Source organism: Ruminococcus flavefaciens (assembly GCF_900108555.1).
Taxonomy (GTDB): domain Bacteria; phylum Bacillota; class Clostridia; order Oscillospirales; family Ruminococcaceae; genus Ruminococcus; species Ruminococcus flavefaciens_P.
In genome coordinates this window covers 235,347-343,213 of sequence record NZ_FNWV01000003.1, presented here as the reverse complement: position 1 = coordinate 343,213, position 107,867 = coordinate 235,347, and the positions used below count along the sequence as shown (strand labels likewise).

The 107,867-nt window shown below is 41.5% G+C and carries 86 protein-coding genes and 1 tRNA gene (1 of these 87 only partly in view); 46 read left to right on the top strand and 41 right to left on the bottom strand.

Annotated elements, in window-relative coordinates:
* Positions 1–150: 150 nt before the first annotated feature.
* The 3 genes from BLW60_RS06640 to BLW60_RS06630 all read right to left on the bottom strand — a co-directional run bounded on the left by BLW60_RS06640 (position 151) and on the right by BLW60_RS06630 (position 3,696).
* Positions 151–1,398, bottom strand: coding sequence for an IS4 family transposase (locus tag BLW60_RS06640; protein WP_074715664.1), 1,248 nt, complete (start codon positions 1,396–1,398; stop codon positions 151–153).
* Positions 1,399–1,651: 253 nt separating this feature from the next.
* A complete protein-coding gene (gene mscL / locus BLW60_RS06635; RefSeq protein ID WP_074715640.1) occupies positions 1,652–2,074 on the bottom strand; it encodes a large conductance mechanosensitive channel protein MscL in 423 nt (140 codons plus the stop codon).
* A gap of 41 nt (positions 2,075–2,115) precedes the next feature.
* The gene (locus BLW60_RS06630) at positions 2,116–3,696 is read right to left on the bottom strand and encodes a DUF7577 domain-containing protein (RefSeq protein WP_074715638.1); all 1,581 of its coding nucleotides are present in this window, start codon (positions 3,694–3,696) and stop codon (positions 2,116–2,118) included.
* A gap of 500 nt (positions 3,697–4,196) precedes the next feature.
* Between BLW60_RS06630 and BLW60_RS06625 the strand changes: the two genes are divergently transcribed.
* Positions 4,197–5,327 carry a M15 family metallopeptidase gene (locus BLW60_RS06625; protein WP_074715636.1) on the top strand — a complete coding sequence of 377 codons (1,131 nt, stop codon included), beginning with the start codon at positions 4,197–4,199 and terminating at the stop codon, positions 5,325–5,327.
* 355 nt (positions 5,328–5,682) lie between these two features.
* Here the strand turns inward: BLW60_RS06625 and carB are convergent, their stop codons facing one another.
* From carB to BLW60_RS06605, 4 genes are all read right to left on the bottom strand, one after another.
* Positions 5,683–8,904 (bottom strand): carbamoyl-phosphate synthase large subunit, encoded by a 3,222-nt coding sequence (gene carB, locus BLW60_RS06620; protein ID WP_074715634.1) that lies wholly within the window; start codon positions 8,902–8,904, stop codon positions 5,683–5,685.
* Positions 8,905–9,361: 457 nt separating this feature from the next.
* Entirely contained in the window at positions 9,362–11,005 is a 1,644-nt protein-coding gene (locus BLW60_RS06615) for a MutS-related protein (protein ID WP_074715632.1), read from the bottom strand.
* A 27-nt stretch (positions 11,006–11,032) separates the two neighbouring features.
* Positions 11,033–11,428 (bottom strand): DUF3795 domain-containing protein, encoded by a 396-nt coding sequence (locus tag BLW60_RS06610; RefSeq protein ID WP_074715630.1) that lies wholly within the window; start codon positions 11,426–11,428, stop codon positions 11,033–11,035.
* 21 nt (positions 11,429–11,449) lie between these two features.
* Positions 11,450–11,833 (bottom strand): VOC family protein, encoded by a 384-nt coding sequence (locus BLW60_RS06605; protein WP_074715628.1) that lies wholly within the window; start codon positions 11,831–11,833, stop codon positions 11,450–11,452.
* Positions 11,834–12,173: 340 nt separating this feature from the next.
* Here BLW60_RS06605 and BLW60_RS16780 point away from each other — a divergent pair, with 340 nt between their 5' ends.
* The gene (locus BLW60_RS16780; RefSeq protein WP_074715625.1) at positions 12,174–13,931 is read left to right on the top strand and encodes an McrB family protein; all 1,758 of its coding nucleotides are present in this window, start codon (positions 12,174–12,176) and stop codon (positions 13,929–13,931) included.
* A gap of 15 nt (positions 13,932–13,946) precedes the next feature.
* A complete protein-coding gene (locus BLW60_RS06595; RefSeq protein WP_074715623.1) occupies positions 13,947–14,780 on the top strand; it encodes a 5-methylcytosine restriction system specificity protein McrC in 834 nt (277 codons plus the stop codon).
* Positions 14,781–14,878: 98 nt separating this feature from the next.
* On the opposite strand, the gene BLW60_RS06590 is transcribed toward BLW60_RS06595, so the two are convergent.
* Together BLW60_RS06590 and BLW60_RS06585 are read right to left on the bottom strand one after the other, a co-directional pair.
* Positions 14,879–15,481: a hypothetical protein gene (locus BLW60_RS06590; protein ID WP_074715621.1), complete on the bottom strand. Its 603-nt coding sequence runs from the start codon at positions 15,479–15,481 to the stop codon at positions 14,879–14,881.
* A 14-nt stretch (positions 15,482–15,495) separates the two neighbouring features.
* Positions 15,496–22,356 (bottom strand): zincin-like metallopeptidase toxin domain-containing protein, encoded by a 6,861-nt coding sequence (locus BLW60_RS06585; RefSeq protein ID WP_074715619.1) that lies wholly within the window; start codon positions 22,354–22,356, stop codon positions 15,496–15,498.
* Positions 22,357–22,864: 508 nt separating this feature from the next.
* Between BLW60_RS06585 and BLW60_RS06580 the strand changes: the two genes are divergently transcribed.
* Positions 22,865–24,697, top strand: a complete 1,833-nt coding sequence (locus tag BLW60_RS06580) for a leucine-rich repeat protein (RefSeq protein WP_074715616.1) — start codon at positions 22,865–22,867, stop codon at positions 24,695–24,697.
* 56 nt (positions 24,698–24,753) lie between these two features.
* Here the strand turns inward: BLW60_RS06580 and BLW60_RS06575 are convergent, their stop codons facing one another.
* The 3 genes from BLW60_RS06575 to BLW60_RS06565 form a co-directional block, all read right to left on the bottom strand.
* Positions 24,754–24,936, bottom strand: a complete 183-nt coding sequence (locus BLW60_RS06575) for a hypothetical protein (protein WP_074715613.1) — start codon at positions 24,934–24,936, stop codon at positions 24,754–24,756.
* A gap of 218 nt (positions 24,937–25,154) precedes the next feature.
* On the bottom strand, positions 25,155–25,799 hold the full coding sequence (locus tag BLW60_RS06570; protein ID WP_074715610.1) for a vWA domain-containing protein: 645 nt from the start codon (positions 25,797–25,799) through the stop codon (positions 25,155–25,157).
* Between the two features lie 110 nt (positions 25,800–25,909).
* Positions 25,910–26,971 carry an O-acetyl-ADP-ribose deacetylase gene (locus BLW60_RS06565; protein ID WP_074715607.1) on the bottom strand — a complete coding sequence of 354 codons (1,062 nt, stop codon included), beginning with the start codon at positions 26,969–26,971 and terminating at the stop codon, positions 25,910–25,912.
* A gap of 529 nt (positions 26,972–27,500) precedes the next feature.
* Here BLW60_RS06565 and BLW60_RS06560 point away from each other — a divergent pair.
* The 14 genes from BLW60_RS06560 to cysK all read left to right on the top strand — a co-directional run bounded on the left by BLW60_RS06560 (position 27,501) and on the right by cysK (position 39,682).
* Positions 27,501–27,905, top strand: a complete 405-nt coding sequence (locus tag BLW60_RS06560; RefSeq protein ID WP_074715604.1) for a sporulation initiation factor Spo0A C-terminal domain-containing protein — start codon at positions 27,501–27,503, stop codon at positions 27,903–27,905.
* A gap of 222 nt (positions 27,906–28,127) precedes the next feature.
* The gene (locus tag BLW60_RS06555) at positions 28,128–28,607 is read left to right on the top strand and encodes a hypothetical protein (protein WP_074715602.1); all 480 of its coding nucleotides are present in this window, start codon (positions 28,128–28,130) and stop codon (positions 28,605–28,607) included.
* Between the two features lie 361 nt (positions 28,608–28,968).
* A complete protein-coding gene (epsC, locus tag BLW60_RS06550) occupies positions 28,969–29,913 on the top strand; it encodes a serine O-acetyltransferase EpsC (protein WP_074715599.1) in 945 nt (314 codons plus the stop codon).
* Between the two features lie 198 nt (positions 29,914–30,111).
* Positions 30,112–31,569, top strand: a complete 1,458-nt coding sequence (gene moeB, locus BLW60_RS06545) for a molybdopterin-synthase adenylyltransferase MoeB (RefSeq protein WP_074715596.1) — start codon at positions 30,112–30,114, stop codon at positions 31,567–31,569.
* Positions 31,570–31,684: 115 nt separating this feature from the next.
* Positions 31,685–32,638, top strand: coding sequence for a family 2A encapsulin nanocompartment shell protein (locus tag BLW60_RS06540; RefSeq protein WP_175460901.1), 954 nt, complete (start codon positions 31,685–31,687; stop codon positions 32,636–32,638).
* A complete protein-coding gene (locus BLW60_RS06535; RefSeq protein WP_074715593.1) occupies positions 32,625–34,343 on the top strand; it encodes a cysteine desulfurase in 1,719 nt (572 codons plus the stop codon). The genes BLW60_RS06540 and BLW60_RS06535 overlap by 14 nt, the downstream gene beginning before the upstream one ends.
* Before the next feature lie 74 nt (positions 34,344–34,417).
* Complete coding sequence (locus BLW60_RS06530) at positions 34,418–35,644, top strand: O-acetylhomoserine aminocarboxypropyltransferase/cysteine synthase family protein (protein WP_074715591.1); 1,227 nt, start codon at positions 34,418–34,420, stop codon at positions 35,642–35,644.
* A gap of 12 nt (positions 35,645–35,656) precedes the next feature.
* A complete protein-coding gene (locus tag BLW60_RS06525; protein WP_074715588.1) occupies positions 35,657–35,902 on the top strand; it encodes a sulfurtransferase TusA family protein in 246 nt (81 codons plus the stop codon).
* On the top strand, positions 35,871–36,221 hold the full coding sequence (locus BLW60_RS16775; protein WP_242872840.1) for a thioredoxin family protein: 351 nt from the start codon (positions 35,871–35,873) through the stop codon (positions 36,219–36,221). Before BLW60_RS06525 ends, BLW60_RS16775 begins: the two co-directional genes overlap by 32 nt.
* A complete protein-coding gene (gene thiS / locus BLW60_RS16770) occupies positions 36,222–36,428 on the top strand; it encodes a sulfur carrier protein ThiS (RefSeq protein WP_175460900.1) in 207 nt (68 codons plus the stop codon).
* Positions 36,428–37,240 (top strand): HesA/MoeB/ThiF family protein, encoded by an 813-nt coding sequence (locus BLW60_RS06515; protein WP_074715584.1) that lies wholly within the window; start codon positions 36,428–36,430, stop codon positions 37,238–37,240. Before thiS ends, BLW60_RS06515 begins: the two co-directional genes overlap by 1 nt.
* On the top strand, positions 37,237–37,650 hold the full coding sequence (locus tag BLW60_RS06510; RefSeq protein ID WP_074715580.1) for a M67 family metallopeptidase: 414 nt from the start codon (positions 37,237–37,239) through the stop codon (positions 37,648–37,650). The genes BLW60_RS06515 and BLW60_RS06510 overlap by 4 nt, the downstream gene beginning before the upstream one ends.
* Positions 37,651–37,654: 4 nt before the next feature.
* Positions 37,655–38,566: a thioredoxin-disulfide reductase gene (gene trxB, locus BLW60_RS06505; protein WP_074715577.1), complete on the top strand. Its 912-nt coding sequence runs from the start codon at positions 37,655–37,657 to the stop codon at positions 38,564–38,566.
* Between the two features lie 183 nt (positions 38,567–38,749).
* On the top strand, positions 38,750–39,682 hold the full coding sequence (gene cysK, locus BLW60_RS06500; RefSeq protein ID WP_074715574.1) for a cysteine synthase A: 933 nt from the start codon (positions 38,750–38,752) through the stop codon (positions 39,680–39,682).
* A gap of 105 nt (positions 39,683–39,787) precedes the next feature.
* On the opposite strand, the gene BLW60_RS06495 is transcribed toward cysK, so the two are convergent.
* The 14 genes from BLW60_RS06495 to BLW60_RS06435 form a co-directional block, all read right to left on the bottom strand.
* Positions 39,788–40,234, bottom strand: a complete 447-nt coding sequence (locus tag BLW60_RS06495; RefSeq protein WP_074715571.1) for an RrF2 family transcriptional regulator — start codon at positions 40,232–40,234, stop codon at positions 39,788–39,790.
* 500 nt (positions 40,235–40,734) lie between these two features.
* A complete protein-coding gene (locus BLW60_RS06490) occupies positions 40,735–42,822 on the bottom strand; it encodes a glutamine synthetase III family protein (RefSeq protein WP_074715568.1) in 2,088 nt (695 codons plus the stop codon).
* A gap of 74 nt (positions 42,823–42,896) precedes the next feature.
* On the bottom strand, positions 42,897–44,705 hold the full coding sequence (locus tag BLW60_RS06485) for an ammonium transporter (protein ID WP_074715565.1): 1,809 nt from the start codon (positions 44,703–44,705) through the stop codon (positions 42,897–42,899).
* A gap of 266 nt (positions 44,706–44,971) precedes the next feature.
* Positions 44,972–45,472 (bottom strand): alpha-amylase family glycosyl hydrolase, encoded by a 501-nt coding sequence (locus BLW60_RS06480; protein ID WP_081348145.1) that lies wholly within the window; start codon positions 45,470–45,472, stop codon positions 44,972–44,974.
* A gap of 238 nt (positions 45,473–45,710) precedes the next feature.
* The gene (locus tag BLW60_RS06475) at positions 45,711–47,201 is read right to left on the bottom strand and encodes a nucleotide sugar dehydrogenase (RefSeq protein WP_074715562.1); all 1,491 of its coding nucleotides are present in this window, start codon (positions 47,199–47,201) and stop codon (positions 45,711–45,713) included.
* Between the two features lie 244 nt (positions 47,202–47,445).
* Positions 47,446–47,595, bottom strand: a complete 150-nt coding sequence (locus BLW60_RS16765) for a hypothetical protein (RefSeq protein ID WP_175460899.1) — start codon at positions 47,593–47,595, stop codon at positions 47,446–47,448.
* 89 nt (positions 47,596–47,684) lie between these two features.
* Positions 47,685–48,209 (bottom strand): PglD-related sugar-binding protein, encoded by a 525-nt coding sequence (locus BLW60_RS06470; RefSeq protein WP_074715559.1) that lies wholly within the window; start codon positions 48,207–48,209, stop codon positions 47,685–47,687.
* A gap of 99 nt (positions 48,210–48,308) precedes the next feature.
* Entirely contained in the window at positions 48,309–48,983 is a 675-nt protein-coding gene (locus tag BLW60_RS06465; RefSeq protein ID WP_242872839.1) for a CpsB/CapC family capsule biosynthesis tyrosine phosphatase, read from the bottom strand.
* Positions 48,983–50,590: a tyrosine-protein kinase domain-containing protein gene (locus BLW60_RS06460; RefSeq protein WP_074715553.1), complete on the bottom strand. Its 1,608-nt coding sequence runs from the start codon at positions 50,588–50,590 to the stop codon at positions 48,983–48,985. Before BLW60_RS06460 ends, BLW60_RS06465 begins: the two co-directional genes overlap by 1 nt.
* 618 nt (positions 50,591–51,208) lie before the next feature.
* On the bottom strand, positions 51,209–52,054 hold the full coding sequence (locus BLW60_RS06455) for a class C sortase (RefSeq protein WP_074715550.1): 846 nt from the start codon (positions 52,052–52,054) through the stop codon (positions 51,209–51,211).
* Between the two features lie 94 nt (positions 52,055–52,148).
* Complete coding sequence (locus BLW60_RS06450) at positions 52,149–53,834, bottom strand: isopeptide-forming domain-containing fimbrial protein (protein ID WP_074715547.1); 1,686 nt, start codon at positions 53,832–53,834, stop codon at positions 52,149–52,151.
* A gap of 70 nt (positions 53,835–53,904) precedes the next feature.
* Positions 53,905–58,275 carry a carbohydrate binding domain-containing protein gene (locus tag BLW60_RS06445; protein WP_074715544.1) on the bottom strand — a complete coding sequence of 1,457 codons (4,371 nt, stop codon included), beginning with the start codon at positions 58,273–58,275 and terminating at the stop codon, positions 53,905–53,907.
* A gap of 88 nt (positions 58,276–58,363) precedes the next feature.
* A complete protein-coding gene (gene lepB, locus BLW60_RS06440) occupies positions 58,364–58,936 on the bottom strand; it encodes a signal peptidase I (protein WP_081348150.1) in 573 nt (190 codons plus the stop codon).
* Between the two features lie 5 nt (positions 58,937–58,941).
* Positions 58,942–59,298 carry an MreC domain-containing protein gene (locus BLW60_RS06435; RefSeq protein ID WP_074715538.1) on the bottom strand — a complete coding sequence of 119 codons (357 nt, stop codon included), beginning with the start codon at positions 59,296–59,298 and terminating at the stop codon, positions 58,942–58,944.
* Between the two features lie 530 nt (positions 59,299–59,828).
* Between BLW60_RS06435 and lepB (BLW60_RS06430) the strand changes: the two genes are divergently transcribed.
* From lepB (BLW60_RS06430) to BLW60_RS06420, 3 genes are read left to right on the top strand one after another with little or no spacing between them, the layout of a single operon-like run.
* Entirely contained in the window at positions 59,829–60,389 is a 561-nt protein-coding gene (gene lepB / locus BLW60_RS06430; RefSeq protein WP_074715535.1) for a signal peptidase I, read from the top strand.
* A complete protein-coding gene (locus BLW60_RS06425) occupies positions 60,386–61,213 on the top strand; it encodes a class C sortase (RefSeq protein WP_074715532.1) in 828 nt (275 codons plus the stop codon). The genes lepB (BLW60_RS06430) and BLW60_RS06425 overlap by 4 nt, the downstream gene beginning before the upstream one ends.
* Positions 61,214–61,233: 20 nt before the next feature.
* Entirely contained in the window at positions 61,234–62,295 is a 1,062-nt protein-coding gene (locus BLW60_RS06420) for a Cna B-type domain-containing protein (RefSeq protein WP_074715529.1), read from the top strand.
* Between the two features lie 55 nt (positions 62,296–62,350).
* Here BLW60_RS06420 and BLW60_RS06415 read toward each other — a convergent pair whose 3' ends face one another.
* On the bottom strand, positions 62,351–62,992 hold the full coding sequence (locus BLW60_RS06415; protein WP_074715526.1) for a sortase: 642 nt from the start codon (positions 62,990–62,992) through the stop codon (positions 62,351–62,353).
* 242 nt (positions 62,993–63,234) lie between these two features.
* Between BLW60_RS06415 and BLW60_RS06410 the strand changes: the two genes are divergently transcribed.
* The 14 genes from BLW60_RS06410 to BLW60_RS06345 all read left to right on the top strand — a co-directional run bounded on the left by BLW60_RS06410 (position 63,235) and on the right by BLW60_RS06345 (position 76,646).
* Positions 63,235–63,762, top strand: a complete 528-nt coding sequence (locus BLW60_RS06410; protein ID WP_074715523.1) for an SMI1/KNR4 family protein — start codon at positions 63,235–63,237, stop codon at positions 63,760–63,762.
* Positions 63,763–63,848: 86 nt separating this feature from the next.
* Positions 63,849–65,063, top strand: a complete 1,215-nt coding sequence (locus tag BLW60_RS06405; RefSeq protein ID WP_074715520.1) for a TFIIB-type zinc ribbon-containing protein — start codon at positions 63,849–63,851, stop codon at positions 65,061–65,063.
* A gap of 287 nt (positions 65,064–65,350) precedes the next feature.
* Positions 65,351–65,689: a hypothetical protein gene (locus BLW60_RS06400; protein ID WP_074715517.1), complete on the top strand. Its 339-nt coding sequence runs from the start codon at positions 65,351–65,353 to the stop codon at positions 65,687–65,689.
* A gap of 81 nt (positions 65,690–65,770) precedes the next feature.
* Positions 65,771–66,238 (top strand): hypothetical protein, encoded by a 468-nt coding sequence (locus BLW60_RS06395; RefSeq protein WP_074715514.1) that lies wholly within the window; start codon positions 65,771–65,773, stop codon positions 66,236–66,238.
* The gene (locus BLW60_RS06390; RefSeq protein ID WP_074715511.1) at positions 66,207–66,932 is read left to right on the top strand and encodes an ABC transporter ATP-binding protein; all 726 of its coding nucleotides are present in this window, start codon (positions 66,207–66,209) and stop codon (positions 66,930–66,932) included. The genes BLW60_RS06395 and BLW60_RS06390 overlap by 32 nt, the downstream gene beginning before the upstream one ends.
* A gap of 202 nt (positions 66,933–67,134) precedes the next feature.
* Complete coding sequence (locus BLW60_RS06385; protein WP_207645919.1) at positions 67,135–68,046, top strand: ABC transporter permease family protein; 912 nt, start codon at positions 67,135–67,137, stop codon at positions 68,044–68,046.
* 12 nt (positions 68,047–68,058) lie between these two features.
* Positions 68,059–69,315 (top strand): ABC transporter permease family protein, encoded by a 1,257-nt coding sequence (locus BLW60_RS06380; protein WP_074715506.1) that lies wholly within the window; start codon positions 68,059–68,061, stop codon positions 69,313–69,315.
* Positions 69,316–69,350: 35 nt separating this feature from the next.
* The gene (locus tag BLW60_RS17330) at positions 69,351–69,545 is read left to right on the top strand and encodes a hypothetical protein (RefSeq protein WP_175460898.1); all 195 of its coding nucleotides are present in this window, start codon (positions 69,351–69,353) and stop codon (positions 69,543–69,545) included.
* A gap of 397 nt (positions 69,546–69,942) precedes the next feature.
* Positions 69,943–70,611: a response regulator transcription factor gene (locus BLW60_RS06370; protein ID WP_081348142.1), complete on the top strand. Its 669-nt coding sequence runs from the start codon at positions 69,943–69,945 to the stop codon at positions 70,609–70,611.
* A gap of 13 nt (positions 70,612–70,624) precedes the next feature.
* Entirely contained in the window at positions 70,625–72,340 is a 1,716-nt protein-coding gene (locus BLW60_RS16435; RefSeq protein ID WP_074715503.1) for a sensor histidine kinase, read from the top strand.
* Between the two features lie 224 nt (positions 72,341–72,564).
* A complete protein-coding gene (locus BLW60_RS06360; protein ID WP_074715500.1) occupies positions 72,565–73,503 on the top strand; it encodes a phosphatase PAP2 family protein in 939 nt (312 codons plus the stop codon).
* 105 nt (positions 73,504–73,608) lie between these two features.
* The gene (locus tag BLW60_RS06355) at positions 73,609–74,691 is read left to right on the top strand and encodes a DUF4178 domain-containing protein (protein ID WP_074715497.1); all 1,083 of its coding nucleotides are present in this window, start codon (positions 73,609–73,611) and stop codon (positions 74,689–74,691) included.
* Positions 74,692–74,702: 11 nt separating this feature from the next.
* Positions 74,703–75,134, top strand: a complete 432-nt coding sequence (locus BLW60_RS16430; RefSeq protein ID WP_074715494.1) for a DUF350 domain-containing protein — start codon at positions 74,703–74,705, stop codon at positions 75,132–75,134.
* A 9-nt stretch (positions 75,135–75,143) separates the two neighbouring features.
* On the top strand, positions 75,144–76,646 hold the full coding sequence (locus BLW60_RS06345; protein WP_074715492.1) for a polyamine aminopropyltransferase: 1,503 nt from the start codon (positions 75,144–75,146) through the stop codon (positions 76,644–76,646).
* 89 nt (positions 76,647–76,735) lie between these two features.
* Here the strand turns inward: BLW60_RS06345 and BLW60_RS06340 are convergent, their stop codons facing one another.
* The 7 genes from BLW60_RS06340 to BLW60_RS06305 form a co-directional block, all read right to left on the bottom strand.
* Complete coding sequence (locus tag BLW60_RS06340; RefSeq protein WP_242872838.1) at positions 76,736–77,359, bottom strand: class I SAM-dependent methyltransferase; 624 nt, start codon at positions 77,357–77,359, stop codon at positions 76,736–76,738.
* 350 nt (positions 77,360–77,709) lie between these two features.
* Positions 77,710–79,329: a MobQ family relaxase gene (gene mobQ, locus BLW60_RS17145; RefSeq protein ID WP_431768008.1), complete on the bottom strand. Its 1,620-nt coding sequence runs from the start codon at positions 79,327–79,329 to the stop codon at positions 77,710–77,712.
* A gap of 148 nt (positions 79,330–79,477) precedes the next feature.
* Entirely contained in the window at positions 79,478–79,807 is a 330-nt protein-coding gene (locus tag BLW60_RS06325; RefSeq protein ID WP_081348140.1) for a DUF3847 domain-containing protein, read from the bottom strand.
* A complete protein-coding gene (locus tag BLW60_RS06320) occupies positions 79,804–80,160 on the bottom strand; it encodes a helix-turn-helix domain-containing protein (RefSeq protein ID WP_074715486.1) in 357 nt (118 codons plus the stop codon). Before BLW60_RS06320 ends, BLW60_RS06325 begins: the two co-directional genes overlap by 4 nt.
* A gap of 184 nt (positions 80,161–80,344) precedes the next feature.
* On the bottom strand, positions 80,345–80,638 hold the full coding sequence (locus tag BLW60_RS17380) for a transposase (protein WP_074715483.1): 294 nt from the start codon (positions 80,636–80,638) through the stop codon (positions 80,345–80,347).
* A 9-nt stretch (positions 80,639–80,647) separates the two neighbouring features.
* Positions 80,648–81,793 (bottom strand): transposase, encoded by a 1,146-nt coding sequence (locus BLW60_RS06310; protein ID WP_207645918.1) that lies wholly within the window; start codon positions 81,791–81,793, stop codon positions 80,648–80,650.
* Positions 81,794–82,073: 280 nt separating this feature from the next.
* Positions 82,074–84,359 carry a hypothetical protein gene (locus BLW60_RS06305; RefSeq protein WP_074715477.1) on the bottom strand — a complete coding sequence of 762 codons (2,286 nt, stop codon included), beginning with the start codon at positions 84,357–84,359 and terminating at the stop codon, positions 82,074–82,076.
* A gap of 140 nt (positions 84,360–84,499) precedes the next feature.
* Here BLW60_RS06305 and BLW60_RS06300 point away from each other — a divergent pair, with 140 nt between their 5' ends.
* The 3 genes from BLW60_RS06300 to BLW60_RS06290 all read left to right on the top strand — a co-directional run bounded on the left by BLW60_RS06300 (position 84,500) and on the right by BLW60_RS06290 (position 86,115).
* Positions 84,500–84,727 carry a hypothetical protein gene (locus tag BLW60_RS06300; protein WP_074715474.1) on the top strand — a complete coding sequence of 76 codons (228 nt, stop codon included), beginning with the start codon at positions 84,500–84,502 and terminating at the stop codon, positions 84,725–84,727.
* 211 nt (positions 84,728–84,938) lie between these two features.
* On the top strand, positions 84,939–85,451 hold the full coding sequence (locus tag BLW60_RS06295) for a hypothetical protein (RefSeq protein WP_207645917.1): 513 nt from the start codon (positions 84,939–84,941) through the stop codon (positions 85,449–85,451).
* Positions 85,444–86,115 carry a hypothetical protein gene (locus BLW60_RS06290; protein WP_207645916.1) on the top strand — a complete coding sequence of 224 codons (672 nt, stop codon included), beginning with the start codon at positions 85,444–85,446 and terminating at the stop codon, positions 86,113–86,115. Before BLW60_RS06295 ends, BLW60_RS06290 begins: the two co-directional genes overlap by 8 nt.
* Before the next feature lie 352 nt (positions 86,116–86,467).
* On the opposite strand, the gene BLW60_RS06285 is transcribed toward BLW60_RS06290, so the two are convergent.
* The 3 genes from BLW60_RS06285 to BLW60_RS06270 form a co-directional block, all read right to left on the bottom strand.
* Positions 86,468–88,096 (bottom strand): recombinase family protein, encoded by a 1,629-nt coding sequence (locus tag BLW60_RS06285; protein WP_074715465.1) that lies wholly within the window; start codon positions 88,094–88,096, stop codon positions 86,468–86,470.
* A 120-nt stretch (positions 88,097–88,216) separates the two neighbouring features.
* Positions 88,217–88,441 (bottom strand): hypothetical protein, encoded by a 225-nt coding sequence (locus BLW60_RS06280; protein ID WP_074715463.1) that lies wholly within the window; start codon positions 88,439–88,441, stop codon positions 88,217–88,219.
* Between the two features lie 757 nt (positions 88,442–89,198).
* The gene (locus tag BLW60_RS06270; RefSeq protein WP_028520032.1) at positions 89,199–89,564 is read right to left on the bottom strand and encodes a hypothetical protein; all 366 of its coding nucleotides are present in this window, start codon (positions 89,562–89,564) and stop codon (positions 89,199–89,201) included.
* Positions 89,565–89,824: 260 nt separating this feature from the next.
* Between BLW60_RS06270 and BLW60_RS06265 the strand changes: the two genes are divergently transcribed.
* The 7 genes from BLW60_RS06265 (at position 89,825) to BLW60_RS06235 (ending at position 99,192) form a co-directional block, all read left to right on the top strand.
* On the top strand, positions 89,825–90,976 hold the full coding sequence (locus BLW60_RS06265; RefSeq protein ID WP_074715457.1) for a DUF6076 domain-containing protein: 1,152 nt from the start codon (positions 89,825–89,827) through the stop codon (positions 90,974–90,976).
* 148 nt (positions 90,977–91,124) lie between these two features.
* On the top strand, positions 91,125–93,248 hold the full coding sequence (locus BLW60_RS06260; protein WP_074715455.1) for a Dam family site-specific DNA-(adenine-N6)-methyltransferase: 2,124 nt from the start codon (positions 91,125–91,127) through the stop codon (positions 93,246–93,248).
* A gap of 76 nt (positions 93,249–93,324) precedes the next feature.
* Complete coding sequence (locus tag BLW60_RS06255) at positions 93,325–95,232, top strand: AlwI family type II restriction endonuclease (protein ID WP_207645915.1); 1,908 nt, start codon at positions 93,325–93,327, stop codon at positions 95,230–95,232.
* An 18-nt stretch (positions 95,233–95,250) separates the two neighbouring features.
* Positions 95,251–96,189, top strand: a complete 939-nt coding sequence (locus BLW60_RS06250) for an HTH domain-containing protein (RefSeq protein ID WP_074715450.1) — start codon at positions 95,251–95,253, stop codon at positions 96,187–96,189.
* A 20-nt stretch (positions 96,190–96,209) separates the two neighbouring features.
* Complete coding sequence (locus BLW60_RS06245) at positions 96,210–97,523, top strand: deoxyguanosinetriphosphate triphosphohydrolase family protein (RefSeq protein ID WP_074715447.1); 1,314 nt, start codon at positions 96,210–96,212, stop codon at positions 97,521–97,523.
* Positions 97,516–98,112, top strand: coding sequence for a hypothetical protein (locus tag BLW60_RS06240; protein WP_081348138.1), 597 nt, complete (start codon positions 97,516–97,518; stop codon positions 98,110–98,112). The genes BLW60_RS06245 and BLW60_RS06240 overlap by 8 nt, the downstream gene beginning before the upstream one ends.
* Before the next feature lie 54 nt (positions 98,113–98,166).
* On the top strand, positions 98,167–99,192 hold the full coding sequence (locus tag BLW60_RS06235) for a DUF2971 domain-containing protein (protein WP_074715444.1): 1,026 nt from the start codon (positions 98,167–98,169) through the stop codon (positions 99,190–99,192).
* A gap of 41 nt (positions 99,193–99,233) precedes the next feature.
* Here the strand turns inward: BLW60_RS06235 and BLW60_RS06230 are convergent.
* A tRNA-Thr gene (locus BLW60_RS06230) sits at positions 99,234–99,309 on the bottom strand.
* Between the two features lie 459 nt (positions 99,310–99,768).
* Here BLW60_RS06230 and BLW60_RS06225 point away from each other — a divergent pair.
* Positions 99,769–102,642 carry a leucine-rich repeat protein gene (locus BLW60_RS06225; RefSeq protein ID WP_074715440.1) on the top strand — a complete coding sequence of 958 codons (2,874 nt, stop codon included), beginning with the start codon at positions 99,769–99,771 and terminating at the stop codon, positions 102,640–102,642.
* A gap of 397 nt (positions 102,643–103,039) precedes the next feature.
* Here the strand turns inward: BLW60_RS06225 and BLW60_RS06220 are convergent, their stop codons facing one another.
* The 3 genes from BLW60_RS06220 to BLW60_RS06210 all read right to left on the bottom strand — a co-directional run.
* Positions 103,040–106,477, bottom strand: a complete 3,438-nt coding sequence (locus BLW60_RS06220; protein ID WP_074715437.1) for a glycosyl hydrolase family 95 catalytic domain-containing protein — start codon at positions 106,475–106,477, stop codon at positions 103,040–103,042.
* A 303-nt stretch (positions 106,478–106,780) separates the two neighbouring features.
* A complete protein-coding gene (locus BLW60_RS06215) occupies positions 106,781–107,434 on the bottom strand; it encodes a rhomboid family protein (protein ID WP_074715435.1) in 654 nt (217 codons plus the stop codon).
* Positions 107,435–107,515: 81 nt separating this feature from the next.
* On the bottom strand, positions 107,516–107,867 hold the 3' portion of the coding sequence (locus BLW60_RS06210) for a CotH kinase family protein (RefSeq protein WP_074715432.1). 1,715 nt of this gene lie beyond the right edge of the window; 352 of the gene's 2,067 nt are visible here — the last part of the coding sequence; its start codon lies beyond the right edge, outside the window; its stop codon occupies positions 107,516–107,518.

Genomic DNA, 107,867 nt, shown 5'->3' with positions numbered 1-107,867 from the left:
TAATGTCATTAAGCTAACCAAATACGCTAAAGGAACAGGAGTATGTTGGGAATATTACCAGGCATACTCCTGTTATTACATTCGCCAAAATTGCATGACGAAAAGACAGATACGAGATCTGCCTGAAAAAAGATTGACATAAGCAAATAATTATGATAACCTGTAATTGAAGCCGATAGCAGAATGGCAACGAGTTTTTCTATCAGCAATACGATCAGGTCTGACAGGACACTTGTTTCTTGCTATCAGTTCTTCCACAAGTAAAGGATTTGCGTGTGCAGAGCGAAAGAATTTGATGCAGATATGTATAGCAAAAGCATAATTGATTTTATAGCGGTAATCATTATGCTTATCGTCATCTATGGTGATATTTTCGGTAATCAGCATAGAGAAGTTATACATGATAAGACTTGCAAAGATTTCCTGTATCACGCAGTCCTTTCTCTTTGAATGGAAAGCAATAAGACCAACATGGTATTTTAGCTCTCTGAATGAAGTCTCGATCCCCCAGCGCATTTTGTAGATCATCTTGATATCTTCGGCAGAGAACTCATCATCACAGAGATTGGTAACAATGGTCTCATAGTTATCTTCAGATATCTTGATTCTAATGATGCGAAATTTTAGCGGATAGGTATCTTTCGAACACTTCGGAAGAAAATCAAAAACGACCTGCGAATTAAGGAATCTAAATTTATCAGGATTCGACTTAACTTCATTTGTTTGTCTTCTTGTAAGAAGAATATCAGCAGTAAAGTCTGTCTCTTTATCGGCTGGAATATTGAATTTCTGGGCAATTCCTGCTGTTGTTTTGATTCTGATAACGTATTTCAAGCCATTATTTTCAAGGTGAGCAATAGTATTGTATGCTTCATATCCTCTGTCAGCAATGATAATTGAATCTTCGCTCAACTTTTTTGCCATACTTATGAGAGCGGTATGCTCATTTTCGCATCGACTGTCCTGTAAAACAGCATCGATATATCTACGGTTCATAAGGTCATACAATGCATTCAGATGCATAAGATTGTATCCTTTTGAATCAATATTAGCGTTGTAATGAGTGTTGTGGTCATCATGGATAGTGGGAATATGTATATCAGAACCATCCACAGCATAAAGTCTGTAACCATGAAAGAAACAGGTCTGAGAAAATGACTCGTTTAATTTATGGAACAAATGAAGAAATGCAGCAGGCAGTATCTTGGCTCTTCTCTGAACAACAGCTGAAACCGACACTGCTTTCTGATCCAGGCCATAAAACTCCATAAGCTCACTGCTAAGAGTCTGGCTGCCCATACTCAAAATAAACCGCATTGTTTTTGAGAAAGACAGCTCGCTTTTTCGAATAAAATCTCTCTTAGGATCAACTACAAAATCAGAGATATTTTTCTCCATGTTGATGATAAGAGTGTTAAGCTTATTTTTGACAATATTACAGTATTTTTGCACGGTAAAACCTCCAATCAGATGTGTATATCTGATTAGCTGCGCCGCACATTTTCGGCTTTTTGTCAATACCTTTTTGCAAAATTTACATTTTATACATAAAAAAATAATCACAGGATCATTCTGATTCCTGTGATTATTTTACTTTTCCTTAGCTTAATGACATTACGCCTTGTGCGGAGGTTTTCTATGTAATAACAACTTATTTCTTTTCGTTCTGTGCCTTGAGGAGATCTCTGATCTCTGTAAGAAGAACTTCTTCCTTTGGCGGCTCAGCAGGCTTTTCTTCTTCCTTCTTCTTGCCGATAGCCATTGCCTTGTTTACAGCCTTGAGGAGGCAGAAAAGAATGATAGCGATGATGAGGAAATTAAGAACTGCGGAAATAAATGCACCATAATTGAAATCAACACCTGCAACTGTGAACTTACCGCCTACAAGCTGCATAACGCCGTTTTCGTCCTTCTCAGCACCGCCTGTGATAGCCGCGATGAGAGGAGTGATAAAGTTATCGGTAAGAGCACTTACGATGCTTCCGAAAGCTGCACCGATGATAACACCGATAGCCATATCCATTACGTTGCCTTTGAGTGCGAATTCTTTGAATTCCTGTAAAAACTTCTTCATTTTTTACAACATCTCCTTAAAAAGTGTTAGAATATAGTTTATTAAAATTCCGGCAAGCCGGGAATTTCCGTTTTATTTGTCTTTTTCGCTTTCATCTCTTCAGGAAGCTCTATCGCATCTATCTCATCGTTATAGGTCTTTGTTTTTTTGGGCATTGCCTGAACAGCATGATCTGCCTGAGCCATCATCGAACCTGTGCGCTGCTTGGTATTTGCCTGCAATTCGCTGGGATCAGCCATGCCTGCCGACGACATTACGTTCCATGACTTGCGCTCTTCTTTTGCGCGGAGCTCTGATGCGTCAACAGCTTTTGTAGAGCCCATATAATCAAAGCGTCGCTGTTCCTTTTTGGCTTCGAGAGCACTTGGATCGGCAACTTCTGCCGAACGCATGAACATTTTATTATATTTCGATTCCTCGTTTTTCTTGAGCTTGCTTGCATCAACAAGAGGAGTATCGTTCATATATGATACTTTCTTCTTCTCGGGACGCTTTAAGCTGCCGAGGTCCTCATTGCGCTTACCGAAAAAGTCATCGGTAGGATCGGTCTCGGCGTGTTCGGTAGCCTTGCCGCCGTCAAAGAATTCCCAGAAATCATCGGGAACTTCGACCTTGTTCTTATCCTCTACAGGAGGAGGAACAGGCTGGTTCATCTGCATATTGCCGCCCATTGGCTGAACAACAGGTATACCGCCCATAGCAGGCACAACGGGTATATCAGCCAGCTCGCCTGCCTGTGCAGGATTGATGACCACAGGCTGTCCATAGACGGGCATACCGTTCTGGTCGCAGCCGATTATCTGCGGCTGTGCATACATCACAGGCTGACCGTAAACAGGCATACCGTTCTGGTCATAGCCTATCAGCTGTGGCTGATTATACATCAAAGGCTGACCGTAAACAGGCATACCATTCTGGTCATAGCCTATCAGCTGTGGCTGACCATACATTACGGGCTGACCATATACAGGCATACCGTTTGCCTGTGAGCCTCCGTTCTGAGCAGGAACTCCCTGCATCGCAGCAGGCTGTGGTATTCCCTGCATTCCATTAGGCGCAGAGATGCCTTGCATACCGCCCTGTGGTGCTATGCTCTGCATACCACTCGGTGCAGGGACACCCTGCATACCGCCCTGTGGTGCTATACTCTGCATACCGCTTGGTGCAGCAGGGATACCCTGCATCGCAACAGGCTGCGGTATACCCGGCATACCATTAGGCGCAGGTATACCCTGCATAGCGCTTTGCTGGCGCAGCTGATTTGCATTATTCATCTGAGCCTGACGGACTGCTCTTGTCTGTTCAGGCAAAGTAACTCTTCCTGTATCGAGCTTTGGTATAAAAGGCTCGTCAAAGCTGCTGAAATCAAACTCTTCGTCTGTATCATTAAGTTCAGCAGCAGTATAAAGATCTGACGAAGAATCGTTAGAAGGGGTATCGCTTATAGTAAAAGTGCCGCTTCCGAAAGTAAAACTGCCCGAGGCAGAGTCTTCTTCGGAGTAATAGCCGCCCATATCCAGCTGTTCAATGTTAATATCCTGCGGATCTTCGAGGTTAACGCCGCATTTAACGCAGAACCTGAAACCCGCTTCGTTGTCTGTTCCGCACCGTGGACATTTCATAGAATCACTTCCTTTAACGCGAAGATGAAATAAAGACCGCAGATCGATATCCCCAACGGAGCGGTCTTTAACAAGTCGCTTAATTAAAGAATTTGCCCATACTTCCACTATACATTATAACATTTTTTTAAAGCATTTTCAAGTGATTAAAAAAAGATTGTGCAATACTGTCTTAATTGCTATACCCTTTTTGTGAAGATTAACACTATATTACAGGTGTATGAGTGTTTAGCTATTTTATATATCAGCGGCTATGCGGCTGATCGGGCTGAAAAAAATTGTCGAAAGCTCACAATTTATAGATTTTATCGACATATCCAATACTGCACCTTTACAAAGATGTATCGCTAACACTATATTTTTAGCGCGAACTATGATATAATAAGTCTATACGTCCATTTATACGGAATTTATAGAGATAAAAAGAACAAAAGTAAAGCGGAACCAGTGAGTTCCCCAATGATGCGGCTGCTTATTGAGCAGCGGAATGGAGCAGACATATGTCCAAAAAGAAAATCAGCAAAGAAAAAAGTATACGACGAGCAAAAACTACCACTGAGATAGCTATAAGCCTTGTCCTTCTCGGAACTTGCGCTTTCTTTATCAGGAACAGTCTTAATCACGCAAAGACCGTTGAGCCTTCGCCTTATGTTGAACAGAATAATAATATAGATATCGAAGATCCGTCAGCTACGACTCTGCCCGATCCAAATCAGACTATCTATGAATCCCTTTCTGTAAATACAAAGGACAAGTTCCGCGGCGATCTTATCCTTGTAAATAAAGAGCATCAGTACTTCGGCGGTGACGAAGATCTCGTAAGCATCACTGATATGAACTATGAGAACGAGATAAACTTTTTCAGCGCAGTTGACTCGACTTATACCATACTCAAAGAAGTCTACTCACCTATGGTCAAGATGATACAGGACTTCTACGACAAGTATCAGAATGACACTCTCATTATCTACGGTTCATACAGAACAACGGATTTCCAGCAGGAGCTTTATGATAACGATGTTGCAAACAACGGCGGAGAAGAGTCCACAAGAGTTGCAAAGCCGGGATTCAGCGAGCATGAAACAGGTCTTGCATTCGACTTCAGCGAAACTGAAAACAACGATTATCAGGGCACAGGCGATTTTGAATGGATAAACGCAAACTGCTATAAATACGGCTTTATAGTGCGCTACACTTCAAGCAAGGAGAAGATAACAGGCTTCCAGAACGAGCCATGGCATTTCCGCTATGTAGGCATACCTCATGCATACTATATGGACGCTAATGACCTTTGCCTTGAAGAGTATATCAAGCTCATAGGCGAACACCCATATGACAAGGAGCATCTGGAATTTTCAGATGATAAGGGCAATGAATATGAGGTCTACTTCGTAAAGTCTGACGACGGAAACGACAAGACTACCGTTCCTGTACCAGCAGGTGTAAGATACGAGATATCGGGAAATAACGTAGATGGCTTCATAGTGACCGTTTACAAGGGACAGAAGCCTATCGTGGAAGAAGCTCCCACAAAGACATTTGAGGACGCTTCCGAAGAAAATACCGAAAACAGCACCGATGAAGGTGAAGATGATAATTCGGAAGATACTGACGATTACAGTGAATATTAATGACAAAGCGGACGACTTAGATCGTCCGCTTTTTGCGTTGGATACGGTTATATAGAAGCTTTTAGGTAATTACAGGGACGCCTTCACTTGTAAGGTTTCCCGTAATGAAACGTTTCGGACTGCCAAAGGCAGCCCCTACAGTGCGCTCATGTTATTTACATCGTAAGGCTCGGGCGAGCAGAACTCGCCCCTGCTTAGCTCTTAGTTCTTAGTTCTTAACTCTTAGCTTACAGTACTTTTAATTACGCATTGATACAGTCGCCCCTACAGTGCTGCTCACTTGCTAACGGCTAAAGGCTAATGGCTACAATTATGAATTAAAAGTGCCGCTCCATTACGAAGCGGCACTTGTTTATTACTTAATATCAGCGTGATGAGCCTGAAGCGACTTAACGCCGAGGTGAGTATTGTGCTTGATAGCCTTGATACCCTCTGCACTTGCCTTTGCAGCTGCCATAGTTGTCATGTATGGTATTCTGTGCTTGATAGCAGCCTTTCTGATGTAGCTGTCATCGTGTACACTTGTCTTGCCGGCAGGTGTATTGATTATCATCTGTATCTCGCCGTTTGCGATCTGGTCAGCGATATTCGGACGTCCCTCGTAAAGCTTGAATATCTTATCACATGGGATACCTGCTTCCTTTATCATCTCATAGCTTCTGCCTGTTGCGATGATGTGGAATCCGAGCTCGTTGAATGACTTTGCAATGTCTACAAGCTCGGGCTTGTCTCTCTCGCATACGCTGAGGAGAACTGTTCCCTCCAGCGGGAGCTTGTTCTTTGTAGCTTCCTGTGCCTTGTAGTATGCTTCACCGAAGGAAGGTGAGATACCGAGAACTTCACCTGTTGAACGCATCTCAGGTCCGAGGAGAGGATCTACCTCAGGGAACATATTGAACGGGAATACAGCTTCCTTAACGCCGTAGTGACCGATCTGCTTGTCTTTGAGCTCAGGTACGGGAGAAGGTCTGCCTGTAAGTGAAGATGTGATAATATCTGTAGCGATCTTTACCATGTTGATATCGCATACCTTTGATACCAGCGGAACTGTTCTTGATGCACGGGGATTAGCTTCGAGAACGTATACTGTATCGCCCTCGATAGCGTACTGCATATTCATAAGTCCGCATACGTTCATCTCTACAGCTATCTTCTTTGTGTACTCCTTGATAGTAGCGACCTGCTTCTCTGTGAGGTTCTTTGAAGGAAGTATACAAGCGGAGTCGCCCGAGTGAACGCCTGCAAGCTCGATATGCTCCATAACGCATGGAACGAAGCAGTGTGTGCCGTCGGAAATAGCGTCAGCCTCGCATTCTGTAGCGTGGTTGAGGAAACGGTCGATGAGGATAGGTCTGTCAGGAGTTACGCCTACAGCAGCGTTCATGTATACTCTCATCATCTCGTCATCGTGAACTATCTCCATGCCGCGTCCGCCGAGAACGTAGGAAGGACGAACCATTACAGGATAGCCTATCTTGTTTGCGATAGCGATAGCTTCATCGGCATTTACAGCCATTCCTGCCTCAGGCATAGGTATGCCGAGCTTATCCATCATTGCGCGGAAGTGATCTCTGTCCTCAGCAAGGTCGATAGTCTCGGGAGTTGTACCAAGGATATTTACACCGTACTTCTTAAGGTCGTTTGCAAGGTTAAGAGGAGTCTGTCCGCCGAACTGAGCGATAACGCCTACAGGCTTCTCCTTTTCGTGTATAGCGAGAACATCTTCAAGTGTAAGAGGCTCAAAATAGAGCTTGTCTGATGTATCATAGTCAGTAGAAACTGTCTCAGGGTTGCAGTTTACGATAATTGACTCAAATCCAAGCTTTTTAAGTGCAAGTGCAGCGTGAACGCAGCAGTAGTCGAATTCGATACCCTGACCTATTCTGTTAGGACCGCCGCCGAGGATCATTATCTTTGGCTTGTCTGTATTTACAGGGCTCTTGTCAGCATCAAGGTGATATGTTGAATAGTAATATGCAGCATTCTGTGTACCGCTTACGTGAACGCCTTCCCATGATTCCTTAACGCCGATAGCTGTACGTGCGTTTCTTATCTCTTCCTCTGTTACTTCAAGGATAGAGCTGAGGTAACGGTCTGAGAAGCCGTCAAGCTTAGCCTGCTTGAGTACATCGTTTGCAGGAACAGCACCCTTGTTCTTGAGAAGTGCCTCTTCCTCGTCAACAAGCTCCTTCATCTGCTCGATGAAGTACTTCTTTATCTTTGTGAGGTCGTGGAGCTCGTCAACAGTTGCGCCCTTGCGGAGTGCCTCATACATAACGAACTGTCTCTCGCTTGTAGGGAAACGGAGCTGTGCAAGGAGCTCGTCCTTTGTCATATTGTTGAAGTTCTTAGCAAATCCGAGACCATAGCGTCCTATTTCAAGTGAACGGATAGCCTTCTGGAATGCTTCCTTGTAGGTCTTGCCGATGCTCATTACCTCACCGACAGCCTTCATCTGTGTACCAAGCTTGTCCTCTGCGCCCTTGAATTTCTCAAATGCCCAGCGAGCAAACTTGATAACTATATAATCACCGTCCGGAACGTACTTGTCAAGAGTACCGTACTTTCCACAAGGGATATCTTTAAGTGTAAGTCCGCAGGCAAGCATAGCGGATACGAGAGCTATCGGGAAGCCTGTAGCCTTTGAAGCAAGTGCGGAAGAACGTGAAGTTCTTGGATTGATCTCGATAACAACTATACGTCCTGTCTCGGGATCACGGGCGAACTGACAGTTACAGCCGCCGATGACTTCGATGGACTCGATTATCTTGTATGACATCTCCTGAAGAGTTTTCTGAACGTCCTCCGGGATAGTGAGCATAGGTGCAGAACAGAATGAGTCACCTGTGTGTACGCCGATAGGATCAATATTCTCGATGAAGCATACTGTGATCTTGTTATTCTCAGCATCACGTACAACTTCAAGCTCAAGCTCTTCCCAGCCGAAGATACATTCTTCAACAAGTACCTGTCCGACGAGAGATGCCTGAAGTCCTCTTGCACATACTACTTTGAGCTCGTCAACATTATATACCATGCCGCCGCCTGCGCCGCCCATAGTGTATGCAGGACGCAGAACAACAGGATATTTCAGCTTTTCAGCTATCTTTACAGCCTCATCTACGGAATAAGCGACCTCACTTCTCGGCATACCGATACCGAGTGCGCTCATAGCGTTCTTGAATTCGATACGGTCCTCACCGCGCTCGATAGCATCTACCTGTACACCGATGACCTGTACATTGTACTTTTTGAGTACGCCTGCCTGATCAAGCTCGGAGCAGAGGTTAAGTCCCGACTGTCCGCCAAGGTTAGGAAGGAGAGCATCAGGACGTTCTTTTTCGATGATCTGTGTAAGTCTTTCGAGATTAAGAGGCTCAATGTAAGTGATATCCGCAACATCGGGGTCTGTCATGATAGTTGCAGGGTTTGAGTTAACAAGAACGATCTCATAGCCCAGCTGACGCAGAGCCTTACAAGCCTGTGTTCCCGAATAGTCAAACTCGCAAGCCTGTCCTATGATGATAGGACCTGAACCGATGATCATGATCTTGTTAATATCCTGTCTTTTTGGCATATTATTCTCCTGACTCGTACAAAAAAATGTACGTTTGTATATTTGCCATGAAACGTCATGGCGCAACTTCTTACCTTATATAATAACATAAATCTCACCAAAATGCAATATAAAAATTAGCTTTTACAATCGGTACAATTTTGGGAAATATGTGAAAAAGGCTGCCGTAAATGCATTGCTTATAAAGAAGTTTATAGTTATTTATCGGGGAAAACCTTTCTGAAGAAAGGTTCTTCCCCGAACCCCTTTCCAAAGACTTTTATCTGATTTTTTTCATATAGGGCGCGTACATAATAAAAAAGACCTGCTAATTTACAGGTCGCGCCCTATATGAAAAAAATAAAAACATAAGTTTTAGGAGGGGAGTTTGAGGGGAGACCCTTTTTCAAAAGGGTCCTCCTCAATAGACAACCGTAGATTTCTTTACAGGCATTGCACTTATGACAGCCTTTTAGCATCACAGCTCCGAAAGAGCGTCGTTTATTATCTCCTCGGGGAAGCCGATAACGCTCAATAGCTTTATAGCATTGCTTGAACGGCATATACCCTTATGTATCATGTAATCGAATACAACATCTTCCTCATCAAGCTTTTCGCAGAAATAATAGTTTTCGTACCGACCTTCAAAGGCTTCCGCAAGCTCGATATCATGCGTAGCTACCATGAGCATACAGTTTGCCCTGTCAAAATAGCGCAGTATCGCCTTTGATGCGGCTATCCTCTCCTTTGTGTTTGTACCTTTGAGTATCTCGTCTATAGCAAAGAAAAGCAGCCTGCCGTCCTTTGCCGCCTCTGTCATACGTTTCAGATACTTTATCTCGCGGATATAGTAGCTCTCCCCCGAAGCAAGATCGTCGCGGACTGCCATTGACGTAATGACTCCGCAGCGCGGTATGGAAGCCTGCTCCGCTGTACAGGTGAATATGGACTGTCCGAGAATGAGATTTATAGCAGCAGCCTTTATGAATGTGGATTTTCCCGAAGCATTTGAGCCTGTAAGGAGCATATTTTTCTCCTGTGTCAGGTCATTTGCAACAGGCTCGGAGATAAGCGGATGAAAAAGTCCTTTGTACTCTATACGCTTATCGCTGTTTATTTCGGGTACGCAGTAGCCTTCAAGACTTCTTCTGAACGAAGCAATGGCTATGGAGCAGTCGATCTCGCCTACAAACCTGAATATTTTCATGTAATCCTGAGTTTTTCCCTCAAACTCCTTCAAGCCTATGTTGTAAAGTATAAAATCCACCATGAACGGGTCGGTGATATACGCCATAAGCATGGTCATTCCGTCATCTGACTTTGTCATTGATTTTTTCATATTCAGAAGATTCATTATAGAGGCGGACTTTTTCAGCTTTTTGAAGCTCTCGTCCGCTTCCTTTGACAGCTCGGGAACTATGTCCTTTATGCCAAAACCTGCATTGATAGTCATTCCCATAGAAAAAAGAGTTTCAAGCTTTCTGTCAAAGCTGTTTTTCAGAAATATGTGAACTACCAGATTTACAAAGTAATTGCAGATGCACAGCATAATAAGCCGCGGATCATGCAGGATTATCCCCAAAATACCAAATGTCAGCAATGATATCATCAGAAGCGGATAGACGAACTTGTACGGAAGATACTCCGAGTCGATATCCTCAGCCACATCTACCGAATAATAGGCACTTATAGGCTTGCCCACACCGTGAAGTATCTTCCTTACCTTGTTGCGTTTTTCCTCGTTTTTATCGAAGAACTCCACCGTCTTATTGCTCAGCAGTCCGTCCGCATCTCTGTCGCCGAGAATATGCATGGACGAATAAAGGCACTGTTCACCTGCAAAGCTGTCGGTATGATCTGCGCGGAAAAAGACAGTTTTCATGTCAAGGTCGTCCCATGTTACAGCGTCTACAAGCTCGGACTCGTTGTACTTCTTTTTCTCATTTTCAAACAGGCGCGAAATAGCTTCCGTCCTGTCCATAACATCGTCCTTTACGCGGCTGCTGTCGCCAAAGGAATGTCTTATGTAATAGTCAATAGCTCTTTTATTCCTTATACTGAATACGATCATGCAGATAACAAAAAGTGCTGCGATAGCTGATATGATGATCACTGCTTCCATTATATTTCTCCCTATATCAATAAAAAATCAATTTCCGTTTCTTATAAAGTCCATGAGCTTTTCCATGTCATCGAACTCATCGTAATCGCCCATAATGCCCTCACGATGATAAACTATTCCTGCTTTCTCGTTGCGTTCAAGGCAGTCAAGCAGTTCATCAATGCCGTATCTCCTTGCGAATTCCGCAAAGGCTCTTGCCTTGATCTTCTCGGCATACAAACCTTTACGGCAGTTTGCAGGCTCGCACTCATAGCAGCCTCTGAGTCCCTTTTCAATGACGCATTTCCTGTTTTCGCACCATTCAGCGTCCTTGCACCATGAGAGCTCCTTAAAGCCGTCACGCTTGCAGCCCTTGCACTCAGAATTTTCAGAACACAGACAGCAGGCAAGTCCGCACCTTGCTATACCTAATCCACGTTTCATAGTTCGTTCCTCCGTATAAGTTCAGACAGTTATTTCGATAAGATTTTCCTCAATTGCAGCGATACAGCTCTCATAGTACCCGTCACCCGTTGTGCGCGGACCGCTCTTTGCTTCGTAACCTGCCGAGCGCAGACGCTCAGTAAGTTCGTCCACCTTTTCCCTGCTGCCCACGCTGAAAGCGATATGGGTATACCCCATGTGCTCGGCTGAAACATCTGCATCGGCTACCTGCGGCTTGTTCATCAGTTCAAGTCTTGCGCCGTCATCAAAGGTGATAAAGTAAGATCTGAAATCAGTAGTTTTATTGTGATAGCCGCTGTTTGAGTGTCCGCCGAGATATTCCGTGAAAAATTCACGGGCAGCTTCAAGATCCTTTACAAATATGGCAATGTGTTCTATCCTCATTTTGTCCCTCCGGTTCCATACATAATACAGCCGTTAGCTATTAGCAAATGTGTCGCCTTTGGCGAATAATTTAAAATAATGTGAGCGTAAGCGAACACCTTCGGCTAAGGGCTCATGGCTAACGGCTAAAATACACAGTATATTTATAACATTATACAACAATGCACGGTAAATTTCAATATATATGACTGATGAGCACTATATAGTTAAATTAATTCATTAAGCCACAGAAATAGTTCTTCTTTGTGAATGATGTGTAAAAGTTTACAGCGCTGTTGACAATCGTTTGTTAGCATGATACAATTATTTTAGGATATTATTGGAAAGGTAGTCAGATAAAATGGATAAAGAGATTATTATTGACAAACTCAAACATAAAAATGAGATACTGCCCAATGAATTTGACGGAACATACCGCTCTGTACACGAGACAATGGAGTTTTACGCCAAGGTAAGAAAGATCTCTCTCATAGATCACAATGACCTTGAGCTGATGTATCTTCTCTCCCTCGGACTATGGAAAGGCGATAAAAAAGAGCTGAAACACTACATCCAGAAAAGCCACCTGCTCCACAATGATAAGCTCCTCCTTGAAAAGAAGCTGGAAAAAATATGGAGCAAGGGGTCACGAATGTTGTTCAACCACGTGATCGAAAAACAGGAAATGGAATTCCTTACAACACCTGTCTCGTTCAAGGACTCACCTGTAGCCAAAAATCCCGAATCTATCCAGTTCTTTTTCAAGATGTGCATCAATATCTCAGGGCTTGAAAATGACGGCAAGCTCCTTGATACAGCTCAGCAGATGCTGAATTCGCAGATCAGGGAGTCGGGACTTCCCGTATTTGCCGTATCAAGGATACTGCATTGCCTAAAGCCTTTTACATTCCCTATCCTTTGCGAAAAAGTTACCGAGTCCATAGTTTTCAAAGCTCTCGATATCGGCCTGAATGATCTTGAAGATATATCACAGTACATAACCAACTGCCGCAAGATACTGGATTTCCGCAATTCAATTTTCAAATTCCAGAACATGAGAGTCTTTGATATCATGTCGTGGGAAATGATCTATGATAAGGACAAGACCGACGAGGACGATGCACAGGGCAAGGTGCGTCACCGAAAGAAATCAAAAGCAGCTCTCAACCAGATACTCTATGGACCTCCCGGCACAGGTAAGACCTATAATGTGGTGAAATATGCTGTCGAGCTCATAGAGGGCGAAAAGATAACCGAGGGTGAGACCTATGCCGCAATAAAGGAACGCTATGACAAATACGCTTCTTCGGGACAGATAAAGTTCACCACATTCCACCAGTCATTCAGCTATGAGGAATTTGTCGAGGGTATCCGCCCTGTTGTAGTTGATAAGTACGGCAACGATACCAATATCGCCCACGCTGATACTACCGTGGTTTACCGCCCTTATAACGGCGTTTTCAAAACACTGTGCGAAAAGGCTTCAAAGAGTCAGCATATGAACTTTGTAGCTATCATCGACGAGATAAACCGCGGTAATATCTCAAGGATATTCGGCGAACTCATAACCCTTATCGAGGAGTCAAAACGCGGAACTGCCGTTATTCTCCCATATTCCCAAGCTGAGTTCTATGTGCCGCAAAATCTGTATATCCTTGGTACTATGAATACCGCAGACCGTTCTATCGCCATGCTGGATACCGCTCTGCGAAGAAGATTTGATTTCATCGAGATGATGCCCGAACCTTCACTCCTCGGAGACTGCGAGGGCGTTGACCTGCGTGAGCTCCTCACTGCGCTGAACGAGCGTATCGAATACTACTACGACCGCGAACACGCTATCGGTCACGCATACTTCATGAACAGCAAAGGCTGCATAAAAACTCTCGATGAGCTGAGAGATGTTTTCTCCACAAAGATAATACCTCTGCTTCAGGAGTATTTCTTCGATGACTACGAAAGGATAAGGCTTATCCTTAACGATGAAAACACATTCATCGAATGTATCGCTCCCAAGTATATCAAGCATTTCGATTCGGGGCAGAAGCTTTACCGCCTCGGTGATCCCGACAACTGGAAAAAGGAACACTTTATAAACATATACAGCGATATTTCCTGACGAACGGAGAATATTATGTATACAAGACACTTTTGCGTATCAGCCAATGAAAAGATCGCGGACTTTTCTTCCGAAAACGGTGATCTTTCCGAAATGCTCGGTGAATTCGCCGAGAACTGTGCAGCTGACGGCAGAAAAGCCGTTACGGTCAGTCACAGAAATGGCAAAAAATATTTCAAGGCAGGCTCTTACTGTGGATTTGCAAGCCTTATCGACGGTACTCTTGTGGAGATACTCCCCCATACAAAAGGCAGCGTCTCCGATGCAAGGAAAGAGCTGTGTGCAGAGTTTTGCAGACGGTGCGGCTTTACGTTCGATCCTTCAGGATTTGATCCCGAAATGAACTTCATGGAGTACTTCATATCAGTTTTTGCAGGTGAAACAATGAAGATCATAAAAAGCGGCGTGCTTTCAACATATGCAAGCCGCGAGGAGAACATGACAACGGTACACGGAACTATCCTCTTCCCTGAGAATATACGACGCAATCTTATACACCGTGAACGTATTTACGTAAGACATGACGTTTTTACTCCCGACCGTGCGGAAAACCGCCTCATAAAAGCCGCTGCTGCAAAGCTAATAAAGGTAACAGGCAATGCACACAGCTCTCACCTGCTGAAAGAAGCTCTGTCTTTTCTTGACGAGGTATCAAAGCCTTATAACATTGCCGCGGAATTCGGTAAGTGCATAAATACCCGCAATACTAAAAAATACAGCACCACCCTCAATATATGCAGAATGCTTCTGGATAAAAGAGAGGGCACTGCTTTTTCGGGAAAGTACGTTTCCTGTGCTCAGTTCTACGATATGCCTGCTTCGCCGTCAGGCAGACATAAGGCATCATAATCGTTTATCAAAACACTTCTCTTATGTGCTCAATTACTATTTTAACACTTATTAGCTAAAAAAGCAAGAAAAAGGTCAGGCATTTGCCCGACCTTTGATCATATAAAGATCTCTTTTATATCTCTGCCGTGACAATTCATGACAGAAACTATTTCTCCTGAATAATCAGATATATGTATGTAAATATTGGGATCAGAAAAGTTCTTTTCGTTTTTGCACTCAGCAGGGATCACCCATACAGATAAATACCTGTCAGAGCTGTCTTTGTAACTAATGTCAAACACCACATCATCTTTGCAGATAGTATACTCGCCATTCAACTTTTGTACAGCTTTTGCCAGAAGATCATCTGCTATACCATATGCATCTTCCACCGATAAAAATGTTTTATCGGTTATTTTATCAGGCTTTATAACAGCATCTGTTATCTCACCGTTTTTATCCGATACAAGTATTTTTTTAAAGAAACAATAGCTCTTATTCCCTGTTTTTTCTATCAGATCTGCGAACCATACGGGATCTTCCAGATATATCAGCTCTTTGCAATATTCAAGAGTATCCACATCAAGCCTTGCTGTTATTCTTTTCTCGTTGCGGGCATTTAATTCTTCCACATATTTTTTTACGAGTTCATTGACCTGCTCCGGCGAATATTTCGTTTTTACGTTAAGATTACTATACTTACTGACCTCATAAAACATACATATTCCTCACATTATCTTGGTATCTTCTTTAAATAGTTCTCATTTGAAGCTATCTCAGCTGCATTAAATAATCCACAGGTTTTTACCCTGTTAACTACATAGCTTTCTTTTTCAAAACGGCTCAATGCATTATACTTATCAAAGCCTAACATTGAGCAATGCTCTGCATGGAAGCTTTCGTGATACATATCTACTAAGGCAGGTTTTTTGCTTATGTAGATCTTGCCTTCCTGAGCACTGAAGCCTGCTGCTTTATCATAGCCCAGTACTCTTCCCTTTTTATCAACAACGACCTTTACATTCTTCTTGCCCATTTCTTTCTTGAAAGTTCTGACCTGCTTGGTCGTTGCAATTCTTTCACCATTATCAAACAGCTGATTTTCACGAAGTCTGTAATCTACCTTAGCACTTTTCGCTGCTTTGCTTGCATTGATCTTGGAAGTTATCTTTGAGCAAGCAGCCTTGCCGATAGCACCTTCTACTATTCCGACAGAAGCTCCGCCCAGTGCATATGCAGCCTTATTCGCGACGCTCTGCCAGTCTCCGTTTCGTATATCCTTGTAGAGAGCACACGCTGAATTGTACTTCTCAACTACTGCGCTCTTGACAGTGCCTACAGGGTCATTTACAAACGACTTTACGCCGCTTACGACTGATTTTGCCGTTTTGACAGGGTGCCTTATAGCACTGATCTGCGAACCGAGAGTATCGACTACGCCCTGACTGTAGCTTGCAAATACCTGTCCCGCAGGGCCGCTGTTCTGGAGAGATTTTATACCTGTTTTCCAGTCGTCAGCTCTGTCCTTGCCCCACTGCTTTATAGCCTTGCCTGCACTTGAAGCAGCCTTAGTCACCTTAGAAGTGACCTTTTTAGCTGTACTTGTGACCTTCTTAGCAGCCGACTTAAAGAAGCTCTTGATAGAGTGTCCGCTTGGATCACAGTTGAGTATCGGGTTGTTATGACAGTATGTGTAAAGGTTAAGGCTGAGCGGATCGCCTGCTGAACCGCTTACACTGTCGCGTGTGATAAATCTTCCGTTATCAGGTGAATAATATCTCGCTCTGAGATAGATAGTATCAGATTCTGTATCGAAGTACTCTCCGCAGTATCTGAATACGTTTACATCGCTCTCGTCAATGTTCTTCTCGACACCGAAAGCATCGTATCTGTAGGTCTTGACATTGTTTGCAGAAGCATCAGTAATGCTTACTACATCGCCGTGAGCATTCTTGCGGTAATAGTTGTAATCTGACTTTACGCCGTTTGCATAGTTGTATTTTGCTGTGATGCCTGCTCCGAAGAAATAGCATTTTGCAGAGTACGGGCCTGTTTCATCTACATCAGCGATTATCTGCTGATTGCCGTCCCATACATGACCAACAGTATGACCGTTTACAGTCTTTGTAGCTCTGAGACCGTTTGCGTCGTAGGTATAGCTTGCAACGTCTTCACCGTCAGTATATCCGATAAGCTGATCGAATACATCGTATGTGAAGTTCTCGGTCTTTTCGTTTGATATCTTTGTGAGCTGATTGCCGTTTGCGTCGTAGGTATAAGCGGTTATCGCTGTTTCTTCAGTGTCTGTTTCCTCATTGATACCTGTCTTGGTCTCGCTCTGGAGGAGTGCTGTATACTTGCTGTCGGAATTATTGTAATTATAGACAGTAGTGAAGTTCTCTGAACCTGTTGCTGTCATTCTTACACGGTTGCCGTGATCGTCATAAGCATATGTATACTTGTCTGTCAGAGCACCGTTCTCGACCTTTTCCTCTGTTAACTGACCAAAACCGTTATAGACATAAGATGTCTTTTCTATTATATCATTTTCTGATACAGTTTTGCAAGAGTCTGAACCGTCAAGGTAATACTTATATGTTGATGAAGCTATCTCATCTTCGCCGTTGAATGTTCTGATGTCAACAACAGCGTTCACGCAGTTATATGCGTACTTTGTGGTTATGCCGTTTGCAAGTGTTTCCTTGCTCTTGTTGCCGTTTGCATCGTATTCATAGGATACGATCTCTTTGCCTGATTCGGATATTGTTGAGATACGCATCTCATCATCATATGTGTAATTTACATCTGAATAGATGATAAGATTTCTCTGACCTGTTATAGCTCTGCTGATATAGTCGGAGATACCGTTATAGAAATATCCCTTGAAGTTGCCGTTGCCGTCAGTCTCGCTGACAACACGTCCCATTTTGTCGTATTCATATGATGTTGTTGCATTGCCGACCTTAGCCATAACGGTCCTGCCCATTCTGTCAAAGCGATACTCTGTAACAACTGTATCATCTTCGTCGGAACCGTTTGTAGTCTCTGATCTTATTATCCTGTCAAGCTCATCATATGTATTTACAGTGATATTACCGTTAGGATCTGTAGATCTTATAACATTGCCGTTTACATCGTAAACTGCTGTGCCTGAGTCATAGCCTGTGCTGTCTGTTGTTTTTAGAGGTCTGAAATACTGGTCGTACTCATACTCTGTGATAAGGTAATCAGTGTCATTCTCTGATGACATACCTGTGTATCTCTTTGTGACGTTGCCTGCATCATCATAGAAATACTTTGTGATGTTCGCTGTATTGCTTACAGGATCAACAAGCTTTACCTCGATGAGGTCGCCTCCTGCGTTATACTTGTTTTCGGTTATCCTGTACTTTTCTGCTGCGGAATCCTGCTCGGCTGCGGGTTCGATAGTCTTGATAACGTTGCCGTTCTTGTCGTACTGTACTTCGGTAACTGCGTATCTTACATTTCCGTCCTTGTCCTTTGTGAAAGGAGTATAGGTCTTTGTAAGTGCGCCGAGGAAGCCGTACTCATACTTTGTGGTATTGCCGAGAGCGTCTGTCTGTCTTGCAAGAGTACCGTCTGCATAGTAGCAGCTCGTTCTCTTTACAACGCCGTTTACAGACTCGGAAACTGTGTTTCCTCTGAAGTCCTGAACTGTTTCGGAAACTACCTGCTTATCAGCTGTGATGTAAGCGTAGCTTCTTTCCTTGAGTCCGTGGAGATGCTTTGTTGTAAATCCATCGAGAGATGTGTATACGTCGTAATCTGCCTCTGTATACTCATACTCGTTCTTTGAAATTATCTGTCTCGGTGAAGAAGCACCGTCCTGGAAATATTCAGCAAGCTCTCTCTGGAGGGCATCATACTCTGTACTGCTGATAGAACCGTCAGGGTTGATAGTTCTTACAGCATTGCCGTATGCGTCATACTCATAGTATGTAACATTGCCGAGATTGTCCTTGATAGAAACAGGAAGGTTTCCGCGGTTGTAGGTATATTTCGAGCCTACGCTCTTGTCTGCGGAATGTTTGGGAGTATATTCAGCTGTCTTTCTGCCCAGCTGGTCGTACTCAAATACTGTGACTATACCCTCTGTGCCAGTACCGTAGGAAGTAACCTTTGTGATGTTGTTAAGTGCATCGTATTCATATACATCTCTTGTGTATACGTCATTTGCAATATCGGTATACTCTCTTACCTCAGCAGGCTGGAGAGACTCATTATAAGTATATGAGATCTTGCTTACTAAATTGCCGCTGCTGTCCTTTGTAACAGCTGTCTCAACAAGTCCTTCTGCGTTATAGATGTTCTCGCAGACATTGCCTTCGGGATCGGTAGTGGATCTGATAAGACCTGCGATCGCTGCTCCCTGATCCTCGCTGAACTCATAGTAGTCATATGTTGTTACAGCATAGCCGCTGAGATCTACCTTGCTGAGATCAAAGCCCGATGCAAGCATATCATATGCATTTGCAACAGGGTGGATACTGTTGCTTTCCTTTACAACATTGATACCCTTTTCATCATACTCATAGATAGTAACGTTCTTGACTTCGTCCACTTCCACAAGAGGATTATTCTTAGCGTTATATCTTGTACGTGTATATGTGCCGTCAGGATTTATTGTCTTTGTGACATTGCCGTTTGCGTCATACTCATACTGTGTAACGTTGCCGGCAGTATCAGTAGCCTTCTTTATCTCGTCGTACTTGTTCTTGCCGTCTTCATTCTTGTAGTATTCGGTCTTGTCGATGTATTCCTTGCCGTCAACGAATGTGTGGTTTCCGACGATAGCATAGTCCTCATCATAGTCGTATGTTACCTTTTTGAGGAGCTTGCTTCCGTCATACTCCTCCATACCTGTCTGGCAGTTTTCCTTGTCGTAAACGTATACCTGCTTCAAGCCCTGCTCGTTGACAGTATTGTCAACTCTGCCGTTGCTAACATAAGTAACGTTGAGTGTTACCTCATTGAAGCAGTTAACGATCCTGTTCAGCTTGCCGTTGTTGTCATAGTAATATGACTCCTTTGCGCCCTTTTCGTTTGTATAGGACATGAGCTGATTTTTGTCGTTGTATTCGTAGGTAACTTCCTTATGTGCGGAAGGATCTTCGATCTTTGTTATCCTTTTGTGACCGCCGTTATCGGTATAGTAGATATAGTAGTTTCTGCCGATAGAGTCGGTAATAGTTCTCTTATTGTCAGTGATAGATGATATTTCAAGCTTGTTGCCGTTTGCATCATATATCTTGTCGAGCATACCCTCTGCATTGAAGTGATACTTGCTGAATCCGGAGTTTGTAAGGGTATACTCGCCGCCCGACTTTTCAAGTGTGCTGTGAGCGTTTATGCACTTGAAGCTGTTTTCGCCCTTCTTCTCAAATGTAGTATTTGAGCCGTCGGGAAGAACTACCTGAACGTAATCGCTGTATTCGTTTGCAGCTATCTTGCTCACATCAAGGTTGAATTCCCAGCCTGTACCGAATGAGCCTTCCTCGGGGCTTGTAGAATTATAGGAACGTAAAAAGTCTGCTCCTACACCTGGTGCTGTAACGCTGTAATCCTCAAAGTCCTTCTTATAGTTACCTGTTGCAGCGTTAACGCCGTCTGCGCCTTCCCACGCCTTACGATAAGCTGTGAGATCACCGTCAGCAGGCTTGAACCACGGTCTGAACCAGTACATCTCTGTGGAATAGCCGTAAGGGAAGATAACGCCGAGGCTGTTGCCGTTTGCGTCCTTATAGTCGAAGTTGAAGCGTCTGCCTGTGGAAGTGTTTCCTGCGTCGTCAGTGTATGTCTCTGTATTTGCCCAGAGTACGGTCTGAAGTCCGTTAGGATTGAAGAACTCAATGGAATGAGTTCCTGATGAATAGATAGACTTGTCGCCCGAAGCCTCATTGACATTCCAGTTAGCTCCGTAGAAGTGTATCTGTCCTGCTGTCCACTTGCCCTCCATATCGGTATCTGTAACGTATGTCCAGTTTCCGCATATAGTAAGCTCGTCGGAAGGGTTTGTCATCAGGATAGTATCAAGACAGTGAGGCTGTCCGAAGTCGAAGTTTCCTCCGATGAAGATCGAACCGCCGTTCATGTCGAGAGTCTGTCCGGGCTTTGAGTCTCCCCAGCCGTCAGGAGAAGCTGTTCTGAATACAAAATTGCGTCCTACCTGAAGTGAACCGCCGTTAAGATCAAGACGAGCACCGACGCCGTCTGACCAGTACTGCGGAATATCAGTATTGAACGACATATACTCCGCAACTGCAAGAGTATGACCGTTCAGATCAAGGTCGGTATCATGGAGATTGAAGCTGTATGGGAAGCTTGCTCCGCTCTCAAGTCTCAGATACTTCTTGAATGCCTGATCGCAGCCAAGATCGCTGCTGTATGCAGCCTCGAACCATGCAAGGTCATCTGTTCCGATAGTGCCGTCACAGTTCTTGTCCATGTACTCGAAGTAATTATCAGAGCGTTTGGAAAGGTTTGCATAATATTCAAGACCGCTCTGGTCATCGGAGTTTACAACTCCGTCGTGATTGAGGTCGAGATCATACCATTTAAGGATATCTGCACCTGCACTGCCGAAGATAAAGTTATTGTACGCAGTACAGTCATCGCGGTCTATGTCGCCGTCGCCGTCATAATCTCTTGCGTTGGGAAGCGATGTGATGACATTGTCGACGTACTTTTCAAAGTCGGCAAAGTCATTGGAATTTATCATTCCGTCGCCGTTGAGGTCGTATGAAGCAGCCGCAGCACTTACAGTGACTTCTTCATCATTCTCGCCCATTTCAATGAACTTATCCTGCCAGTAGCTAAGCTCGTCCTGAGTTACAGTGCCGTCACCGTCAGTGTCAAGGGCAGGAGAAAAATCACTTGCTCCCTTTGTTGCGCCGAGACAGCTTTCAACGTATTCAACATCGTAGGTGTTGAGCCAGTCATCGCTCCACTGGTTATCACAGTCAGGGTTATTTTTAGTATCACCGGGGACAAGTGTAAGTGTATCCTGTGAACCGCCCGAACCAAGCACGAAAGAGCCTGTGCCGAAATCCTTGAGATAGAACGGCAGATAGCCGTCACACTCAAACTTGACATGGTAAACATCAGATGAACCGCCTGCTGCGGAGATACTGTAGCTGTCACCGTTATGGCAGGTGCGGTGTGTGATCTCTTCCCAGTTACCGTTGAAAATACGGATAAAGATAGGCGGATCGTCGTTTCTGCTCACTCCTGCCACTTCGCCGAGAGCTACCTTACCTGTAATAGTCAGCGAAGTGCTGATATCACTTCCTGCTCCTGCATAAGCAGATCTTGCCAGTGTTCTCTTTGCAGACTTTGGGGAAGCTGCTGTGTCAGTTGTTTCAAAATAGTCAACTGCTCCCAGCTCTGATGCAGCCTGCTTGAATTCAGCGGAAAGCTCTTTCTGACTTTTCCACTCTTCGACGATCTCTGCCGCGCGGGCGATATTCTCGGGACCGAGAATGCCCTGTGCATTGCCGTCACCGCTGATCAGCACCTGTCCGACAAAAACAGCCGAAAGAGAACCTGCGATCACACGATTGATTTTCTTGCTCATTAGATCAAACCTTTCTGAATAATTACTGTGCCTGTGATATGGATAATAGAAAAATTATTTCTGAAACACGGAATGTATAATGTGCAGCAATAGCTGCACATTATGTTACACATTCGTTAAAAGAATGAATTGACCGATCATATTTCACATCTATATCAGTATTTTTTTCCTACAGCCAAACAGTCACAAAGAACATTCTATCATAGCTGCCGCTCATTTTCAAATGTTTATTTTTTATCGGTATATATTGAAAAAATATGATTTTGTAAAAGGCTGTAATTAGCCAAAAATTAACTGTGGTCATAAATCTGCGACGATTTTCAAACGTACGTTCTGCCATTTTACGCCATGCACAAAAATGTATATCTGTAACATTCTGCGTTTTCAGATGTAATATACGATCATATAATTATTACCGCAAACAATATTGACATTTGTTTAAACGAGCTGTATAATAGTATTGCTATTAATATTAGCAAATTATCTATTAATTCAGGAGGAAAAACACATGAAACTATTTAAGCACTTGACCTCAGCAACGCTCGCACTGACAGTAGCAGCAGGCGCAGCAGCTGCATCTATCCCTGCAAAAGCAGATGCAGCAGACGGACAAATCATCTATGATACTGTTCTCAACGAATGGCAGCAGCGTATCGACGCAGAAATGGCAAAGTTCCCGCATCTTTCATACTGGAACTACAAACAGACAGGTGTGATCAGTGAGGATACCTATTCCGAATACACATCTGACAAAAGGTACAGATCCTACCTTACCGAAGAAAAAGTAAAAGGATTAAATTATGACAGCAAATTCTTCTGCCACAAGGCATATCTCACAAACTGGACAAAAACTTCAGAACAGGAAGTTGACAACGGTGAGTGTGTAGGATTTGCACGAAAGCTTTCCAATGATATATGGGGACCTGTTGTTCTTATCCGTCACAAAGTAAAAAAGAACACTTATGGTGCAAACAGCAATCAGGATCCAATGGCTGAGGACTATATACCTCAGATAGGTGATATCGTTCGTCTGGATTACAAGGTATCGACAAGTAAGGGCGATAAAACGCCCGGACACAGTATCTTTATTACTGATATCGATTCAAACGGAAAAATTACTTTTGCAGAGTGTAACGGTGAAATGAACGACTGCCAGATACGCTGGGGACGTGACCGCTATTATCACGCACTCAACTGGAAAGCTGTTGATCTTCCGGATCAAAACGGCAACCTTGTTAATATGATCATGTTTACAGGCAATACAAACTCTCAGGTAACTGTTACAAGGGAATTCTTCCTTGATCACGCAACATATTTCGAGCGTCCCGGCATCGCAGGCGATCTTAACTTTGACGGTCAGTTAACCGGTGACGATGCAGCAATATTTGAAAGCACTGTTATGTATGACGGCTATACAAGCAACTCAGATCAGGCTCCATTAGCTTTCTATGATGTTAACGGCGACGGATACGTAAATAATGCTGATATCAACGCGATCCGTTACGGCAATCCTGAACGCAGACTTGTTAAGCTCAGTGAAATTTATAGTGACGTAAAATGCAAGTGGAACCGTATTAGCAATGCAAGCGGATTCCGTTTTACTGACGGCTGCTACTATGTCAAGAACGACATTGGCGGAGTTTCATGGATCGGTACTGTTGATTCAGAACTTACCAGCGTTTCTGTTCCGTCAAGAGTATATTGTTCAAGCGACAACTGCTGGTACACCGTTAATGAGATAGGTTACTATTCACAATCCAACAACAGTGGACACAGATATCCTACCTGCACAGAAAATTGCGGCATAAAAACACTTACTATCCCTGATACTGTAAAGAGGATACATGAATATGCTTTCTCAAAGGGCGCACTTACAACTCTTAAATTTGCAGGTAATAATTCTCAGCTTGAAGAGATAGACCAGTGTGCTTTTTCTAACTGCAAATCACTCAGAACACTCGATCTTCGCCCTGCTAAAAATCTGAAAGTTATAGGTGCATTTGCATTTGACGGCTGCTCCAATCTCAATTACATAGACCTTCCTTATACAAAGCAGAATCTTTCACTTGGTACTTTCGTGAACAGCGCAACCAGTCAGAGTATTTTCGGCAGCAATTTGACAAAAACCATTACACTGTATATCAATGATGAAGACAGGACCCTCACATCATCAAGCACTATCCAACCACTGATATTCGGAAGAAGCGACTACGATTACATGAAGAATAATAAAGTAAGAATATACGGCAAAATGGTCAGGGCAAAATGCCGCGGTAATAACAACAACTTTATAGATATCGGTCAAAGAGGTATAACAAACGGTTTTCTGTATGTTAACTAAGACAAAAATAGGGACTTTCCGAACGGAAAGTCCCTATCTGTTTTATAGCCTGTATATCAATTATCTTTATCATTATCTTCCAGCCAGGGCGACGTATAGTGAAATTGACCTGAGTTCATATCCATAGCTACATAATCATCTAAACGCCTCATTAAATTGCCCTTGGAATCCATGCCCATTTTATTGTCAAACGGCATTATAAAATCATTATCATTATAATCAAAAACTGCTGCACACATATCGGATCCTCCTTCTTATAGCTTGGATCTGCCATTAACGGTAATACGCGCATTATCATAACTGTTTTTATTCAATAAACATTTAAATCACCCCTATACGAGTTCTGCTTTATATTGTATATTTATTATATCACATTTCCACATATTTGTCAATATATAGTTTGATATGCACAATCAGCATTAAGAAGGATAGTTTATCAGCAGTTTCAGACGTGATCTTATTTTCTGCGCTTATTGTCAGCTTCTACAGAGCACTTCCAAGCCTTATTGAGTCCCTTTTTGGCTCTTACACTGCTTACAGCGCAGCCTACTGCTTCGTAAAGTACCTCCGTACCGCAGCAGTCAGCGTGATAGTCAACTGCATTCTCAGCTCTGATACCGATAGAGCCTGCGGTCTCGGCAGCATCGATATTAGCTCCGAGGAATACGAACTCCCAGCCCTTTTCCTCCTGCACTTTTTCAATGAGTCTCTTTACGTCCTTGTGGCTGTACTTTCTGCTGGCGTTCTCCATACCGTCAGTTGTAATGACAAACAGCGTCTTTTCTGGGACATCTTCCTCACGGGCATACTTATGGATATTTGCGATGTGGTGAACTGCATCGCCCACTGCGTCCAGAAGTGCAGTACAGCCCGAGGGCACATAGTCCCTGTCGGTAAGCTTTGGAACATCGTTCAGCTTCACTCTGTCATGTATCACTTTGGAGCTGTTGCTGAAAAAAACCGTTGATACAAGTGCTTCGCCCTCTTCTTTCTTCTGCTTTGCAATAAGGGAATTGAAGCCGCCGATAGTATCAGCTGTAAGTCCGCTCATTGAGCCGCTCTCGTCAAGGATAAAAACCAGTTCAGTTAAGTTCTTTTTCATAATAAAACCTCCGTTTTGATGTATTTTGCGGAACCGCTTTGGCGTTTCCTTTACTGTAATTACAGTATACATCATAACGGAGGTATTTTGGTCGCTTCAAAGGCGACAAATCACGAACCTATCAAACTCTGGTCAAAGGCGAACAGTGCCTCGTTTATCTCGTAGATATTATAATTGCTGTGCTCGATAAAATAGCGGATTATCAGGTCGAATTTCAGACTGTCCGACAGTGCAAAGCCTGCCTTTTTCAGCAGCTCTTCCGTTTCGCCGAGGTCAAGTTCAAGGGCTACTGCAAAAGCCACAGCGGTCTGCTTTTTGGGCTTGTAGTTCTTGTCGCTGCGAATTTTTGAAAAGAGCTTGCGGTCGATATTGGCTTTTTTATAGGTCTCTACGTCTGTCATGCCCTTTTCGTCTATGAGCCGCAGCAGAGCTTCCGAGAAAGACTCGTCATGTGCTTTGAGCATATTTTCAAGTTCTACACTTGCTTCACAGCAAGCATCTTCTTCGAGCATGATATTTGCGGAGCTTTCTTTCATGCTCTCCTTTTTTCTGCCGAATAACAAGCTTGGTTTTGCTCCTGAAAGCTGGTACGTTCCGACTGCACCGGGTCTGCCCCTGTTTCTTCTGTCATTTTCAGCGCATTTCTTTGCGTAAGCATCGCTTATATACTGCCTTATTTCGCCGACTATGCCCGAGCTGACTTCAAAGGAGTCCTTATCGAATATGACAAGCGTAATGTCCATATCATTATCTTCAAGAAAGCTTCTGAATTCGGACACAGCCGCGTCTAAAGCCTTGTCCTTGGGATAGCCGTATATACCCGAGGAAATAAGGGGAAAAGCCACGCTCTCGCAGTCCTTTTCCTTTGCAAGCTCAAGGGAGTTCCTGTAGCATGAGCGCAGGAGCTCTTCCTCTCCGCAGTCGCCGCCGTGCCACACAGGACCTACCGTATGTATGATATATTTGCAGTCGAGAGCATAGCCCTTTGTAAGCTTTGCTTCTCCCGTTTTACAGCCGCCGAGAGTCCGACATTCCGCAAGAAGCTGCGGACCTGCCGCATGATGTATAGCTCCGTCAACTCCGCCTCCCCCAAGCAGTGAGGAATTTGCAGCGTTAACTATGGCATCGGCTTTGACTTTGGTTATATCATTCCTGATGATATTGAAAGGCATACAAGCGACCTCCTTTTTACTCTGATATATAAAATTATACCATATCTGACGCAGAACATCAATACCTATGCCGATATACAGAATTGCCTGTATACGCATATGAACTATCTGTTATCTTTGTATTGTATTTGAGCAAAAATGTGCTATAAAGTAAGTTGTTATTCAACGGGCAGAGCGAACATAAATGAAGTTCCCTTGCCCACTTCGCTCTCAGGTCAGGGCAATGGAAAGATCTCATTTATCCGTGAAACTTAAACCCTAATTTGTTCTTTTTTTGACCTATATACTACATTTTATCTTTTCGGGTATATTCTTGGTATATTGAAAATAGCCCAAAAATATCCTCAAAATATACCGAAAAAAACTTGTCATAAAATAAGCTTGTATGTTATAATGCGAATGTACTGAACGAGCTAAATGATCGTTTATTTATGTTTGATAACAGTTTATGTCAATATCTAAGGTATCAGGTACTAAAACATTTCAAACAAAAAGTCAGAAGCCGTAATAAATCAAAAGGAGAATAAATATGCTGTCAACTAATACTACCATTAACGAAAAAGAGATGTATCACTTCCCGACCGATACATATATGAGAAACACAGATCAGCAGGAAATGGCTGTTATCAGATTTGTTCAGAAACTCGGGATACGTCCGAATCTTATCGGGTATCATCTTCTTATAAAAGCAATACTTATGGCTTTAAGATCACCCGAGCTCCTGAAATCACTGACAAAGGAGCTTTACCCAAAGATCGCAGATGACTACGGCAAAAACGTAAAAGCTGTCGAGCGTAACATGAGAAAGGCGATAGACTCCGCTTACGAGTATGATCCTCAGCGTATCCGTTCCGTTTTTTATTATAAAGTGGACAAGCCTTATATCTCCGAAGTCCTTTCAATGGCAGTCGAGTCAATACGTTATGAGCTTTGAGCATTACTGATCTGACATTTTATTTGAAAAGCCATAGTAATTCTAAGCCTGCTTTCAGAATTCTATGGCTTTTTCATTGACAATCCGCGTTATTTATGGTATGATGAAAACTAATCTGTATTTATGTATCAATAAGATCATTTTGATAAGGAACTGTCTCAACTTCAAAAAAGCTGATTTAACATCAAATACAACAAGAAAACCGCCAAAGGAGTAAATACAATGGAAATCAACAAACTGAAACGTGATACCGTCGAAAGGCTTCGCAGGATAAAAAAGGACAACGGTCTGACCAATTCGCAGATCATGGATATGCTTGAAAAGAATAACTGTTATATTTCCGAAGCAACTATCAAGAAAATATTCTCGGAAAACTACGATCCGGGAAGCTTTAAGTATCAGAGCACTATTGCTCCACTTGCAGACGTTCTCCTTGATATGTACAACGATGACAGCAGTTCGGAAGATGTCAGCGTTTTAAAGGCACTGATACACGATAAAAACCAGATGATAAGTATTCTCATCGTAAAAAATGAAGAGATACGTGCTGACTATGAAAAACGCCTGAGCCATTTGCAGAAACAGATCGCAATGCTTGAAGACCATTTGATATTCAGAGAAAAGCAGATAGACAAAAAGGACGAGATAATCACTAAGCTGCTTAATAAGGTCATAGATTGTCCCGGTTCATGTACCAAATAATGACGTACCCCCTTGTATCATTACAAAGCGATACAAGGGGGTTGTTTTTTACGGAACTGATAGAAAGAACGATATGCGTGTTTTACATAGAGCGAACCGTCCTTTTCAATCAGGCAGTTAGCACATTATTTCGGGCTTGTGTGCAGAATTACAAAATTGTAATCGCCGCACTCATATCTCACCGATCTCTGCACATAAAGCCTTTTCTATCATGTTTTAATATGCTGTTTTTGAACACATTTCCTTATTGACCTTGCCTATAACAACCGATAAAAAAGCGGTATATATCGAATTATTGACTTCCAATATTTGAACATCTATAATAATGATAGGAATTGATAACAGAAAGGAGCAATTGTAATTGGACACTTTTGAGGACAATATAAACAGTATCGTGAACGATCTGATAGACGATTATCATAAAGGAAAAGAGATCGACAAGACAAGGATTTTCAATCACCCTAATAAAGAGGTGATAATAGATATTCTTTCGAGCCTGAGAAAGGTAATATTCCCCGGATATTTCAAAAACGGCTCAATAAAGGTGTATACGCTCAGAAATAATCTGTCTATGCTTATTGAGGACGTTATGTTCAAGCTTACCAAGCAGATAACTATAGTTCTGGGCGGTGAAAGAAGAAACGATGATGATATAGTCGAAAAAGCGAGGCAAATAACTCTTGATTTTACGAAGCGTCTCCGTAAGATAAGGGAATACATAGAGACCGATGTGCAGGCAGCTTATGACGGAGATCCTGCTGCTTACAGCAAGGACGAGATAATATATTCCTACCCCGGTCTTTTTGCGATCCTTATAAACAGGATAGCACATGAGCTTTATACTCTGGGAGTCCCCATAATACCCCGTATGATGACGGAATACGCTCACAGTGAGACAGGTATCGACATTCACCCGGGAGCTACCATAGGAAAGTATTTCTTTATCGACCACGGCACGGGTATCGTTATAGGCGAGACTACTGTAATAGGCGATAACGTGAAGATATATCAGGGCGTTACACTCGGCGCGCTTTCCACAAGGGGAGGTCAGGCACTAAAAAGCAAAAAGCGACACCCTACTATCGAGGACAATGTTACTATATATTCGGGAGCTTCCATTCTCGGCGGAGATACTGTCATCGGAAAGGACGTTGTTATCGGCGGTAACGCATTCATTACGCGTTCAGTTCCCGACGGTGCAAAGGTAAGCGTTAAAAATCAGGAACTCCGCTACAATTACGACGCTTCAAAGCCTGTTGAACGAGTAGAAATAGAGGAGGACGACAGCTGGTTCTATATAATCTGACCTCGGAAAGTGTAGGTTATAGAAAACAACTATAACTGATACTAAGTTATTTATCAGGAAAAACTATTGTATTTTTTGTCACATAGTGCTATAATACATACATCGACATTGTATATTAAAACCATAGTATTTATATATGATATATATGACCTGTAAGCTTTGGTCAATTACATAAAAGCCGTATAGAGGAGGCAGCATATGGCAGTTACAGTAGTTATTCCGACAACTCTGAGGCTCTTTACCGAGCACAGATCCGAAATAGAGCTTGAAGGCAGGACTGTAGGCGAGATACTCGGTCTTCTTTCCGAGGAATACCCCGAAACTAAAAAAGCACTGTTTGACGAAGAAGGTCAGCTCAGAGCTTTCATAAATGTATTTGTGAATGATGAAAACATCAGAGATCTGAAAGAATTTGACACAGAAGTCAAAGACGGTGACGAGATAATTCTTATCCCAGCGATCGCAGGAGGTTCGGGCGTTGAAAGCGTTATCGGAGACAGAAAAGGCGAAAAGCTCACCAATGATGAGATAAACCGTTACAGCCGTCACCTGCTTTTGCAGGAGATAGGTGTTAAGGGACAGAAAAGGCTCAAAGCCGCAAAGGTACTAATCGTAGGCGCAGGCGGTCTCGGTACTCCCCTTGCACAGTATCTTGCAGCAGCAGGCGTTGGTACTATCGGTATCATCGACAACGACGAGGTAGAGGAGTCAAATCTCCAGCGTCAGGTAATGCATGGTACCCGCGACATCGGCAGACCGAAGGTAGCTTCCGCAAAGGACAGCATACGCCAGATAAATCCGCTGGTAAAGGTAGAGACCTACAATATGCGTCTTACAGCCGAAAACGCAGAGAGTATCATCTCCGAATACGATGTTGTGGCTGACGCTTCCGACAATTATCCCACACGATATCTTGTGAACGACACCTGTGTACTTCTTGGAAAGCCCGATGTTTTCGGAGCTATGTACCAGTTCGAGGGACAGGTATCCGTGTATTATGCAAAGGAAGGTCCGTGCTTCAGATGTATGTACCCTGCACCTCCCCCCGCAGGACTTGTTCCGTCCTGTGCAATGGGCGGCGTAGTAGGTGTACTCCCGGGAGTTATCGGTACGTTGCAGGCTAACGAGGTAATAAAGCTTATCGTTGGCGGAGGAAAAAATCTCATCGGCAGAGTAGTAACCTTTGACGCATGGAACCTCAAATGGCGAGAGCTGAAAATACATAAAAACGACAACTGTCCGCTCTGCGGCAAGAAGAGAACTATTACCGAGATAGAGGATTTCGATTACGAGGATTTCTGCGGACTTACTCAGCAGAAAGAGGAAGAAGCAGAGGTTGAGGGAATTGAGCCCAAGGAGCTCAAACGCCGCATTGACGAGGGTGAGAAGATAACTATCGTTGATGTCCGCGAACCTCACGAAAGAGCTATCGCAAAGTTCCCCGATGCCATAGTTATCCCTATAGGACAGCTTGAAAGGCGACAGAAAGAACTCGATACTTCCGTTGATACAGTCTTTGTCTGCAAGGAGGACAAGAGAAGCATACTTGCTGTGAATACTCTCCGCGAGGCAGGCTATACAGGTCCGCTTTACAACTTAAAGGGCGGTACGAACGCATGGGCAAGGGAAGTTGACAAGGATTTCCCGATCTATTGATTATGTGACAGAGAAAGCTTTTCATATACACGGGCTCAATATCCATGTATTACACCATACCAAAGCCTATTAAATCTGTCTGCAATATATATATTGATAAATGGAGGTAGACATTATGTCTAAAGAAACAAAAAATGATACCATAGTTGCACTTGGCAAAAAAGCGGCATATAACCTTGCCGACGTAAACAAGACCAGACCTCAGTACGGTGCGCTTACTCCAAAGTGGATCACAAAAGTTCTTGAATTCAAGGGACTTGACTCAGGTATTTACAGAATAAATAAGGTTAAAGAGGGCGAAACTCCACTTGATGTTCTTTGCAGCGTCGAGAAGAAGTCTGACATAATCCCTCAGGGCTATGTTGAGTATGAGGAAGAGCCAAGAGAGCTCCAGCTCGCTTCTATCTCAACTATCATCAACGTAAATACAGCAGTTGCTGATGTATACGGTTCACCATACGATCAGGTAAAGGAACAGCTCGACCTTGCTATCGAGAGCCTTCGTGAGCGTCAGGAAAGCCAGCTCATCAACAACGATGACTACGGTCTTTTAAAGAACGTTCCCGATTCTCAGCGTATCCAGACAAGAAACGGCGCACCTACACCCGATGATCTCGACGAGCTCATCACAAAGGTATGGAAAGAGCCTTCCTTCTTCCTTGCTCACCCAAGAGCTATCGCAGCATTTGAGAGAGAATGTACAAAGAGAGGCGTACCGCCCGTTACAACAAACATCGCAGGCGGCACATTCATCTGCTGGAGAGGAATCCCGATCATTCCTACAGACAAGCTCCTCGTTGACGGTCTCAAGAACCCAAAGAGCAAGAGCGGAAAGACAAATATCCTCCTCATTCGTACAGGTGAGGCTAAGAGAGGCGTTATCGGTCTCTTCCAGCGCAATCTCAAGAATGAACAGTCAAGAGGACTTTCAGTTCGTTTCAGAGGAATCGACGATAAGGGCGTTGCTTCTTATCTGCTTTCACTCTACTGTTCGGCAGCTATTCTCTCAGACGACGCTATCGCTGTTCTCGAGGATGTCGAGGTAGGTGAATACTATGACTACGACTAATTACGGTATACCATCTGAGTCAGAGCTTGAGAGCCTTGCAAATTCACTGTTTCCCGACTTTGATCCCACACGCTGCGCAAAGGGCATTGAGGCACTTGCAACAAGCGGCGATACTTCCGTTATAAACGATGCTTTCAACAAAGCAGCATCATACGGCGGCGGTACGAACTACGCTTCATCGGCAGAGCAGGCTTTCAGCGGCTACGGCAGCGTTTCCGAGTTCGAGCAGATAGCCAATGAGTATAACGGCGGCTACGGAAGTGTATCGGAGTACGAAAAGATCGCTGACGATCACGGTGCTTCACCTGTAATCGGAGCTGCACAGCAGTACAGCACTTTCGATACATACACTGCTCCGCAGGAGCAGCCTACATCAGGCGGATATGCACCTGTAGTGCTCTCTCAGGGACAGGCTGACAGCTACGTTCCAAAGAATACTCAGCAGGCAGCTGCACCCACTGTTCCGACAGTAAAGTCTGACAGCCAGATAATCGTCGGCACAAAGACTCTCGCTCAGATAAGAAACGATTTCCCAATACTCAGCGAAAAGATAAACGGTCACGACCTTGTATGGCTTGACAACGGTGCTACAACACAGCGTCCGCAGCAGGTCATCGACAGGATAAGCTACTACTACACACACGAGAACTCAAACGTTCACAGAGGTGCTCACGAACTTGCTGCACGTTCTACCGACGCATACGAAAATGCAAGGCAGATAACAGCCGACTTCCTCGGTGCCCCCTCAAAGGACAACATCGTTTTCGTAAGAGGTACAACAGAGGCTATAAACCTCGTTGCAAACGCTTACGTTAAGCCTCTCTTGCAGCCGGGCGACGAGATAATCCTCACCATGCTTGAGCACCACGCAAATATAGTTCCGTGGCAGCTCATCTGCGAGGAAACAGGAGCAGTCATCAAGGTAGTTCCTGTTGACAAGAGCGGACAGCTTATCATATCAGAGTACGAAAAGCTCTTCACAAGAAGAACTAAATTCGTATCCGCAACTCATGTTTCCAATGCTCTCGGCACTGTAACTCCTATCGAGGAGCTTGTGGCTATAGCACACGCTCACGGAGTACGCATACTCATTGACGGTGCGCAGTCAATAGCTCATATCCCCGTTAACGTTACAGCTCTTGATACTGATTTCTTCGTGTTCTCGGGACACAAGATATTCGGACCTACAGGCATCGGCGCAGTATACGGCAAATCCGATGTGCTTGAAGCTGCAAGACCTTATCACGGCGGCGGAAATATGATAAAGGACGTTACATTCGAGCGTACTATCTACAATCCTGCTCCAAACAAGTTTGAGGCAGGTACAGGAAGCATTGCAGATGCAGTCGGTCTCGGTGCAGCTCTTGAATACCTCAACTCTATCGGTATGACAGAGGTAAACCGTCACGAGCATGAGCTTCTGGTATATGCAATGAAAGAAATGCAGAAGATAAACGGTCTGCACCTTATCGGTACAGCAACAAATAAAGCAAGCGTACTTTCATTCGTTCTTGACGGCGTGGACAACGAAGCAGTCGGTCAGCGTCTCAACGAACTGGGCATAGCAGTCCGCACAGGTCATCACTGTGCTCAGCCTATACTCCGTCATTTCGGACTTGAAGGCACTGTTCGCCCCACACTTGCGCTCTACAATTCGTTCAATGATATCGACAGACTTGTACAGAGCATAAGAACACTTGCATAAAACTGATATATATTTACAGGACGGTATTTTTGTATCGTCCTGTAAGCTATTTTTTCACGAATAGTGGTGATACAATGAAATTCAATACATCGCTGCTTCACAATGCAAAATTCAACGGTGAGGACCGGGGAGCAACTTTGCCTCCGCTTTATCAGGTCAGTGCATTTGCCTGTGAATCGGCAGAACAGCTTGAAAAAGTATTCAACAACAAAGCAGCAGGTTTTTCCTATACAAGAGTAGGAAATCCGACTGTAAGCGCATTTGAGAACCGTATAGCCGCACTTGAAGGCGGTATCGGTGCAGTTGCCTGTTCATCGGGAATGGCAGCAATAACCGCAGTCCTGCTGAATATACTCCGCTCAGGCGATGAGGTACTGGTCAGCACGGGACTTTTCGGCGGAACTATCGACCTTTTCAACGATCTTAAAGCTTTCGGCATAACAGCGCATTTCCTTGAAGCAATAACCTATGAAAATGTTACTGCTGCGGCAAATGAGAATACAAAAGCCGTATTTACAGAACTTATCGGCAACCCCAAACTCGATGTAGTCGATCTGGACAGCGTTTCAAAAGCGTGTAAAGAGAAGGGCATACCTCTCATAGTTGACAGCACGACTGCAACACCATACATAATCAATCCGCTGAAGCATGGTGCGGATATAGTGGTACATTCATCGTCAAAGTACATCAACGGCGGCGGAAATTCAATAAGCGGAGTGATCGTTGACGGCGGAAAATTCAAGTGGGATATCAAAAGATATCCGAGCTTTGAGCCTTATGCGAAATTCGGACCGTTTGCATTCGTATCAAAGCTGAGGAACGGCTTATGGCGCAATACAGGCGGCTGTCTTTCACCGTTCAATGCTTTTATGAACATAGTCGGACTTGAAACTCTCGGTCTGCGTATGGAACGCTGCTGCGGCAACGCGCTGAAGCTTGCGGAGTTTTTTGAGTCACTTGACAATATAGAAGTCAATTATCCTGCACTTCCCTCCTCTCCTTATTATGAGCTGACGCAAAGTGAGCTTTCGGGCAAGGGCGGTGCTATAGTAACAATAAGAGCAGGCAGCAAGGAAAAGGCATTCAAGCTTATGGACAGTATTGAATTTGCATCTGTAGCCACAAATATCGGTGATGTCCGTACCCTTGTCATTCACCCTGCAAGCACAATATATACTCATAATACCGAACAGCAGCGTATAAGTGCGGGAGTTTATGACGATACTATACGCATAAGCGTCGGAATAGAAGATATAGACGACCTTATCGAAGATTTCAGACAGGCAATAGAGAGCCTGTAAAGGAGAATACACATGGCAGAATTCAATATTACAGATTCAATCGACATCACTGATGTAAACTGCCCTATAACATTTGTTAAGGCAAAGATAGCTCTTGAAGAGCTTGACGACGGAGATATACTCTCCATAAAACTCAATGACGGTGAACCCGTGCAGAACGTCCCTAAAAGCATCAAGGAAGAGGGACACAAAGTGCTCAGCCTTACAGACAACGGAGACGGCACATTTGAGCTTATCGTGCAGAAAGTCGGTGACTGATATGCCTGCAAGGATAAGCAAAGACGAATTCGACAGCGAGGTACTCAGCTCAGAGCTGCCCGTACTTGCTGATTTCTATTCTGACAGCTGCATACCATGCAAGCGTATGTCTCCCATACTGAGCCAGCTTGAAACAGAGTATGCAGACAAGATAAAAATAGTGAAGATAAACACAAACTTCGAGAAGGAGCTTGTGGAAAAATACAGTATCCAAGCCGCTCCCACACTTATCCTCTTCAACAAAGGCGAGGAAGTATCACGTATCAGAGGTGCGGTAAAAAAAGACGAGATAATAACTCTTATAAAGGAGCAGATATAAATGAAGATCACAGTTGCAGGAGTAAAAAAGGAAGTTGCCGACGGACTTACCGTTGCACAGCTTGTTATTGACGAAAAGGTAGAAACAGCCGAATACGTAACTGTCACTATCAACGATGATTTCGTTGACCACGGTCAGTTCGAGGAAACTGTACTGAAAGACGGTGACACAGTAGAATTCTTATACTTTATGGGAGGCGGTCAGTAATGGCATTCACCAATGAACAGATAGAACGTTATTCGCGCCATATCATACTCAAAGAGGTAGGTGCAAAGGGACAGAAGAAGCTCCTTAATGCAAAGGTGCTCGTTATCGGTGCAGGCGGTCTGGGCGCACCTGTTGCAATGTATCTTGCAGCCGCAGGTATAGGTACTATCGGTATAGCTGACGCTGACGAGGTAGACCTTTCCAACCTCCAGAGACAGATAATCCACCAGACAAAGGACGTGGGCAAGCCGAAGGTACAGTCCGCAAAGGAGACTATGGAGGCTATGAACCCCGATGTAAAGGTCATAACTTACCACGAGTTCATAACCAGTGAGAATATCCTCGATATCATCAAGGATTACGATTTCATTATCGACGGTACTGACAATTTCCCTGCAAAGTTCCTTATAAACGATGCCTGCGTTATGGCTAAGAAGCCTTTCTCACACGCAGGAATAATACGTTTTCAGGGACAGCTCATGACCTATGTTCCCGGTCAGGGACCGTGCTACCGCTGCGTATTCAAGGAACCGCCCCCGAAGGACGCTGTACCTACCTGCAAGCAGACAGGAGTTATAGGCGCAATGGGCGGCGTTATCGGCAGCTTGCAGGCTATGGAAGCAGTAAAGTATATCCTCGGTGTGGGAGAACTCCTCACAGGCTACCTTCTTACCTATGATGCACTGAAGATGCAGTTCAGAAAGGTAAAGCTCCCGAGCGATACCCATAACTGCGCAGTATGCGGAGATAATCCCACAATAACCGAGCTTATCGACTACGAACAGGCAGAATGTGACGGTGTTGGTCTATGATAAAACTCAGCAAAAGCGATTACGAGAAGATAGTTGCTCACGCAAAAAGCGATGCTCCTGTTGAAGCCTGCGGACTTATCGCAGGTGAGCTGAGCGGCAGCGACAAGATAGTTAAAAAGGTCTATATCCTTACAAATGTAGATCATGCGGAGGAGCACTTCACCCTTGATCCCAAGGAGCAGCTCTTCGCAGTAAAGGATATGAGAGCCAACGGACTTACTCCCCTCGGCAACTGGCACTCCCACCCTGTTTCGCCCTCACGCCCGTCCGATGAGGACAAGAGACTTGCCTACGACAGCAGTACAAGCTATATGATACTCTCACTTATGGACGACGAGCCTGTTCTCAATTCATTCCATATCGAAGGCGACAAGGCTGAAAAGGAAGAGCTCGTCATAGTACAGGACTAAAGCTATGTATGATGTTATAATTCTCGGCAGCGGTCCTGCGGGACTGTCTGCTGCTGTTTACGCAAGCCGAGCTGGGCTTAGCTTTGCAGTTATCGAAAAGGACTACATGGGCACGGGACAGATAGCCTATACCGAACAGGTGGACAACTATCTCGGATATTACGGTATCGACGGCTTTTCTCTTGGTGAGAAATTCCGCGAACACGCTGAGGCTTTAGGTACTGAGTTCATCGAGGGCGAAGTCACGGAGCTGTCCCGTACAGACAGCGGCTGGAAGGTCGCACTGTCTGACGGCAATAATTTTGAGGCAAAGACAGTGATATATGCTCTTGGAGCTTCACCAAAAAAGCTTGGCATTGCAGGCGAAGAAGAATTTGCAGGCAGGGGCGTTTCATATTGCGCACTTTGTGACGGAGCATTTTTTGAAGGCAAGACTGTCACTGTCATCGGCGGCGGAGATACCGCGCTTTCAGACGCTCTGTACCTTTCAAAAACGGCTGAAAAAGTGTATGTCGTACACCGTCGGAATGAGTTCAGAGCCAATGCTTCACTTGTAAAAAAGGCGGAAGAAGCTGCAAATATCGAGTTCGTTCTTGAAGCCGTACCCACTGAAATAATCGGCGCGGAGTCTGTTACAGGCATTAAGTATACCCGGAACGGCACTGAAAAAACTCTCGGCACTGACGGCGTTTTCGCAGCAGTTGGTTCGCTGCCGAATACTTCCCTGCTCAAAGGTACAGCCGACCTTGACGAAAGAGGATATGTCATGGCAGATGAAAGCTGCATTACTTCGGCAGAGGGACTGTTTGCCGCAGGAGATGTGCGCACAAAGGCAGTCCGTCAGGTAATAACCGCAGCCGCAGACGGCGCAAATGCAGCTGTATCTGCGCTTAACTGCATCAATGATAAATACTGAGCAAAGCACGGACTTTAGTTCGTGCTTTACTTGTTTTTCACGGGCAGTACAGTTATAACCAAAATCTATAACTCAGAATAAACAAAAAGAATATTCAAGGGACTTGATTTCAGACTGAAACAGGTGTATAATATAGTTAACAGATAGGAATTATTAGTTTACTATCAGAAGGAGGAAAATATTATGTCAAAGATTTATAAGGGTGCAACAGGTCTTATCGGTAATACACCGCTTGTTGAGTTCACAAACATTGAAAAATCACAGGGAATAAACGCAACTGTACTTGCTAAGCTTGAATACTTCAACCCCGCAGGAAGCGTAAAGGACAGAATTGCTCTTGCTATGATCGAGGACGCAGAAAAAAGAGGAGTTCTCAAAAAGGGCGCAACTATCATCGAGCCAACATCGGGCAATACAGGTATCGGTCTCGCTTCTATCGCAGCTGCAAAGGGCTATAAGATAATCCTTACAATGCCTGAGACCATGAGTGTTGAGAGAAGAAATATCCTCAAGGCTTACGGTGCAGAGATAGTTCTCACAGAAGGCTCAAAGGGCATGAAGGGTGCTATCGCAAAGGCTGAGGAGCTTGCAAAGGAAACTCCCGACAGCTTCGTTCCCGAGCAGTTTGAGAACCCTGCAAACCCTGAGATACACAGACTTACAACAGGTCCCGAGGTATGGAACGATACCGACGGAAAGGTAGATATCTTTGTTGCAGGTGTAGGTACAGGCGGTACAGTAACAGGTACAGGTGAATACCTTAAATCTCAAAATCCAAACGTAAAGGTAGTTGCAGTTGAGCCTGAGGATTCTCCTGTTCTTTCAAAGGGCACAGCAGGTCCGCACAAGATACAGGGTATCGGTGCAGGATTTGTTCCAAAGACTCTCAATACCGATGTATATGACGAGGTTATCGCAGTTTCAAACGAGGATTCATTTGAAACATCAAAGCTCATTGCAAAGCAGGAAGGCATACTCGTTGGTATCTCCGCAGGTGCTGCTTATTATGCAGCTTTAGAGCTTGCAAAGAGACCTGAGAACAAGGGTAAGACAATAGTTGCTCTGCTTCCCGACAGCGGTGACAGATACTATTCTACACCACTTTTCAACGACTGATAAACATACAGCTCAGACCTTAGGGTTTGAGCTGTTTTTATGCCATAATATAACAAAAAATATCCCGAAACAGTTCCTTTTGAACTGCTTCGGGATATGTTGTATTCATATGTAATACATAGGTTCAAGTGCGTCCGTTTGTTTCTCGATATATTTATCTGCAAGATCTTTCAGTGTCAGTTTTTGTGAGAACTGCTGAAGATAGTCATTTACAGGCGTCCACAAACACTCTGATATTGTTTCTGTAGCTGTAGCATCAAGCTGACCATTGAATACAGAAGGTGCAAAGATCGTATCATCAAGAGCGTTTACTATCTCATTTATTGTTATCTGAGCAGGATCACGGGCAAGAGCATATCCGCCGCCCGAGCCTTTAACGCTTCTCAGAAAATCAGCGTGTTTCAGAAGCGGTACGATCTGTTCAAGATATTTTGCTGAAATATTATTCCTCTTTGATACTGCGTTAAGTTTTACTATATTATTATTTCTTGAATTGACGGCTATATCTACAAGTGCAATAATACCGCATTCGACCTTTGATGATACTCTCATTTTGTTCCTCTCCTTTATATTGTCACAATTCCTATCAGTATAATAAGCATAACATATATAGATCTATATTTCAAGTGCTTTCGCTATAATATTTGTTTATTAACAGCTATAAGAAAAGCTCCGCCCGAACCTAATGGAAGTTCGCGCGGAGCTTTTAATGGCACATATTTTTCAAAGAGCATTCAGAAAGCAGTTTCTTCAACATCGTTCTGCTTTCCACATCCGCTCTGTACAAATGAGCACTGAGCGGAAAATGTGCTGTATGGGTTCCTTGCTTGTTACCATTTGTACAGCCCCTTTCCTCTTTGGTATGGTTTTATTATAACATTGAAAATAGGGGTTGTCCAATCTCAAAAAGTCATTGCAAACGATAGGAAATGATTATAACCCTGCTGAAAAAGCCCCGAAGCCAACAGTTTTTACGCTGTCAGCTTCGGAGTCATGCTGTATTTATTTCAAGGAGTGGTTATTGTGAAGAATTCTTTCCGGTGTTCAGATCATCAAACACCGAAAAGGAGCTGGTCATATGCAGGGAATGGCCAATAGGACTCTGCTGTCAGAGTTTCAGCCTTGTCAGCTGCTGCACGGAGCTTATCCATTGCAGGGAGCATTGTATCGCGGACAAATTCGGAAGCCTTGATGATAGATTTCTGCTTCTTGAAATCATCTGCTACCTTTTCAAGCTTTGTGGTCGCAGTGTCCATTTCATCAATGAGCTCTGAAAGCTCGGTAACAAGGCTGCTCTCGTACTTGCAGGCTGCCTTTGATACGCTCTTTTTAACTGCAACTGCGGAAGCTGTATCAGCAGCAAATTTAGCAACGGCAGGGATTATCTCCTTGCGAGCCATATCTATCATAGTAATAGCTTCGATATTTACTGTCTTGATGTAGTTCTCAAGCATTATCTCACAGCGTGACTGTATCTCAGCTTCGGTGAATACACCATGAGATGTGAGCATATCAACATTCTTTTTATCGCAGATCTTAGGCATAGCATCGGCGGTCGTTTTAAGATTCATGAGACCGCGCTTCTCTGCTTCCTTTATCCATGAATCGTCGTAGCCGTTGCCGTTGAAGATGATACGCTTGTGGTCTTTAATTGTCTTCTTGATAAGATCGTGAAGTGCTTTATTGAAGTCCTTAGCCTTTTCAAGCTTATCGGCGAACTGTTTCAGTTCCTCTGCTACTGCTGCATTGAGGTGGATATTTGCGCATGAGATACTGTTGGAAGAACCAAGCATACGGAACTCAAACTTGTTTCCTGTAAATGCAAATGGGGAAGTTCTGTTACGGTCAGTGCTATCCTTGCTGAACTTAGGCAGAACATCAACGCCAAGCTGCATTTTTTCCTTCTTTGTGCCGCCGTATGGCTTATCCTTTTCGATAGCGTCCAGAACTGCTGTCAGCTCGTCGCCGAGGAATATAGAGATAACAGCAGGCGGTGCTTCGTTTGCACCGAGACGGTGGTCATTGCCTGCGGTAGCAACTGAAAGTCTGAGAAGATCCTGATAATCGTCAACAGCCTTGATAACTGCTGCAAGGAAAAGCAGGAACTGGGCATTCTCAGCAGGAGTCTCGCCCGGAGAAAGCAGATTTTCACCCTGATCTGTGGATATAGACCAGTTGTTATGCTTACCTGAGCCGTTTACACCTGCAAAAGGCTTCTCGTGAAGCAGGCAAACAAGTCCGTGACGGAGTGCGACTTTCTGCATTACTTCCATTGTGAGCTGGTTGTGGTCAGCTGCGATATTTGTTGTATCATATATAGGAGCAAGCTCATGCTGTGCAGGAGCAACTTCGTTGTGCTTTGTTTTAGCAAGTATACCGAGCTTCCAGAGCTCTTTATCGAGATCAGCCATATACTCTGCAACTCTTGGCTTGATAGAGCCGAAGTAGTGGTCGTCCATTTCCTGTCCCTTAGGCGGCATTGCGCCGAACAGTGTACGTCCTGTCATGATAAGGTCTTTTCTCTTTTTCCACATATCACGGTCAACGAGGAAGTATTCCTGCTCGGGACCAACTGATGTCTTTACGCTCTTTACGCTTGTGTTTCCGAAGAGTTTCAGGATACGCAGAGCCTGTTTGTTGAGTGCTTCCATTGAACGCAGGAGAGGTACTTTCTTGTCAAGTGCTTCACCTGTGTATGAACAGAATGCAGTAGGAATGTAAAGTGTGCCGTCCTTGATGAAAGCGTATGAAGTAGGATCCCATGCCGTATAGCCTCTTGCCTCAAATGTTGCACGAAGTCCGCCAGAGGGGAATGATGAAGCGTCAGGCTCGCCCTTAACGAGCTCCTTGCCTGAGAATTCCATGATAACTCTGCCGTCAGGAGCGGGAGTGATGAAGCTGTCGTGCTTTTCGGCAGTCACGCCTGTCATTGGCTGGAACCAGTGTGTATAGTGGGTAGCTCCTTTTTCTACTGCCCATTCCTTCATAGCAGCTGCAACTGCATTTGCTACGGATATATCAAGGGGAGTTCCCTTGTCGATAGTTCTTTTCAGTGATCTGTATACTTTATCTGAAAGCGTTGCTTTCATTATTCTGTCGTCAAACACCATTGAGCCATAATAGTCTGTTATCTTTTCCATTGTAATTACCTCCGGATCATTTTCTGTAAGGCAGACTGCAAGTTATCTGTCGCTTGCAGCCTGCTCATGTATTTTTAAGCTTTTTCCCATTCAGCAGAGTCGTGGAGTGCGTTGTAGCCTTCCTCGCCGGTTCTGATCTTGATAACGTTCTCGATGTCGTAAATGAACATCTTACCGTCGCCGTAGTTTCCAGTGTAGAGAGCAGATTTTGCTGCTGCAACTACCTTTTCAACAGGGACTGCACATACTGCGATCTCAGCCTTTACCTTTGGAAGCAGGTTCATCTCAACAGCTGCACCACGATAGTAGTTTGTCTGTCCGTTCTGCATTCCGCAGCCAAGAACGTTCGTTACTGTGATGCCCTTGACATCAATATGTTCCATAGCTTCGATGAACTGCTGTAATTTCTGCTGTTTGAATATAACTACAATGTTTGTGAGCTTTGTTGCGCCGTCAGGTGAAGGTGCGGAGTAATTCTTTACTTCTACTGCCTCGTCAACAGGAACAGCAGGTACTTCAGGAGTGCCGACCTTCTTTACGCTCTTTGCGTCGTCCTTAGTGTAGCCATACATTCCTGCGTCTGTAAGTGCAGGAGCGAAGTCTGCATAAGAGGAAATAAGACCGTGTTCTGTAACATCGAGACCGATGATCTCTTCCTGCTCGGAAGCACGAAGTCCGATAGTGTGCTTGATAAGCTGGAAAACGATAAACATTGAAATAACTGTGAATACTGCGATTGCTGCGAAACCTGTGAGCTGTCTGCCGAGGAGTCCGAAGCCGCCGCCGTAGAAAAGACCTGCAAGCTGGTCACCGTTCTGGTCAACAAGTGAATAACCTGGAACTTCAGGGTTAGCAAAAAGACCAACTGCGATTGTTCCCCAGATACCGTTCATCATGTGAACTGCAACTGCACCAACAGGATCGTCGATGTGGAGTTTATAATCAAGGAACCATACGCCGAAGCAAACGAGTAAACCAGATACGATACCAACTATTGAAGCACCGAGGCAGTCTGTTACATCACAAGGAGCTGTGATACCTACAAGACCTGCAAGTGAAGCGTTAAGACACATTGAAACATCAGGCTTGCCATATTTGAGCCATGTGAAGATCATACAAGTTACTGTTGCGATTGCGGGAGCAACTGTTGTTGTAAGGAATACTGAACCGAGCTGATCGATTGAAGTACAAGCTGCACCGTTAAATCCGTACCAGCCGAACCAAAGGATAAAGCAGCCAAGTGCGCCAATCGTAAGGTTGTGACCGGGGATAGCGTTTACTTTGATCTCGCCGTCCTTTGTCTTGTGGAATTTACCGATTCTTGGTCCAAGGATAGCTGCACCTACGAGAGCTGCGATACCGCCGACCATGTGGATATGTGCCGAACCTGCGAAATCGTGGAAGCCCCACTGGCTGAGCCAGCCGCCGCCCCAGCCCCAGTGAGCTTCGATAGGATAAACGACTGCACTGATGATAGCTGAGTATACGCAGTAGGATAAGAATTTTGTACGTTCAGCCATTGCACCTGAAACGATAGTAGCCGTTGTTGCACAGAATACAAGGTTGAATACGAAGTTTGACCAATCGAAGCTGCCGTAGGAAGTGAAGATATCAAATCCGGGCTGTCCGATTATACCGACGAGGTCTTCACCGAAGAGAAGACCGAAACCTATGAGAATGAAAACAACTGTACCGATACAGAAGTCCATTAAGTTTTTCATGATGATATTGCCTGCATTCTTTGCACGGGTGAAGCCTGTCTCCACCATTGCGAAGCCCGCCTGCATAAAGAATACGAGTGCGGCACCTATAAGGAACCATACGCCAAACAAAAGACCGTTAGTCTCTTCCATGGCTTGTTGTAAAATCGTCTGAGAGTCCATAGAAATACCTCCTTGATAAGTTACAGCATAAATTTCAAAAGGGTGTACGACGCACTGATACCTCAGTACATCATACACCCCTTTGTGTATGGAATTAGTACTAATAACAAAAATAGCTGCGGACTTTGTTGTCCGCAGCTCCCTTGCTGTTTACAATGCTATTATAATCCATGAATTTCAGTTTGTCAATAGCTTTTTTGAATTCGGTATATCATACACATTTTACTTTAAAGTTTCGAAAAAACAATTGTCAAAAACGCATAAATTCATCTTTCCATTTTCCAGATCTGTGCCGAATAGGGCGGCAATTCGCTTCCACCGCCGAAATCGTGCTTCGTACCTGTTATAAGCTCATCAGCCGTGCCGCAGCCTGCATCGAAGTGCGCTGTAAACGGCTGATCTTCAGCATTTATAGCGATAAGTATCCTCTCGTCATCGCATCTGCGCTGAATGATACACTGCTTATTTGTGAGCACAGGTACACTTATATCACCATAGCAAAGTGCCTTGCTCTCGCGGTGTATCTTTGCAAGCTTTGAGATATACGCCGAAAGCTCGTTGTCTATGGGCTTGTCGAAGGATACTCTCAGTGCAGGATCGCCGTCCTTTTTGTCAGCCTCTGCGCCCCATTCACTTCCGTAGTAGATACACGGTATTCCCGGCATTCCGAACATTATCGCATACACAAGCGGAATGTGATTTTTGTTTGTGAGTATCGTTGCAATTCTTGAAACATCGTGGTTGTCAACAAAGCTGAGCAGGTGCATACCTCTGTAAACGGGATATCATCAATGCTTACGGAGTATAATGGATGTTTCATTTTATGTACCTCCTGAGGTAGTTTTCTTTTGCTTATCAGCTTACAACAAAAAAATTTACATTTCAAGAGGTAACAGAAAACTTTGTAATAACATAACAAAAATGATGCCCACATACTATGCATTCCACTGGCAGATTTTCCATGCCATTTGAAAACATAGTACGTGGGCAATATGTTTATTTGTATTAGTCTCTTCTGAACAGGTCTCTTGTATAAACCTTTTCTTCAACATCATCAAGTACACTATCGTATCTGTTGGCAATGATACATCCGCACTTCTTCTTGAACTTCTTGAGATCGTTAACAACTGTTGAACCAAAGAATGTGCTGCCATTTTCAAGTGTTGGCTCGTAAATGATAACAGTTGCGCCCTTAGCCTTGATACGCTTCATAACACCCTGAATAGAACTCTGACGGAAGTTATCCGAATTAGATTTCATTGTCAGACGATATACGCCAACAGTAACATTTTTCTCTTTACTGCTGTCATATTCATTGTCACTTCCGTAACTGTAATATTCTGCCATCTGAAGAACACGATCAGCAATGAAGTCCTTTCTGGTTCTGTTGGACTCAACTATAGCTGACATCATATTCTGCGGTACATTCTGATAGTTTGCAAGAAGCTGCTTTGTATCCTTTGGCAAGCAGTAACCACCATAACCAAACGACGGATTATTGTAATAGTCGCCCACACGTGGGTCAAGGCAAATGCCCTTGATAATATTTTGAGTATTAAGTCCCTTAACTTCTGCATATGTATCAAGCTCATTGAAGTAGCTTACACGAAGGGCGAGGTATGTATTAGCAAAGAGTTTTACGGCTTCTGCTTCAGTAGTAGCCATAAAAAGAACAGGAATGTTTGTCTTTATTGCACCCTGCACGAGAAGATTTGCAAACACTTCTGCTTCTGCCATGTTCTTATCATCCGCACCAACTATTATACGTGAAGGATAGAGATTATCGTAGAGAGCCTTGGATTCTCTGAGAAATTCAGGGCTGAAAATGATATTATCCATGCCAACTTTCTCACGAACCTGTACTGTATATCCTACAGGAATAGTTGATTTGATAACTACTGTAGGCTTTTTCTTCTTTTTGCCTGTAACCTTCTTGATCAGTTCCAGAACAGTCTCTACAGCGGAACAATCAAAATAGTTTGTCTTAGGGTCGTAGTTTGTAGGAGCTGCTACAATGATAAAATCTGCGTCCTTATATGCACTTTCTCCGTCAGTTGTAGCTTTAAGTGAAAGCTTTCTCTCTTCATGCTCAGCAAGATACTGCTCAATGAAGTCATCCTGTATAGGAGAAATCCAGTTATTCAGCTTCTCGACTTTCTCAGGAACAATATCAACAGCAGTAACATCATTATGCTGTGAAAGCAGAACTGCAAGAGAAAGGCCTACATATCCAGTTCCTGCTACAGCGATCTTCTTGCGCTCCACAGGCTTTACCTCAACGGTGTCATCTTCATAAACATCGGCATTATCAAAACCCAGAACTTCACTTAGCGCAAGGAGCTGATCCACAGAGGGTGTATAATCCTCGCTTTCAAGTCTGGAGATAATAGAACGATTGATGCCTGTTTTTTCTGCCAGTGTCACCTGTGACATCTTAATTGCTTTTCTTTTGCTTACGACCGTTTCGGCAAGCAGCTTGAGAGATAAATGCTTCATATGTACCTCCTGTATCAAATGTTGCTATCAGCAACATTCATTATTCTTCATCTAATGATACTATTATAGCAGATGTTATACAGAAAGTCAATGTAATTGTCGTCAAAAATGGCATATTAAAAACAGCTCTGTTTATCTATTGTGTCACCTGTGTTGCTACTGGTAACACAAAAAAGTGCCCACCAAGCAGCTACCAAAATAATATCAGTAATTGCTCAGTGGGCAGTATTAACAGTCATGTATTCTATTCATTAACGGCGGCAAATTCTATCGATATACCACCCTTTTCTATAAAAATGCGCTTCAGCATATCCACATTCACCTCTGTCAGAGGTTCTCCGATCCTGTCTGAAATCTCCGATATAAGTTCATTTTCATCAACATTCCTGCACATGCAGCCATTTCCTTTTTAGTCTGTTCTTTCATTTTATCATTCCTCACTAACCTGACGATCTGTCAGAATACTTAACCACCCAAATTTGATCACACAGCAACACGAATTTCATGCTTGACTTTAGTATCACATATCTCGTTATATCCTGTTCGAGTTTTTTCGTCAATCTCAGCTCTTGCTTTTACTACGCAGCCGCAGTTTATATGACACCCTTTATGGATAGTACTGTTATGATTAATAATAACGCCTGCTGAAATAATGCAGCCTGTTTCAATTACTACCTCTGTATGTACAACAGCCATTGGTTCTATAAACGAACCAATACCGACTCTTGCTGACGGTGAAACATATGCACGTTCGTGAATTAGACATGGTATAGTGTACCCCGTGTTACGAAGTTCTTCGATGAGCTTTAATCGGAAATCCGAATTGCCTATAGCCACAACCGCAGAATCGTAAACATTGCTTAGATTTTCAAAGTCCCCCAACTTTCCCACTGCGATTGGATTGTTGTCATCAAGGAAATCAATATGATCATATTTCCTCATTGACTCGGCAATCTCCTTAGCCACCATTCCGTACTGACCAGCACCTAAAATAAGCAAGTTTTGCATACATATACCCCCTTAAAGAAGAATTTAGATTATTATATTTATGATCAACCTCTCAAGGTGTGAAAAATTGATCATTTAAAGCATTATTGTTACGACTAATCAAAGTGTATATCTCTCTAAAACTTTATCAGAAAGCCCGATGATATCAGGCTTTACTTTCTTTTTCAGCAAGTCCCAATTTGGCTTGCGGCCATTAGTATTATGAGCATCACTTCCGAAAGCAAATCTCTTTTCGTCAGCTATTATACGCTTTACAAGCTTTTTCTCACTCCAACTTGAAAACGCTTCGTTATTTATCTGCATTACAGCTTTTGTTGAAAGCAATTCCTCCATTTCATCCTTACTGTAGTATTCAAGGTAACGATGAACGTGCGCCAACATGACCTTTAAGTTGAACTCTGCACCGATGTTGTATATTTCCTCAGACATCCATTTTGCATAAGCACGATATGGCAGCTCCAGAAGTATCATTCGTGTACCCTCAATAGCAAGCTTTTCAATATCAGGAAGTTCGGAAATACCATTCTCGATCGCGACCTCTGCACCGAGTATAATATCTTTTATCGCAGACTTGTCCCTGATCTTTTCAAAAGCCGCCTGTCTCTTTTTCAGGAACTCAGCCACTGATTTTTCGCGGTGTGCATAGAAATGTGAAGTTGCGACTATTCGCTCAACCCCTTGTTCCTTCATCATCTCTATCATCGCAAGTGATGTATCCACATCTTTAGCCCCATCGTCGATCCCCGGAAGTATATGACAATGATACTCGGTCATTATTTCTTACCTTTCTTTTTGGCATTTTTATTCTTGGAATTCTTGTTTGTTTTTGTGGAAGGAGACTCTTTTTTTACAGTCTCTTTCTTTGCTGTTTCTTCTTTCACTTCTTCAGCTGTATCATCATCTGTCTCAGGCTTTGAACCATAATAGCCGCCGTAACCGCCATAGCCATAGCCCTTCTTGTAATAGTACTTGCCCTTGTACTTACTTGAATAATAACCGCTCTTCTTCATCTTGATATCGTTCATGATAAATCCGAGCATATTCATCTTTGCGAATTCTATTTTCTTTATAGCATCTTCAGCATCTTCATTTGTAGTAACACCATATCTGAGGACAAGAACGATACCTGAAACATATTTTGCAAGCTCCATAGCATCCGTAACCACATTTACAGGCGGAGTATCAATAAGTATCATTGAATATTCTTCGCTGAGTTTTTCAAGTATAGCTCCCATATTATCGGAAGCTAGAAGCTCTGACGGGTTAGGCGGTACAGGACCTGCTGTCATTACGTCAAGGTTTTCCATAACATTTTTATGGATACATTCTTCAAGGCTGCACATCTTACTGATAGCGGAAGAAAGTCCCTTCTTATTTTTCAGCCCGAATACCTTATGCTGTACAGCCTTACGCATATCAGCATCAATAAGGAGTATCTTATTGCCGCCCTGTGCAAGAGCAATTGCTATATTTGAAGATGTTGTGGACTTACCTTCACGTGGATTTGCGGAAGATACTGCAAATATCTTCTTGTCCACAGTTGAAAGCGCAAAGCTAATATTAGTACGTATGGACTTGTAGCTTTCAACTACATTGAAAGGAACGGATTTATCCGTAAGCTTTACATGCTCGTCCTCATCACTGTCCTTCTTTTTCTTTTCAACACCGAAAGCTGCAATCTCACCGATGATAGGCTTCTTGAATTTATCTGCAACGGAATCTGTATCCTTGACTGTATTATCAAAGAAGTCAATAAGGAAGATTATCATACAAGTCAGCATAAGTGCAGCCATAGCACCGAGTACTGCGTTTTTCTTCATATTAGGAGCTACAGGCGAGTTATACACCTTAGCTCTGTCGATAGTATTTATAGAGCCTACACCAACTGCTTCCTCAACGTAGCTGGGAGCAACCTCCGTAAGGTCATTACACAGAGCAGCAGCAACTTCTGCATTCTTTGTTGTGGATACTATCTTTACAGCCGATGTATCAGTTACAGAAGATATTGAAAGGCAGTTGCGGATAGATGCAGGAGCTATCTTTCCGTCTGACATACCAAAGTTTTTGCTTAAAGTATCTGCATCGAACTGAGTCAAAAGCTTATCACCGACAGCGTTCATTACCGCATCGTCTTTAAGAACTTCCATATATGTATTTACAAGCTGCTTTGAGTTGCTTATGTTGTTCTGCTGATTGGCATTTTCGGTAATACCCGTATAACTCTGGACGTACATGGAAATATGAGAAGAATATTTCAGCGGCATCACAAATTTCGAGTAGCAGAAAGCTGCCGCACCGCCGATTATGGTCACGATAATAAGCAGCCACAATTTGCTTAAAAGTAGTGAAATTATGTCCTTGATAGAGTAGCCATTATCCATTTTTTAAAGTTCCTTTCCGTTGCAGAATTATATTATTATTTCATTTACACAAATCCAAAAAATTTTATCATTAGTAAATAGCTTGTTGGATTATACATTTTGTAAATCTTACTGCTTTTTATAAAAATTTCATATACTGTGATATAGAATATGTTACCACATTTTTGCCAGTTTTACAAGAACTATCGCCGAATTTTGTTAATCATCAACAATTATTTTTTTATTTCGCTTTAATTATGCACATTTGCTATATCTTTTTCGCGTTTCGATTTAAATTTTCGTATATTTGCCATTTTATAATACGAACAGTATACTCGTTTATCAGACATATTTATTCCATATATGTTAACAGATTACATATTTGATAAATTTTATCATCTCACAAGTAGTAATACCAAACAAATATAATTATGTTTTTTCTCCCCGTCTGTTAATAAGGTTAAATTAATAAAGCAATAGTCATTTTCGTCTCTCACGCCCTGTCACAACAAACAAGAAGCAGCTCCTCAGAACATGGATTTTCTATGTGTATCACAAAACGATATTTGCGTTGTATTCTTTTACATAAAGCATAGCGGCAATAATAAAAAACAGCCGCAGTACAATAAAGCACTGCGGCTATTTATTTTCACTCGTTTTATTGTTGCTGTTCTTTTGTTTTTTTTCGCCTTTGACCATTAGCAATATCAGCAGTACCAGCAATATCGGTGCTGCTATAATGGGAGCTACAATTATCGGAGAAATAATTAATACGTCATTTGCAACGTATACCTTGTACTCTTCCTTTGTCTCTATCCTTTCACCTCTTACAAGCAGTCTGTGGGAATTGATACCATATGGAGTACAGGTAAAAAGCGTACAGTAGTCCTTATCAGGATCTATTTTCAGATCGTCTATCTCATAGGGCTTCACAGTCTTTATCTGATCTACCTGATATGTAAATACTTCCGATAAGACAGTAATATAGAAAACGTCGCCCAGTTCCATTTTGTCCAGATCGGTAAACAGTCTCGCACTTGGCAGACCGCGGTGTCCCGACATTACGGAATGAGTTCCTGCTCCGCCTATCGGCAGACTCGTTCCCGGAAGATGTCCCACAGCCACCTGTAGTACATTATCATCGACGCTGTGGTATATAGGCAGCTCCACCTTTATTTTTTCAATTGTAAGATAGCCCATAATGCCTGTACCCGTAATATCAAGGGTATTGTAATACCCCGATATTGTCTCGGGAGATATTATGGGATTTTCCGCGGAAGCAACTCTCCTGTTGTATTCCCTTGCGGCTTCAAATATCTTATCGCGCTCTTCACTGCTCATAGAATCAGTTATTTCGTTATAAGCCTGAATAGCCTTGGACTGGTGCAGCGCGTTTATGTACTCGCTGACAGTGGGATACAAGAGCAGGAATATGCCTATAAACAATGCTGCAAAAGGCAGCGACCTGATAATGATACGCTTCATCAAAAGCTCCTTGTATTAAAATTGCAGTGCAGCGGAGGAAGTCCCCCGCTGCACAAGCATTTCAGATATTTGCTGTGATCATTTTGTTGTGATATTAGTCCTCATTAGTTTTCATTCTCTTCTTTGTTACGAGGAGAACTACAGAACCTGCTACAAGCAGTCCGCCTATGATGTAGAACAGCTTTGTACCGATACCACCGGTTGTTGGAAGGGTTGAACCAGCGTTATTGATTACATCAAATGCAACGGTCGCTGTATCTGTCATAGTAACAGAAGTACCATCCTTAGTTGCTGACCAATTTGGTGATGCAAATGTATTTCCGGTTCCGTTTATTACAATTGTCATATCTGGAATAGAGTTGTATCCTCCAGGAGTAACTATTTCTGATAATGTATATGTACCAGCACCAAGACCACCAAACTCTAATGTACCGTCAGATTGTACATATGCGTCCATACAAATATTAGAATAAGTTTTTGACGAACTAACATTTTCAACTATCTTATATTTTTTATCAGTTGCGTCATATGCACTTGTATCTCCTGACGGTTCTGTCGTAGTAAATGTTCCGTTTTTAAGTTTATAGTATGTACCATTTGTGTTATCCAACTGATATGCTTTTCCATTGACCAGAACTACATTTTCAGAACCACCCGAAAGTCGGAATTTCGCTCCTGTAAGAACATTACCTGATCCATCTTTCTTTGTCAGTTTGATATTAGCTGTATAAGTTTTTGTCTGTGACGCCGGTGTTGTACCTACAGGATCGCCAGGGGTTTCACCACCTGGAGGTGTCGGTTCATTTGTACCAGTGGAAGTTACATTAGGATTGTTTGAATATGTCAATGTTGCAGTATTCAAGTTACCTGCCGTTGTACGATCAGCATCTTCGTTCAGAGTTGCCGTATATGTTACAGATATAGTATCACCAGAGTGTGTTTTCCAAGTATTATAGAAATCATTGAAAACGATCTGGAAAGTATGACCATCTGTTTCAGTTGAATCTGTCTGAACTTCAAACTGTGATGATGTCAAAGTAGTCGAACCAATAGTTATAGCAACATCATTATTGAATGTAAGACCTGCTGCCATATCATCATTGATTACAAAGAAATACTTATCATATCCTGTCATATCAGGTACGGCAGAAGTTATGTTATAAGTAACAGCATCTCCTATGCTTACATTATTAGCTTTACCAGAATCAGCTCCGCCAGTAATTGTCTTATTAATTGTCGGCGAGGGACGCTTAGGTGTTACCGTTGTTGATTTTACGACTTCAAGCATATAACGTGATACCGTTGCGCCAGTCGGAACACTTGTCTCTTCAATGAGGTAATAACCTGGATTGGTTACAGTAATTGGGTATGTACTGCCAGTCTGAGTATTTTGCGTTCCAGATGCAGTTGAATTAACATAATTCTTTGCTATCTTAGCAAATTGTACAAGTTTTTCAGTATTAGCATTTAATTCTACTAATTTTGCTGCTACAGCTGCTGGTGTAGATACTGATGTAAACTCGCTTCCTAATAAAGTGTCTGCCTGCAAAGCAGCAATAAGTCCAGAACCGTTAACACCCGTTGCCCAACCTATGTTGGAAAGAACATCACCGTCTAAATCTCCTGAGAATATTTGATAAGCAGCATATGAATACCCTGCTGTAGCATTATCTACAGTGATAGTATAATCTGCAAACGCCGTCAACCCGGTAGCCGCCATAGGTGTGATAGCTAAAAAGCCAGCTGTCATCATCGCTAAAAATCTTTTACTATTTTTCATATAATTTACCTCCGTTTTTTTATAATTTGACTTTGTTTTTATCCGCCGTTTGTGTACTCAGGAAGCCATTTCACACTCGCCTCCTTTTGCGCCTGTACAAGGCGGATAGACTTATTATTCCAATTACCGTGAGCACTCCGCCGAAAATATATATCCGACCAGTGCCGCCGCCCCCGGTCTCCGGCAATGTGAATTTGATATTTTTATTCTTTACAAGAATAGGGGTGCTTTCATCGTTTGAAGCAACATTGTTGTTTTCGATCGGGAGCAAGATGTAATCGCTGCCCACTGTCAAGCCACCGCCAACAGCTGTTTCCTCTACATAGTAAAGATAACGTATATTATGATTTGAACTTTCTGAAAGTGCCTGTGAATCCCAGTGATACATCCAAGAATTTCCGTCAACATTTGAATTCTTTGGAAGAGTAATGCTGTGATTTCCGTTATTCCAATCAGTATCATCAGTATAATCCGATTCAAGTACAAGCGGATTTGTTATGGAAGCAGGATTTTCGGTTATTTTATATTGATCGTTATTTGATACATAGACGCCGTTTATGCCTGCATTGCTTAGGGTATAGCCATCTTTTTTGACAGAAAAATCATCAGGATCTACAACCTTAAAATTCCATACTCTGAAATCATTTGTATCTCCAATATCTTTTGGTGATTCAAAATAAACAAACATATTATCTCGATCAGCTTCCGAAGGTATAGTGTATACTGTATCCAGAGTTCCCCAATTATAAGCGTTAATTGGACTGCTTAACACAGTAATATTTTTGAAATTACTGTATGAAGCATTATTAGAATCAAGATTGATCTTATTAATTGATAATCCAATTAAATGAGTGTTTTCCTCTTTACCATCATCACCAGATACATCAGCGTGAAATCTGTATGATTTCCCGGGTATAAGCAATGGAACTGGTTTACTAATTCCGTCAAAAACATTATCTCTATTCTTTATCAGAATATAATAATCGCCTTGGTGATGATCGGTGCTTATTGTTGTTCCGCCAAAACTGCTCCAGCCATTAAAATCATTATCTCCGAATTCATCATAATAATAAGGTTTAAGAGCTATTGAAACTACTCCTGTATTCTCCGCAACAGAAACATATTTACTACCTTCAATAGCCGTAAACTCGTCCATTCTGAACGAAGCAGGAATATTATCACCATATGTTTCGATCAGTAAATACATACCATATGGATTTATCTCCTCAGGTAAAGTTATTGTTCCTGTAAGCAACGTCCATTCTCCGCTTGGTGCATTTACCGATGAAAATCCGTGATAACTTCCCTGAGATGGTTTATCAAGTCCGTCATTGAAAGTCATCGCAAATGTAACATTACTTCCAGTTTCCTGATAAACATAAACACTGAATGTATAGGTATTTCCTGCTTTGAATTTCAAAGGATCAAGTTTCAGCTTCACACCTTCATACGCCTTTGTCTTTCCGCTTACTAAAAGAGCATCACCTTTCGCGTATTGTCTGGTTCCACTGGTTTCTACCGTAGTATTTCCCTGTGCTACCCAACCATCAGGTCTCTTGGTAAAAGAATGATGATAAATAACGAAGCCGTCATCAATATCATCTGTAGTGACTTTTATATCCACTACATTGCTTCCTCTCTGTAAATTTGAAACCTCAAATACTTTATCAGCGATCTCCGTAAGAGTAATACCTGAAGAAGTACGATAATAACCTCTTTCTCCTCCTACCTTATAATTGCTGTCCCAATCATAATATCGGACACCTTTCGGCAGATCAAGCTGGAACTCAACACTTCCGCCAACATATACATTTGATAATGTTATGGTTTTTATTATATTATCAACGGACTGACCATTATAATCCGTATCGCTTCGCGCATCACGGATATTTATTGTAAGAGATGTTTGCGTTGAGCTTTCAGCGTATGTAGCTTTTTTCCTTTTCAGAGTCAGGGTCACGGGCTGCATATTATTTGACGGAGCATTTATCCACTCCTTTTCAACCCAGATATCAGTTTTAGTAATATCTGTATTAGTGATAGTCAAATTGCCGTTAGCATCTTTTGAGTATGAAGCTTTATAACCTGACGGAACATTCTGTTCTACCACACTGTAAGTATATACATGATAACCATAGCGTTTCGGAAGAGCAGAAAACGTTTTTATCCAGTCCGGCGAGTTTATAGTAAATGTCAACATTCCGCCTATTTCTACAGGCTTTGTTTCCGATGTATCATTTTTTGTATCCGTATCGGTTTGATAGATCTTGAATTTAATAGGATAATCAGGCGGGTGCTCCATTACATTTCCATTTGCATCCTTCCATACCTTGCTGACACTTATATTTGTCTTTTCATCGCGGATAGTATTAGTAAAATCATACTGATTTACGCTGCTGAGCGTTACAGCATCTCCGCTTACGATATTGGTGTTTCCTATAGGTGTGATGAACGCTCCCTTTGATACACCGTTGACACTTACATCTGAGATGAAATTTGTATCTACTCCTGTTTCGGCAACATAGAATTTTCTTCCTTCTGCAAGATTATAGAAATCCTTTCGTCCGCCTGCCTCTAATGTGAACGTGTTACTTTCTTCACCAAGATCAGCAGGTTTATAAACGGTTATGCCGTTTTCTACTATCTCTTCATATATGGTAAAACTGTATTTCTTGTCATCATAAGCGTTTGAGTAATGATCTCCATAGTCAACACTCTTGGTTATGCTAAGAGGTCTTACCGTAGGAAGATTCATATCCATTGCAAGGTTTGAATAACAGCCGCCTCGCTCAAGATAAAACATTTTGATAGAGTGTTTAGCTCCGGAAGCATCATTCCATGTTTTACCATTAGTGAATTTACTTGCTATAGTCTCGACCTTCCACTTAGATTCTGAAGCACCGTCAGTATTTACACCGTTATCAGGCAGAGAAATATCGCTCAATTCAGGAAGATTAAGCTCAGTATACGCAACAGTGGCAGACTTACCATATAAATTATCCTGCGTCCATATAAGACCGTTGGTAAAGTCTATCATTCCCGCAGCCGGCTCATGTATACCGCCAATGTCAAGAACAAGAACGTCATCAACAAAAACCCACATATCGTCGTCGCCGCTGTACTTGAATATGATTGGTTCTTCTGACTTCTTAATATTGAAGAAATCAGCTTCCATTTTCATTCCGAAGTGATGATTGAAGCCGTTACCGTTATAGTTAGGGTCTCTCCTGTTTGTATCATATTGATCAAACGGAAAGAAACCTATCTTAAACTCACCACCATTTTTATCTCCATATTTTTCATCTGTAAGATTATTATAATCACCTGCTCTATGGTGATCATTGTTTATAATATGATAAGTGCCGTTATAAACAATAAAGTTATTGGTAGACTGATCAAAATACGCATAATTTTCATCGCTGTTATAAACAAGGTGCTCAACGCCGTTTTGGTTTACTGACTTCAGAAAATGATTTACGTCGGTATAAGATGTCTTGTAAGATGATATAGATGTATCATTTTCATCGAACAGATAAGCAAGACTGTGACCTGAACCGCTTATAGTCGGATAACCATTTTCAAGAGTATTGTTGACTATTCCTTGAATAGGTCTGTTTCCCGATAATGTATTACCATTCACATCTGCGTTATAATCGCCTGCGTAGTTATTCTTGCTTGGATTATACTTACCATTATACCAGTCACGCGTATAATTCTTATATGCATCGCCGCCTGATGCATTGAATGTACCGACCTCACCTGTGAAAGCAGGTGTACCGTAAGCAAAGAACAAAATATCATCTTCTGGATTTCTAGCTATACTATGTTCATAATCATAGTTCACACCAACATATTTTATATTGTTGTGCACCCACTGACCAGGTTCGGAACCCGGTGATATACCGTAGTTATTCTGCTCAGCTTCCAGTGCATTTTCGTTTTCATAGTAGTCAAACAGTGTAAACTTGATACCTCTTGCGATATTATCTATGGTCTCTATCGGTACAGGATTATATTCGTCGTCTTGTACAGCAGAGCCTTCACCGTCCATTACCCTGACTGAATCATTGCCCAGCTTAAATACAGGCAGCTCTACATTTTCATTCTCGTCATCAGCAGGAAGCTCAATAGAAATTATATCCTCGTCATCTTCCGACTGAACACTGTTTTCCGTAAGCTCCTCATCTGTATAGCAGAGGGCTGTGTGGAAATGCTCATCGTGACCGCAAACAAGAACTTTTTCGTAGCACTCATCTGTATGAGTATGCTCCTCATTTTCTTCAAGTCCGCAGACGAGCCTGTACTCATAGCATTCATCGGTATGTTCATGCTCCCCCATACCGCATATCGGATCGTTCACCATAGTGATGACCGTATCGTGCAGTTCCCAGAGAACCCCCGATGAAACAAATATTGACAGCACAAGCAGCAGCGATATCATACGCCGTCGCCTGACACTGTTTTTATGAATTATCTCATAAAAACTGTCGAAATAGTTTTTCATCTATTTCACCGTTCCCCTTTCTGCGTTATTTTTTAGACCAAACTTTGAAAAGCACCCTTCCTACGATCTGATCCGTTCCTACACAGCCGATAGCGCTGCTTCTGCTGTCCACAGAAGTCTCACGCTGATCGCCGAGTATGAACACTTTGTTTTCGGGCACTTTATACGGGAATTCGATCTCACATTTTCCAAGCATTTTCTCCTCAACGTAAGGCTCATCAAGAAGAGCACCGTTGATAAAGACGTTCCCGTCACCGTCTATTTCTATCATATCTCCTGAAAGACCAATAACGCGCTTCAGCAGCGACTTATTCTGCCATGAAACGCAGCACAGATCACCATAAGTGACCTTGTCCGACTTGACAAGGACAAGTATATCCCCTTCGTTCAGAGTCGGCTCCATACTTTTTCCGACCACCTGAACTACAGGAAAAAATAACGTTGACATAAGCACAGCTATCGCCGCAACAACAATAAGTATCGACACTGTGCTAAGCAGCGTTCTCCTGAATTTCTTTTTGTAATTTATATTCTTGAGCTCGCTTTCGACCTGTTCAACCGAAGGCAGAGTCTCAGGAACTCTTTTCTTGAATGGCATGACTATCATTTCCCTTTATCATTATTTTCAGCACTTTTCTTCGCCTCGGAAATGATCTCTTCAGCTTTTTCCCTTGCTTCCTTTACAATGGCTTCTGCTTTCTTTTCAGCCGCCTCCGCTGCCGTATGTTCAAGCTGGCTCATATAGTCATCAGCAGTCTGCTGTGCAGCCTCAAAAAGTCCGTTGAGCTTTGCAGCCACTTCTGCAAGTGAACCTGCATTGCTTATCTTCATTTCCTTTTCGCTGAGTTTCTCACGAAGCTCCTCATTTTCCTTGATGAGCTCCTCCTGCTTTTTTTGATATTCGTATATAATATATATCAGATCACTCCGTTTGAGGTGTTTGAATTCTTTATCGGTCATTACTGCATCTCCATAAAAATAATTTATACGCCTATTCGATGTTTATATTATACCATTTGTTGAGAAACGCCGTCAACCTATTTTGCGATTTTTGAACACAAATCAATCTTTTTTGTAGGATAGCACCAATATCACACCCTCGCTTTGTGTGCTTTAACCATAGAAAAGTCATACCACTTTATATACAGACAGACGATTTCACAGCGTATTATACTATTCAAAATTTATTTCATAAATTGTTAATCATTTGTTCTCAGTCTGGAAATTTTTAAGCGTTTTGCCCAAAGAATTTGCGATATATTGTAAGCTACGCCAAAATTTGGCTTTATTTATATATTTTCTAAATTTAATGATTGACTTGTAATGCTATTAGGAAGTATAATAAACATACGAGGATCATGTCGTGCAAACTGCTGATTTGAAGAAGTTAAAACTTTTCCAAATGCCGCTATTTAACACAATAATTATTTATTGTATTTAATTTATATTTTATTACATATCGTATAAAAAGAAAGGCTGCGTATAAGCTCATGGACGAGATAAAGAACAATGAACAGGCTAAAAAGACAAAAAATACTAAAAAAGCATTTGCCAAAGCACTGCTCAGTACTCTTTTCTCTCTGATAACCGCCGCAGCCGTCATCGTTCTGATATGCAATTTTGTTTTCCCTGTATTCAGGGTCACTGGCAGCAGCATGGAGCCTACATTGTCCAAGGGGCAGACAGTGCTCTGCAATAAATCCTCGGACATAAAAAAAGGCGATATAATCGCTTTCTACCATAACAAAAAGGTGCTTATAAAACGTGTCATCGGAACTTCGGGGGACGTTATCAACATACTTGATGACGGAACTGTTGAGCTGAACGGCACAAAACCGGACGAGCCCTATGTAAGCGGACTTTCCTTAGGCGAATGTGATATATCATTTCCGTTTACAGTTCCCGAGTCACGTTATTTTGTAATGGGTGACGAAAGGAGCACTTCCGTTGACAGCCGTTCAACTGCCGTAGGCTGCATAGCAGAGGAAAACATCATCGGAAAAGTCTATTTAAGAGTCGCTCCGATAGGCTCTTTCGGCAGGATAAAATGAAGAACAAGCGCAGTCTTATCGTAAATATCCTCCTTGTGACCGCTCTTGTGGCAGGACTTGGCATAATGATATATCCGTCGTTCAGCAACTGGTGGAATTCAAACAAGCAGTCCCGTGCTATCGCCATATACGATCAGGCAGTAAGCAGTATGGACAGAGCCGACAAGGAAAAACAGCTTGAAAGAGCAAGGAAATACAACAGCGAGCTTGCAAAACTGAGCGCACCTCTCAGCGAATATGAAAGCATAAGCGGCTACGATGATATCCTTGACATTACAGGTACGGGTATCATAGGATATATAGAGATACCGAAGATAAATACCTATCTTCCCATATATCACGGTACAAGTCCCGAGGTGCTCAACGTAGCTGTAGGACATCTTGAGGGAACATCTCTCCCCATAGGCGGCAAGGGCTGTCACTCGGTAATATCTGCTCACCGCGGACTACCGTCGGCAAAGCTTTTTACCGACATAGACCAGCTTACCGAAAACGATACATTCCGCATAACTGTCCTTGACGAAGTGCTTGATTATGAAGTGGACGAAATAGCCACAGTGCTTCCATACGAAATGGACAGGCTTGCAGCTGTACCCGATAAGGATCTCGTTACGCTTATGACCTGCACCCCCTACGGCATAAATACACATCGTCTGCTGGTGCGGGCTCACAGGATAGATACAGAGCAGCCGCACACTGTAAAGGTACTTGCAGACGCTATCCCAGTTGATGAGATAAAGGTGCTCCCCTTCATTGTTACTCCCGTTCTCATATGCCTGATACTGTTCTGGGTATTCACAGGCAGACGGAAAAAAAAGAAATAATAGGATAAAGAGGTGATCTCATGCCATTTTCACTAAAAAGAACTTCACGTCTCATAGCCATAGTGTTTTCAATAATGCTATGCCTTACGTTCTGTATACCGTTCGCAGTCAGCTGTGATGACGGAACAGCTCGTTCAATAAAGCTCATCTGCCGAAAGGACGACACTACTCTCGTAGGCATGAAATGGCGTATATACAGAGTAGGCGAACGCTCGGGCAGCGGTATTGTACTTACAGGCGATTTTGCTGATTACCCCATAGAGACAAGCAGTATAACCGAGGAAAATGTTGAACAGATCGCCAAAACTATTGCAAGCTATGCAGTCGTAGACGGTATCGCTCCTCTCAGTACAGGTGAGACGGACAAAAACGGTGAGCTCACATTCAGCGGTCTGAGCAAGGGCGTATATCTTGCTGTGGGAAAGACTCTGCAAGTTGAGAATACATTCTATGTGCCGTCAACTCTTCTCCTTGAAGCTAACGACAGCGACGTAACTTTCAGCTATGACGCTTATCCTAAATTCTCATACATTACTCTCGGCAACACCGTTGACTCATACACCGTGAAAAAAGTCTGGGTAAACGATACTGACGACAGCATAGCTCGTCCAACGTATATCACCGTTGACCTTTTCCGCAATGACAAGATATTTGATACAGTTACACTTAGTGAAGAAAACAACTGGGAATACCGCTGGAATGACCTTGAACCCGTTAACGACTGGTACGTAGTCGAGCGCATTATCCCCACGAACTACACTGTAATAATCGACTATAACAGCAGCCAGTACCTGATAAAAAACAGCTACAAGCCGCCTGTCACAACAGGCACTTCAACTACAGCCATAACAGATACGACTACAACTATTTCATCATCGGAAACAAAGCTCACAACGCTTACAGACACCGCAACTTCCAAGACCAATACCACAACGAAAATACAGCAGACTACCACAAAGATATTGCCCCCTCTTGCACAGACAGGACAGCTGTGGTGGCCTGTAATACCATTGGTTGCAGGCGGACTGTTACTTATAACATTAGGCGTACTTATAAAAGGGAAAAAGAACGACAAGGATTAATCTTAAATAAAACGAGCCCCGAAGCAATTTCAAACTGCTTCGGGGCTTATTACTTTTATTTATCGTATCTGCTGCCTCTTACGGCAACTCTGCTGCGTCCGCTGAGGGTACAGGTGAAAAGGGTTATATCCCATTCTTTAGCCTCTCCGCTGAACATTCCCTCCGAATCACTTCCGTCGAGGACTTTTATATCCTCCACCTTATATCTGTAGATATTTCCGTTTGTATCGGTAAAGAGGATATCATCTCCGCTTCCAAGATCGGCAATTCGTCCGAAGTGACTATTGTAGTTATGTGCGGCGATAATTAAATCGTTTTTCGCAGCATTACCACTAAACCTGCATGGTGATAATTCCAGAGCATCATAGCTCCAATCGTTGATAACAGGCAGTTCAAGTCCCAGTGAGGGGAGCGATATATAGCCGATGTAGTCTATACCGTCAACATTTATGGCGACAGCTTCCTCTTCTTTGACCTGTTCGTATTGCAAAAACAGGTCATCGGCAGGATTTTCGGCAGTTTCTGTGGGGATTTCCTCAGTCGGCTCAGGGATATACCGCTTCAATTCTGTCAGAACACTCTGTGACTTTTCATATGCCCGTCTATCCTGTATAATATTGAAAACGCACAGGGCAGCCGCTGCTATGAGCATAAGTATACCTGTGAATATAAGTGCTGTTTTTATTTTTTTTCTCATTTTAGTATCCAATCTGATATTTAATGATCTAACGTAAGGAGCACGATCAACGGCTCTTTTTAATTTCATCTCTCTTAATAATAATATATCATTATTATATATTTAAAGCCGCAGTATGTCAATATACCGAGGACAAGCTCGTTGATATTTTATTAATTGACAATTTATCTGCCATGATATATAATTAGAAAAAACATACGGAATTAAAAACACTATAATTATAAATATCAGAGGTGCTTATTATGTCAGAAAACTACATTCCGTCCGAAAGACAGGATATAAACAATGCGGTAATTCCCGAAAATGCAGAGTTTTATGAAGAAATGGAGCTTCTTGTTCATCTGGCAAAGGATCATCCCGACGATGTTGAACTCCGACTGTTCGCTCCTGTTTCAGATGCGGAAATAGACGAATTTGAAAAGCGTACAAATATAAAGCTTACCGATGAATTAAGAGACTTATACAAGTTCACGAACGGTTTTTATCTTAATCCGTCTAATCTTGAAATCAGCACGCTTGACCAGGTCGAAAAAATGCTCGATACCGAATGGGAGTGGGGCGACACAAAGAATTATCTGTACCTCGGCGATATGATCGGCGACGGCGAAATCGTTCTCCTTGACCTTGACACTAACAAAATAATAACTAACGATCACGGCGATGAAGACGAGTACGATGATATTACAACTCTGCTCGGCTGTACTATTGCAGATTTCTTAGACGGTGAAGTCGAAGACGAAGAATTAGAGAAATATCTTGAAGAATGGTAAGACGATGAGTAATATAACAGAGAAAGTAAACCGCAGCTGAAGATAAGGATCTGCTGATTTTCAGGTCGGTAATGTAGGTGAATAATATGTCAGAAGTAAAAGAATACAAATGCCCGTCATGCGGTGCTCCAATGTATTATGATATCAAATGCAAAACACTGTCATGCAGATTTTGCAGGAATACTTACGATCAGGAGTATATCCTCTCTCACTTCAAAGAAGGAACTGATGAAAAGGGCTCTGATTTTGACTGGGTAAAAAGATCAAAAGCTGTATGGGAACCATATGTAAGTGATAAGATCGAAGAATTCGACTGTCCGTCATGCGGTGGACAGATCATAACTCTTTCTTCAACAGGAACTGCAAAATGTCCGTTTTGCAGCCATGATGTTATAATATCTTCCGATTTTAAGGGGGATATACGTCCCGATAAAGTCATTCCGTTCAAAATAACAAAAAAGGAATTCGCGGAAAAATACATGGGATATATTTCGGGTGTAAAAAATGTTCCCAAGGAATTCAAGGATAAGGCTGTACTGGATAAAATAACAGGCTGCTATATACCTGTCTGGGGTTACAGCTGTACCTGCGACTCGGCTGTTAATGCAGAATTCTGCTCCTCTATAACTGTAAAGGATTATCCGATACTCGCAAATGATAAGAATATGGGCTGGAATGTTTTTTATTCCATGTGGCCTTTCAATTTCAATGAAGCAGATGATTTCAATGAATCATATCTTACGGGATTTTATGCAAGCAGATATACTATCGGTGCTGAAAACGCAATGAGAGATGCAGATTACAGAGTAAAAGAAGCCTGCCCTGTAAAAAAGATCAGATCTGATAACGGTACTGTTGATCCGCAGACAGCTAATATCAAAAAGACTATCCATAACAGAGAGCTGACATATTATCTTGTACCTGTATGGCTTCTGAATATAACATATGATAAAGCAAATTATACCATTGCAATGAATGGTCAGACAGGAGAGATGTGTACTGACGATCTTCCCGAAAATCCGCTGTATTATCGCTTGTTTAAAATAATATATCTGATCCTTCAGCTGATAGAGTTTGGTCTGGGATTTCTGCTTATAAAAAGGTTCATCTCCGAAGCAGGATTCGATGCTGAGGTAATCGGGATAATCATAATGATGTTACTGTTATGCATATTTATCCCTGTGGTGTTTAATGTAACGGTTTCTTCTATAATATGTAAGATAGTATTCCGAAGGAAAAGAAAAAAATTAGGTCCGATCGAAAAAAATCGCTTTTTTTATGTCGATGATTTTCTTGAATAAAAAGGTCTGGATTTAAAATATACCTGTGATTACTTGATTTTTAATATTTCTGCCTGCATATTTGTTGATGATTTCAGATGTATTAACGATATAATTAAATTTGATACAATTATATGCTGTGATCTTCAAACTGCATTAAACGCCTGCTATATGCATTTTTCGCCATGTAGTTTTATTGGCAAAGCAAAAATAAAATGATATAATAAATTAGTGGTTATTTTTTAAACGTTTAAACATATAATTCGCTACTACATTTTACTAAAAATCTAAAAAAGGAGTAAATAATCATGATCTCAATGAAGAAATTATTTGCAATCAGCAGTTTTGCTGTAATCGCAACAGTAAGCATGGTTTCCTGCACAACAAAATATACTTGCACAGAATCAGGTCATACTGACAGCTACATAAAAGTAGAAAACGATTCTACTACATCAAAGGGCAGCGGTTCAGCAAATAAGGTTTATTATGACGGTACCGGCTGGTGGGATATTTCCGGTAAGTTCACATACGACAATGGTACTGTAAAAATCACAACAGGAACATACAGAAATCAGACTTTCACTGACGTTATTGATTCTGCATCAAGCTCAAAGCTTGAAATATGCGGCAAGACATATAAATCCTGATTTTAAATCAGGTTAAAAATAAGAGCGTATCTCTTAATTATATAGTGATACGCTCTTTATTTTGATAATGAGGTATTCAAAATGAGAAAAAATATAATTCAAATCGTTCTGTTGGGCTTGTCTGTATCGGGTTTAGTCTGCTCATGCGGAGAAAAAAAGCCGCTCACTATAAAAAAAGGCGTTTACTGGCTCGCAGATACAGATACTTCTATTACTCTTGGAGATAATAATACACTCACTGTTCATGGATATGACTTTAAAAAGCTTGAAGAAGAAGCATATGAGAATTTCATGATACGTATGGAACAGGCTAATATGCCTGAAGGTGAAAAAATCAGCGATGAAAGGATCAAGCAAATAAGAGACGGTGTTGACCTTACAAAACAGTTCCTTGACAAAACAGTTGATTACGAAACACAGGACGAAGACGGCGTTATAGGTATATACGTGCCTGTAAATAATTCTGAACTTTTCTTCTATGTCCAGTATTTTCCAAATAACGAGAGCTTGGTTTTCGATGAACATATCTTTAAAAGAAAGGATAAATGATCATCGTGATAGAAATTTCACATATAAAAAAAGTTTTTCAGCCGGAGGAAAAACAATAACAGCAGCAAATGATATCAGTCTTTGTATAAATAAGGGTGAATTTGTTAGCATAATAGGACGTTCGGGAAGCGGAAAATCAACATTTCTTCATCTTATCGGCGGTCTTCTCCCTTGTGACAGTGGTAAGATTATTGTAAACAACCATGATATAACAACAATGAATGCCAACAGGCTTGCCGAGTACCGTCTGAAAGAGACAGGCTTTGTTTTTCAGGCTTTTAACCTTGAGCATCAGTATTCTGTTTACGATAATGTTCGCATTGCTCTTGTAATAGCAGGAGTTCCGTGGTCTGAACACAGGAAGAAAATAGAATATGCCTTAAAACAAGTTGGTCTTGAAGAAAAAATAAATGTAAAAGCAGCAAATCTCTCAGGCGGTGAACAGCAGCGTGTGGCGATCGCAAGAGCTATAATAAATGAACCTGATCTGATATTAGCAGATGAGCCTTGCGGAAATCTCGACAGCGAAAACTCAAAAATGATAATGGATCTTTTATCTTGTATGAATAAAAGCGGAAAAACTGTTATCGTTGTAACTCATGATATGATAGATGCGTCAAGAGCTGAGCGTTTGATCGAAATATCTGACGGAGTAATTGTAAAAGATGAAAAAAATATCAATACTATGGTTTAGTTTAAAAGAGTTAAAGCATAATTTTGTTATGCTGCTTATAAGCTTTCTGCTTTTAACGTCTATCCTGACAGCGGCTTTTTTTGTTTCTGTCGCTTCATCAGATCTGATCGGATCGTTTTTTGACTACATTTCTTCAAGCAGTTATAAAACAAGCGGAGAAAAGGGATTTTCATTCACACTTAACGGATTACAATATACTGCTTTGGATACAGTATCAGATCTGCCGTTTATTTCTGTCATACCTGATGATATCATGGTAAGAAGTTCTGATTTTTACTATAACGGAAACGAGCTTGGAGATCACAATATAATGGCACATTATCCTAACCCGAAAGGAAAAATAAGAATAATAAGCGGCACCGATCTTACAAAGGAAGTCATCGACAGCGAACTTATCTGGATATCGGAACAATTCTCCGAAAAAACGAACTGTAAAACAGGCGACATAATAGCCAATAATATATCTTCAAACTTAACAGTCGAATATAAGGTCGCAGGAATATTTGAGGGCGACGATGATATAGATGCTTTTCTGCCGTTTGGTACTTATTACAAAACAATGGAAAAAGCAGGATTTTACATAGGAACAACAATGACGGGCACTATCTCTGATGTTGCAAATTATAAAAAGATGTCAGCCGAACTCAAAAAAAGAGGTATTCATTCCGAAAGCAATTATGATGAGGAAATAAAGGCAATAACTCTTATGGATCTGCTTTTGCAGGCACTGTTTGTAGTTGTGGTCATTGCAGGCATATGGACTTTTTCAAATCTTTGCAGCATTATCCTGAACAACAGGAAACGCTTCATCATACATTTGCAGATACTTGGAATGAAGCCGATACAGGCATTATCTGTCTATGGTTTTATTATTATAGCTATATCTATGCTTGCTTTCTTGCTCGCAATACTGTTTTCAAATATTTTTTCAGTATACATAATTGATCTTGCTAAAAAGATCTATCCCGAACTTGGAAAAATGGAAGTCAATATTGCATCACAACTGGTAAAAGGCATCGTTGTTTTCTTAATAACAATATGTCTTGTTCTGGTACGTTCATACAAAAATATACGCAGTACAGAACTTATCAGTCAACTCAGCGAAGTACAATAACGGAGTATATTTATGATAAAAGCATTATTTATAGCATGGAAGAACTTCAGATGCAAAAAAAGGGTTATGATAAAGCTGATATCATGTTTTTTTGTAATAATGTGTTCGGTCTCATGTTTTTTCAATTATACTGATGCGATCAATGTCAGACTTGAACAGATAATCAATGGTTCAGCAGCAAAATCATACGTGGAAACCGAATCGATGATCAATAGTCAACAGTATCCTCTTATTAGCGAAATTAAAGAAATAAAACGCTTTGAACCTGAAAATACTCCTTTAAAACACATAAGGTTAACTGTTAACGGAAAGGAATACAAAGGCATAAATGATTACAGCTATGACTTTTCTACTCCTTTTTCAGTCGGAACAGCTCAGTATGTATACAGTGTTCCTTTTATTATTGATGCTTATAATAACCAAGAAACGATATTTACTAAAAATGATATACAGGAATATAAAGAGAAATTCGGTGATAAAAACTTTGAAATAGCAGGCAAAGCCGAACTTTCATCAGATAGCATAATTTTCACCGATTATATGCTCGATAAATTTGGACTGTCTGCGGATAGTTCACTTATTGGCGCGAAAATCTCTTTGTATGATTCAGAAACAGGTGAAGTATACTGTAACGGCTTGAAGCTTTCATGTATACTCGATTCCAATATATTCAGAATAAGCTCTGTAAAAAAATTCGGGCAGATAATTATTTCGTCCGAGCATGAAATAAAAGGAGCTTCAAAGCGTACTTACTATAATTATGCCCAGAATTATATTTTGGCATATGAGCTGGCAAACCAATTGTCAGCTGATGATATTCCTCATTACATTCCTCTTGAACTTTATTATTTCTGCGAAATATACAAGCAAAATCTTATAGTATCAAGAGTAGTTTTTATGATAATGATAGTTTTCCTGATAGCGATGGCTGTAAGTATAATCACGGTTTTATATTTTTATCACTGCAATCAGCTTGATTACCGTCAAATGCTTCTTGCTATGGGATTAAAGGTGAAAAGTCTTTTCCTTATTATACTTATTGAAATAGCTCTATGTATATTGGTGTCATATATTATCACTTTGATAATAAGTGGGACTATAATGTTCCTGATAAGCAGATATCTGATTTCAAGTCTCGACGTGGACGGTATGTTTGGCATATCTCGCCTTTTGAGCATTTCTTCATTAACAGCAGCTTTAATTTTTTCTTTTGCAATATTATTTGCCGCAATATCATCAAATAACATAAAAAACAGATCAAAGAAATAATACTTTGATCTGCTGTGGAATCTTCAAAAAGCGTTATGTCGCTGCTTATCAGTATTGCTCATGATAAAGGTCAGATAAGGAGCATTGATGACAAAGTCCTTGACTATTTCTTTGATTATAAAGTCAAACACGGTGAAAAAAATATATACGCTGCTCTCGGAAACAGCGGAATACTTAAAGGCAAAGAGCCGACCACGAACACGCTGATACAATGGAGGATTGCCTGCTGATAGAATCTGTCCTTGGAGCTAAGATATACAAGAATCTGTTTCTCTGAGATCGTTAGCTGTGATTGATATTGTATAGTTCATTCTGCACCTCCGAGGTATTCGTTCTATAATGAAGATCATCCTGTGAAAATAAACTTTATCAATGTTTCCTACAAGCCTATCTAAAATTTCGAGCATACTGTTTTAGGCTTCACTCAAGGTTTACAGCTTATTATAAAAAAATACAGCGACGAAAACAGCCGTCCCATATTGATATGGGGCGGCTCGTTTTGTCCAAAAGATTGACAAGCCTAACGCTGTATAGTACAATTGGATTACAGAAATAAACGGGAAATGATATACAAATGACACATCAGTATGATACAATATGGCTAAAGGGAAAAGGAGTGGTTTGATAATGAAGATATTGCTTATTGAGGACGACCTTCAGATATGTGAAGTAACAAGAAAATACTTTACAAGCAAAGGTGCTGAGATAACTATAATAAACAACGGCAGTGAAGCTGTGAGTATCACCCAAAATGAACTCGAAGGCTATTCTATCGTACTTCTTGACATTATGCTTCCCGGGACTGACGGATTTACGATCTGCCGAAATATAAGACGTATCAGTGATATCCCCATCATATTCATTACCGCAAGAGGTCATGAAGAAGATATACTTCACGGCTATGATCTCGGCTGTGATGATTATATAGTAAAGCCGTTTCTTCTCTCTGCCCTTTTCGCAAAATGCTCCGCCATGGTAAAACGGAATGAAAGCTGCTCCGACAGCGTTATATCATGCGGCGCAATAAAACTTGATACCCGTAAGCTTACCTGTTATGTTGACAATGAAGAGATCGAACTTACTCCAAAGGAGTTTTCTATTCTCAGCTATCTTATGGAACATCAGGGCTGGATAGTTAACCGTGATACTCTTCTCGATAAGGTGTGGGGAGATGATTTCTTCGGTATCGACCGTGTTGTGGACAATACTATCAAGCGCATCAGAAAAAAGCTTGGAAACGCAGGCAGTCAGATACACACTGTCATAGGACGGGGATACAAGCTGACAGAAACCTAAAGGAGTTGATCCTATGAAAAAGAAATTCAAAAAGAAAAAACGCGAAACTCTGCTTAAAATAATGATAAAGTCTTTCTCTGTAGCTATCGCATTATGCCTGATTTTTGCTTACGGATTCTGGGAATATGAGCGCGAAGATGCCAGAAATCAAGCTTCAAACAGTATCGAAGAAAACGTTTCGCGTGTGCAGAGCTGGGTAAACCGAACCGAAGCAAAAAACAGCAGCAGAGATACGATGTCCGAACTAAGCAGCTACCTTACAAAGTATGTGTATTTTGATATAATGTTTGAAGATGAGTTTTCCAAAAACGGAGGTCCACAGATAGTACCAAGATATTGCGATGGAAATCATGCTGTTGCAGCTGTTATAGACAAGGACAATAATATCGCAGCATCTAATCTGATTACATTGCAGGTATTTATAAGTTTCGGTAAAGATGCTCCTGATAACGGAAACTATATATGTCCCGAAAAAGATAATATCCCCGAAGTACAGCAGCTGTATAACGATCATCGTGAACTTGCCAAAGAAGAGACATTACATTCATGGGTTGAAATGAAGCTTGAAAGTGCTTATGTAAACAAGAAAGATCACACTTTCATACCTCATAAGGGCAGTATGAAACTTATAAAATACGATTATGACAATGTCCCCGAAAACAGCGGACCTGAATATTTGATACTGAGAACAAAAGAGATCAATATAAATATAGATGATGATAATTATGAGCTTTTAGAGCTTGACAGCCTTTCATCAAAGAATTATCCCGTATGCACAATGTTCAACTTCTGGGGCGAGGAGCAGGACGTACTGGAAAGATTTTACAATGATTGTAAGTATTCGGAAGACGGCGGTTCATTCGGCGGATATAGTGGTGACGGAGAGGGAGGTTGGTGCGTTGAACGCTCTTTCCCAATATATATCAATAAGGAACAGTATTGTGTATTCCTGCGTTATACCGTAAAATATACCACACCTGAGTTCATGAAGTTCTACTGGAAATATGTTATTCTGTTCAGTCTTGCTGTATTAGCTGTAACAGCACTTTACTGCTGGAGAAAGAATGTTGTAAATAAAGCTAAATACGCTATGGACGACTATCAGCGCGACCTGACGAACCACCTTGCCCACGACATAAAAACACCGCTTATGGCAATAGGCGGATATACGGAAAATATAATGGAAGTCGAACTGACAGAAGATGAGAAAAAGCAGTATCTCAGTGCCATACTTGATAACATAAAGTTTACGGATTCCATTATAAACAAAACACTGTTCCTTAACAGTCTCGAAGGCGGTTCGGAGATAAAATACGAAAAGATAAGCGTTGAAACTGTCGTCAAAGAGGCGATAAAGAAGTATGAGCCGATACTTGAAGAGAAAGGTATAAAATTCACCGTTGAAGGCAATACAGAGATAAAAGCCGATAAAACTTCATTTGAAAACATCATCGAAAACCTTATCTCCAATGCGGTAAAATATACCGCAGAGAACGGTACTGTAAAAGCTGTCTGCGAGCGCAAAAAGCTTATCATAACAAATACTGTCAAGGAAAAGGTCGATGTAAAAGACCTGAAGAAGCCTTTCGTGCGCGGAGAAAGATCAAGAAGCAATCTTGGCGGAAGCGGACTCGGTCTGTCAATAGCCGAACGTGCTGCTGCATTAAACGGATTTAAGCTGAATATCTCGTGTACAAATACAGAATTCAGTGCTGAGATAAGATATTGAATATTATAAAAAGCTGATATCATAAGCAAAACAACAGAAAAATATCCGCAATAAACAAAATCCCGAAACTCACTAAGAGGTGTAAGTTTCGGGATTTTATTTATATGGCTTTCCCATACCTTTGTCGAATTATAAAAACATATCCTTTTGTTGATTTTCAGACATATATGATGTATAATTGATATAAAAACGATCATAAGGCTATCAAAAAAGGAGCAATGCAAATGGATATTGATTACCTGTTATTTTTACAGCATTTCAGAGAAAGTATCAATGATGCACTTACACCGTTTATGGAGTTTGTATCACTATTTGCTATATCTTTCCTTATCACTATACCTGCATTCATATACTGGTGTAAGGATAAACGCATCGGACTGTATGCACTGTCAGCATATGCTTTGAGTTCGGCGATCACTGTTATCGTAAAGCTGACAGCCTGCGTCTACAGACCGTGGATAAGGGACAGCCGTATCATTCCGGCAGGTGATTCTGTCAGATCGGCTACAGGATATTCATTTCCAAGCGGTCATACCTCCAATGCAGCCTCTATTTACGGTGGTTTAGCTCTGAAGTCACCGAAAAAACGAAGGTGGATAAAGGTAATTTGTGTGCTTATGATACTGCTCACCGCTTTCTCTCGCAATTATCTGGGAGTACATACGCCGCAGGACGTCCTCACAGCTATACTGCTTGGAACGATCGCTGTACTATTTATGTCAAAGCTGTCTTCATACCTGTCAAAACATACGGAAAAAGAAAATATAGTTCTGGCAGCAGGGATAGTTTTCTGTATAGCGTCACTGATATATATATCCGCAAAGCCTTACCCGAGGGATATAGTGAACGGTAAACTTCTCGTTGATCCAAAAGCGATGATGAAAGACGGATTCGGGTGCATAGGCAGACTTACAGCCCTTTGCGCTGCAAGATACGCTGAGAAAAAATGGGTGAGATACAGCCCGTCTCTATCGCCGAAAACCGTTGTGCTCGGGATAGCAGGTTCTTTTATCACCGTGCTGATAATAACTTTCGGCATTTTTCCGCTGAAAGCCTTATTCGGTCTGCACTGGGGAGCTTTTGCCAAGAACTTCATTATGATGACCTTCATTATATTGATATGGCCTGCCGTTATGAAGCAGCGTACCAAAGATAAAATTTGATTTCCGAATAAGGCACTGCCATTGATTATTAAGTTTCTTGACAAATTACGCTTTATAGTATATAATAACATAATATGATATGAAACCAAAGGGGGAGATAATTCATTGGTTTTTAAAATAGGTGATGTATTAAATGTTGATGGCTATGAATATTTTATCATCGGCAAAATAACATACAAAAATACAAAAGACAATATGCGCTGGGACGAATACCGAATGAAGCCTGTTAATGGCGGAAGCGAAAAATGGCTCAGCATAGATGATGTTTATCATGAATACTCCATCAGCCAAGTAAAATACGGCATTAGTGAATGGGGATATGATCTTGTAGACAGTGGAACAGAAGTGGTCGTCAGCCGAAGCGGCAGTGTTGATGTACATTTTGGTGATCGTGCTCAATTTTATGAATATGAAGATTCGACAGAGGAAAAGATCATCTCAAAGGAAATATGGAGCGATGAAGTTGAGATGAGCGAAGGATATTATCTCGATGAGGACGAGATAACTTTTGTTCGCCATGATAAAAAGGAAGCATTTAAAACAAGATATCTGGGCTCTGTGATAACATTAACCTTTATAGGGATACTTTGTTTGATCATGTTCGGACCATATCTGGCTTCATTTTTTCATAAAGTGCCGACTATTCAAAAGGTGTTAGATGATGATTATCACTTAAGTTACGTTACTTCGATAACAGGTAATGAAGATCTGAAGGCAAAGGTATATAAAACAGACTCGATTTTTGGAATAGATAAAGTAACCAAGTGGATAATTGATGCCATTGAAGGCGAGATTGAACAAATCCAGCCGGATACCACAGAAGGAAGCGAAGCTGTAGGCATACTTACAAAAAAAGAATACTGTCTGGTATACATAGCTGAAAGCGGTGATGTGTATGTACAGGTGTCCGGTCGAAAATATGCATTTAAAAATGATACCGCACCATACTGCAGTACAAGTAAAGTACATGATTATTACAAGCTCTTTTATTATTCGGCAGGCTATGATAAAGACAAAGATACCTACAATAATTCATCATCGCCATATGATTCATACTATGGCGAGCCCACTGTATTTTCATCTAATACGTATAAGGTTTACTCAGAAACTGTCAGACAAAACAGCATAAGACAAAGCAGCGTCAGGACGAGACGCTCATCGGGCGGCGGCCTGAGCAGCGGCAAATAACGGAGGTTTTTATGGATTTTTATAAAGATATACTTGAAATGGCAATATATTCCTTCCTCGGAGTGATATTAATGGTTGCAGCCAATTTTTTCATAGATCTGGTGATACCATGTTCGTTTCCGGAGGAGATAAAAAAAGATAATAAAGCTGTAGGCTTTGTTTCGGCAGGAATAAATATAGGTGTAGGAATATTGCTTCGTGCTGCGATATACTCTCCCTCAGAAAGCGGTCAGACAGAGAGTCTCATGAACGGTATCCTGAGCAGCGTTCTGTATTTTGTTGCAGGTGTTGTTTTCTTTATGCTTGCCTACCTTGCGATCAAGTTTATAAACCGCAAGTACGAGCTCAACACTGAGATCGGTAAAGGAAATACTTCTGCCGGTATCATGGTAGCAGGTATTTTCATCGGAATTGCTATTCTTATCAGCGGTGTGATAATGTAAGGTGACCAAATGAAGAATTATCGCATACTTATGCTGACAACACTTATTATCTCAGGCTGTTCTATGGTCTACGAGCTGATAATAAGTGCTGTCAGCTCTTATCTTCTGGGAGATTCCACATTTCAGTATTCCGTAACTATAGGACTATATATGTTTGCACTGGGAATAGGCTCCTTTCTTTCTAAATATATAAAGAAAGATCTGTTCAACAGTTTTGCCATGGTCGAGATATGTATAGGATTGATCGGCGGAACAAGTTCGCTTGTACTGTTCCTTGCCAATCTGTATATCGAATCATACGCCTGTGTAATGTATATCGAGATAATTCTCATCGGTACTCTTGCAGGACTTGAAATACCTCTTCTGACACGTATTATTGAAGAGGACAGAAACGAACTCAGACTAACGCTCTCCTCGATCTTTTCATTTGATTATATCGGCGGTCTGATAGGTGCGATCGTCTTTCCTATGCTTTTGCTGCCTCATCTCGGCTACTTTGCAACAGCTTTTCTTGCAGGTGCTTTTAATCTTATATGTGCAGCTGTGATCATTTTTTCATTCAAAAACCGATTGAAAAAAAGCTTTTTATTCCGTATCGCATCTGTCGTTCTTCTTGTTATTATGGCAATAGGCATGGTATTTTCCGAAAATATCAGCAGGGTAATAGAAAGCGGACTCTATAGAGATAATGTTATACTGATCGAACAGACACAATATCAGAAAATAGTCGTTACAAAGCATAAGGAAGATGTTCGTCTGTTTATAGACGGCAACTGTCAGTTTTCATCTGCTGACGAATATCGATATCATGAAAGCCTTGTACATATCCCTATGCTTTATGCTGAAAAGCACGATAAAGTACTTATCCTCGGAGGCGGCGACGGACTGGCAGTCCGCGAATTGCTGAAATACCCTGATATCAAACAGATAACTATGATCGACCTTGATAAGGGCATGACTGATCTATGCCGTACTGACAAGCAGATCTCAAAGATCAATGAGGGATCATTAAACAGCGATAAGCTGACTATAATCAATATGGACGCTTATCAGTACCTCAAAGAAACAGACGGGCTTTTTGATGTTATAATCGTTGATCTTCCCGATCCGAATAATGAGGCTCTGAATAAACTTTACAGCAACATATTCTATCGCTTATGCGGCAATCATCTTACCGACAGCGGTATAATGAATGTACAGTCTACAAGTCCTTATTACGCTCCTAAAGCTTTTTGGTGTATCAACAGAACTATCGAAAGCGAAGGATTTGAAGTTAAGCCTTATCATTTGCAGGTGCCTTCTTTCGGAGATTGGGGCTTCAATATGGCAAGCCGTTCTGCGCTCGAAAAGAAGCATGAACTTACAGTTGATACTCGTTATCTTTCTGAAAATAATATGGAGTCGCTTTTCTGCTTCGCAAAGGACGAGATCGCTACAAATACAGATATCAACCAGCTTACAAAGCCCATTTTGATCCAGTACTATAATGAAGCTGTAAAAGACTGGGAATAAAGCTTATTTGCAATTGAATAATAAATATGCACCCTAAAAGTCTGTCACTTTTGGAGGTGCATATTTTTATATTCAAAAAGTACTCGCCGTTATTTTTTTATTATTGCTATTGCACACGGCATTTTTCCTTCAACTATATCAAAGGTCACATCGTATCCGCCCTTAATAAAGAACGCCTCATAACTCCTGCGGTCAAACTGTTTTGTAAAATGTGCGCCTGCAAGATCAAACATCTTTATCAAAAACTCGCTTGACTGTTTTCCCATGTTGATATACGTTGGTATAATGACTTTTCCGCCTTTTTTGCACACTCTGAGCAATTCGTCCACAGCTTTGTACGGTTCATCAAGAAGGTGTATCACATTGCCTGCGACAACTTTATCGAAAGTATCGTCCTTAGCGTTGATCGACATTATATTTGCCTTCTTAAACACGATATTCCTGCATTCTGAGCAGTTTTTTTCTGCGCGTTTCATCATATTTACAGACATATCCGTAGCAAAGAGTTTCCTGCATTTTTTTGCAACAGGCTTGCTTATAGAACCTGTTCCGCACGCACATTCAAGTACGACATCTCCGCTGCCGATCTCCTGTGCAACTCTTTCTCCTGTACTATCATAACATTTACGATTGTATGCTCTTTCAAAGAGATCATACACTCCTGCTATCTTATCCCAAAAGCTTTTCCTGATCATTTTTATCCCTCTGTTCATCTAAAAATTTTTTCAGCATTGCCTTCTGTACTCTGATATCCAAGTATATATGAATATATGAACATCTATTCATATAATATCATACTTTTTCCCGCTTGTCAAGTTCTTTTTTTATTTTTCATAAGCGTTTTTGATATTATGGGTTATAGAATTCATGTTTTTTTATTAATACACATCGTTCTTGGCATAAGAATAAGCACTCTCTCACATCGAGAAAGTGCCTATTCTGCGTTATTTCATGAGAGCTTGTGACGGGACTCGAACCTGTAACAAATAAACAAAAACTGCCTCTTACAGGCATTTATACTTTAATTCGTGTGACATTATGTGATTTTCTCATAATCACATATTTATGCCGAAGCATTATCAGAGTCAAGAATTATACCGTTAAAGTAACCATCAATCATTTTGTCAATCTTTTTTCGCTCTGAGCTGAATGTCTGCTGATAAACTGATTTCAATATACAATCTGTCGACCAACCGCCGCGTTCCATTGCGTATTTGTCTGGAACTCCAAGCATAAGCATGATTGAAGCATTTAAATGACGAAGATCATGAAAAGACATTTCAATACCGTGTTTTTTCATAAGCCTTGTAAATCTGCTGTAAAGAGCTTTCCTTGTAAGCGGTACAATAAAGTCCTCACCGCTTTTATGCGGAATCGCCATTATCATATTATAGATATATTCAGGCAATTCGAGCTGACGCTGACTCTTTTCGGTCTTACAGCCCTCACGGACTTTCAATCCCTCATCGGTACGGATAACTGTACGCCTGATCTTAGCTCTGTGAGTATCAGGATTTATATCTCTGAAATGTAAGCCGATGACTTCGCCAATTCTCAGGCTGAGCCAGGCTGCAAGCAAAACAGGCAATTCAATTTCTGAACCTTTAACGATATTGAATACTTCTTCAAATGACGGTAATTCTTTTTCCTTTTTTCTTATTTTCGGGAGCTTGATACTGTTCAGGTTAATATCCGTATTAAACATTTTCAGGACAGATTTCAAAAGTCCATACGCATTTTTTATTGTCTTGGGACTAAATTTCTCAGCTTCAATGTTTATTGCCTGCTGAATATAGATAGGCTTTATGTCCATGACATTAATGTCCATTATAGATTTAAAACGGTATTTCAATACCTGATTATAGTCACGGATAGTTGTTTCTTCAAGGACAAATCTGCGGCTGTCAATGTACATTCTCATCGCTTGTGCAATGGTCATATTAATGGTGCGTTTGCCTTTACGTTCCATTTGTGTAGCAGCTACTCCCATGTGAATCGTCGGCTTTACAAGTTTTCCTTGTCGCTTGTATGACCTGTGGTCTACCGTATCGGTAATGTTTCTCTGCTCCAGAAAGTTGTTAAGATAGTCAGCCCATGCCTTTCTCCATTCCTCAGCTTTCTCACGGCTGTTCCAGTCTGTAGTCTGCACGGTGTGGCACTTGTAGGTCCGTTTCTTTTTATCATATATCTTGTTTCCGTTTTTATCGAGAACGTACTCTTTTCTCTGCTTGTCGCCCCAGGTTCCGTCCTCATTTATCGGGCGCATTGTCAGCATGATATGAGCATGAATGTTTTTCTGTTCACGGTTGGGATCATGGATACAGATATCAGCACACATTCCTTTGTTTACAAAAGTTTTCTGTACAAACTCATGTGTCAGAGCTATACATTCAGATTGAGACAATTCATTGGGCAGAGCAATTTCTATCTCCCGTGCAAGCTGTGAGTTCTTGGATTTCTCTACAGCTTCAACCGCATTCCATAGTGAGGAACGGTCTGCGTATTCCGCAGGAGCATTTGGCGGAAGCAGTATCTCACTGTGAACTACTCCGCCCTTGCGTGTGAAGTCGTGCGTCATGCCGTCATAATTGTTGTGAAGCTTTTCTCCTGCTCGGTATGCTGCTGCGGCTACGGCAGACTTTCCTTTTCTGCGGCTGATAATTTTTATTGAGAAATGATAGATTGCGATATTATCACCGTCTTCCTACGCGCCCTGTTTCAGGGCGTCATTTTTGCCTCGTAAAGCGCACATACCATGTCAGTGGTATATAAGTGCGCCCTTGATATCAAGGGAAGCGGTATTGCTGACCTCAAAAACCGCTTTTTCAGAATTATTCATCAGTATTGTCATGGAAATATGCTCCTTTCAGATCAACAGGCAGGCTGCTGAATGCTACTCTCAAAATATGCTTTATCTGATCGTTGGAATATGATTCAGCGTCGGGGAGAATACTTTCAAGGATAGCTCCCCGTTCAATAAGTCGGTGAGTACGGCTGCGGCGTTTTTCTTCCTTATAACGATTACGCAGAGTATTGATGTGATGGGCTTTCTGCGTTTCTTTTTCCGTCAGCTTTTTCAGTTCAGCTTCAATAGCCTCACGTTCCGCAAGGGCTCTCTCATAATCGCTTTCAATATTGATAAGTTTGGCTTCTTCGTTCATAAATCTTCTCCTTTCTGAGCGTTGTTATCGCTCCAGTCAACAACTAAGGTTTCATATTCGTGAATTGGAATGTCACAGACAGTATACTCGGCATGATCTATCCTGCCGTGTTCGTTTCTCGGATACCGCCGCCGCAGATATCCAAGCTGTTCCAGTTCTTTTAAAGCTGCCGAAATAGCAGTTTTGGATTCCTTATGACAGTGGACAAGACCGTCGATAGTGAATCTCCAGTTATCAGGCAATGTCATCATGTGGGCAAGCAAGCCCTTTGCTTTCAGAGACAAGTCCTTCCTTATGAGGAACTCCCTGTCCATAGAGACATAACCTTTCCGTTTGACTTTTAAAATTGGCATAGCATCATTCCTTTCATTTTTTTACGTGATACACGTATGTAAAAAGAGCCCTCTACTTTTAAAGGCAAAAAAATGCAGGGGGTATGCGTTTTATTTTTGAAAAAGATCCTTTTTTCTCTTTTTTGAACAAAACAGATATTCAAAATATGTGAAAACCGGAAACAACAATTTTTACCTCCTACTTTTAAAGGTAAAAAATAAGTGAGTTGATATCAGTAAAGGGGTGTCCATTTTGGTGCTGTTGACAAACCCATGTTTTTACAATAAAAAACAGCCCGAATAGCTTTCGGACTGAAATAATAGCTGAATATTGAAGTAAAAATAGTATCTCTACAAGCCTTTTTAAGTTTAAGGCGCATGCCGATAAGAGGCATTGCTCGGTAACTCGTTCAATGCCCCTCTTTCGGGTGCGTCTTAAATTATGACATTCTTTTTGATGAGAGAAATTTCCCTCGCACCATATTTTGCGCAGCCGCATGGCATCATATTATTCAGAAATTCCGTTGTTTTTAAATTGCTCTCTTCGAGCTGTTTCGTGAAGGTGAACTTCTATGGCACGCAATGATTTTGACTTTCCCATACATTGACTTCGAAATGGACAGACTATACAATCCTTTTGTTTCGGACGATAAACCTTGACTCCTTTACCTTTTTTGTAGCTGCTGAAGTGAAATATTATTCCGTTAGGACAAACATATTCATCTCTTTCCACGTTGTATTCAAAGTCTGACTTATCGAAACCCTTTTCGTAATTTGCACAAGATTTAGGAGTCAATTTGTATGGAATAAATGTCTTGATATTACGTTTAAACATTTCATTGTGTATCTCGTTACTGTCATAAGCCTTATCTGCACAAACTGCTTCCGTATTAAATCCGAATTTATCAATTTGATAATTGATACGGTCAGCGTGAGGGGTACAATCATTATAATTGCCTGGTGTTACAAAAACATCTGTTATCATCCCATGCTTTGAATCGCAGGTCTGATGATTCAGATAGTGAAATCCTGTAGGCTTTCCCGGACGCTTCATCAGTCCGCATTCAGGATCTGTAACACTTTTGGTGATTTCTTTAGTTTTAGTAGTATCGTATTCAACAGGCTCTTTGATAAGACCGAGTTCATATGCCTCACGATCAAGTTTCTGCATATACTCCGTTGGAGTATCTGGCACTTCGATGACCTCGCGCAGATCGTTACGGGCATTGGCTCTTATGTGAGTGGAATCAGCGAGCAGTAGCTTGCCGTCAACGAGACCTGTCTCGATGCATTTGCAAACTACTTCATCAAAAATATCACGAAAGACAGTCGTGCCATCGAACTTTCTGCGGCGCAACTGGGAGATAGTTGAGTGATCGGGAACGCGCTCGTCGAGGTCGATGCCGAGGAACCAGCGGTATGCGATATTGACTGTGATTTCCTGTTCCAAGCGCCGCTCGGAATCAATGCCGTAGATATATCCGATAAGCAGCATTTTTATCAGAACAACAGGGTCGATTGACGGTCTGCCTGTGTTGGAATAGAAGTCTGCGACCTTGTCATAGATGAAATCAAAATCTACAAGCCTATCCAGATCACGCAGAAAATGCTCCTGCGGCATTAGTTCTTCAAGTGTCACAAAGGACATTTTCATTTGCTTGCTTTCGGCTCTTTTTAACATCGCTGCTACCTCACTTTCGACACTTTTATTATACCATATTCAGCACTCAATGTCGAGAGTTTGTAAACAGCACCATTTTGGACACCCCCTTCATTTAAGCTGAAAGAAGATTTTGTTGTTTTCAGACTTCACATAATCTTTCTTCGCTAAATTCTGCTTCTATCTCATCAATAAATAATAATGCCCCTAAGCGTTTAACACTTAGAGGCAAAGCTTCTATATGAGCATTTTTATAAGACTTCAGATTTTATCATCAATAATTGTTAAGAACCTGTTTTCTGAGCTCTATCATATCGAAATTATCAAATACTCCGTCATAATTGAGGTCGAAATTCTTATCTTCAAGGTCACATTCCTCGCCAAGGAGGTACTTCTGGAAAAGCAACATATCATCTGATGTGAACTTCTCCCTGTTCATTCTCTCAACGATAATATCATTATGTAAAAGCTCTATTTCTCCGCTGCCGATACCGCATATATTGGCATTGAGAGCTACATTTGTGATAGGGCCTACTTCAAGTCCAGCATTTTTCCATGCTATAACAGCGTCAAGAAGATAGATAGTTCCTGATGCGATTGTATCATTAGGAGTCTTGGTTTTAGCTATACAATAATACTTCACATTCTTTTTGCCACCGGCAGTGACAACATGATCGTTATAGTACACATAGATATCGTATTCACGATCGGTAAACTCCTCCGTACCGAGATACTTGGCTTCTTTTGGAACAGCATCATAATTCAGCACAGGATACATATAAAAATCTATATATTCTTCGCCGTGTTCATCACACATTCTTCCCTCAGCACCTAAGCTGTAATTGCCGTCCGTGCTTATATTAGCCCTAAAATTCATATTGATAAAGTCGCCCTTATCATTGTCTATCTGCTCGTCCGCCATTTCAAAGTTCATGCTCTTTCCAAACTTGAAAACACTGTCATCATAATTCTGGAAACAGTCACCGACAATAGTTCCGTTCTTTTTGAGAGTACACTTTCCATTCTCTGTGCAGAATACCATGCTGCCGCCTTCAATAATAGGCTCGGCAGGAGCGTTTATCGATGTATTGTCAATCACTCTGTCATATACGTCATCTTTCTTTACAAGATCAAATTCAGCATTTTCAAGGTCAAATTCACCTCTTCCGGCACCAAATGATTCAGCAAACATTAATATTTCGCTTATCTTGTTTGTCTTTTCCAAATAGTTCTTTAGCCAAACATCGTAATGCTTCTTGAGATCAATATCGCCAACTGCTCCGTAGGCCTCCTGTTCAAAGCTGACCTGTGATATACACCATATCTGCGGTGCAGGCAAGCTCATACAGGACTCATAGTTAAATGTCCTTGAATAAATATCATACTTGATACCGTCTACCTCAACACAGTCAAGGTGTTTCACATCAGCCCTGTCATGACCGTCGTCCACAAAGTCCTTTGTATTACTGAACTGAACAATATTTATCGACGTTATACTGTCACGATCAAAGAGCTCAACTCCCACTGCATATTTGTCCTTAGCCTTTATTGTCGTCTCATAGTGAACGTTCATCTTTTCATATTCATCAAAAGACACCGCCTTTTCGTCAAGAATACCTCTGAAAAACGCACTGTCCGAATTGGTATTACAATTTTCATACATACAGTGAGCTGTTCCGTCATCAGAGACCGTCATTCCGTTGCGTAAGCCTTTATCCAGCGACGAATAGGAGTAATACTGTCCATTAAGCCAGACAGGGTTGCGTGAGTCATAATGGTTCTCGACTTTTATACTTCCCTTGTGAGGAACATTGGCCAAAGTAACATCATTTACGAATATCTTTCCCTTTTCGCCTGTTCCGCGGACATAAAGCTTAGGTTGCTTACCTATTTCTATTTTAAAGCCATTATCCTTTAACTCGGCGTCTATCGCCTTAAAGTCTATCTTTTCGCTTATGCTGCCACCGTCAAGGCTCTCGCAGCGGACAATATATATGACCTCAACAGGAACATTCTCCTCCTCGGTGATAATTACGTAATAATCAGTGCCGTTTATGCTTATTTTTTTTGCATTATCGGTATCTGCACTGAAAGCGTCCTCTGTATATGAGTCAAGAACTCTTATTTCCGCTGTTTTTTTATTCTCAGCATCGTAACATTCCACCACAGCTCCAATAGCATAGCTTTCCGTGTCTTTAAAGGCTGCCTCATATTTTACGAAGCAATCCTTGACATCGTCTATAGACTGTACCTTTCCCTCACCGACAAGGAACTCCGCAAGTCTTGTACTGTCCCAGTTGCAAACGTAATAACCGCCCACAGAATTACGAACGATTGTTGCCTCGCCATCATCGTCATCAGCCTTCCATGCTATGAGGTCATTGCACGAATAAGGAGCCTTGAATTCCTCGTCATAATAAGTAAGACTCACCGCGGCACTGTTTGTCGCCCCCGAAGTTCCCGTCTCTCCCACAGCATTCACGGGAAAAACAGTCATAGCTGCCGCTGTTACAGCGCAGGCAGTCAAAGCTGACAAAAAAAGCTTTATTTTTTTGTACATTGTCACACCCTCCTTGAACATAAAAAGCATATATATATTTATTATAGCTACGCCAGAAAATTTTTACAAGTCCTTTATTGCGACATTTTGCAAAAGCTTTTTATTCAATAACCTTCACGCCCTGTTTTAGGAGAAGAATAATGAGCGAATCCAATGAACATATATCCCTTGTAAATCTTGCATTTAACTATATCAAAAGCATAGTTCCTAATAATCTAAATGCACTAATTGAATGCGATAATGGCGTTTCAAAGAAACCGAGTAAAGTTATTGGAAATTTTATTCCTGATGTTTACTATTGCTTTAATAATCTGTTAATTATCGGAGAAGCCAAAACATACCACGATTACGACCGACCACATAGCTAGTCGATTAGCAGCATATAGAATATTAGCGGAAAAAGATCCTATCAAATGGGGAAAAATCAGATGCATTTTACTCCCAGCAGATATATCTGAAAAAGCAGTTTTTTCACTTTTAGGTCAGCGCCATTTAAATGGGCAGAAGGAATGGGATCCTTTTGAACAAGCTACATACCTATATAGAAGACACCTTCAAACTAAAATTCCTATTCCAAGCATGGCGGAGGAATTAGGTCTTTCTAAAGCAAAAGCTCAGAAAATGATAGATGTTGTTGAATTCATGATTAAACATGATGATAATGATAAAAGACACTGGAGTCATTATTGGGAATATCTTGGAAATAGAAATGTAAAAAAATACAGAGACACAACCCCTGATTTGGATAATACTATTGCTACTGCTGTAAAAGGTGGTGCTATTAAAGATGCTAAGGATATGAGAAAGCTCTCTGATATCGCTAGAATTGGCGATAAACAAGCCAAAAAGATAATGCAAAATATATCAAATGGCACTGTATCCATTTACACTGGACATGCCCAGATGCTTGAATCAGGAAAGTTAGATGATGTTGTGAAAAAGTTAAAGAAATTTAGAGATTTTATAATTGATGATACATTTGAAAAACAACTAAAATCAAGTAAAGATACTTACAATCAGTCAAAATTCGAAATTGATAAAATTTTAAAAAGGCTTAATAAGATTAGGGAGAAAATGGATGACGATGAATGAATGTGACATCTTTTTCAAGCAGATATATGAAAAAGATATTAATAAGCATATGCTTTTCTATGCCTATGAATTTCCATCATCTGAGGTATTAAAATACATTGATAAACTAATAAGAACACCTTTGAAGGAATTTGTTGATTATATAGATGTTAACAATAGCCACGAATTAATTGAATCAAAAGATGTGTTTCAATTCAGCAATTTTAATGACGCAACATTTAAGTTAAGTCAGATAATCGTAGAACAGGGTAATCCTGGACTATCTTATTTAGATATTGGAAAACTACTATTGAATGACGGCAAATCGAGGACAGAAGGAGCTTATGTTAAATATGGTGAAAACCATGCAAAAACATCTTCAGCAATTGGTTTGTCGTTTGAAATGTCACATATTACATTCGTTTCATGTATAGGAATGGTTATAAATAATATATCAAAATTAGAAAAAGAGAAGCTTTTAGTTCGTCTATTATTGAGGAATAAACTCATTTGGAGAATGTATTCAGCAACAAGAATTGGAAGTGTAAATGCAAGACTATTGTTTAATATGCTATCGGACAGCACATATAAAAGAAGAAAAAGCAATCTATTAACAATTCTCAAAATTTTAAAAAACTGCAGTGAATATGATTTTTCATCATTTGTTGAGAATGTTAATTTTTAAACATAAAAGTGTCGATAATATATATTCAGATAAATGATTTTGCAAAGCGGTTCTGATAGCTCAAAGAATTAATATACGATGAAAGTAAATTATAGTTTAATATCACATTCCAAACTCTTACAAACTTAATTTTCGTGTGACAGCCCGTGTGATTTCTATGGAAAATCGTGTGATTTTTTTGGCTTTTTAAGTGCTTATACAGAATCACGACTACACTAAATCACATAAAAAACTGCCTGAATATCGGTATAAGCCCGCTATTCAGGCAGTTTGTTGTTTGGAGCTTGTGACGGGACTCGAACCTGCGACCGAGGACTGTTTTTAAAGCGAACATAATTTCTGCTTTTGATTGTTACGCTGCTTTAGCCACAGTTTCCTTCAGTTCGCCTACGAATCTGTAATATATCTCTACCTGCTGATATGTTTTCCCATAGAGCTTTTCCTTGTGGTGGACAACTATTTTGTCGATAAGCTCATTAAGTATATCAGCGTTGAGTTCCTTTATATCCGTATAACTGTCAATTACTTTTGTAAATTTATCGGCGGCATCAGATCTGGCTTTGAGCGTCGTGATCTCATATGTCAGTTCAGGTATCGTCTTCTTTAATTCTGCCTGTTCTTCCTCAAATGTTTTTGTCATCTGTGCGTAGCGATCATCAGAGATTTTTCCGAGTGCATTGTCTTCATAGAGCTTGTTGAGCAGGCGGTCTATCTCAGCTATTCTGCCCTGTGCTTTTTCAAGCTCATGTTCAAGCTGTATTACCTTCTTTGCACTGCTGTCACTGCACTTGCTGTCGAGGAATGACCTGAACCCATCCTTGTTTTTACGATATGACTTCAGCACTCTCCGGATGTCTTTCAGCACAAGCTTGTACACCACATCGTAGGTAATATAATGCGAAGCACAGTATTCCTTGCCGTGAGTTTTATACATCCAGCATGAGTATGCTCCGTGGTATGTACCGTCTTTGCGTTTCTTCTGCGAGTAGGTGAGTGCGTGACCGCAGTCTGCGCAGTAGAGCAGACCTGCGAACATCTGAACCTCACCTGTCAGCGTTGGACGCCTCTTGGTACTCATCATTCTGTGAGCGTCGTCCCACAGCTCCTGAGAGATTATCGGCTCATGACAGTTCTCAACAATTATCCAGTCCTCCCTCGGGACCTTGACCTTCTCTTTGCTTTTCATCGACTTGCACTGCTGCTTTCCGTAGATAAGCTTACCGAGATAGACTTCGTTTTCGAGAATCACTCGGATCGAAGTAACGTGCCAATCGAACTCTCGCCGCCAGTAATCTGATTTGAAATAATCAGGATTATGGAGATTGAAGTAAGCTATCGGTGTGAGAACTTTTTCCTCACGGAAGATTTTCGTGGTCTTATTATAGCCTATCCCCTGCGCCGCCATTCTGAATATCCTTCGTACTGTTTCAGCAGCAGGCTCATCTATCACAAGATGATGCCTGTCGTTCGGGTCCAGCTTGTAACCGAAAGGCGGCTTTGAACCAATGTACTGTCCGGCTTTCGCTTTTGCCTTCTTCGCAGTCTTAGTCTTGATAGAAGCCTCACGCGCGAAGTAATCGTTCAGAACATTTCTCATCGGGAACATCATATCGTTTTCGTTTTTCATGGAGTCGTAGTTGTCGCTCACAGCAATGAACCGAACTCCGAGCTCCTTGAACTTTTCGACGTACATTCCGACTTCGATATACGACCTTCCGAATCGTGACTGGTCTTTTACCAGGACAGTATCTATCAGTCCGTTCTGAATGTCTTCATACATTCTCTGGAACGCAGGACGGTCAAAGTTAGTACCGCTGTATCCGTCATCATCGTACACTTCATAATTATCTATTGCATGATCCTTGCAGTACTGCTCCAATAATAATTTCTGCGAGCCAATGCTTACGCTTTCGCCCATTCGCCCGTCATCGACCGAGAGCCTGCAATACAGAGCTGCTTTTTTAGGCTGTTTGTTTTTCATTATAACTCCTTTCACAGCCGTGCAGCAGATCCTTACACGGACAGTATACCACATCTCCGCTCAGGAATCCAGTGTGCACAGCTGATTTCGTAGGACTGCACAAAAAACATTTTCCGACTTTTACATCGACTCGCTCTCGGTCTGCTTTGCATCAAAGGCAGGCTTTTCATTCCCCCTTTCGAGCTGTCGGAGCATTAATTCTCCGAGCGACTCTTCAGCTCTTTTCCTGCCAAGGAAAGCAGACCAAACACGATAGGTGACACCGTCAACAGTACAGTCGTGATGCAATACGGACTGTACCTCGGGATCTTCACTGCAATGAGTCTTTTCAAGGTTTATGCTCATACATCCGCCTCCTCTAAAACTATTCAATTCAAATTCACAGGTACAAAATCAAATCGTACCGTCTTTGCTGAGCCTGCGTGTTACCAGCCCAGACTTTTTGAGCATCCCTTGCGAGGCCTGCTCGGTTTTTTATCACTCCTCTCACAGCGGCAATTATGCTGCTCAGACGCCTCCCATATCTCCCTGATCATAGCCTTTATCTGGCTTTTTTCTCAAAAAAGACGCCTGCTTTTTTGAAATTCCCAAGGAAAGACGCCTCTGCTTACGTCACAGCAAATGCCGAAAAATCGGCGGGCACTGCCCGTCCGATGTGGAATGGCGGGCGCAAATGACGCCAGCCTTTTTCCTGCAAACCAAAAAGGGGCACGGGTTCTCCCGTTTCAGCGGCAAACGGAACGCCGTTTGCTATGCTTGCCGGTCTGGCGGACCGACTTCCGCACCGCAGGTTTGTCCGTTTTTTCTCCCTCTGATATATCCCCCAACTCGCTCCACGTTGCGCGACAACCGCGTTCAACGGGAGCGGTGTGGTAACTATACCATTTTGGTTTTGAAGGCGGTAAACTCGGGGCTTTTTGCGCGTGTTTCGGACAATCACTCCTTACACGTTTCCTGTCATAGTTATTATTGCAAAGAAAAGAAGACACATAGTTTATATAACTATCAAGTAATATATATCTTCCTTCTCTGTATTAAGTATATATTCTCTTGTATACTTAATATATAAGCGTATGACATCATGACACAGCCCCTATGACAATCAGCTTTTAAATTTCAATGCCAACTCTGCGTCGCGGAGCTTGTCCTCGTCCATGTCGTAATTCAGGAATGCGACTTCGTATGAGTTCTCGACCTGACGACCGTTGTCAGCATAGTTGTTGTGGATACGAATGATGTCCTTCTGCGCAAGAGTTTTCAGTGCGCGCTCAACATTGCTCACCGACATCGCAGTATCTCTTGCGATACCTGTGCGGCTTATGGTCGAGGTTTTCTTTTCGCTGTCGTAGTAGCAGAGTAGATCCATCACCACCTTGAACTCGGCAGGCGTAGTGATGTTGAGATACTCAAGCGGAGAGTTGACGCCATTAGAATAGCTTGTGCAGTTAGTCACGTTCATGTTTTTCATCTACATCTTCCTTTCGCGTTTCGAGTTTTTACTTGTGATGTCAAGAGTTGTCCGGACGTCTTAACTGTGTTCAGTATACACGCTCTCTTGACAAAAGTCAATAGATATAGTATACTATCTCTACCGAGTTCAATCTATAATCTATTTTTATGAACGAATTGTAAACTTTTGATTTTGGCTGTTTATACAGCTGTTTTCAAGACAAATCGCAGTGTTATACACTCTGACGAAACAGAACACTATTTCTGAAAGGAGTTATTATGTTTGAGATAGAAGCACACTACCATGACAGAAAAATATATCTTTCCGACGGCAGAGTTTATCCGCTCGGAGAGATACTTCTGCGCTATTTTTCAATGAATTTTTATGACTTAGGCGAACTGTTTGACGTATGCGAACGTGCAAAGTCTGAGCTGAACATCAGTTCCTTGTTCTGTCCTGCTGACATAGGCAAGTGCGCACAGGAAATAGAATTTACATACGACAGCATCATGGATATTGCGAAGTCGCTTCCGCCCTACGACACAAAACATTTCAGACATGGTCTCCTGAGAAATCTGTTCGCGTACTACAATGACATCTTTGACGAGCCTTTCTATGAGGACTCGGAGTTTGAAGTCGATGACTACAACGAACACTTTGTCAACGCAGAGAGTACTCCTGTGTCCTTTGAGGAAATGTATATCACAGAAGATTTGAAAGAACTGCGAGCGTTATCTGATTACGAATTTGACAGCAAGAAGGTTTTCAGCAACTACGAGAACAGAAAAGACGCTGCTGACTTCACGACTTGTATTGAGCAAATGACAAACGAGTTCTCAACTTTTATTGAGGACGTTATCCGCGTCAAGAAAATCTTTATGCCTTTCATTGACGAGCTTTGTGACCACAACAGTTATCCGACAACTCAGAAAGTGATTGACACATTTCAAAAATATATAGGCGTTATTTCAAGCGGCAGTATGTGCATGGGACATACAATAATTGAAACAAAAAAAGATCCCATACTCTGTGAGACTTATCGTTTCACATCGCTGGGAGCCTTTCTGTATTTTGAATTATTCAAGTGCATCGAAGAAAAGTTCATGCCTGTCAAGTGCCGCAACTGTGGTCGGTGGTTTATCATGAAGCATACAACGTTTTCACACTACTGCAAGCGACTTGTCAGCAGCAATCCTCCGAAAACTTGTCGTGATAATGCAATGAGCCACAACTTCAAGGAGAAGATAAAGAGTGATCCCGTGTGGGAGATATACAATCGTGCATACAAGCAGCACTACGCTCGCTATATGAAAAAGAAAATGAGCAAATCACAGTTCGCAGAGTGGAGCGACTACGCTATTAAGCTGCGGCAGAAGGCTGTTGACGGTGAGCTGGAGATGGAAGAGTATCAGAGGTTGATTAGGATTTAGTTTTTAATTAGCATCCATTTTTGTGATAATTTCTTTATTTTTTTCTCAAAAAACATATCAAAAGCAATAAAAGCTATTGCATTTTTGCAATTTTTATGATAAAATGTCTTTGAGTAATCAAAATTTAGTTGCATAAGGAGGAGAGGGTATGGCAGATACAACTGCTACGAAAATAGCCGAAGAACTAAATATTTCTCGCTCTTACTTATATCGCTTGCAGCAAGATGGCGTATTTAAACTTGTCATACAAAACGGAAGGAAACGCTGGGATACAAGCGTTATTGATACTGTACGTAGTTATCTGTCAGAAAAAGAGAAGGAAGAGCCTGATATAGCTATCCCTCAATATAAAACTACCAAAATTAATAACCGTCGATATCTTGGAAACAAATATAAGCTCATACCCTTTATAAGAGAAATCGTTGAAAACAATTGCAAAGATATTAATACGGTTGCTGATATTTTTGCAGGAACAGGCGCTGTAGCTTCTGCATTTCTTGATAAGAAAGTTATAACAAACGACAATATGTACAGCAATTATATCTGTCACGTTGCATGGTTCAGTGCTGAAGAATATGATAAAGAAAAGATTGCAAGATATATAGTTTACTATAATTCAATCAACACATCGGAAGAAAACTATATGTCTCATAATTTTGCAGATACATATTTTAGCAAAGAAGACTGCTGTAAAATTGGTTATATACGAGAACATATTGAGAACGAATTTAATAACAAGAAAATAAATGCACGAGAGCGAGCTTTACTAATTACATCGTTATTGTATGGAATGGATAAAATAGCTAATACCTGTGGACATTACGATGCCTATCGTAAAGGCGTGGTATTTGATAAACATCTCGAATTGGCTGTACCAGATCCAGACGAAGGCAACAATCCAAACAATGCTTTCTATAATGAAGACTCTAACGAATTGGTCAAGCATATTGAAGCAGACTTAGTGTATATTGACCCTCCATATAATTCGAGGCAGTATTGCGATGCGTATCACCTTATAGAGAATGTCGCGCGCTGGAATAAGCCGGAAGTCTTTGGCGTTGCCAAGAAAATGGATCGTTCTAATCTTAAAAGTAAGTACTGCACATCGGAAGCTGCTAAAGCTTTTGAAGAACTCATATCTAACATAAAATCAAAATACATTCTCTTGTCATACAACAACATGGCAGAAAAGGGAAACGATCGATCAAACGCTAAGATTTCTGACGAAGATATTCTCCGCATACTTAAAGCTAAAGGAGAAGTTACAGTCTATTCAAAAGAATATAAAGCGTTTACAACAGGAAAATCAAATATCAAAGGAAATGAAGAAAGGTTATTTCTATGTAAGTGCTACGGAAGCAAAGAAATAATACCTTCGCCATTAAACTATATTGGCGGGAAATTCAAACTTCTGCCCCAAATACTTCCGTTTTTCCCAAACATAAAAGGGACGCTTGTTGACCTTTTTTGCGGAGGTTGCAATGTTGGTATAAATATTGACTGCAACCATGTAATTTTTAATGATACAAATCAAGCACTTAACTCGTTATATGGTACACTGAAGAATCTTGACAAATCTGTTTTGTTCGAACAGATTGAAACAATAATCGACAAATATGAATTATCAAGATCCAATGACAAAGGCTATGAATACTATGGCTGCGAAAGCTCAAAAGGACTTGGTGCATACAACAAAAAACGTTTCTTGAGACTACGCAATGATTTCAACACATATAACAATCAAGATTATTATTATTATGTTATGCTGTATGTGTTGATAGTATATTCTTTCAATAACCAAATCAGATTTAATAAAAACGGAGAGTTCAATCTTCCTGTCGGAAAGAGAGATTTCAATACAAAAATGAAACGAAAGCTCTCAAAATTTGTGGATCGATTAAAGAGTGGTAATTATAGTTTCTTATGCAAGGACTTCAGAGAAATAGATTTAGATGAATTCACTTCAGATGATTTTATATATGCCGATCCACCATACTTTATCACCTGTGCTACTTATAATGAGCAGAATGCTTGGACAGAGAATGACGAAAAAGCTCTCTATAATTATTTAGACGCCGCTAATGCACGCGGAATACGTTTTGCTTTATCAAACGTACTTAGCAGCGAGGGCAAAACCAATCATATATTATCCGAATGGCTCAACAAAAACAACTATAAAACCATTCACTTGAAGTACGGATATTCAAATTCTAATTATCAGAAAAAGGATCGTCAAACAGGTTCTGACGAGGTACTAATAATTAATTACTAAGGGGGATTCAAAAATGCCGCTTGAAAACATTACATATAAAAGCTTTTGTTGGAGTTTGGGAACTACAAGCTTTAGGATGAAGAGTTTCAATTTACTAATCGAAAAACAACTAGAGCTTTTAAATGAATTCTGGCAGAACCCCGACTACTCTTCTGAACAATGGAGTAATAATTCACGTTTACAGGAAGAATACTACCTTTTCATGCAGAAAAAGAAGTTCGTAAAAGGCGACGCACCACGGAAAGACAAGGATGCTCGCGAGAAAACTTCAGGCCTTGTTGATATAGGACTTTTAACTCCTGAAAGAAGATTAACCGAAGCGGGAAAGGCTCTTTTACAGATCAGCCTCAGCGGTAGCTTTGAACCGGATAACACCTTGCAACTCGCTAAGGATAGCTATATCTATTTCAAGCAGCTACTAAAAACGTCAAATCCAGTTGAAAATGGAAGTATACGTCCATTTATTGTGCTTGTATACCTGCTTTCAGAGCTTGAATACCTTTCAAAAGAAGAATTCACTTATCTGCTACCGCTATGCACTAATAAAGAGAATACTATTTTCATAAAAAACAAGATAAAAGCTCTTCGTAAAAACGGCGAAAGCGTTGATGATATCATCATTGACACGTTAATGAAGATGAACAATTATAAGCAGGCGCTTAATACACTTCTCAACAACAAACCAAGCGAAGAACTCATATGCTGCATTGGCTTTAACAGAAAAAGCAGAGACTACGATAAACCTTATTACTCGCTATATCTTAATCTTAAGAAGCTGTTTTTGAATAAGGATTATAGTAAACTCTCCGATGTTTTAAAGTCCCTTGACAAAGTTAAAATCGGTAAATTATGGAGAGCTACTCTCTTAAAAACTACCAACAAAAAAGCAATCGAAAAGAATCCTCGTAATTGCTTAAAAGACTCGATGTTCACAAATGTTGATAATGAGCGCGACTTCAATATAGCATTTTTCAGAACTATGCACTTGCTTAAAGCAAAGGCAACCTTAAAAGACTACTATGATTTAAACAAAAGATATTTCAAAATCACTGACGTTGTTATTTTCGAGGGAAACAAAATTCATCTTGATATTGTACCGAAGCATTTCTTAAATACTATCATAGACAAGCTATTTGATTATGGATTTGTCACATCTGACAAGCTCTTTACCAATTGTAAACTCGAAGATATCGCGCCTTGCCTCAGCGTCAACGAAAACGCAATAATAAAAGGTATTAACAAGGAACTCGGCGGCAGCATCAAAAACATGGTCGACGCAAAACAGGCAGTTATTGATGAACGATTGAAGCGTTTCAACGAACTCATTGATTCAAAATTTGATGATGCAACTCTCATTAATCTACTTGACAAATTTGAAAAACGTGAAGATGACGATATTCAGAAACTAGTAACGGATAACGCAGATATTCCTACTATTTTTGAGTATGTTCTTGGCGTAATATGGTATAAAGTCAGCGAACGCAAGGGTAATATCTTAAAATATATGAACTTGTCGCTCGAAGCTGATCTGCTTCCAAAAACCCATGCTGGCGGTGGTGAAGCTGATATAGTTTATGAGTATGCGGCTTGCAAAGACTATCCTGAGCACAGTATGCTGCTCGAAGCTACTCTTTCCGACGGAACTAATCAGCGAAGAATGGAAATGGAACCTGTTTCGCGCCATCTCGGAGAATATATTCTTAACAATGGCAGCAACAATTCTTATTGCGTTTTTACAACAACTTATCTTGATAGGAATGTTATATCCGATTTCAGAAACAGGAAAACATATCAGTATTATAATCAGGATTACTCCCAGTCCGTCGACGGACTCAAGATACTTCCTTTACAGACTACAGAATTGAAAACAATAGTTCAAAACAAACTAAAATACAAGCAGTTGTACAATATATTTGAACAAGCATATCGTTCAAATGAACCCATACCTACTTGGTACAAAAAGAACATTATTGAAATGATATAGTTTCTTGAAGGTGATATTATGCCATTAACATTTACTCAATTAGCTATTGATGTAATCAGAGCAGAGAATAGAGCTATGGCACCTAATGAAATATGGGAAAAAGCTGTTGAACTCGGACTTACTGAACAGCTTCTCAGCAGTGGACAAACTCCAATAAAAACTCTCGGTGCGCAACTTTATGTAAGTATAAAAAGAGATCCTGATAACAGTCCTTTTATTCAAGTTTCTAAAAGACCAGCTCTCTTTTCTTTGCGAGAATTGACAGGCACCCCGTCAAGTATTCCTATCACAAACGGGAGAAGTGTTCATTATAGTTTTAACGAACGGCATTTACACAAAATTCTTGCATCTTTCATTTTTTCTGATTCTCATTTTAATTGTTATTCCAAGACTATATTCCACGAGGTATCCTCCAGAGGACAGCGAGGAGAGAACGAATGGCTACATCCCGATATTGTTGCTGTTAGATATCCTTTTGATGACTTTAACGATGACACAAGAAGATTAATGTCTTCCATTGAACATAGTGACGTTAAACTATTCTCGTTTGAGATGAAAATAGAGTTATCTTTTGCGAATTTGCGGAAGAGCTACTTTCAAGCTGTCTCTAACTCTAGTTGGGCTAATGAAGGATATATTGTTGCTCTGAAATACGATCAGAATCCAGATTTTATTGATGAACTGCGACGACTTAACCGTGCATTCGGAATCGGTTTTATTAAACTGAACGCCGACGATTATACTCAAAGCGAAATAATACTGTCTGCGCGAGAAAACGAATTAGATTGGAATACTATCGATCGTTTATGCGATAAAAATGATGATTTCAAATCATTTACTCAAACAGTATCATTTGATCTCGGTTGCGACCGAGTGCGAAATATCAATGATTTCGATGACACTTTTACTTCTGATGAAGAATTCCAAGATTATGTAAGACAATTAAACATTCATTAATTTATGTGAGGGGAATTTTTATGGAATCAAGATTACATAGTATTGCTGGTGATATTTCTCGTAAATATCGTACAAGGTTAAATGAAGATTGTTTGGAAAAGCGTCAGCACCCTGAAGAATTAAGAAATAGAATAGAAGGGGAATATCAAAGAGATTATTCCAGAATAATGTATTCGTCATCTTTTAGACGTTTACAAGGAAAAATGCAATTACTTGGCATAAAAAACGATCAGTTTTTCAGAAATAGGTTGACGCATAGTCTGGAGGTATCTCAAATTGCCAGATCAGTAGCAGCTGAATTAAACTATGAAGCAACAGAATTATTTGTTGTGGAAGCTGGTGCATTAGCTCACGATATAGGTAATCCACCGTTCGGACATGCAGGAGAGAAAGAATTAAATAAGTTGTTTAAAGATGTTGGAGGCTTTGAAGGCAATGCTCAAACTCTTAGAATACTTACAAATGTTGAAAAAAAGAAGCCAGATTTTCCAGGTTTAAATTTGTCATATAGAACTTTACTAAGCGTGGTTAAGTATTTCAACAAACGAGATAATCAGGACGGTAGCCCAAATACAAAATTTATTTACGATGATGATTATAATCTGTTAAAAAATTTCGTTGACGAAAATGAAATCCCAGTTCGTACTCTTGATGTACAAATAGTTGATTTAGCAGATGAAATTGCATATGCTGCTCACGACTTAGAAGACGGACTAAGAGTTAAAGCATTTATTATTGATGAAATACTACATGAGTATTCCTCATTATATGGCGAATCTACTTCGTATCTAAAATTAAAAGAGCTGGTTGATAAAGCCAAAGAAAAATCTGGCTTTGGCTCAAAAAGTATTGATTCTACAGAGTATTGCAAGTTGTTTAGGCAAGAATTATCATCAAGTATAATTTTTACTTTGATTTCAGACATAGATTTAGTAGACGTTAATGGTGACTTTAAGAAAAAAACAGGTACTAAAAATGCTAAAGAGTTGGATTTTGCAACATACAAAGAACTTGCTGACGGTTTAAAGGAAATCACTTTCCGTTGTATAAACCATAATAATGATGTTTATTATTATGAAGAACGAGGTAAAAGGGTTCTTGCCTATTTAAAGGATTTTTATATTAATAATATTAATTTTCTACCTCCGGAATATCGAGCTAAAAACCTAATTGAAAGATACAAAATAGACCAACCTAAAGAAAAACTTCAGGATCGTCTAATATGTGATTACATTTCTGGTATGATGGATTCTTATGCAATTAATACTTACGAACAAATTACTGGTAAATCTTTCAACAACATTTTGGATAATCAGGAGATTAAAAATGAATAAACTTATGGGTTTCTATGAGCTTAGGGACTTGGCAATTCCGACTATTCCATGGAAAGAGTACAAACCTGGGATAGAACTGCCAAATAATTATCTATGGACAATTCGTTCCGCTGTAGTTAGAGGCAATGATCTGAACTTACCACGTCTTATAGGTAAATCAGCTACTGAAGCTGTTGCGTTTGCTAACAACCTGTACAAACGGTTAGATGGAAATGGAATTGTAATTTATTATCCGTATTTTATTGCACATAAAAGTGGTACCTTAAATGTTTTTTTTGATAAAATTGTTATCGAGGCAATTAAAGATGATTTGTGGAATTTAGTAACGAACCAAGATTTAGACGTATCAATGACTTTTGATCGTCAAAATCACCTTATTTCAAGTTATGGAAATAAAGAATTCTTGGATAGCAATGAAACTAATCAATTACTAAAGTACGCAAAGAAAATAAGCAGTATTTATAGAGATGAAATACTTGAAGGAAACACCATTTTACTGGAATGGAGTTTTGCTTCATCATGCAATATTGATAAAGAACCTATTGATGAACCATATTTAGTTTTCTATGAAGTTAGGACAACGAAATAATAATTCTTGCTTCCCATTTTGATTTTTAATACATATAAGAATAGGAGCAAAAACATGGACATAAATGAAAGAAAACAATTTGCGGATATTCTATATAAAACAGTAATACCTTCTACTCTTTCACTACAAGAATGTAATGAAAGGTATTCCTTGATGACCAATTATATTAGCACTTTTTTCCCTCAAACGCTTTTTCGATTTTTGCGATGTGATGAGAAAAGGATTGATTCATTTTATAAAAATCAAATATGGGTTGCTAATTTAGAAAAAATGAATGACGGATATGATGGAAGGTTGTTCTTCAATCGTTCTGAAGTAGAAAATGATTTACAGAACAGTCTGTCTGACGAAGCTCTTAAAAGCTTTATTGCAAATAATCAATCCGATAACTCTCCATTAAGTTGTATGGTTGCAAATATTAATGAACAAAATCTCAAAATGATTCGTTCCAAACGAGATGAGATTTTAGATAAGGCAAAAAATAATATAGGACTGCTATTTTCGGCCGTACAAAAAACTATAAAAATAACTTGCTTAAGTGAAGACATTTCTTCGCCGGCAATGTGGGGACTATACTCAAATAATGAAACCGGGTTCTCTTTAGCATATATTTTTAATCAAGCTGCATGGAATAACTCTCTTGCCAATGGAACCATAGAAACTTTTAACCTTTTCCCAACGATATACAGCGACATCAGATTTAAAGTTCCAAATGTCTATATTCAATACCTTTTAAAGTATAGCGTTTTTAGTGGCTATTTTCATCCCAGTTTTATAAGTAATATAATTCCTTGCCCTGATCAAACAATGGTAACAAAAATTGCGTTACAAAAATCTTCAGAATGGGCATATGAAAAAGAATGGCGTATTATTTATACTAATAGCGATGTTGCTACTCAATTAAAAGCTAATGCTCCATTTTCTGCTTCTCCGGTAGCAATTTATTTAGGAAGACGTATTAGCTATCTAAACGAAAGATTGTTAAAAGATATTGCTGCTGAAAAAGGAATTCCTGTTTATAAAATGTCCCTTGATGATAATTCTCCGACCTATAGATTAATTCCAAAACAAATACAATAAGCATAAAAATCCCCCGTAAATCATATACGGGGGATTTGCTTTGGAGCTAGTGACCCGGCTCGAACGGGCGACCTGCGCATTACGAATGCGCTGCACTACCAACTGTGCTACACTAGCATTATTAAATTTTTAAATTTGTAAGGCACTGCACGGTTGTCGCTTTATAATCAGTCCGAGACCTGCTCATTACGAATGAGCTGCACTACCAACTGTGCTACACAAGCATATTCTATTGTATTTTTTTATGCAGGTCTCTGCGACCTGCTCATTGTCGGTCAGAAATAAGTCGCACTGTTCGCTTGCGCTCGCATTTCTCCATATTTCTTCCCTTCACAAACTCCCTTTATCTGCCACAGGCAGCGGTCGTTTGTTCAGCAAATGCAATGCACTACACAGGCACATCAGATCTGCAATAATATAATTATATAATATCAGCGTAAAAAAGTCAAGAGCAACATTAAGAAAAAGTCCAAAGCACTCGGCAGTGAAAAATATTGACATACACAATTACACCTGTTATAATATATGGTAGTATATATTTTATATATATTTTTTCGATATAGGAGGTAAATTATTATGAAAATCAAGGGATTTATTTCAATTCTTGCCGCACTAACTGTCATAACAAGTTCTGTGGCAGCTGTACCATTCAGCGCATCTGCTGAGGTAGTTTCAGAGACAGAAACTACTGCGGAGTATGATTTCAGCGGCAGTTCGTCAACTGTAGAAAAAGACGGTGTCAGCTATAGTATCTTCAAGGGATATGCAGCTGTTCATTACGTCAATGATGAAAACATCGAAGAATTCACAGTTCCCGAAACAATAAATGACGTTCCTGTTGTAGGTATAGAATGGGGTGCTTTCAGAAACTGCAAAAACATCAAAAAGCTGACTCTTACAAAAAATGTCAGCGTTATAAACTGGGGTGATATTGCAGAATTCAGCATGGAAGAAATAGCTGTTACCGAGGATAACGAGTCGTTTACAGTTGTTGACGGCGTACTTTACAGCAAGGACATGAAAACAGTCGTTGCTTTTCCGCCTTCAAACAGTGCCGCTGAGGTAAAGATAGCCGACGAAGCAGAGAATATAGCTCCATACGCTTTTGTAAGCTGCCAGAAGCTTACAAAGATAGAGGTAAGCAATAACGTAAGAGAAATAGGTGAAGGAGCTTTCGTAGGCTGTACATCTCTCACCTCCATAAATATACCTGACGGTGTAAAAGCTATAAACACGTACACTTTCGCAGGCACAAAGGCTCTGAAAGGCGTAAGGATACCGAGCTCTGTAGATTATATATATAATGATGCTTTCAAGGATTCGGGAGCTATCGAGAACGAGGACGGCATACACTACGTTGACAAGTGGGCTGTAGGAGCTGATAACGATATAGAACGTGCTGATATACGTATGGGCACAGTAGGTACTATCGAAGGGCTTTTCATCTCAAAAAACAAGCTGAAAGTTATCACTGTACCCGATTCTGTTATCCACTTGGGAAGATACCTTGCTTTGGGCTTGTATATGCCTTTAGAGCTTGTAGAATTCCACTGTCCTGTTATCCCTGCAAGAACTCTTGGCTGTCCGACTGTAAAAGAAGTATGGATTTCTGACCGCAACTGCAAGATAGAGGACGATGCAGTAACTATCCCCTCATACTGGAGAGAGCCAAAGGAAGCTCCTGATGAAGAGGAAACAACCGAAGAGAATGACTATATTATCAGACATACTCGGGTCACTGCTTCTTCAAGCAGTGGTGCTAACTCAATTGTAAAAGTTATAAATACTTCACTTACCGAAATTGATGAGAAAATTGATGATATTACAGCGTATGAAGTTCCTATAAATTCTGTAGAGCTTTCCGTGACCAAAGAAAAAATAGAAAAATACCTGGAGAAAGCCAGAGAAAAGAATGAGCAGAATAATAATTCTGAGGACAACTCAGGTGTTGCAGTTGCACAGCCTGTAGAAAAGGTATACAATGCACCTATAAAGATAGGCAATCCTGCAAAGTATGATACCATTATCCGCGGATATGAGGGCTCTACAGCCGAGGACTACGCACGTAAGTACAGAAGGATATTTGATGCTTTCGTACCTCCGTCAGCTAATGTAGGTCCTGAGATATATGACGAGGGAGACGTAACATACTGGATATACGGTCATTCTGTTGCAACCGCAAGATTAAACGGCAGTCATAATGCAGCTCCAAAGGACGTTGAGATACCCGCAGAAATAAAGGGCGTACCTGTAACGGGATTTGTTATGAACTGCAATCTTAATGCAGGCACAGTAAAGCTCCCTGCAAGTATAGAGTCCATTGATGTAAATTACGATCTACAGTATGACAATACCGCATATTATGAGGTAAGCGAAGATAATCCGTGTTTTGTATCTGTAGACGGAATAATCTATACTAAGGACATGACAGAGCTTATAAAAGTTCCGTCAAATTACGAAAAGACAAAGATAGTAGTTCCCGACAGCGTTAAGAAACTCCGCACAGGCGCATTCCACAGCCTCAAAAACGTTGAAAGCGTAGAGCTGCCCGACGGTATCGAAGCGATCAGCAGAAATGCTTTCTGCGGTGCAGGCAAGCTGAAAAGCATAAAGCTTCCAAGCGAGCTGGATATAATAGGCGACAATGCATTCAACGGCTGTGTATCACTGACTGATATAAATATCCCTGCAAGCGTCAAGCATATCGGCTGCAACGCATTCTATGAGACTCCGGGCATCAAATACGAGAACGGACTGGGCTATTTTGACGGCTGGCTTGTCGATGTTGATCTGAAGGTAAAGGATATCACCATAAAAGAGGGCACAGAGGGCGTTGCAAGTATATCTGCATACGGAAATATCACTGTCCCTGCAAGCGTTACAAAAATGGGCTGGGAAATGGTCAACGACACCACCAAGAACTGCATAAGAGCCGATGTTTACTCTCACGTACTCGATTATGATGCATTCAAGAACGCAGTATTCCTCCGTGATGTTTATATCTACGATCCCGAGTGTGAGATATGCGCAGGAAATCAGACAATACGCGCAACTCATTATGAATCTGCCGATGAACTGGTAGGTATTCGCAGCGAAGATAACAGACCAAACTATACTGATGTCAGAACATATGCTTATGAGATCAAAGAGCTTAACAGCAGACCTGTGGGCGATACAGTCATTCACGGCTACAAGGGCTCTACTGCTGAGGCTTATGCTCAGATGTACGGCATCAAGTTTGAGGCACTGGACGATACGGCAATATACAAGGACGGCGACCTCAACGGCGACGGACAGTTCAACGTCGGCGATCTCGTTCTTATGAACAGATATATCCACGGTACTTATACATTCAACGAAAAGCAGTACAAGTCCGCTGACCTTAACGGCGACGGAAGTGCTGATGTATTTGATGTGATAGAGTTCCGCAAGAAGATACTGGCAGACTGATAAATAAAAAAGCAGCCGCTTCCGATAACGATGTCGAAAGCGGCTCTTTTAATTCATTGCAGCGAATAGTGATTAGTTGTTAGTGCATAGTGATTAGGAATGTAGGGGCTGCCTCCGGCAGTCCGCGCCTTACAATGCAAGTGAGAACAATATAAACATTCTCACATGGTCAGATGGTCACTTGCTTTATGCAATGTACTTTATTGAGTTAATGTGTTGAACTGACCAACTGATATACTTTTTATTGTATCAGTTACTCTGTGCTGTAGGGACGACCATTGGTCGTCCGCGAATTACACATAAACTCTACATGACACGCCGCCCGTGTGACCTACATCAGACCGACAAAACGTATCGAAGCAAAGCAGGGAGCGATGCAAGCATCGCCCCCTACAGGTCAGTTATTTCCCAACATGAATTTTTGTAATAGCAGCAAGTCTGCTACATTTGATTCGCTGTCATTGTTAAGATCAGAATTGGACAGTCCGAGACCGCTGAGTTCTGTCTGTTTGATAAGTGCCTTTCTGAAACGGAGGACATCGAATATGTCCACTTCCCTATCGCCGTTTACATCCCCTGAAAGACCGTAAAAACTGAAATTATTCACATTGAAAAGATAGCCGTCACCGCCGCGGAATACGAGATAAACGTCGTGCTCGCCAGTACACTGAGATGTTGCACATTCAAGGTCAACATATTCGTCCCAGCCGTCAGTTGTCGGAACATCGCATTTGCCTATGATATCGCCGTCGGCAGAGCCTAAACGCACCTCGATAGTACCGCCGTCCGTAGCACTTGCCGCACGTACCTTGAAGCCCTCTGCTCCGCTTTCAAAATCAAGCTTGCGGAAAACTATGTAAGAGCCGTCGGTGATATATCCGATAGCGGTATTTCCGCTGTCGTCCTTGCGTATCTCGCCGCGCATGAAGTTATAGCTGCTGCACCCGTAGTTCTTATACGCAGTTTTCGGGACAGGCGGTTTGCCGTTATTGCCCCATATCTCAAGCTCATAAACTCTTGCGCCGCCGCTGTTGTCCTGAGTTGAGGTGCGCATTTCCAGACGCACATATCTTGCATTTACTCCGCTGAGATTTCTGCCGCAGGAGCTCTTTGTATTGCCGAAAACCTCGGTTATATCAGTCCAGCTCTCGCCGTCCGAGCTTGCTTTCAGTACAAAATCGCGCGGATCGAAGGCATTTTTCTCGCTGAGACCTGCAAATTTCGCGCTCCAGCGCTGGATATTGCACTCTTCTTCAAGGTCTACCTGTATCCATTCGCCGCCGATACCGTCATCGTGATACCACTTTGTGGAAGCATCACCGTCAACAGCCATTTCGGGAGTCTCGTCGTTATCGCAGCCAGAAGCTGTCACCTTTTTGCCGAGAGCAAGGTTTTGCAGCTCTTCGCCGTCAAACTGCAATTCACCGTTAAGGCTGTACTCCTTGCCTGCCTCTGTTTCAAAGCTTATCATCGCGCCGCTGTATCTTACGGTACAAACTCCGCCTGATTTTGAGAGTATAGTCGCATTTTCAAGTCTGCCGTTCTTCCAGTTCATCTCTGTAACTTCAAAGTTTCCTCGTGCGCAGAGACCGTTTGCATGACCTGTAGACCACTGCTTCGGAAGTGCGGGAAGAAGTGTCATAACGTCATTCTGACTTTGGAGAAGCATCTCCGCAACGCCCGATGTAAAGCCGAAATTGCCGTCTATCTGGAAAGGCGGATGTGCGTCCCAGAGATTATCGTAAAGTCTGCCGTAGTTGTTTACGGGAGTAACCAGCAGCTTTATAAGGTTGTATGCGTGTGCGCCGTCCTCAAGCCTTGCCCAGCAGTTGAGCTTCCACGCTTCCGACCAGCCTGTACCGTCGTCGCCTCGCGCATTGAGCGATGTTGAAGCACCCTTTGCGGTAGTCGGATTATCCTCGGGAGTTATCTCAAATCCGGGATAAAGCGCATACATATGGGAGATATGACGGTGCTTTTCGTTCTGATTGTCCCAGTCCTGCGCCCATTCCTGTATCTGTCCCCATTTGCCTATAGTTTCGGGGCGGATAAGTGTGAGCTTTGAGTTGAGCTGTTCTCTCAGCTCTGAATCGCAGCCAAGTATCTCGGAGGCTTCCGAAACGTCCTTGAAAAGCTCACGGGCTATGCCGTTGTCCATAGTTACGCTGTGGTCAACGCTTGCGTTGGGGTAAGCAGGGAGATTTATCTCGGGAGATGTGCTCGGGCTTATGACCATATATTCCTGACCGTTTATGGCGGCAGGAATCATAAGCTTGTTGAGGAACTGAGCACTGCCCTTGATAACGGGGTAGATGTCGCTGAGATAGTCCTTGTCCTGAGTGAAGCGGTAAGCGTCATAGAGCATATTTGATACCCATGCGCCGCCTGTGGGCCACTGTCCCCACGCACCGTCTATAGGGCCTGTCCTGTTCCAGAGGTCGGTGTTATGGTGGAGCACCCAGCCCTCTGATATGCCGTAATTCACCCTCGCTGTCTCATTTCCGGCAGCAGCCAGTCCCTTTGCCTTTTCAACAAAGGGCTCAAAGCACTCAGCAAGATTTGTGGTGAATGCAGGCCAGTAATTCATTTCGTAATTTATATTCGTCGTGTATTTGCAGCCCCATGCAGGAGCGGAGTATTTATTCCATATGCCCTGTAAGTTCATAGGCTGAGCGTCACGGGACGCACTTATCATCATATATCTTCCGTACTGGAAGAGAGTCTCCACCATTTTCGGGTCGTCAGAGCGTCCGAAATCGGATATACGCTGAGGGGTAGTCATCTTCTTGGCGTTTTCGGTATCGCCGCCCAGCTCTATATCAACGCGCTTGAAAAGCTCCTGATAGTCCTGTACGTGGTTCTGATAGAGGGTATCGTAGAACTTTGACTCAGCCTTGGCGATATCGGCTTTTGCGTCGCCTTTTTCATCGCCGTTGCAGGTCTTGTAGTCAACATAGTTAGTACGTACAGATGTGATTATTACTACGGAATCCGCGCCCGAAACGGACACTTTACCGCTGCCTGCGCTGATGCTTCCGCCGTCAGGTATGACCTTGCTCCGTGTGGAGTAATAAACTGCACCTCTTATCCAGAGGTCCTCATCAGCGTGACCGTTAGCAACGATAGTATCATTGCCCTCGGTAGCTACAGTTCCGTTGAGCAGACCGTCATAGCCTGCCGAAAACGATACCGAGCCCTTGCTGTCACAGGTTATGCGAGTAACCATTACCTGATCGGGATAGCTTACGAAGGTCTCACGGGTATACCTCTTGCCGTTGAACGTGTATGAGCATCTTGCAACAGCGTCATTCATATCCAGCTCACGGGAATAGTCCGACACCTTATCGTGTCCGAAGCTGAGCTTCAGCGCGCCTACCTTCTGATATTTAGCCTCGCCTCCGCCTATCATCTGACGGGCTACTATCGAATTGGCATCGTTGTACTTTCCGCTTTTGATAAGGTTTTGCACCTCTGAGAGGTGAGATGCTGCGCCCTCCTTGTTGTTATTTCCAGGACCTGAGCTCCATACGGTACACTCATTCAGATCGAACAGTTCATCGGGACAGTTACCGTAAGCCATTGCTCCGATACGGCCGTTTCCGAGAGGGAGAGCTTTGTAGAACGATTCGTTGTTGTTGAATGCGTTGTCGGTGCTTACATATCCTGCCATGCTGTCATACCGAAGCACGAGGTCGTCATCGTGTCCGTAGGCAGCACCTGCTTTGACAGCAGTCGTTTTCAGCGAGGGTACAGGCAGACTGTCGGTGAGGAACGGCAGTGCCATACAGGCTGAAACAAGGACGGACATGAACCGTTTGCTTTTCTTTGGTTTCATTCAATCCCAACTCCTTTTTGCATATTTTTATACAATTCCTTCTATATTTTACACAATTATAATTGTGCATCTTTATCTTTTTATTAAATTCTATCACGGAGCACTTGAACTGTCAATGAATACAGCTGAAATTCTACGTTATATCCACAATTAGAGTGCTTATTTTGCAAAAAGCGAATAAAAAAAGTCATCATTTTATTTGTGCAGCTTAAATAAAAGAAACGGTGATATACTAATTTAACTTTGTAAAAATTATGAAGAAAAGCTCCCTTGTTTTTACAAGAGAGCCTTTGATGCTTTATGTTATTTTTTTAATTTGTGATAATATCGTCTGCCTGTGTAGTACATGAGCTGAACGAAGTCCTTGCCGAAGAAAAGGAAGAAATTGATCAGCGAAACTATGATAAACAAGCGGACATAATAGCCGCCGTTTACGTATTTGTACACCAGATAAATGGCATCTACGATACCTGCCCATTTCATTTTTATAGGAAGTACGAAAAATGCATATATCTGCTCATCGGGGAACAGCACCGCAAACGCAAGGAAAACGCTGAGATTGAGAAATACATTTGTTGCATAGCCTACTGCAAAGCCTGTTATGATGCAGCTCAGAACGCTTATGAAGTAATAAACGTTGAATTTGAAGCTGCCCCATCGTTCTTCGAGCTTAACGCCCATGAGCCAGTAGAAATACAGAAAGAACACAACAAGCAGTATATTTTTATCAGGCGGCATGAAAAGGAAAGAGATAACTCGCCAGACCTGTCCCGAAAGTATCCTTTCGCGGTCGAAGTATATCATATCCAAAATGTATACGTTATTATCGGGATTAGTCCTCAGAATTACATCTGCTGCAAAAAAGGCACCCATTCCGATTATAATGTACAGCATCAGGTTTTGAATGGCAAATTTACCGCATTTCCGTTCTATCTTAGTGAGAAGCTGATTGAGCATTGACATTCCTCATTTCTTGGTAGTAAATAGCATTATAGTAAGTATATCACGCCCACAGGCTTTCTGTCAAGCCGAAAGCCCTCATTTTTTCTCCTGTGATCCCAGTATTTCCGCCCTTAACCGACACATATCGAACACGTCTACGACTCCGTCGCCGTTTTCATCGGCATTTTCGAGATAGACCGTTTTTCCGCTGCCGTGCAGCCACTTTTGCAGCGTCAGAAGGTCTGCAACGTTTACCTCGCCGTCATAGTTCACATCGCCCATTTTAGACCTGTCGTTCTTCCACAGCGAGCTTAGCCAGTTTGTACGCTTTTCTATGAATTGGCGCACCATATCCGCCGACTCAAGGTAAGTCGCGCCGCTTGATGTTCCGAATATCAGGTATTGCCTGCCGCCGTAGGTATGCCAGAGCATATTGTTCATTTCCGCG

Excerpts from the sequence above, each read along its gene's own strand:
- BLW60_RS06640 (WP_074715664.1), bottom strand. The coding sequence starts at position 1,398 with ATGGAGAAAAATATCTCTGATTTTGTAGTTGATCCTAAGAGAGATTTT.
- mscL (WP_074715640.1), bottom strand. The coding sequence starts at position 2,074 with ATGAAGAAGTTTTTACAGGAATTCAAAGAATTCGCACTCAAAGGCAAC.
- BLW60_RS06630 (WP_074715638.1), bottom strand. The coding sequence starts at position 3,696 with ATGAAATGTCCACGGTGCGGAACAGACAACGAAGCGGGTTTCAGGTTC.
- BLW60_RS06625 (WP_074715636.1), top strand. The coding sequence starts at position 4,197 with ATGTCCAAAAAGAAAATCAGCAAAGAAAAAAGTATACGACGAGCAAAA.
- carB (WP_074715634.1), bottom strand. The coding sequence starts at position 8,904 with ATGCCAAAAAGACAGGATATTAACAAGATCATGATCATCGGTTCAGGT.
- BLW60_RS06615 (WP_074715632.1), bottom strand. The coding sequence starts at position 11,005 with ATGGAAGCAGTGATCATCATATCAGCTATCGCAGCACTTTTTGTTATC.
- BLW60_RS06610 (WP_074715630.1), bottom strand. The coding sequence starts at position 11,428 with ATGAAACGTGGATTAGGTATAGCAAGGTGCGGACTTGCCTGCTGTCTG.
- BLW60_RS06605 (WP_074715628.1), bottom strand. The coding sequence starts at position 11,833 with ATGAGGATAGAACACATTGCCATATTTGTAAAGGATCTTGAAGCTGCC.
- BLW60_RS16780 (WP_074715625.1), top strand. The coding sequence starts at position 12,174 with ATGGATAAAGAGATTATTATTGACAAACTCAAACATAAAAATGAGATA.
- BLW60_RS06595 (WP_074715623.1), top strand. The coding sequence starts at position 13,947 with ATGTATACAAGACACTTTTGCGTATCAGCCAATGAAAAGATCGCGGAC.
- BLW60_RS06590 (WP_074715621.1), bottom strand. The coding sequence starts at position 15,481 with ATGTTTTATGAGGTCAGTAAGTATAGTAATCTTAACGTAAAAACGAAA.
- BLW60_RS06585 (WP_074715619.1), bottom strand. The coding sequence starts at position 22,356 with ATGAGCAAGAAAATCAATCGTGTGATCGCAGGTTCTCTTTCGGCTGTT.
- BLW60_RS06580 (WP_074715616.1), top strand. The coding sequence starts at position 22,865 with ATGAAACTATTTAAGCACTTGACCTCAGCAACGCTCGCACTGACAGTA.
- BLW60_RS06575 (WP_074715613.1), bottom strand. The coding sequence starts at position 24,936 with ATGTGTGCAGCAGTTTTTGATTATAATGATAATGATTTTATAATGCCG.
- BLW60_RS06570 (WP_074715610.1), bottom strand. The coding sequence starts at position 25,799 with ATGAAAAAGAACTTAACTGAACTGGTTTTTATCCTTGACGAGAGCGGC.
- BLW60_RS06565 (WP_074715607.1), bottom strand. The coding sequence starts at position 26,971 with ATGCCTTTCAATATCATCAGGAATGATATAACCAAAGTCAAAGCCGAT.
- BLW60_RS06560 (WP_074715604.1), top strand. The coding sequence starts at position 27,501 with ATGCTGTCAACTAATACTACCATTAACGAAAAAGAGATGTATCACTTC.
- BLW60_RS06555 (WP_074715602.1), top strand. The coding sequence starts at position 28,128 with ATGGAAATCAACAAACTGAAACGTGATACCGTCGAAAGGCTTCGCAGG.
- moeB (WP_074715596.1), top strand. The coding sequence starts at position 30,112 with ATGGCAGTTACAGTAGTTATTCCGACAACTCTGAGGCTCTTTACCGAG.
- BLW60_RS06540 (WP_175460901.1), top strand. The coding sequence starts at position 31,685 with ATGTCTAAAGAAACAAAAAATGATACCATAGTTGCACTTGGCAAAAAA.
- BLW60_RS06535 (WP_074715593.1), top strand. The coding sequence starts at position 32,625 with ATGACTACGACTAATTACGGTATACCATCTGAGTCAGAGCTTGAGAGC.
- BLW60_RS06530 (WP_074715591.1), top strand. The coding sequence starts at position 34,418 with ATGAAATTCAATACATCGCTGCTTCACAATGCAAAATTCAACGGTGAG.
- BLW60_RS06525 (WP_074715588.1), top strand. The coding sequence starts at position 35,657 with ATGGCAGAATTCAATATTACAGATTCAATCGACATCACTGATGTAAAC.
- thiS (WP_175460900.1), top strand. The coding sequence starts at position 36,222 with ATGAAGATCACAGTTGCAGGAGTAAAAAAGGAAGTTGCCGACGGACTT.
- BLW60_RS06515 (WP_074715584.1), top strand. The coding sequence starts at position 36,428 with ATGGCATTCACCAATGAACAGATAGAACGTTATTCGCGCCATATCATA.
- BLW60_RS06510 (WP_074715580.1), top strand. The coding sequence starts at position 37,237 with ATGATAAAACTCAGCAAAAGCGATTACGAGAAGATAGTTGCTCACGCA.
- trxB (WP_074715577.1), top strand. The coding sequence starts at position 37,655 with ATGTATGATGTTATAATTCTCGGCAGCGGTCCTGCGGGACTGTCTGCT.
- cysK (WP_074715574.1), top strand. The coding sequence starts at position 38,750 with ATGTCAAAGATTTATAAGGGTGCAACAGGTCTTATCGGTAATACACCG.
- BLW60_RS06495 (WP_074715571.1), bottom strand. The coding sequence starts at position 40,234 with ATGAGAGTATCATCAAAGGTCGAATGCGGTATTATTGCACTTGTAGAT.
- BLW60_RS06490 (WP_074715568.1), bottom strand. The coding sequence starts at position 42,822 with ATGGAAAAGATAACAGACTATTATGGCTCAATGGTGTTTGACGACAGA.
- BLW60_RS06485 (WP_074715565.1), bottom strand. The coding sequence starts at position 44,705 with ATGGACTCTCAGACGATTTTACAACAAGCCATGGAAGAGACTAACGGT.
- BLW60_RS06480 (WP_081348145.1), bottom strand. The coding sequence starts at position 45,472 with ATGCACCTGCTCAGCTTTGTTGACAACCACGATGTTTCAAGAATTGCA.
- BLW60_RS06475 (WP_074715562.1), bottom strand. The coding sequence starts at position 47,201 with ATGAAGCATTTATCTCTCAAGCTGCTTGCCGAAACGGTCGTAAGCAAA.
- BLW60_RS16765 (WP_175460899.1), bottom strand. The coding sequence starts at position 47,595 with ATGTGCAGGAATGTTGATGAAAATGAACTTATATCGGAGATTTCAGAC.
- BLW60_RS06470 (WP_074715559.1), bottom strand. The coding sequence starts at position 48,209 with ATGCAAAACTTGCTTATTTTAGGTGCTGGTCAGTACGGAATGGTGGCT.
- BLW60_RS06465 (WP_242872839.1), bottom strand. The coding sequence starts at position 48,983 with ATGACCGAGTATCATTGTCATATACTTCCGGGGATCGACGATGGGGCT.
- BLW60_RS06460 (WP_074715553.1), bottom strand. The coding sequence starts at position 50,590 with ATGGATAATGGCTACTCTATCAAGGACATAATTTCACTACTTTTAAGC.
- BLW60_RS06455 (WP_074715550.1), bottom strand. The coding sequence starts at position 52,054 with ATGAAGCGTATCATTATCAGGTCGCTGCCTTTTGCAGCATTGTTTATA.
- BLW60_RS06450 (WP_074715547.1), bottom strand. The coding sequence starts at position 53,834 with ATGAAAAATAGTAAAAGATTTTTAGCGATGATGACAGCTGGCTTTTTA.
- BLW60_RS06445 (WP_074715544.1), bottom strand. The coding sequence starts at position 58,275 with ATGATATCGCTGCTGCTTGTGCTGTCAATATTTGTTTCATCGGGGGTT.
- lepB (WP_081348150.1), bottom strand. The coding sequence starts at position 58,936 with ATGCCATTCAAGAAAAGAGTTCCTGAGACTCTGCCTTCGGTTGAACAG.
- BLW60_RS06435 (WP_074715538.1), bottom strand. The coding sequence starts at position 59,298 with ATGACCGATAAAGAATTCAAACACCTCAAACGGAGTGATCTGATATAT.
- lepB (WP_074715535.1), top strand. The coding sequence starts at position 59,829 with ATGGACGAGATAAAGAACAATGAACAGGCTAAAAAGACAAAAAATACT.
- BLW60_RS06425 (WP_074715532.1), top strand. The coding sequence starts at position 60,386 with ATGAAGAACAAGCGCAGTCTTATCGTAAATATCCTCCTTGTGACCGCT.
- BLW60_RS06420 (WP_074715529.1), top strand. The coding sequence starts at position 61,234 with ATGCCATTTTCACTAAAAAGAACTTCACGTCTCATAGCCATAGTGTTT.
- BLW60_RS06415 (WP_074715526.1), bottom strand. The coding sequence starts at position 62,992 with ATGAGAAAAAAAATAAAAACAGCACTTATATTCACAGGTATACTTATG.
- BLW60_RS06410 (WP_074715523.1), top strand. The coding sequence starts at position 63,235 with ATGTCAGAAAACTACATTCCGTCCGAAAGACAGGATATAAACAATGCG.
- BLW60_RS06405 (WP_074715520.1), top strand. The coding sequence starts at position 63,849 with ATGTCAGAAGTAAAAGAATACAAATGCCCGTCATGCGGTGCTCCAATG.
- BLW60_RS06400 (WP_074715517.1), top strand. The coding sequence starts at position 65,351 with ATGATCTCAATGAAGAAATTATTTGCAATCAGCAGTTTTGCTGTAATC.
- BLW60_RS06395 (WP_074715514.1), top strand. The coding sequence starts at position 65,771 with ATGAGAAAAAATATAATTCAAATCGTTCTGTTGGGCTTGTCTGTATCG.
- BLW60_RS06390 (WP_074715511.1), top strand. The coding sequence starts at position 66,207 with ATGAACATATCTTTAAAAGAAAGGATAAATGATCATCGTGATAGAAAT.
- BLW60_RS06380 (WP_074715506.1), top strand. The coding sequence starts at position 68,059 with ATGATAAAAGCATTATTTATAGCATGGAAGAACTTCAGATGCAAAAAA.
- BLW60_RS17330 (WP_175460898.1), top strand. The coding sequence starts at position 69,351 with ATGTCGCTGCTTATCAGTATTGCTCATGATAAAGGTCAGATAAGGAGC.
- BLW60_RS06370 (WP_081348142.1), top strand. The coding sequence starts at position 69,943 with ATGAAGATATTGCTTATTGAGGACGACCTTCAGATATGTGAAGTAACA.
- BLW60_RS16435 (WP_074715503.1), top strand. The coding sequence starts at position 70,625 with ATGAAAAAGAAATTCAAAAAGAAAAAACGCGAAACTCTGCTTAAAATA.
- BLW60_RS06360 (WP_074715500.1), top strand. The coding sequence starts at position 72,565 with ATGGATATTGATTACCTGTTATTTTTACAGCATTTCAGAGAAAGTATC.
- BLW60_RS16430 (WP_074715494.1), top strand. The coding sequence starts at position 74,703 with ATGGATTTTTATAAAGATATACTTGAAATGGCAATATATTCCTTCCTC.
- BLW60_RS06345 (WP_074715492.1), top strand. The coding sequence starts at position 75,144 with ATGAAGAATTATCGCATACTTATGCTGACAACACTTATTATCTCAGGC.
- BLW60_RS06340 (WP_242872838.1), bottom strand. The coding sequence starts at position 77,359 with ATGAACAGAGGGATAAAAATGATCAGGAAAAGCTTTTGGGATAAGATA.
- BLW60_RS06325 (WP_081348140.1), bottom strand. The coding sequence starts at position 79,807 with ATGAACGAAGAAGCCAAACTTATCAATATTGAAAGCGATTATGAGAGA.
- BLW60_RS06320 (WP_074715486.1), bottom strand. The coding sequence starts at position 80,160 with ATGCCAATTTTAAAAGTCAAACGGAAAGGTTATGTCTCTATGGACAGG.
- BLW60_RS17380 (WP_074715483.1), bottom strand. The coding sequence starts at position 80,638 with ATGCGGCTGCGCAAAATATGGTGCGAGGGAAATTTCTCTCATCAAAAA.
- BLW60_RS06310 (WP_207645918.1), bottom strand. The coding sequence starts at position 81,793 with ATGAAAATGTCCTTTGTGACACTTGAAGAACTAATGCCGCAGGAGCAT.
- BLW60_RS06305 (WP_074715477.1), bottom strand. The coding sequence starts at position 84,359 with ATGTACAAAAAAATAAAGCTTTTTTTGTCAGCTTTGACTGCCTGCGCT.
- BLW60_RS06300 (WP_074715474.1), top strand. The coding sequence starts at position 84,500 with ATGAGCGAATCCAATGAACATATATCCCTTGTAAATCTTGCATTTAAC.
- BLW60_RS06295 (WP_207645917.1), top strand. The coding sequence starts at position 84,939 with ATGGCGGAGGAATTAGGTCTTTCTAAAGCAAAAGCTCAGAAAATGATA.
- BLW60_RS06290 (WP_207645916.1), top strand. The coding sequence starts at position 85,444 with ATGAATGAATGTGACATCTTTTTCAAGCAGATATATGAAAAAGATATT.
- BLW60_RS06285 (WP_074715465.1), bottom strand. The coding sequence starts at position 88,096 with ATGAAAAACAAACAGCCTAAAAAAGCAGCTCTGTATTGCAGGCTCTCG.
- BLW60_RS06280 (WP_074715463.1), bottom strand. The coding sequence starts at position 88,441 with ATGAGCATAAACCTTGAAAAGACTCATTGCAGTGAAGATCCCGAGGTA.
- BLW60_RS06270 (WP_028520032.1), bottom strand. The coding sequence starts at position 89,564 with ATGAAAAACATGAACGTGACTAACTGCACAAGCTATTCTAATGGCGTC.
- BLW60_RS06265 (WP_074715457.1), top strand. The coding sequence starts at position 89,825 with ATGTTTGAGATAGAAGCACACTACCATGACAGAAAAATATATCTTTCC.
- BLW60_RS06260 (WP_074715455.1), top strand. The coding sequence starts at position 91,125 with ATGGCAGATACAACTGCTACGAAAATAGCCGAAGAACTAAATATTTCT.
- BLW60_RS06255 (WP_207645915.1), top strand. The coding sequence starts at position 93,325 with ATGAAGAGTTTCAATTTACTAATCGAAAAACAACTAGAGCTTTTAAAT.
- BLW60_RS06250 (WP_074715450.1), top strand. The coding sequence starts at position 95,251 with ATGCCATTAACATTTACTCAATTAGCTATTGATGTAATCAGAGCAGAG.
- BLW60_RS06245 (WP_074715447.1), top strand. The coding sequence starts at position 96,210 with ATGGAATCAAGATTACATAGTATTGCTGGTGATATTTCTCGTAAATAT.
- BLW60_RS06240 (WP_081348138.1), top strand. The coding sequence starts at position 97,516 with ATGAATAAACTTATGGGTTTCTATGAGCTTAGGGACTTGGCAATTCCG.
- BLW60_RS06235 (WP_074715444.1), top strand. The coding sequence starts at position 98,167 with ATGGACATAAATGAAAGAAAACAATTTGCGGATATTCTATATAAAACA.
- BLW60_RS06225 (WP_074715440.1), top strand. The coding sequence starts at position 99,769 with ATGAAAATCAAGGGATTTATTTCAATTCTTGCCGCACTAACTGTCATA.
- BLW60_RS06220 (WP_074715437.1), bottom strand. The coding sequence starts at position 106,477 with ATGAAACCAAAGAAAAGCAAACGGTTCATGTCCGTCCTTGTTTCAGCC.
- BLW60_RS06215 (WP_074715435.1), bottom strand. The coding sequence starts at position 107,434 with ATGCTCAATCAGCTTCTCACTAAGATAGAACGGAAATGCGGTAAATTT.